The organism is Haloarcula sp. R1-2 (assembly GCF_011627385.1).
Classification (GTDB): domain Archaea; phylum Halobacteriota; class Halobacteria; order Halobacteriales; family Haloarculaceae; genus Haloarcula; species Haloarcula marismortui.
Genome location: NZ_JAANTG010000002.1, coordinates 1,060,414 through 1,170,728 on the forward strand (window position 1 = coordinate 1,060,414; position 110,315 = coordinate 1,170,728).

At 62.5% G+C, this 110,315-nt stretch carries 118 protein-coding genes and 3 tRNA genes (2 of these 121 only partly in view); 66 read left to right on the forward strand and 55 right to left on the reverse strand.

All coding sequences use genetic code 11. From position 1 onward, the window contains the following. Both G9C82_RS13460 and G9C82_RS13465 read left to right on the forward strand, forming a co-directional pair. Positions 1 to 25, forward strand: partial view of a type IV pilin gene (locus tag G9C82_RS13460; RefSeq protein ID WP_127014373.1) — the 3' end only. Its footprint begins 524 nt before the window's first position; only the last 25 of its 549 coding nucleotides appear in the window; its start codon lies off the left edge, out of view; it ends in the stop codon at positions 23 to 25. A 52-nt stretch (positions 26 to 77) separates the two neighbouring features. Next, positions 78 to 785, forward strand: coding sequence for a helix-turn-helix domain-containing protein (locus G9C82_RS13465; protein ID WP_004957768.1), 708 nt, complete (start codon positions 78 to 80; stop codon positions 783 to 785). Positions 786 to 1,283: 498 nt separating this feature from the next. Here G9C82_RS13465 and hmgB read toward each other — a convergent pair whose 3' ends face one another. Both hmgB and G9C82_RS13475 read right to left on the reverse strand, forming a co-directional pair. Then, a complete protein-coding gene (gene hmgB, locus G9C82_RS13470; RefSeq protein WP_007188858.1) occupies positions 1,284 to 2,621 on the reverse strand; it encodes a hydroxymethylglutaryl-CoA synthase in 1,338 nt (445 codons plus the stop codon). 98 nt (positions 2,622 to 2,719) lie between these two features. Continuing rightward, the gene (locus G9C82_RS13475; protein WP_127014374.1) at positions 2,720 to 3,403 is read right to left on the reverse strand and encodes a hypothetical protein; all 684 of its coding nucleotides are present in this window, start codon (positions 3,401 to 3,403) and stop codon (positions 2,720 to 2,722) included. A 181-nt stretch (positions 3,404 to 3,584) separates the two neighbouring features. Here G9C82_RS13475 and G9C82_RS13480 point away from each other — a divergent pair, with 181 nt between their 5' ends. After that, a complete protein-coding gene (locus G9C82_RS13480) occupies positions 3,585 to 4,334 on the forward strand; it encodes a CAP domain-containing protein (protein WP_164734766.1) in 750 nt (249 codons plus the stop codon). A 34-nt stretch (positions 4,335 to 4,368) separates the two neighbouring features. Here G9C82_RS13480 and G9C82_RS13485 read toward each other — a convergent pair whose 3' ends face one another. Together G9C82_RS13485 and G9C82_RS13490 are read right to left on the reverse strand one after the other, a co-directional pair. Continuing rightward, entirely contained in the window at positions 4,369 to 6,480 is a 2,112-nt protein-coding gene (locus G9C82_RS13485; RefSeq protein WP_127014377.1) for an Ig-like domain-containing protein, read from the reverse strand. A 46-nt stretch (positions 6,481 to 6,526) separates the two neighbouring features. Further along, positions 6,527 to 7,108: a DUF2150 family protein gene (locus G9C82_RS13490; protein WP_007188863.1), complete on the reverse strand. Its 582-nt coding sequence runs from the start codon at positions 7,106 to 7,108 to the stop codon at positions 6,527 to 6,529. A 213-nt stretch (positions 7,109 to 7,321) separates the two neighbouring features. On the opposite strand from G9C82_RS13490, the gene G9C82_RS13495 reads away from it, so the two are divergent. Beyond that, positions 7,322 to 7,630 carry a hypothetical protein gene (locus G9C82_RS13495; protein WP_049938919.1) on the forward strand — a complete coding sequence of 103 codons (309 nt, stop codon included), beginning with the start codon at positions 7,322 to 7,324 and terminating at the stop codon, positions 7,628 to 7,630. 1 nt (position 7,631) lies between these two features. On the opposite strand, the gene G9C82_RS13500 is transcribed toward G9C82_RS13495, so the two are convergent. Further along, entirely contained in the window at positions 7,632 to 8,855 is a 1,224-nt protein-coding gene (locus G9C82_RS13500) for a mechanosensitive ion channel family protein (protein WP_127014378.1), read from the reverse strand. 95 nt (positions 8,856 to 8,950) lie between these two features. Further along, positions 8,951 to 9,859, reverse strand: a complete 909-nt coding sequence (pdxS, locus tag G9C82_RS13505; RefSeq protein WP_004957745.1) for a pyridoxal 5'-phosphate synthase lyase subunit PdxS — start codon at positions 9,857 to 9,859, stop codon at positions 8,951 to 8,953. A gap of 166 nt (positions 9,860 to 10,025) precedes the next feature. Between pdxS and G9C82_RS13510 the strand changes: the two genes are divergently transcribed. Beyond that, complete coding sequence (locus tag G9C82_RS13510; protein WP_004957742.1) at positions 10,026 to 10,796, forward strand: DUF1405 domain-containing protein; 771 nt, start codon at positions 10,026 to 10,028, stop codon at positions 10,794 to 10,796. Positions 10,797 to 10,832: 36 nt separating this feature from the next. Here the strand turns inward: G9C82_RS13510 and G9C82_RS13515 are convergent, their stop codons facing one another. From G9C82_RS13515 to G9C82_RS13545, 7 genes are all read right to left on the reverse strand, one after another. Next, positions 10,833 to 11,009, reverse strand: coding sequence for a hypothetical protein (locus tag G9C82_RS13515; protein ID WP_004957739.1), 177 nt, complete (start codon positions 11,007 to 11,009; stop codon positions 10,833 to 10,835). A 93-nt stretch (positions 11,010 to 11,102) separates the two neighbouring features. Continuing rightward, positions 11,103 to 13,826: a valine--tRNA ligase gene (locus G9C82_RS13520; RefSeq protein WP_127014379.1), complete on the reverse strand. Its 2,724-nt coding sequence runs from the start codon at positions 13,824 to 13,826 to the stop codon at positions 11,103 to 11,105. Positions 13,827 to 14,056: 230 nt separating this feature from the next. Then, entirely contained in the window at positions 14,057 to 14,974 is a 918-nt protein-coding gene (locus G9C82_RS13525) for a DUF6293 family protein (RefSeq protein WP_004957733.1), read from the reverse strand. Positions 14,975 to 15,043: 69 nt separating this feature from the next. Then, positions 15,044 to 15,475, reverse strand: coding sequence for a DUF2892 domain-containing protein (locus tag G9C82_RS13530; protein ID WP_004957731.1), 432 nt, complete (start codon positions 15,473 to 15,475; stop codon positions 15,044 to 15,046). Positions 15,476 to 15,577: 102 nt separating this feature from the next. After that, on the reverse strand, positions 15,578 to 17,104 hold the full coding sequence (locus tag G9C82_RS13535; RefSeq protein WP_127014380.1) for a sodium:solute symporter: 1,527 nt from the start codon (positions 17,102 to 17,104) through the stop codon (positions 15,578 to 15,580). 1 nt (position 17,105) lies between these two features. Next, entirely contained in the window at positions 17,106 to 17,315 is a 210-nt protein-coding gene (locus G9C82_RS13540; RefSeq protein ID WP_004957724.1) for a DUF3311 domain-containing protein, read from the reverse strand. Positions 17,316 to 17,390: 75 nt separating this feature from the next. Then, positions 17,391 to 17,735: a tRNA-binding protein gene (locus G9C82_RS13545; protein ID WP_127014381.1), complete on the reverse strand. Its 345-nt coding sequence runs from the start codon at positions 17,733 to 17,735 to the stop codon at positions 17,391 to 17,393. 51 nt (positions 17,736 to 17,786) lie between these two features. Between G9C82_RS13545 and G9C82_RS13550 the strand changes: the two genes are divergently transcribed. Together G9C82_RS13550 and dnaG are read left to right on the forward strand one after the other, a co-directional pair. Continuing rightward, positions 17,787 to 18,497 carry a sugar phosphate isomerase/epimerase gene (locus tag G9C82_RS13550; protein ID WP_127014382.1) on the forward strand — a complete coding sequence of 237 codons (711 nt, stop codon included), beginning with the start codon at positions 17,787 to 17,789 and terminating at the stop codon, positions 18,495 to 18,497. A 178-nt stretch (positions 18,498 to 18,675) separates the two neighbouring features. Continuing rightward, positions 18,676 to 20,013, forward strand: coding sequence for a DNA primase DnaG (gene dnaG / locus G9C82_RS13555; protein ID WP_007188870.1), 1,338 nt, complete (start codon positions 18,676 to 18,678; stop codon positions 20,011 to 20,013). On the opposite strand, the gene G9C82_RS13560 is transcribed toward dnaG, so the two are convergent. Both G9C82_RS13560 and G9C82_RS13565 read right to left on the reverse strand, forming a co-directional pair. Continuing rightward, positions 20,010 to 20,426 carry an N-acetyltransferase gene (locus G9C82_RS13560; RefSeq protein WP_011223805.1) on the reverse strand — a complete coding sequence of 139 codons (417 nt, stop codon included), beginning with the start codon at positions 20,424 to 20,426 and terminating at the stop codon, positions 20,010 to 20,012. The two genes, dnaG and G9C82_RS13560, sit on opposite strands and share 4 nt — an antisense overlap. Next, positions 20,423 to 21,781, reverse strand: coding sequence for a DUF92 domain-containing protein (locus G9C82_RS13565; protein WP_007188872.1), 1,359 nt, complete (start codon positions 21,779 to 21,781; stop codon positions 20,423 to 20,425). The genes G9C82_RS13560 and G9C82_RS13565 overlap by 4 nt, the downstream gene beginning before the upstream one ends. 90 nt (positions 21,782 to 21,871) lie before the next feature. Here G9C82_RS13565 and G9C82_RS13570 point away from each other — a divergent pair, with 90 nt between their 5' ends. Further along, positions 21,872 to 22,480, forward strand: a complete 609-nt coding sequence (locus G9C82_RS13570) for an undecaprenyl diphosphate synthase family protein (protein WP_004957708.1) — start codon at positions 21,872 to 21,874, stop codon at positions 22,478 to 22,480. A gap of 4 nt (positions 22,481 to 22,484) precedes the next feature. Here the strand turns inward: G9C82_RS13570 and uppS are convergent, their stop codons facing one another. Continuing rightward, the gene (uppS, locus tag G9C82_RS13575; protein WP_127014383.1) at positions 22,485 to 23,411 is read right to left on the reverse strand and encodes a polyprenyl diphosphate synthase; all 927 of its coding nucleotides are present in this window, start codon (positions 23,409 to 23,411) and stop codon (positions 22,485 to 22,487) included. A 115-nt stretch (positions 23,412 to 23,526) separates the two neighbouring features. On the opposite strand from uppS, the gene G9C82_RS13580 reads away from it, so the two are divergent. The 3 genes from G9C82_RS13580 to G9C82_RS13590 all read left to right on the forward strand — a co-directional run bounded on the left by G9C82_RS13580 (position 23,527) and on the right by G9C82_RS13590 (position 24,502). Then, on the forward strand, positions 23,527 to 23,721 hold the full coding sequence (locus tag G9C82_RS13580; RefSeq protein WP_004517065.1) for a cold-shock protein: 195 nt from the start codon (positions 23,527 to 23,529) through the stop codon (positions 23,719 to 23,721). Positions 23,722 to 23,723: 2 nt separating this feature from the next. Next, positions 23,724 to 23,918, forward strand: coding sequence for a cold-shock protein (locus G9C82_RS13585; RefSeq protein WP_004957702.1), 195 nt, complete (start codon positions 23,724 to 23,726; stop codon positions 23,916 to 23,918). A 173-nt stretch (positions 23,919 to 24,091) separates the two neighbouring features. Continuing rightward, positions 24,092 to 24,502, forward strand: a complete 411-nt coding sequence (locus G9C82_RS13590; RefSeq protein ID WP_004957698.1) for a DUF5778 family protein — start codon at positions 24,092 to 24,094, stop codon at positions 24,500 to 24,502. Positions 24,503 to 24,507: 5 nt separating this feature from the next. On the opposite strand, the gene G9C82_RS13595 is transcribed toward G9C82_RS13590, so the two are convergent. After that, positions 24,508 to 24,798 carry a hypothetical protein gene (locus G9C82_RS13595; RefSeq protein ID WP_121303484.1) on the reverse strand — a complete coding sequence of 97 codons (291 nt, stop codon included), beginning with the start codon at positions 24,796 to 24,798 and terminating at the stop codon, positions 24,508 to 24,510. A gap of 111 nt (positions 24,799 to 24,909) precedes the next feature. Between G9C82_RS13595 and G9C82_RS13600 the strand changes: the two genes are divergently transcribed. The 6 genes from G9C82_RS13600 to G9C82_RS13625 all read left to right on the forward strand — a co-directional run bounded on the left by G9C82_RS13600 (position 24,910) and on the right by G9C82_RS13625 (position 29,507). Then, a complete protein-coding gene (locus G9C82_RS13600; RefSeq protein WP_011223801.1) occupies positions 24,910 to 25,965 on the forward strand; it encodes an Lrp/AsnC family transcriptional regulator in 1,056 nt (351 codons plus the stop codon). 46 nt (positions 25,966 to 26,011) lie between these two features. Next, complete coding sequence (locus G9C82_RS13605) at positions 26,012 to 26,659, forward strand: bifunctional precorrin-2 dehydrogenase/sirohydrochlorin ferrochelatase (protein WP_011223800.1); 648 nt, start codon at positions 26,012 to 26,014, stop codon at positions 26,657 to 26,659. Beyond that, the gene (gene hemA / locus G9C82_RS13610) at positions 26,656 to 28,002 is read left to right on the forward strand and encodes a glutamyl-tRNA reductase (protein WP_127014384.1); all 1,347 of its coding nucleotides are present in this window, start codon (positions 26,656 to 26,658) and stop codon (positions 28,000 to 28,002) included. The genes G9C82_RS13605 and hemA overlap by 4 nt, the downstream gene beginning before the upstream one ends. A gap of 41 nt (positions 28,003 to 28,043) precedes the next feature. After that, on the forward strand, positions 28,044 to 28,322 hold the full coding sequence (locus G9C82_RS13615; RefSeq protein WP_127014385.1) for a 4a-hydroxytetrahydrobiopterin dehydratase: 279 nt from the start codon (positions 28,044 to 28,046) through the stop codon (positions 28,320 to 28,322). Between the two features lie 10 nt (positions 28,323 to 28,332). Then, positions 28,333 to 28,752, forward strand: coding sequence for an LWR-salt protein (gene lwrS, locus G9C82_RS13620; protein WP_127014386.1), 420 nt, complete (start codon positions 28,333 to 28,335; stop codon positions 28,750 to 28,752). A 107-nt stretch (positions 28,753 to 28,859) separates the two neighbouring features. Continuing rightward, positions 28,860 to 29,507: an HAD family hydrolase gene (locus G9C82_RS13625; protein WP_004957679.1), complete on the forward strand. Its 648-nt coding sequence runs from the start codon at positions 28,860 to 28,862 to the stop codon at positions 29,505 to 29,507. Here G9C82_RS13625 and G9C82_RS13630 read toward each other — a convergent pair. Beyond that, positions 29,495 to 30,424 carry a molybdopterin-binding protein gene (locus G9C82_RS13630; protein ID WP_049938912.1) on the reverse strand — a complete coding sequence of 310 codons (930 nt, stop codon included), beginning with the start codon at positions 30,422 to 30,424 and terminating at the stop codon, positions 29,495 to 29,497. The genes G9C82_RS13625 and G9C82_RS13630 overlap by 13 nt on opposite strands. Before the next feature lie 200 nt (positions 30,425 to 30,624). Between G9C82_RS13630 and G9C82_RS13635 the strand changes: the two genes are divergently transcribed. The 3 genes from G9C82_RS13635 to G9C82_RS13645 are packed head-to-tail and all read left to right on the forward strand — an operon-like array spanning position 30,625 to position 33,542. Beyond that, complete coding sequence (locus G9C82_RS13635; RefSeq protein WP_127014387.1) at positions 30,625 to 31,401, forward strand: GIDE domain-containing protein; 777 nt, start codon at positions 30,625 to 30,627, stop codon at positions 31,399 to 31,401. Between the two features lie 47 nt (positions 31,402 to 31,448). Beyond that, positions 31,449 to 31,805 carry an Hsp20/alpha crystallin family protein gene (locus tag G9C82_RS13640; protein ID WP_004957670.1) on the forward strand — a complete coding sequence of 119 codons (357 nt, stop codon included), beginning with the start codon at positions 31,449 to 31,451 and terminating at the stop codon, positions 31,803 to 31,805. 18 nt (positions 31,806 to 31,823) lie between these two features. Then, entirely contained in the window at positions 31,824 to 33,542 is a 1,719-nt protein-coding gene (locus G9C82_RS13645) for an AarF/ABC1/UbiB kinase family protein (protein WP_127014388.1), read from the forward strand. Positions 33,543 to 33,563: 21 nt separating this feature from the next. Here the strand turns inward: G9C82_RS13645 and G9C82_RS13650 are convergent, their stop codons facing one another. Continuing rightward, positions 33,564 to 34,091 carry a GNAT family N-acetyltransferase gene (locus tag G9C82_RS13650; protein WP_007187704.1) on the reverse strand — a complete coding sequence of 176 codons (528 nt, stop codon included), beginning with the start codon at positions 34,089 to 34,091 and terminating at the stop codon, positions 33,564 to 33,566. Positions 34,092 to 34,311: 220 nt separating this feature from the next. On the opposite strand from G9C82_RS13650, the gene G9C82_RS13655 reads away from it, so the two are divergent. Then, entirely contained in the window at positions 34,312 to 35,730 is a 1,419-nt protein-coding gene (locus G9C82_RS13655; RefSeq protein WP_007187703.1) for a sulfatase-like hydrolase/transferase, read from the forward strand. Positions 35,731 to 35,736: 6 nt separating this feature from the next. Continuing rightward, complete coding sequence (locus G9C82_RS13660; RefSeq protein ID WP_127014389.1) at positions 35,737 to 36,147, forward strand: GtrA family protein; 411 nt, start codon at positions 35,737 to 35,739, stop codon at positions 36,145 to 36,147. Here the strand turns inward: G9C82_RS13660 and G9C82_RS13665 are convergent. Next, complete coding sequence (locus G9C82_RS13665; protein ID WP_004957659.1) at positions 36,144 to 37,091, reverse strand: MoxR family ATPase; 948 nt, start codon at positions 37,089 to 37,091, stop codon at positions 36,144 to 36,146. The two genes, G9C82_RS13660 and G9C82_RS13665, sit on opposite strands and share 4 nt — an antisense overlap. A gap of 85 nt (positions 37,092 to 37,176) precedes the next feature. On the opposite strand from G9C82_RS13665, the gene G9C82_RS13670 reads away from it, so the two are divergent. Next, positions 37,177 to 37,261 (forward strand) — tRNA-Ser (locus tag G9C82_RS13670). Positions 37,262 to 37,331: 70 nt separating this feature from the next. On the opposite strand, the gene G9C82_RS13675 is transcribed toward G9C82_RS13670, so the two are convergent. The 4 genes from G9C82_RS13675 to G9C82_RS13690 form a co-directional block, all read right to left on the reverse strand. Further along, the gene (locus tag G9C82_RS13675; RefSeq protein WP_007187701.1) at positions 37,332 to 39,188 is read right to left on the reverse strand and encodes a DUF2070 family protein; all 1,857 of its coding nucleotides are present in this window, start codon (positions 39,186 to 39,188) and stop codon (positions 37,332 to 37,334) included. 55 nt (positions 39,189 to 39,243) lie between these two features. Beyond that, a complete protein-coding gene (locus G9C82_RS13680) occupies positions 39,244 to 39,813 on the reverse strand; it encodes a GMP synthase subunit A (RefSeq protein WP_004957654.1) in 570 nt (189 codons plus the stop codon). 69 nt (positions 39,814 to 39,882) lie between these two features. After that, positions 39,883 to 40,980: an ATP-binding protein gene (locus tag G9C82_RS13685; protein ID WP_127014390.1), complete on the reverse strand. Its 1,098-nt coding sequence runs from the start codon at positions 40,978 to 40,980 to the stop codon at positions 39,883 to 39,885. A 67-nt stretch (positions 40,981 to 41,047) separates the two neighbouring features. After that, entirely contained in the window at positions 41,048 to 41,593 is a 546-nt protein-coding gene (locus tag G9C82_RS13690) for a hypothetical protein (RefSeq protein WP_127014391.1), read from the reverse strand. An 82-nt stretch (positions 41,594 to 41,675) separates the two neighbouring features. Here G9C82_RS13690 and G9C82_RS13695 point away from each other — a divergent pair, with 82 nt between their 5' ends. Next, complete coding sequence (locus G9C82_RS13695) at positions 41,676 to 42,023, forward strand: DUF192 domain-containing protein (RefSeq protein ID WP_007187698.1); 348 nt, start codon at positions 41,676 to 41,678, stop codon at positions 42,021 to 42,023. Positions 42,024 to 42,216: 193 nt separating this feature from the next. Further along, positions 42,217 to 43,725: a (R)-citramalate synthase gene (locus G9C82_RS13700; RefSeq protein ID WP_127014448.1), complete on the forward strand. Its 1,509-nt coding sequence runs from the start codon at positions 42,217 to 42,219 to the stop codon at positions 43,723 to 43,725. 72 nt (positions 43,726 to 43,797) lie between these two features. On the opposite strand, the gene G9C82_RS13705 is transcribed toward G9C82_RS13700, so the two are convergent. From G9C82_RS13705 to G9C82_RS13725, 5 genes are all read right to left on the reverse strand, one after another. After that, positions 43,798 to 44,766, reverse strand: a complete 969-nt coding sequence (locus G9C82_RS13705; protein WP_127014392.1) for a terpene synthase family protein — start codon at positions 44,764 to 44,766, stop codon at positions 43,798 to 43,800. 427 nt (positions 44,767 to 45,193) lie between these two features. Next, positions 45,194 to 45,493 carry a HalOD1 output domain-containing protein gene (locus G9C82_RS13710; protein ID WP_004957637.1) on the reverse strand — a complete coding sequence of 100 codons (300 nt, stop codon included), beginning with the start codon at positions 45,491 to 45,493 and terminating at the stop codon, positions 45,194 to 45,196. A 99-nt stretch (positions 45,494 to 45,592) separates the two neighbouring features. After that, positions 45,593 to 48,046: a PAS domain S-box protein gene (locus G9C82_RS13715; protein WP_127014393.1), complete on the reverse strand. Its 2,454-nt coding sequence runs from the start codon at positions 48,044 to 48,046 to the stop codon at positions 45,593 to 45,595. A 90-nt stretch (positions 48,047 to 48,136) separates the two neighbouring features. After that, on the reverse strand, positions 48,137 to 48,811 hold the full coding sequence (locus tag G9C82_RS13720; protein WP_127014394.1) for an HAD family hydrolase: 675 nt from the start codon (positions 48,809 to 48,811) through the stop codon (positions 48,137 to 48,139). A 43-nt stretch (positions 48,812 to 48,854) separates the two neighbouring features. Beyond that, complete coding sequence (locus tag G9C82_RS13725) at positions 48,855 to 49,316, reverse strand: bifunctional nuclease family protein (RefSeq protein ID WP_007187694.1); 462 nt, start codon at positions 49,314 to 49,316, stop codon at positions 48,855 to 48,857. Positions 49,317 to 49,633: 317 nt separating this feature from the next. On the opposite strand from G9C82_RS13725, the gene G9C82_RS13730 reads away from it, so the two are divergent. Both G9C82_RS13730 and G9C82_RS13735 read left to right on the forward strand, forming a co-directional pair. Further along, entirely contained in the window at positions 49,634 to 50,197 is a 564-nt protein-coding gene (locus tag G9C82_RS13730; protein WP_127014395.1) for a hypothetical protein, read from the forward strand. A gap of 78 nt (positions 50,198 to 50,275) precedes the next feature. After that, positions 50,276 to 50,602, forward strand: coding sequence for a hypothetical protein (locus G9C82_RS13735; protein WP_049944509.1), 327 nt, complete (start codon positions 50,276 to 50,278; stop codon positions 50,600 to 50,602). A gap of 53 nt (positions 50,603 to 50,655) precedes the next feature. On the opposite strand, the gene G9C82_RS13740 is transcribed toward G9C82_RS13735, so the two are convergent. Next, positions 50,656 to 50,892, reverse strand: coding sequence for a hypothetical protein (locus tag G9C82_RS13740; RefSeq protein WP_004957622.1), 237 nt, complete (start codon positions 50,890 to 50,892; stop codon positions 50,656 to 50,658). A gap of 4 nt (positions 50,893 to 50,896) precedes the next feature. Continuing rightward, positions 50,897 to 51,286, reverse strand: coding sequence for a prefoldin subunit beta (locus G9C82_RS13745; protein WP_004591484.1), 390 nt, complete (start codon positions 51,284 to 51,286; stop codon positions 50,897 to 50,899). 204 nt (positions 51,287 to 51,490) lie between these two features. Between G9C82_RS13745 and G9C82_RS13750 the strand changes: the two genes are divergently transcribed. Further along, on the forward strand, positions 51,491 to 51,793 hold the full coding sequence (locus G9C82_RS13750; protein ID WP_127014396.1) for a hypothetical protein: 303 nt from the start codon (positions 51,491 to 51,493) through the stop codon (positions 51,791 to 51,793). 13 nt (positions 51,794 to 51,806) lie between these two features. On the opposite strand, the gene G9C82_RS13755 is transcribed toward G9C82_RS13750, so the two are convergent. The 3 genes from G9C82_RS13755 to G9C82_RS13765 form a co-directional block, all read right to left on the reverse strand. After that, the gene (locus tag G9C82_RS13755; protein WP_049919058.1) at positions 51,807 to 52,124 is read right to left on the reverse strand and encodes a hypothetical protein; all 318 of its coding nucleotides are present in this window, start codon (positions 52,122 to 52,124) and stop codon (positions 51,807 to 51,809) included. A gap of 129 nt (positions 52,125 to 52,253) precedes the next feature. Continuing rightward, complete coding sequence (locus G9C82_RS13760) at positions 52,254 to 52,763, reverse strand: hypothetical protein (RefSeq protein ID WP_007187690.1); 510 nt, start codon at positions 52,761 to 52,763, stop codon at positions 52,254 to 52,256. Continuing rightward, positions 52,760 to 53,062 (reverse strand): UPF0175 family protein, encoded by a 303-nt coding sequence (locus G9C82_RS13765; RefSeq protein WP_004957605.1) that lies wholly within the window; start codon positions 53,060 to 53,062, stop codon positions 52,760 to 52,762. Before G9C82_RS13765 ends, G9C82_RS13760 begins: the two co-directional genes overlap by 4 nt. Positions 53,063 to 53,220: 158 nt before the next feature. On the opposite strand from G9C82_RS13765, the gene G9C82_RS13770 reads away from it, so the two are divergent. Both G9C82_RS13770 and G9C82_RS13775 read left to right on the forward strand, forming a co-directional pair. Further along, positions 53,221 to 54,057, forward strand: coding sequence for a pantoate kinase (locus tag G9C82_RS13770; protein ID WP_127014397.1), 837 nt, complete (start codon positions 53,221 to 53,223; stop codon positions 54,055 to 54,057). 61 nt (positions 54,058 to 54,118) lie between these two features. Then, a complete protein-coding gene (locus tag G9C82_RS13775) occupies positions 54,119 to 54,847 on the forward strand; it encodes a DUF2103 domain-containing protein (protein WP_011223779.1) in 729 nt (242 codons plus the stop codon). A 21-nt stretch (positions 54,848 to 54,868) separates the two neighbouring features. Here G9C82_RS13775 and G9C82_RS13780 read toward each other — a convergent pair whose 3' ends face one another. Then, positions 54,869 to 55,513: a hypothetical protein gene (locus G9C82_RS13780; RefSeq protein ID WP_007187687.1), complete on the reverse strand. Its 645-nt coding sequence runs from the start codon at positions 55,511 to 55,513 to the stop codon at positions 54,869 to 54,871. A gap of 75 nt (positions 55,514 to 55,588) precedes the next feature. Between G9C82_RS13780 and G9C82_RS13785 the strand changes: the two genes are divergently transcribed. From G9C82_RS13785 to G9C82_RS13795, 3 genes are all read left to right on the forward strand, one after another. Continuing rightward, a complete protein-coding gene (locus G9C82_RS13785) occupies positions 55,589 to 55,897 on the forward strand; it encodes a 50S ribosomal protein L37ae (RefSeq protein WP_004591489.1) in 309 nt (102 codons plus the stop codon). A 26-nt stretch (positions 55,898 to 55,923) separates the two neighbouring features. Beyond that, entirely contained in the window at positions 55,924 to 56,058 is a 135-nt protein-coding gene (locus G9C82_RS13790) for a DNA-directed RNA polymerase subunit P (protein ID WP_004517024.1), read from the forward strand. A gap of 107 nt (positions 56,059 to 56,165) precedes the next feature. Beyond that, on the forward strand, positions 56,166 to 56,417 hold the full coding sequence (locus tag G9C82_RS13795; protein WP_004957592.1) for a KEOPS complex subunit Pcc1: 252 nt from the start codon (positions 56,166 to 56,168) through the stop codon (positions 56,415 to 56,417). A gap of 44 nt (positions 56,418 to 56,461) precedes the next feature. On the opposite strand, the gene G9C82_RS13800 is transcribed toward G9C82_RS13795, so the two are convergent. Next, positions 56,462 to 57,064, reverse strand: coding sequence for a metal-dependent hydrolase (locus G9C82_RS13800; protein WP_004957591.1), 603 nt, complete (start codon positions 57,062 to 57,064; stop codon positions 56,462 to 56,464). Positions 57,065 to 57,139: 75 nt separating this feature from the next. On the opposite strand from G9C82_RS13800, the gene G9C82_RS13805 reads away from it, so the two are divergent. The 7 genes from G9C82_RS13805 (at position 57,140) to G9C82_RS13835 (ending at position 64,009) form a co-directional block, all read left to right on the forward strand. Next, positions 57,140 to 57,781 carry a hypothetical protein gene (locus G9C82_RS13805; RefSeq protein WP_127014398.1) on the forward strand — a complete coding sequence of 214 codons (642 nt, stop codon included), beginning with the start codon at positions 57,140 to 57,142 and terminating at the stop codon, positions 57,779 to 57,781. Positions 57,782 to 57,798: 17 nt separating this feature from the next. Further along, positions 57,799 to 58,404 (forward strand): hypothetical protein, encoded by a 606-nt coding sequence (locus G9C82_RS13810; RefSeq protein ID WP_127014449.1) that lies wholly within the window; start codon positions 57,799 to 57,801, stop codon positions 58,402 to 58,404. Between the two features lie 173 nt (positions 58,405 to 58,577). Further along, on the forward strand, positions 58,578 to 61,340 hold the full coding sequence (locus G9C82_RS13815) for a PAS domain S-box protein (protein ID WP_127014399.1): 2,763 nt from the start codon (positions 58,578 to 58,580) through the stop codon (positions 61,338 to 61,340). Between the two features lie 158 nt (positions 61,341 to 61,498). Next, on the forward strand, positions 61,499 to 61,858 hold the full coding sequence (locus tag G9C82_RS13820) for a helix-turn-helix transcriptional regulator (protein ID WP_007187682.1): 360 nt from the start codon (positions 61,499 to 61,501) through the stop codon (positions 61,856 to 61,858). Between the two features lie 75 nt (positions 61,859 to 61,933). After that, positions 61,934 to 62,695, forward strand: a complete 762-nt coding sequence (locus tag G9C82_RS13825; protein ID WP_127014400.1) for an aldo/keto reductase — start codon at positions 61,934 to 61,936, stop codon at positions 62,693 to 62,695. A gap of 168 nt (positions 62,696 to 62,863) precedes the next feature. After that, positions 62,864 to 63,694, forward strand: a complete 831-nt coding sequence (gene hop / locus G9C82_RS13830) for a halorhodopsin (protein WP_004957575.1) — start codon at positions 62,864 to 62,866, stop codon at positions 63,692 to 63,694. Between the two features lie 132 nt (positions 63,695 to 63,826). Beyond that, positions 63,827 to 64,009: a hypothetical protein gene (locus tag G9C82_RS13835; RefSeq protein WP_127014401.1), complete on the forward strand. Its 183-nt coding sequence runs from the start codon at positions 63,827 to 63,829 to the stop codon at positions 64,007 to 64,009. Between the two features lie 473 nt (positions 64,010 to 64,482). On the opposite strand, the gene aspS is transcribed toward G9C82_RS13835, so the two are convergent. Beyond that, positions 64,483 to 65,787 (reverse strand): aspartate--tRNA(Asn) ligase, encoded by a 1,305-nt coding sequence (aspS, locus tag G9C82_RS13840; RefSeq protein WP_127014402.1) that lies wholly within the window; start codon positions 65,785 to 65,787, stop codon positions 64,483 to 64,485. A 192-nt stretch (positions 65,788 to 65,979) separates the two neighbouring features. Here aspS and G9C82_RS13845 point away from each other — a divergent pair, with 192 nt between their 5' ends. The 6 genes from G9C82_RS13845 (at position 65,980) to G9C82_RS13870 (ending at position 71,634) form a co-directional block, all read left to right on the forward strand. Continuing rightward, positions 65,980 to 66,879, forward strand: coding sequence for an ABC transporter permease subunit (locus tag G9C82_RS13845; protein ID WP_127014403.1), 900 nt, complete (start codon positions 65,980 to 65,982; stop codon positions 66,877 to 66,879). Beyond that, positions 66,876 to 67,625, forward strand: a complete 750-nt coding sequence (locus G9C82_RS13850; RefSeq protein ID WP_007187677.1) for an ABC transporter ATP-binding protein — start codon at positions 66,876 to 66,878, stop codon at positions 67,623 to 67,625. The genes G9C82_RS13845 and G9C82_RS13850 overlap by 4 nt, the downstream gene beginning before the upstream one ends. Beyond that, positions 67,622 to 68,194 (forward strand): hypothetical protein, encoded by a 573-nt coding sequence (locus G9C82_RS13855; RefSeq protein ID WP_127014404.1) that lies wholly within the window; start codon positions 67,622 to 67,624, stop codon positions 68,192 to 68,194. Before G9C82_RS13850 ends, G9C82_RS13855 begins: the two co-directional genes overlap by 4 nt. A gap of 149 nt (positions 68,195 to 68,343) precedes the next feature. Then, positions 68,344 to 68,835 (forward strand): Lrp/AsnC family transcriptional regulator, encoded by a 492-nt coding sequence (locus G9C82_RS13860; RefSeq protein WP_004957559.1) that lies wholly within the window; start codon positions 68,344 to 68,346, stop codon positions 68,833 to 68,835. 127 nt (positions 68,836 to 68,962) lie between these two features. Then, the gene (locus tag G9C82_RS13865) at positions 68,963 to 69,427 is read left to right on the forward strand and encodes an NAD-binding protein (protein ID WP_127014405.1); all 465 of its coding nucleotides are present in this window, start codon (positions 68,963 to 68,965) and stop codon (positions 69,425 to 69,427) included. Between the two features lie 2 nt (positions 69,428 to 69,429). Further along, positions 69,430 to 71,634, forward strand: coding sequence for an APC family permease (locus G9C82_RS13870; RefSeq protein ID WP_004957552.1), 2,205 nt, complete (start codon positions 69,430 to 69,432; stop codon positions 71,632 to 71,634). Here G9C82_RS13870 and G9C82_RS13875 read toward each other — a convergent pair whose 3' ends face one another. Continuing rightward, the gene (locus G9C82_RS13875; protein WP_049938902.1) at positions 71,635 to 72,348 is read right to left on the reverse strand and encodes a phosphoglycerol geranylgeranyltransferase; all 714 of its coding nucleotides are present in this window, start codon (positions 72,346 to 72,348) and stop codon (positions 71,635 to 71,637) included. A 145-nt stretch (positions 72,349 to 72,493) separates the two neighbouring features. Here G9C82_RS13875 and G9C82_RS13880 point away from each other — a divergent pair, with 145 nt between their 5' ends. Genes G9C82_RS13880 through G9C82_RS13890 form a run of 3 tightly spaced genes read left to right on the forward strand, consistent with a single transcriptional unit; the run spans position 72,494 to position 73,618 of the window. After that, positions 72,494 to 72,970 carry a hypothetical protein gene (locus tag G9C82_RS13880; protein ID WP_004957546.1) on the forward strand — a complete coding sequence of 159 codons (477 nt, stop codon included), beginning with the start codon at positions 72,494 to 72,496 and terminating at the stop codon, positions 72,968 to 72,970. A gap of 58 nt (positions 72,971 to 73,028) precedes the next feature. After that, complete coding sequence (locus G9C82_RS13885; RefSeq protein WP_127014406.1) at positions 73,029 to 73,430, forward strand: Rieske 2Fe-2S domain-containing protein; 402 nt, start codon at positions 73,029 to 73,031, stop codon at positions 73,428 to 73,430. After that, positions 73,427 to 73,618 carry a hypothetical protein gene (locus G9C82_RS13890; RefSeq protein ID WP_121303464.1) on the forward strand — a complete coding sequence of 64 codons (192 nt, stop codon included), beginning with the start codon at positions 73,427 to 73,429 and terminating at the stop codon, positions 73,616 to 73,618. Before G9C82_RS13885 ends, G9C82_RS13890 begins: the two co-directional genes overlap by 4 nt. A gap of 12 nt (positions 73,619 to 73,630) precedes the next feature. Here the strand turns inward: G9C82_RS13890 and G9C82_RS13895 are convergent, their stop codons facing one another. Continuing rightward, positions 73,631 to 77,725 carry a DNA topoisomerase I gene (locus tag G9C82_RS13895; RefSeq protein ID WP_127014407.1) on the reverse strand — a complete coding sequence of 1,365 codons (4,095 nt, stop codon included), beginning with the start codon at positions 77,723 to 77,725 and terminating at the stop codon, positions 73,631 to 73,633. Positions 77,726 to 77,951: 226 nt separating this feature from the next. Here G9C82_RS13895 and G9C82_RS13900 point away from each other — a divergent pair, with 226 nt between their 5' ends. Both G9C82_RS13900 and G9C82_RS13905 read left to right on the forward strand, forming a co-directional pair. After that, positions 77,952 to 78,497, forward strand: coding sequence for a hypothetical protein (locus tag G9C82_RS13900; RefSeq protein ID WP_127014408.1), 546 nt, complete (start codon positions 77,952 to 77,954; stop codon positions 78,495 to 78,497). Positions 78,498 to 78,667: 170 nt separating this feature from the next. Then, a complete protein-coding gene (locus tag G9C82_RS13905; protein WP_004957532.1) occupies positions 78,668 to 78,964 on the forward strand; it encodes a hypothetical protein in 297 nt (98 codons plus the stop codon). Positions 78,965 to 79,016: 52 nt separating this feature from the next. On the opposite strand, the gene gatB is transcribed toward G9C82_RS13905, so the two are convergent. Then, on the reverse strand, positions 79,017 to 80,534 hold the full coding sequence (gatB, locus tag G9C82_RS13910; RefSeq protein WP_004957529.1) for an Asp-tRNA(Asn)/Glu-tRNA(Gln) amidotransferase subunit GatB: 1,518 nt from the start codon (positions 80,532 to 80,534) through the stop codon (positions 79,017 to 79,019). A gap of 129 nt (positions 80,535 to 80,663) precedes the next feature. Here gatB and G9C82_RS13915 point away from each other — a divergent pair, with 129 nt between their 5' ends. The 5 genes from G9C82_RS13915 (at position 80,664) to G9C82_RS13935 (ending at position 87,700) form a co-directional block, all read left to right on the forward strand. Further along, complete coding sequence (locus tag G9C82_RS13915) at positions 80,664 to 81,413, forward strand: DICT sensory domain-containing protein (protein ID WP_347237906.1); 750 nt, start codon at positions 80,664 to 80,666, stop codon at positions 81,411 to 81,413. 111 nt (positions 81,414 to 81,524) lie between these two features. After that, positions 81,525 to 81,827: a hypothetical protein gene (locus tag G9C82_RS13920; protein WP_004957526.1), complete on the forward strand. Its 303-nt coding sequence runs from the start codon at positions 81,525 to 81,527 to the stop codon at positions 81,825 to 81,827. Positions 81,828 to 81,848: 21 nt separating this feature from the next. After that, positions 81,849 to 85,436, forward strand: a complete 3,588-nt coding sequence (smc, locus tag G9C82_RS13925) for a chromosome segregation protein SMC (protein ID WP_127014410.1) — start codon at positions 81,849 to 81,851, stop codon at positions 85,434 to 85,436. Next, on the forward strand, positions 85,429 to 86,517 hold the full coding sequence (locus tag G9C82_RS13930; RefSeq protein WP_127014411.1) for a segregation/condensation protein A: 1,089 nt from the start codon (positions 85,429 to 85,431) through the stop codon (positions 86,515 to 86,517). Before smc ends, G9C82_RS13930 begins: the two co-directional genes overlap by 8 nt. 79 nt (positions 86,518 to 86,596) lie before the next feature. Next, positions 86,597 to 87,700 carry a site-2 protease family protein gene (locus G9C82_RS13935; protein WP_004957520.1) on the forward strand — a complete coding sequence of 368 codons (1,104 nt, stop codon included), beginning with the start codon at positions 86,597 to 86,599 and terminating at the stop codon, positions 87,698 to 87,700. Positions 87,701 to 87,730: 30 nt separating this feature from the next. Here G9C82_RS13935 and G9C82_RS13940 read toward each other — a convergent pair whose 3' ends face one another. Beyond that, positions 87,731 to 88,381, reverse strand: a complete 651-nt coding sequence (locus G9C82_RS13940; protein ID WP_007187665.1) for a hypothetical protein — start codon at positions 88,379 to 88,381, stop codon at positions 87,731 to 87,733. A 48-nt stretch (positions 88,382 to 88,429) separates the two neighbouring features. Then, positions 88,430 to 88,666, reverse strand: a complete 237-nt coding sequence (locus G9C82_RS13945; RefSeq protein ID WP_127014412.1) for a hypothetical protein — start codon at positions 88,664 to 88,666, stop codon at positions 88,430 to 88,432. A gap of 93 nt (positions 88,667 to 88,759) precedes the next feature. Between G9C82_RS13945 and G9C82_RS13950 the strand changes: the two genes are divergently transcribed. Continuing rightward, a complete protein-coding gene (locus tag G9C82_RS13950) occupies positions 88,760 to 89,011 on the forward strand; it encodes a hypothetical protein (protein ID WP_004957510.1) in 252 nt (83 codons plus the stop codon). 338 nt (positions 89,012 to 89,349) lie between these two features. Here G9C82_RS13950 and G9C82_RS13955 read toward each other — a convergent pair whose 3' ends face one another. The 3 genes from G9C82_RS13955 to G9C82_RS13965 all read right to left on the reverse strand — a co-directional run bounded on the left by G9C82_RS13955 (position 89,350) and on the right by G9C82_RS13965 (position 90,692). Next, positions 89,350 to 89,595 carry a hypothetical protein gene (locus G9C82_RS13955; protein WP_007187664.1) on the reverse strand — a complete coding sequence of 82 codons (246 nt, stop codon included), beginning with the start codon at positions 89,593 to 89,595 and terminating at the stop codon, positions 89,350 to 89,352. A 215-nt stretch (positions 89,596 to 89,810) separates the two neighbouring features. Further along, the gene (locus tag G9C82_RS13960; protein WP_007187663.1) at positions 89,811 to 90,242 is read right to left on the reverse strand and encodes a hypothetical protein; all 432 of its coding nucleotides are present in this window, start codon (positions 90,240 to 90,242) and stop codon (positions 89,811 to 89,813) included. A gap of 12 nt (positions 90,243 to 90,254) precedes the next feature. Next, positions 90,255 to 90,692: a pyridoxamine 5'-phosphate oxidase family protein gene (locus G9C82_RS13965; protein WP_127014413.1), complete on the reverse strand. Its 438-nt coding sequence runs from the start codon at positions 90,690 to 90,692 to the stop codon at positions 90,255 to 90,257. A gap of 194 nt (positions 90,693 to 90,886) precedes the next feature. Between G9C82_RS13965 and G9C82_RS13970 the strand changes: the two genes are divergently transcribed. Beyond that, on the forward strand, positions 90,887 to 91,477 hold the full coding sequence (locus G9C82_RS13970) for a HalX domain-containing protein (protein ID WP_007187662.1): 591 nt from the start codon (positions 90,887 to 90,889) through the stop codon (positions 91,475 to 91,477). Positions 91,478 to 91,669: 192 nt separating this feature from the next. Here G9C82_RS13970 and G9C82_RS13975 read toward each other — a convergent pair. Continuing rightward, positions 91,670 to 91,814, reverse strand: a tRNA-Met gene (locus G9C82_RS13975). A gap of 145 nt (positions 91,815 to 91,959) precedes the next feature. Between G9C82_RS13975 and G9C82_RS13980 the strand changes: the two genes are divergently transcribed. Further along, positions 91,960 to 92,970 carry a hypothetical protein gene (locus G9C82_RS13980; RefSeq protein ID WP_004957470.1) on the forward strand — a complete coding sequence of 337 codons (1,011 nt, stop codon included), beginning with the start codon at positions 91,960 to 91,962 and terminating at the stop codon, positions 92,968 to 92,970. A 220-nt stretch (positions 92,971 to 93,190) separates the two neighbouring features. On the opposite strand, the gene G9C82_RS13985 is transcribed toward G9C82_RS13980, so the two are convergent. Then, positions 93,191 to 93,580, reverse strand: a complete 390-nt coding sequence (locus G9C82_RS13985; protein WP_004957467.1) for a DUF5830 family protein — start codon at positions 93,578 to 93,580, stop codon at positions 93,191 to 93,193. 51 nt (positions 93,581 to 93,631) lie between these two features. On the opposite strand from G9C82_RS13985, the gene G9C82_RS13990 reads away from it, so the two are divergent. Beyond that, positions 93,632 to 94,291: a TVP38/TMEM64 family protein gene (locus G9C82_RS13990; RefSeq protein WP_121303395.1), complete on the forward strand. Its 660-nt coding sequence runs from the start codon at positions 93,632 to 93,634 to the stop codon at positions 94,289 to 94,291. Here G9C82_RS13990 and G9C82_RS13995 read toward each other — a convergent pair. Next, positions 94,269 to 96,845: a PAS domain S-box protein gene (locus G9C82_RS13995; RefSeq protein ID WP_127014414.1), complete on the reverse strand. Its 2,577-nt coding sequence runs from the start codon at positions 96,843 to 96,845 to the stop codon at positions 94,269 to 94,271. The genes G9C82_RS13990 and G9C82_RS13995 overlap by 23 nt on opposite strands. A gap of 46 nt (positions 96,846 to 96,891) precedes the next feature. Then, positions 96,892 to 97,014 carry an HVO_2523 family zinc finger protein gene (locus G9C82_RS20930; RefSeq protein WP_004957459.1) on the reverse strand — a complete coding sequence of 41 codons (123 nt, stop codon included), beginning with the start codon at positions 97,012 to 97,014 and terminating at the stop codon, positions 96,892 to 96,894. 105 nt (positions 97,015 to 97,119) lie between these two features. On the opposite strand from G9C82_RS20930, the gene G9C82_RS14000 reads away from it, so the two are divergent. After that, the gene (locus tag G9C82_RS14000) at positions 97,120 to 98,640 is read left to right on the forward strand and encodes a sulfite oxidase (RefSeq protein ID WP_127014415.1); all 1,521 of its coding nucleotides are present in this window, start codon (positions 97,120 to 97,122) and stop codon (positions 98,638 to 98,640) included. 43 nt (positions 98,641 to 98,683) lie between these two features. Further along, complete coding sequence (locus tag G9C82_RS14005) at positions 98,684 to 98,974, forward strand: hypothetical protein (protein WP_127014416.1); 291 nt, start codon at positions 98,684 to 98,686, stop codon at positions 98,972 to 98,974. 83 nt (positions 98,975 to 99,057) lie between these two features. Here the strand turns inward: G9C82_RS14005 and G9C82_RS14010 are convergent, their stop codons facing one another. Further along, positions 99,058 to 102,156, reverse strand: a complete 3,099-nt coding sequence (locus G9C82_RS14010; RefSeq protein ID WP_127014417.1) for an adenosylcobalamin-dependent ribonucleoside-diphosphate reductase — start codon at positions 102,154 to 102,156, stop codon at positions 99,058 to 99,060. 573 nt (positions 102,157 to 102,729) lie between these two features. Between G9C82_RS14010 and G9C82_RS14015 the strand changes: the two genes are divergently transcribed. The 3 genes from G9C82_RS14015 to G9C82_RS14025 all read left to right on the forward strand — a co-directional run bounded on the left by G9C82_RS14015 (position 102,730) and on the right by G9C82_RS14025 (position 106,111). Beyond that, entirely contained in the window at positions 102,730 to 103,299 is a 570-nt protein-coding gene (locus G9C82_RS14015; RefSeq protein ID WP_127014418.1) for a J domain-containing protein, read from the forward strand. 37 nt (positions 103,300 to 103,336) lie between these two features. Further along, complete coding sequence (locus G9C82_RS14020; RefSeq protein WP_004957443.1) at positions 103,337 to 104,020, forward strand: phosphoglycolate phosphatase; 684 nt, start codon at positions 103,337 to 103,339, stop codon at positions 104,018 to 104,020. 459 nt (positions 104,021 to 104,479) lie between these two features. Next, positions 104,480 to 106,111, forward strand: a complete 1,632-nt coding sequence (locus tag G9C82_RS14025; RefSeq protein WP_127014419.1) for a GTPBP1 family GTP-binding protein — start codon at positions 104,480 to 104,482, stop codon at positions 106,109 to 106,111. Between the two features lie 12 nt (positions 106,112 to 106,123). Here the strand turns inward: G9C82_RS14025 and G9C82_RS14030 are convergent, their stop codons facing one another. The 5 genes from G9C82_RS14030 to G9C82_RS14050 form a co-directional block, all read right to left on the reverse strand. Further along, entirely contained in the window at positions 106,124 to 106,621 is a 498-nt protein-coding gene (locus G9C82_RS14030) for a hypothetical protein (protein WP_011223745.1), read from the reverse strand. 6 nt (positions 106,622 to 106,627) lie between these two features. Next, positions 106,628 to 107,560 carry a methenyltetrahydromethanopterin cyclohydrolase gene (mch, locus tag G9C82_RS14035; RefSeq protein ID WP_127014420.1) on the reverse strand — a complete coding sequence of 311 codons (933 nt, stop codon included), beginning with the start codon at positions 107,558 to 107,560 and terminating at the stop codon, positions 106,628 to 106,630. Between the two features lie 24 nt (positions 107,561 to 107,584). Beyond that, the gene (locus G9C82_RS14040) at positions 107,585 to 107,917 is read right to left on the reverse strand and encodes an MTH1187 family thiamine-binding protein (RefSeq protein ID WP_121303388.1); all 333 of its coding nucleotides are present in this window, start codon (positions 107,915 to 107,917) and stop codon (positions 107,585 to 107,587) included. A gap of 99 nt (positions 107,918 to 108,016) precedes the next feature. Continuing rightward, on the reverse strand, positions 108,017 to 108,664 hold the full coding sequence (locus tag G9C82_RS14045; RefSeq protein WP_127014421.1) for an HVO_2922 family protein: 648 nt from the start codon (positions 108,662 to 108,664) through the stop codon (positions 108,017 to 108,019). A 463-nt stretch (positions 108,665 to 109,127) separates the two neighbouring features. Further along, a tRNA-Gly gene (locus G9C82_RS14050) sits at positions 109,128 to 109,199 on the reverse strand. A gap of 348 nt (positions 109,200 to 109,547) precedes the next feature. On the opposite strand from G9C82_RS14050, the gene G9C82_RS14055 reads away from it, so the two are divergent. Then, positions 109,548 to 110,315, forward strand: partial view of a putative RNA uridine N3 methyltransferase gene (locus tag G9C82_RS14055; protein ID WP_004957426.1) — the 5' portion only. It continues 78 nt past the right edge of the window; only the first 768 of its 846 coding nucleotides appear in the window; it begins with the start codon at positions 109,548 to 109,550; its stop codon lies off the right edge, out of view.

A 110,315-nucleotide genomic window follows, 5' to 3' on the forward strand; every position in this document is an offset into this window, starting at 1 on the left:
GGTTGAACTGACCGCCCGCCGGTAAGCGCCCGTGGTTCCGATACCCTTTTATTCGCGACCCTCCAGCGTGTGAACTAATGGCAGGGGGCGCACGCGATGACCTCGCGGAAAAAATGGCGGGTGAGGTGGCACTGAGCGACGACCCAGGGGCGACCCTGCGGAAGTGGCGCACTGACTTCGACGTTGCACAGACCGAACTCGCCGACGAACTCGACGTATCCCCGTCCGTGGTCTCGGACTACGAGAGCGGCCGGCGTGACAACCCCGGTATCGGCGTGGTCCGGCGACTCGTCGTCGCACTGCTTGATATCGACGAGAACCGCGGCGGTGACCACATCCGCCAGCACGCCCGCGTGCTCTCGGCCGGGTTCGACAGCGACGTGGTCCACGACCTCCGTGAATACTCCGCAAATGTGGGCGTCGAGCGCGTCTACGACGCTATCGACGCTGAAGAACTGTTCCGGGGCAGTCAAGACACCGTCGCCGGCCACACCGTTATCAACTCCATCGCCGCCATCACGCGCCTCTCCTCGGACGAGTTCTACCAGCTGTACGGCCAGTCGACGAACCGCGCGCTCGTGTTCACGAACGTGACCCGCGGCGAGTCCCCGCTGGTCGCGCTCCGGGTCGTCTCGCCGACGCCCAACGCGGTTATCCTCCACGGGCTTGAGGACGAGGCTGTCTGGGAGCACGCACAGGACCTCGCCCGCATTGATGACTTTTCGCTTGCAATCACTGATATCGAACTGGAAGACCTGCTGGGCGGCCTGCGAGAGCTTCCCTGAGCGCGTCGGCTCTGGCCGTGCTGGTTCGCGCCTGTCGACACACATTCTGGAAAACGACTGTTGTCGTGAATGCGATCTCTCTGTTCACCACGCAGCGTGACAATTACTCTGTAGGGCTGTGAAGTTGTCAATGGGTACTACTTTGATATCGGGGGAGTCATGTCTGTGCATGGTGCAATTTGGCTTCCTTCTCGTATTGGCGCTCGCCAGTTTCGGATTTGTTGTTGCTGCCTCGTTTGTCGGTACGATGCTTGCGCTTCACTACTACGACAGTGGTGGGACTCTCTCTGTTTCTCTCGATAGCATCATTAGCCGCCTCAACAACGATACCCGATGGTAGGCTGCCAGATACTGTTCACCACGGCATCAATAGGACTCTGCGTATTCACGACACCTGACAGCGCGCTTTTTATTACTCCCTGCGGTCGTGCCCCTCGCTAGTCTCCACGGCCCCTCTCGCCGCTCCGATTCGAGGGCCGCGTTTCCTGCGCCCCTCGCTTACTCCACGTACCGATATTTCCGCTCACCCATCCGGCCCCAGCCGTCGAAGGCGAATTCCTTTTCGGGCGCGGTGAACTCCTCGACATCGGCCTCGGTATCGTGATTGTGGACGTCGTGGACCTGTTCGTACTCCGCAAAGGTGAGCTCGTGGCGGTTCTGGATCTGCTCGTCGATATCGAGCGCGCCGATCTCCTCCTCCCAGCCGGGGACAACGGTTTCAGCGTGGACTTCCGCCTGTGCGCCGGACCCGTAGGAGGCAACTAACAATTTCGCCTCGTCCAGATCCAGTCCGCTCTCGCGGGCGTGTTTCAGCCCAGAGGCACGGGCGATGTGGACAGAACCGGTGTACCAGTTCCCGACCTCCCGGGAAATTTCGAGCGTCGGCTCGATGGTATTGGCGTACCAGTCCTGATAGCGCTCGGTTTCGGTGAGTGCGTCCGTGTACTCCTTGATGGCCGCGTGGAACTCGTCGTCGGTCTCGAAGTCCGAACGCATGGGCTGGTGGCCGATTTCCTCGGCGAGCAGGTCGCCGACGTCTGTGCCGCGAACGATGTGTCGGTAGCCAAGCGCTGCGGCCTTCCGGACCATGCCCGGGAACGGCGTATGGAAGGGAATCATCTCGTAGTCGCCCGGGTGGATGTCGCCGGCTACCTCAGCGAAGTCCTCCAGCGCCTCGCGCATACGGGCGAGGTAGACGTTCACCGAGCGCTTTCCGTCGACGGACGGGAACTGCTGATTTGGTTTGAGGAAGTCGGTTTCGTCGGCGCTGCCGTACCCCTGTTCGGTCGAGAGTTCGACCAGATTGGGGTCTTCGTCGACGAGCATCGCCACCGCGCCGGCCCCCTGTGTGGCCTCGCCGGGGTCGTCGCGGGCATACAGTGCAGTGTCAGTTGCGATGACGAGCGCGGCCCGACCGCGGTTTCGTCCGGCGCGGATCCAGTTGTAGGCGTCGTCGAGGCTTTGTGTCCCGGAGATACAGGCGAACTTCCGTTCACCCTTGTTGGCGTGGTGGAAGTTTTCGTCGTACACCTGTTCGAGACAGCCTGCGATGTACGTCGAAACGGGCTTCGAGTTGTCGAAGGCGCTCTCGGTCGCCACATCGATACGGCCGATATCCTCGGGCGTCAGCCCCTTGCGCTCCATCAGACGATGGGCCGCGTTCGCCCCCATTGTGACAATATCCTCGTACACATCTGGGAACGATGATGCACGCAGGCCGAGCCCCTTCGTATACTTCCCCGGATCGTCCCCCTGAGCCGGCGCGAACGTCTCAGCGAGGTCGAGTTTGAGCTTTCCGGTCCAGATCTCCATGGCGTCGATACCGACTGCAGTCATGAGTCTAACGTCAGCGTGGATGTATATGGGCTTGTCGACTGGTATTTCGACGGTTGACTAGTATTGCGCCGATAGGACGCGAACCTGCTGTGAGACAGTTATCCGCTGGTTGCTGGTTCCGTGCTGAAAGAGAAATCGACGATGCATTCGCCTTCGAGAACGTCGTACGGCTCATCCGGTGACGGAACAGCACGCGACCAGTCGGTGTTGTTGACCACGAGCCGATACGTTCCCGGCCCGATGGTAATCTGGTTGTCGCGGATGTTCGTCTGATGAAACCGCGACACTTCACCGGCGTACCGGGCCCGATAGCGGCTCTGGAACGCCCGATATTCTTCTTCGGTGAACAGAATGACATCCACGGCCGGGCCACGCCGAACGATGAGGTCGTAGGTGAGCGTTGTCTGGTCAGTCGCTTCGACCGTGTAGTCCTGGTATTCGTTTTCCTCCAGCCGGAACGACGTATCGACAGACCGGTGGTTCGGTTCGGGTGTCGGCGTCGGCGTCTCGGTTTCGACCTGGAGACGTGCCGACGTTTCCGTAGAGTTGTTCGTCTGCGACGCCTCGGCGCGCTGTGCTGTTGACGTGTTTGCCGGAGCAGCACTATTCGCCGCTGGCGTCGAAGCAGTCCCGACGCGATCAGTTGTAACAGTCTGCTGTGACGCTGCCGGCTCCGGGACGGGCGTCGTCTCGGACTCTTGATCAGGTCGACTCCCAAGACAGCCAGCGGAGAGCGCGGCGAGCACCGAGGCCCCGAAGCCGCGCCGCGACAGGTCACCCATACCTCAGGACACTCACCCACAGTAAAGATGTTTACGGGCGGGTTTTCGCCGCTGGTAATCGGAGCGTCGATACTGTCCAAACATATTTGTGGAGAGAGAGCCGAATCTACGCCGTTCGAGCCGGTTCCGAGATAACTGTATTGCAGATATCATTTCTCGGAACGGTACAGGAACGTATCATATGAACAGATCGGTCATCACACTCGGTTTGGTAGTTCTGGCGGCACTCAGTGTCTCGGCACTCGCGGGAGTAGCGGTCGAGGGAACGCTTGGTGCAGACGCGACCCAGTCAACGCCGACGGAGTTCACGGACGCGCCGCCAGTAGCGACTCCCCAGACGAACAGCTCGGCGGCGGCGACGCCGAGTCGTGTCGGGGCTGCGAGTACCATGACGCAGCCCGAAGAACCCACTTCAACGCCGGATTCGGCGCAGGCCACCTCAGCAGATGCACAGACGACCATCGATACGGACCGCCTCGAAAACCGGCTCATAGCGGCAATCAACGACCGACGTGGCAACCCGATTGCTAACGACGCCGTCGACGGCTCCCTCTCGGATGGGACCAAGACCGGCCAGACACTGTCAGCCATGGCCGGCAACCACAGTGAGCGAATGGCTGAACAGGGGTTGGCCTCCCCGATTGCGAACGGGTCAGACACGACAGACCGGTATGCGGCCGCCGGACTGTCCGAGCAGTGTCGCCTCCGCCACGAAGGCAATGCGTATATCCGCCCGGTGACCGACCTCGAACTGGTCACGAGTATCGACCCGAACGGGGCGAACGCGACCCGGACGGCCAACGCCGTCGCCGACCACTGGTTCGACCTCTCCGGCCCTCGTGACACGTTGTACGTGGCGAACGCGAACCACATCGGCGTCGGCGCGGCGACTGCCGATGGTGTCGTCTACATTACCGTGAATCTCTGCTGAACTGAAGCAGGGTTGGTTCACCCAGAATTGTTCATCAGGGGGTGCGACAGCGCAGTCCTCTCTCGTCTATCAGGTCTGTGTCGGCGTTCCTGATAGTCCCTTCACAAATGTGTGTATTCCCGCTATTGTCCACTAGCGTGATTTCTACGTTCACTCGGCTATTGCTACCGCTGAGAACATTCTTTGCCCCCAGATTGAGCTTATAATCAACCAGTGAACCACTCGATGGGTTTCTCGTTACCGAATTCAATTCTGTGCCACTCTCATCCGTTGCAGTCAACTCCACGCTATCGATTCCAGATTTGTCTGCAACGCGGAACTCGAACTGAACGTCGTCGTTGTTGTTCCCCGTGTTGTCGTTGTGTTTCACCGACCCGAAATCGGCCACGGGAGGTCTAATATCCGGGTCGGACTCGCTATAGTCACCAGTCACAGTGAACGCGGATGCCCGGGTTTCTCCGTTTGGGAACGTGTATGTAATTGTCTGTGTAACGCTCTTGCCGCTCATATCGACTGCGTCGTTGTTGCCCGGCCGGAATTCATAGAGATAGACCTCCCCGTCGGACTGTCCAGATACTTCTGGGTTGCCGTCTCTCTCAAACCCATCAGTGTCGATATCTATGTCCACCGGAAGATCAGTGCCACCGTCGATATCAGTGTAGCCGTCACGGATATCGCCATCAATGTATAGTTCGGTGCGTTCCCGCTGGTCGTTGGGTGTCACCTGATCCGAAATGCGGTTAACATTCGTGCTCTGACTCGTCAGACTAATGTCTGTGATCTCGACCTGCTGATCGTGTGTGTTGGTGAAGCTGTACTGAATGCCACCGGGAATCGTATCAGGGTCGTCGTTGTCCAGTGCCAGGGCATCATAATTGTAAGCCAGCCCGATTTCTTCGTTATTACCGTTGGTCCCGCCATTCCCGGACCCGGCAGTCACCTCTACACTGACGCTCACGTTCTTCGGTGTCTCTCCGTCGAAGGATGAGTCAAGGCTCTGTAAGCTGAAGTTCACCTGGTTCGTGGCGACCGGTGTGTTTGAATCGGTGTTGTACTCGAACGTTACCTGCCCGTCGCTGTCGGAGGACTCCGTGTTTGTCGCGAGCGCCCCCGCGTCGTCCGAGCCGTTAACTTCGATACCGCTTACGGGGTTGTTATACGCGTCCCGGACCTCCAGCACGATCTCCTTGCTGTTACCCCTCGCGACAGTAATCTCCTCGCTGCCGACGGTCGTGAGGTACGCTTCATTTTCGTCGGTGTCGCCCGATCCGACGCCCGCTTTCGCCATCTTCAGGCGATACGTGGTGTCTCGTTCGAAAACGATAGTGATGTTATAGAGCGAGCCCGGTCCCTCGGCTCCGGTGACGCTTGCGACGTACTGTTCATTGCCCTTGTCGCCTGGATTCGGGTCGATTTCGTTGTCGAGAAGCGCTCTCCATTCCGACGCCGGAAGTCGAGAAAGGAACGATACCGAGACGTTCGATGTCGACGTCGTATTTGTTACGCGGACCGTCCGGGAGGACTGGGACTTTGGCTCTACGTCGACCGTGACCGAATCGCTCGTCGAGCGGCTCATCGACCCGTTGAGTGTGACGAGCGTGATGTCCCGCCCGTCGACCATCGTCTGTTCCGAGAGCGTGATGTTCCCCTCGCGGAACTGGTTGTAGACGACCGAGTGCTCGTAGACAGTCTCCGGCGCCTCCCCGTAGACGTTGTATTCCGGCTTGTAGGCGATAGCCCCCGTGTTGTAGTGCCGCGGTGTGGTTCCGTCCCAGTAATCTGCCGTTTCGGGGGTGCGTGCCTCGGCGTTGCGAATCGTGAGGTTTTGGGACTCGTTGCTGGTCCCATCTGTGTACAGCAACCCTGACGGTGGCCCGGGATTCGTTGCCACTAGCCGACTCGGGTATCGCGTCCCCAGCTGGACCGAGACGGCTTGCTGGCTCGGCTGTCCCGGGACAGAGACGATGGCGTTCCGCAGGTCCTGCAGCTGCGTCTGTACCCGTTGATTGTGGTTGAACTCCACCTCCCGGTTTTGCTCCGGCACGGCAAACGCCTGGTACGAGGAGAAGGCGATGATAAGCACGCCGAACAGCAGTACAGCCCCGACCTGTACTGACTGCGCACGCTCATCGCCCATGAAAGTCATGGCGATGAGTTGCGGAGACGGCGATAAAAACCTGACTGCCGAATTATCAACTCTCGTCTTCTTCGACGACTTCCGGGTCGCTCATTGCGGTCTGGAGACTGTCAAGTCCGTTGACCCACTCGGAGACGAGTCCGTATTCGAGGTCCTCAGCGACCTCCATCGGGAGCTCCGACCCGCCAATGATCTGCGTGCCGGCCTGCACACAGTAGCCCAGTGCCGCGTCGAGGTCCTCTTCGGCTTCCGCGTCCGCGGCGGCTTCGATGTAGTCCGTGATGGTCGCATCGTCCGCAGCGCCTTCTGCGACGAACTCCTCGGCCGCATAGAACACGCACAGCAGCGATGTCTGGACGCCGTCGATCAGCATCACGGTCTCCTCGTCGTCGATGTCGATGTCGTCGAGAACGATCTCTCGGACGCCGGTAAGCTCGTCGAGCGTCGCCTCTTCGTCGAGCGGTCCGTCCTCGTAATCGGTGAGAATCTTCGCGACCGCGATCGCGGCGTCGTCCTGAAGGTTCAACAGGAGCCGCGCTGAATCCTCATCTTCAGGGTCGACGTCTTCTTCCTCGATGCGGTCTAGCCAGTTCTGCCAGCGTTCTTCGGTGTAATACTCCCCCGGCGGAGTGCTCATACCAGTCCGTTCGTGCCGTTGGGGATAGTAGTTTCGACCGGCGGCCGCTCTGTCGTGGAGTCCCTACCGCCAGGACGAAACAGCGAGCCACTATTTTAACGCTTGAAACAGCTTTTCTGTGGGTTTCTTGGATCGTCTGTGCACTCCGAGCACATATCACGGTCCCCGTCGACGAATGGACTTTTATGTCAGTCTCTCATGTTATGTATTGGCATGTCACAGCGACGGCCAGTTCCGACCTACGTCGGCCCGCTCGACCCGGCTGCAGTCGCCACGCTGGCCAAGCGTGTCGGTCTGGCGCTTGTCGCCGCGACGCTGCCGGTCGCCGTTGGCACATTCGCCGGTATGGTTCTCATGGCCGGGTCGCTCCCGGCCGCGACTGATGCCGCAGCCGCCGCGATGAGCGGACTGCTGACAACAGAGCAGGGACTGTCCTGGCTGTTCTACGTCAGCACGCTCGGGACCGCACTGGGATGCTGGATTCTCGGCCTGGGGCTCCTTCTCGACGGCCTCGACCTGTAGGTCAGCCGTCGCCGTCCGGACGCATCTCCACGCCGCCTTCCAGCGACTTTTCGTCCGCCGCGTCCACGCGGTTCGAGAGGGTCCGCTGTGGGAACGGGATCGCGATGTCTTCTTCGTCGAAAGTGGCTTTCACACCCCGGACGACCGCCGAGATGGCGCGCCACTTCCGCGGTGGCGTCGGGTGATCGATCCAGAACCGGAGTTCCATCACCACAGCGGAGTCCCCGAAGTCCTTCGGAACGACGTCCGGCGTCGGTGAATCGACGACGTGCTCGATGTCTGTCATCGCTTCGCGGGCGAGGTCCATCGCCCGGTCAACGTCGGTGTCGTAGTCCACACCGATGTCGACCGTGAGGCGCAACAGCCCCTTTCGGCTGCGGTTTGTCACTGCGCGGTCGCTCACGCGGTCGTTCGGAATGATGACGAACTCGCCATCGAAGTTCTCCAGCCGCGTATTGAAAACAGTGATGTCCGTTACGATGCCCTCCTGCTCGCCAATGAGCACCCAGTCGCCGATAGTGAACGGGCGAGAGAACATCAGGACGAAACCGGCGATGAGCGAGCCGAGCGTCTGTCTGGCAGCCAGACCGACAACGATACCGAGGAACCCGGCCCCGACGAGCAAGCCACTGAGGTCGATGCCCCAGACGGCGAAGATCGTCGCACCGATGGTGACGAACACAGTGACCTGCCCCAGTCGGAGAAGGATCTCCTCCTGGTGTTCGGTGAAGCCGGTAACAGCTTTGCTGAACCGGCCGATCCACCGCTGCATCTGGTCGGACAGGACAAAGGCCAGCATGACGAGAACGATCGTCTGTATCGTCGCCAGCACTGACTGATCGCTCCCGTCGAGGTACGGCCCGACTGTCTGGACGATATCGAGAACGCCCCAGACGATGAGAAACGAGACGACAACGAGAACGACCATCGAGAACTGGGCGATCCGGAGAAACACGCCTCGGATGGTCGTCGGCGTGTAGTCGGCCATGACCTGCAGCCAGTCGCCGGCTCGGTCCGACGTGACAGACCGAAGCCGGGAGAGGGCTGCTGGAACGATGACGACGCTGAGAAGGAGGACGACGAGAAGGATGAGCGTCGCGACGAGTCGCCCCTGTGTCGCGACCAACTGGTCCAGCGACCGCTGTAACACAGTAAATAGTTCCAGAAGGCCTTCACCGGTGTCGTTGGCCGCTGGCGTCGGCGTGGCCGTCCCCTGCACAGCCACCTATCGCCGCCGTAGGAACTTGTGTCTTCGTCTTTGAGCGTTCGTCTGTAAAAGCGGTGATAGCGACGCCGAAAACTGACTGGTCGCGGTTCCCGTTAGACGCCGCGACCCTGCAGCTGCTCTTCTTCGTCCAAGTCCGCGTTCGCCTGGCCTTTCATCCCCTTGCCGGGGTTCTTCGCGATCTCCTTAAGCTGTTCGGGGTCGTCGTAGTTGTTGACCGCCGCGACGACGGACTCGCCCATCGCCTGCGGGTTCTCCGCCCCGAAGATGCCCGAGCCGACGAAGATGCCGTCACAGCCGTGTTGCATCATCAGTGCGGCGTCGGCAGGCGTCGCGATGCCGCCGGCCGCGAAGTTGACGACGGGGAGCCGGCCGCGGTCCGCCGTCTCGTGGACGAGCCGCCGAGGCGCACCGTGTTCGCGGGCCCATTCGTCGCGCTCCTCGTAGGCCATCCCTTCGAGCTTGCCGATGGAGCGCTGGATGTTCCGCTGGTGCGTGACGGCTTGGTTCACGTCACCAGTGCCCGCCTCGCCCTTCGTGCGAATCATCGCTGCGCCCTCGTCGATACGGCGCAGCGCCTCGGCGAGGTTCCGCGCCCCGCAGACGAACGGCGCGGTGAACTCGCGCTTGTCGATGTGATAGCGGTCGTCGGCCTGCGTCAGCACTTCTGACTCGTCGACCATATCCGCGCCAGCGGCTTCCAGAATCTGGGCCTCGGCAGTGTGGCCGATACGGGCCTTACCCATCACCGGAATCGACACTTCCTCGATGATCTCTTCGAGTTTGCTGGGGTCAGCCATCCGGGCGACACCGCCCCGCTTGCGGATGTCGGCCGGGACCGACTCCAGGTGCATCACGGCGACCGCGCCGGCGTCCTCGGCGATTCGGGCTTGCTCACGGTTGACGACATCCATGATGACGCCGCCTTTCTGCATCTTCGCGAAGCCGCGCTTGACGAGGTCAGTCCCGCGACGGAGGTCCTCGAGGTCGGTCTCTTCAGTCATTACCCAGACTTAGGACTGGATTTACTTAACGCGTGTCCTTTTGCAGGACAGAACACCGTTTGACCCGCCCGAGGGAGACCCGATATCGGGCCAGCAGCAGCGATATTCTCCAGAGGACGGGGCTGAGACCACTACCGTTTTCATCGCGTCTCCCCACTGCATCGACATGGCTCCGGACGAGGGTGTCGGCGGGCGCATCGACGCGGTTGTCGCGCGGGTGTTCAGCCGGCGGCTCCCCGACGCCGAAGGGCTTCCGCAGTACGTTGCGCCGTTACCGGCGTGGTTGGAGAACGTCGGGCTCAGACTTGCCTGGCCGATCGCGCTCGTCAATCTGGTCGGCACGCTGTTTGGCTTCTGGTACTACGCCGGCCGGCCGCTGAACACAGCGCCGCCGCTCGTTGAGGGTCAGCTGGGCGCGGCCCCACTCGCCGCGTACCCGCTGATTCCGGACTCGCCCGTGGCAACGATGTTCATCGGACTTTCACTGGTGGCCTGGCGGCTCGACTGGGACACGCAGTGGCTCCACATGCTCGGCTTCTTCGGCTGCATCAAGCTCGGCCTGTGGACGCCGTACGTCCAGCTCGCTCTCAACGGCCCCGGCGGGATTCCGCTGTGGCTCTACTGGTTTCTGATTCTGAGCCATCTGGCGATGGCCGCCGAGGCATTTCTCATTCACCGCTATGCGAGCTTTTCGGTCATGTCCGTTGCCGTTGCGGTGTTCTGGTACGGCTTCAACGACGTGGTCGATTACTTCGTCCCGATTCTGGATGGTCCCCACCACACCTGGCTCCGGGCCGAGCCGATTGTCGCTGCCGGCGGGTTCGACCACACGGTGCTTGCCCACGACCTCGCGGCGGGCTGGGCGGTCGTGTTGACGCTCATAGCGACGTTTCTCGCACTGGCGACGCGTGTAGAGAAGGTAAAACGGCAAGCCTGACCGGCGCTGTCCTTTGCTTGCGGTTCTGGTGGCGTCTCAGGTCGTAAATCCGTCCTCTGCCTCGCGCTCGTCGAGGACCCACTCCAGTTCCTCGATAGCGCGCAGGATGGCGACCTCGGCCTCGTCTTCTAGCTCGGTCGACGGCGGGTCGTGCTTGTCGTACTCGTCCTGCAGCGCCTCGATTCGGTCCCGAATCGTTTCCTCTGTTCGCATGGTTTCAATGACCGGACCCGCAGGTCTTGATGCTACTGGTCCCGGCGATGGGTGCGAACGCAGTGAGTCTGTGACAGAAAAAACGCAGCGATCCTACCGAACCACGACGACGGCGCTCTCGGTTTCGGTCATCTCGCCCTCGCCGGAGTAGGTCCGGGACTCCTCGACAGCGAACATCTCGTCGTCGAGTTCGACGCCAGCGACCTGCAGCGTGTCGCCGTCGATCTCGTAGTCACCGTCCTCGATAGCGGCGTCAATCGCGCCGACTTCGCTGCCGAACTCGGGACCGACGAGCGAGTAATCGAGGTCGATGCCGCTGATTTCCGTCGTGATGTCCGGGGCCTCGTCGTAGGTGTCCAGTTGCGCCACGTGCATCGCCTCGGCGACGGCGTCCTCGAAGCCGGCGATGTGGCCGAACACCTCGACGTGGTCGAGGTCGGCGTTCAGCGGCAGGCCGTTCTCGGTCTTATACCGCCGGAGCGCGGAGACGACCTCCATCGCCGTCTCGCCCGCTTCGAGGTCGGCGTCGTAGCCGCCCGAGGTCGGCCAGTCCGTCGTGTGGATTGAGCTATCTTCCTCGTAGCACCGCTCCCACAGTTCCTCCGTGATGTGCGGGAGGAACGGCGCGAACAGTTGCAGGAAGGTCCGGTGGGCCTGCAGGAGCGTGAACTCGGTCGACGCGTCGTCACCCTCGTCTCGTGGGCCCTGCCCGCTCGACTGTTCCGAGGCGCTCCGCGCCTCGCCAGACAGCCGTTGCTTGGCGATTTCGAGGTAGTCGTCACAGAACGTGTTCCAGAAAAAGGACCGGAGTTCGTTCCGGGCCTTCGAGAACTCGTAGTCCTCGAACTTCGTCGTGACTGACTCGACGGTCGCGTCCAGTTCGGCCAGCAGCCACTCGTCGACTGCGGCGAAGTCGTCTGGCTCGTCTGGCTGACTCGCAGGCGTGAGCTGGTCGACCAGCCGGGAGGCGTTCCAGAGCTTCTGGAGGAGCCGTTCACCAGCTTCGAGGTCTCCCTCCTTGTACGGGAAGTCGTCGCCGATGGAGGTGCCGGCGGCCCAGTAGCGGGTGGCGTCGACCGGGAACTCTTCAAGCACCTCGCTGGGCGGGATGACGTTGCCCTTGGACTTGGACATCGCCTCGCGGTTCTCGTCCAGCACCATCCCGTTTATCATCACGTTCTCGAATGGCACCTCGCCGGTGTGCTCGTAGCACTTGACGACGGTGTGGAACAGCCAGAACGAGATAATGTCGTGACCCTGCGGGCGCAGGTCGAAGGGGTACAGCTCGGGCAGTTCCATGGTGAACGACTCACTGTCCGCGTCCCAGTCCCAGCCGGCGTTCACGAGCGGCGTCAGCGACGAGGTTGCCCACGTGTCGAAGACGTCCTCCTCGGGCGTCAGCGAGTCGTGGCCACACTCGGGGCAGCTATCGACCGGCGGGGCGTCCGACAGCGGGTCAACCGGCAGCTGCTCGCACTCGGCCATCACGGGCTCGCCGCAGTCGTCACAGTACCACACCGGGATCGGGATGCCCGAATCGCGCTGGCGGGAGATGCACCAGTCCCATTCGAGCCCCTCAATCCAGTGCTCGTAGCGGGTGGCCATCTTTTCAGGGTACCACTCCATCTGGCGGCCGGCCTCGATATACTCCTCTTTCTTGTCGAGCAGCTCGATGTACCACTGCTCGGTGACGAGATACTCGACCTCCTCTTCACAGCGCTCGTGGACCTGCACGGTGTGGTCGTGGTCGCGGCTCTCGAGCAGCGACCCCTCCTCGCGCAGGTCCTCGATGATGGCCTCACGGGCCTCGGTGGTGTGCATTCCCTCGTACTCGCCGGCCACGTCCGTCATCGTCGCCGATTCGTCGATTGCGAGCCGCAGCGGCAGGTCGTGGGCCTGGTACCACTCTATGTCGTTCTGGTCGCCGAACGTACAGCACATGACGATGCCGCTGCCGGTTTCCATGTCGACGCGCTCGTCGGCGATGACGGGAACCTCCTGCTCGAAAAGGGGCACTCGCGCACTGCCACCGACGAGGTGCTGGTTCTCGTCGTCGTCGGGATGGACGAAGACGGCGACACACGCCGGCAGTAGCTCGGGGCGGGTCGTCGAAATCGTAAACGTCGCGTCCTCGTCGGCCGGTCCCTCGCCCGTCTCGACGAGGTCGAAGGCAATGTCGTTGAACAGCGTCGACTTGTCCTTATCCTCCTGCTCGACCTGTGAGATGGCCGTTTCACAGTCCGGACACCAGATGGTCGGCGCGCGCTGACGGTACTCCCGACCCTGTTCGTAGAGGTCGAGGAAGGATAGCTGCGAGACCCGCTGGACGTCCGGCGCGATGGTCTTGTAGGTGTTGTCCCAGTCGATGGAGATCGCCAGTGACTGGACGTCCTGCGTGAACTCGTCCTCGAACTGCGTACACACGTCGCGGCACTTCTCCTGGAACTCCCGGCGCGGGTAATCCTGATGTCGGATGTCGAGTTCGCGCTCTGTCAGTCGCTCCGAGGCGATGCCGTTGTCGTCGTAGCCGAAGGGGAAGTAGACGGTGTCGTCGCGCATCCGGCGGAAGCGAGCGACGAAGTCCTGCAGCGTGAACTGGTAGAGGTGGCCCATGTGGAGGTTCCCCGACACCGTCGGCGGCGGCGTGTCAATGGTGAAGCGGGTGTCAGCGTCCTCGTCGTAGGCGTAGGTCTTGTCCGCGACCCACTGGTCCTGCCACTCCGGCTCTATCTCGCGGGGGTCGTACTCCCCGTCGAGGGCGTCTGCTGATTCGTCTGCGGTCGATTCGTCCTGCGGTGGGTCCTGTGTATCACTCATATTCAAGCGGTGGGTGTAACACCCGGGTAGCATCTGACTGCGGCGTGGTTATCAGCGGTGCGTACGTCGATTTGGAGCGGTGATGTGGGGCGTGGGGACCCCTACACCGACGGGCGCGAGAACCAGCGTTCGGGAGAGTCGACGCACCATCTGTACAATACTCGACCTACGGCAGGATTAATGACTTCGGTTTTCGCCAGCGTCCCGACGGGCTCATACCAGCGACCAGCTCACGGCAGGTCGGACTCGCGGTGCTCGCGGTCCTCGGCGGAGTGGGCGCGGACCCACAGCTGTCCGATGCGGGAGAGCGTCGTCCGGTAGGATTTCCCGTGTTCCTCCTGCTCGATGTACCCCTTCCCGCCGGGGCCGAGCCGGTCGACGTTGTAGATGACCTTCGAACGGAAGGAGTCGGTGTACTCCTCACCGAGGTCCCGGGCCAACTGCTGTGCTAGCTCGGAGACGGACTCGAACTCGCCGTGTTCGCCCAGCGTGAAGAGGATGACCTCCTCGAAGGGCTTGACGTTCGAGAAGGAGGCGACGGGAAGCTCAACCACGTGGGAGCCGTCGATCTCCTTCGCGCCGATGGTTGTCCCCCGCTCGTCGAACTCCGATAGCAGGTCCCGCGCGGTTTCGAGTCGGTCGTCAATTCGCTCGTCGACTTCTTCGCCCGTGCGCATGTCCTCTAGCATGTCGATCTGCTTGCGCAGTTCCTCGGCGAGTTCCGTCTCCAGATACTTCTCGGGGACCGTGTAGTAGGTGTGGATGCGGTCCCGGTCGCCCTCGCGTTCGACCATAATCGAGTGGGCCGCGGTCGCAAAGGCAAAGGAGACAGTCCGGGGCATCGCGGAGACGTTGACCCACACCTCGCTGCCCGCGTCGAGTTCCGCGTTGATGAGTTCGAAGGCCTGCTCGAAGGCCTCGTCGTAGTCGTACACGTCGGCGACGACGAACCGCTCGGTTTCCGCTCCGAGCAGGTTCTGGTAGTCCTTTTCCAGCTTCTCGGCGAGATTGCGCGAGTACTCGACGTTGGCCTCGCTGCCGACCGCCCCCTCAAGCAGGATGACGCGGTCAACGTCGAGTTGCTCGCGCACCAGCGGCGCGATGAGCCGGTCGTAGTCGAAGCCGACCGGGACGATGTGGGTCTGCATATGTGAAAGACTGGGACGGTGATTATAAAAAGAACCAGACTCGGGCTGCTGAGCGTTTATCCCGGCGCGTTACTCGCAGGTCTCGTGGACGATAGCGCCTTCATCGTTCGGCCCACGGCGCTCCCCGGGAACAATAGGGTCCTCGCAGACGGCACAGGTCAGCTCGCCGCTGGCGTGGCCGTTCGCGGTTTCGGTGTCATCAGCGGACGTAAAGTCTACGCTCACGTCCGTCGACTCGTCGGCTGCCGGCTCGTCGTCCGCGCCGCTCGGTGCAAACACGTCGTCGTCGCTCCCGCTCGTCGTGTCGATGTCGAGCGTGTCGTTGAATCCGCAGTAGCCCGTCGAGGCGTTGAAGCCCAGGCCGAGCGCGCCGATTCCAGCGAGCAGGCCGCGCTTGCGCTTCCCGCTGCGAAGCCAGCGCAGGGAGACAATTGTCAGGACGACTGCCAGCACCGCTCGGATCAGGCGGTCGCGACCGCCGACGTTCTTATCGGAGTCCATACCTGTGTATTGGACTGGATGCTTTTGTAGGTTTACATGTCCGACGGTGGCCGCCGTCCGGTGGTTGTCACGGTGAACGGTCGGTACCGGACCGAACGCGTCTCAGTCGCTTTCGACGCCGGAGACGGCGTATGCGGTGCGGTCTTCGGTTGCCGCGGGGGCAGTCATCAGCGAGACAGTGACCGTCAACACGAGACCAACCAAGATGCCCACGATGCCCGGCGTCCAGCCTAAGTACGCCGTCGGCAGGGCAACGTCGAGACCGAACAGTCCTCCAACCGTCGCAAGCACGGGGAAGACGTGCAGGCCGTAGAACACCTGACTCCCGACCACGCCGGCGTACATCCCCGAGCGCGTCGTTCCCTGCCAGTACAGCGCGAGTGCGACGGGAACCGTAAGCTGTGCGAAGCCGCTGAAAGCCGTGTCGCCAATCTGGACCAGCGTCCCCGGCGTGTAGAGGCTCGCAACGAACGAGAGGGTGGCAAACACGACAACGCCGATGCGGGCGACGAGTGCCTCGCGGCGGTCAGTCTCTTCGTCGCTGGCGTCGCCGCGGCCGGTCAGCGGCCGGTAGAGGTCCCGTGTGAGGTACGACGAGCCCGACAGCAGCATCGAGTCGCTTGAGGACATCATCGCGGCCATCGCGCCGGCGATGACCAGCGCGGTGAACCACGTCGGCGTGTACTCGCCCAGCAGCGCCGGGATGACGTTGCCGCCTTCCGGGACAGTGACGCCGAGGCCGGCCGCCCACGCCCCCAGCATGAACGCCGGAACGAACAGGAGCAGGACCAGCACCGGCCAGAGCGCGAACGTGCGCTTGAGCACCTTCTTCGACCCGGCGGCGAAGAAGCGCTGATTGATTTGCGGGAACATCGTCACGCCGAAGGCGATGCTGACCGCGGTCGAGATGATGTACTGCGGCGTGTAGAGCCCGCCACCGAGGCCGACGAACGCGGGCTCTTCGGACGCCAGCAAGGCCGTCGCTTCGCCCGCACCGCCGACAGCGGAGAGGACCCAGGCGACAGCGACCCAGATCAGCGAGAGCATGAACAGCCCCTGAAGCGTGTCGGTCCAGGCGACGCCACGCATTCCCGAGAGCGCGACGTAGAGAATCATGAACAGCGTGATGCCGCCGGCTCCGACCCAGAACGGGACCGCGCCGTTCGTGAGACCGACGATGGCTTGCCCGGCCCCCTTCTGTTGGAGCATCACGTACGGGAACAGCCAGACGAGGCTCACAGCGGCGACGACAACCCGGAGCGCCGTCGACCCGAACCGGTCGCCAAGCATCTCACCAAGCGTCACGTAGCCGTGGCGCTTGCCGACCAGCCACTGCTTGTATCCCAGCACGTACCAGAGGACGGCGAAAATGATACCATCCATCAGTCCCATCACGAGAATCCACTCGGGGCCGGCGCTAAACGCGAGGTTCGGGCCGCCGAAGAAGGTAAACGCCGACAGTAGCGTCGCGAAGGTGGTAAACAACAGCACGACCGTGCCGAGCGTCCGGCTTGCGAGGTAGTAGTCCTCGGCGGTGCGCTCGGTGAGCCGGTAGGCGACTGCGCCCACCGCGAGCGCGACGACCATGTACGCGCCGACGATACCCAACTGGAGCGCAGTATCGGCCACGTCAGTTCACCTCCTCGACGCCGAGGCCCCAGTCGGTGCGCGCAAAGACAGCAAAGACGACGCTCGCAAGCGCCATCCATCCAACGTGCCACCACAGCCATACGGGCAGTCCGGCCGCGACCGTGCTGGTGTCCCAGAGGAACCACGGCACTGCCAGCGCCATCAACACGAGCGCGACGACTGTCCACCCAGCGGCCCTGACTGTACTCATATTACGACAGGCTAGCCGCTGGCGGTACTAATGGGTAACGAACCTTCACCGACAGCCGTTGAAGAACTATATTCTTCAATACACGCGGGTCCCGGGTTCGACGTCCCGTTCGGGCGTCAGGTGGACGACGCCGTCCTCGCTGTCGACCCCGGTCACCAGACACTCGCTCTCGAAGCCGGCGATTGAGACCGTCCCGAGGTTGACGACGGCAACGACCTGCGACCCGAGCAAGTCCTCCGGATCGTACACGTCTGTCAGCCCTGCGGCGGACTGGCGCGTTTCGTCGCCAAACGCCACGTCGAGCTTGTACACGTCCTTGCGTGCTTCGGGGAACGGTTCGACGTCGACGACTTCGCCGATACGCATCTCTACGTCTTCGAGGAATCGTGCGGGATCGATCTCGGTTTCAGTGAATCCCATGCGTCCCGGTAGTCCGTCCAGTTATTTTATGACAGCGTTCGCAACAACGGTATGGAGACAGCGATCCAGCTCTGGACGCTCCGCGAACTCCGGGAACCGCTATCGGACGTACTCGACCGCATCAGCGCCGCGGGCTACGACGGCGTGGAGTTCGCCGGCATCGGCGACCCGGGCGCGTCCCGACACGCGCTCGACGAGGCGGGACTCGGCGTTGCCGGCGTCCACGTTCAACTGGAAGACCTGCAGTCCGACACCCGCACCGTTGGCAATCAGGTCCGGACACTTGACGCGCCGTATTTCGTTCTCCCGTATCTCGATGACGATCACTTCGCAAGTGAGAGCGCAGTCGAGTCGACGGCGACGCTACTCGAAATGCTTGCGGCGGAGTTTGACCGACCGCTCCTGTACCACAACCACGACCACGAGTTCGTCCCGCTCGGCGACGGGACCGCCTTCGACGCGCTCGTCGACCAGACGACGATCGGGTTCGAGTTCGACGCCGGCTGGGCGCACGCGGCGGGACAGGACCCCGTCGAACTGATTCGGCGACTCGACGGGCGCGTTCCTGTCGTCCACCTCAAAGACATGACCGCGGACGGAGAGCCGACGGCTCTCGGTGACGGCGTGGTGCCGCTTCAGGGGGTGGTTGATGCAGCCCGCGAGGCGGGGACTGAGTGGCTGGTCTTCGAGCACGACAACCCCGAGGACCCGGTTGACGCCATTCAGGCCGGTATCGACGGCATGACTCCGCTACTGAGGTGAGTGGCCGACCTTTCGGGAATAGAATGGTATACAGAGGCAGTGTCGGAGCGCCGCGTACCTGCGGGACGGTTTGACTTCGACTCGCGTGCGCAAGGTTATTCCGCTGTACTACCCAACATCAGTATAGTGACAGCAGTCCGTCGGAACACCGGTTGACGGGCTGGAAAACAGGACAATCATGCAAGATACGGCGAAATATCTGATACATGCCGACATCACGGCGGCGGGAGTCGTCGAGCGGAGCGATGTCGTCGGCGCGGTGTTCGGCCAGACGGAAGGATTACTCGGCGACGAACTGGATCTGCGGGACCTGCAGGACTCGAAGAAGGTCGGCCGCATCGACGTGGAGATACGCTCCGAGGGCGGACAGTCTTTTGGAGAGATTACCGTCGCGAGCGGCCTCGACAGGGTCGAAACAGCGATCCTCGCTGCGGCACTGGAGACCATCGAACAGGTGGGGCCGTGTCGTGCCGAGATCGAAGTTTCCGAGATCGAGGACGTACGGAGCGCCAAGCGGCGCGAAGTCGTTGAGCGCGCGACGGAACTCCTGAACGACTTCGAGGAGAAGTCCATCCAGACCGCGGACATCGTCGAGACGGTCAGACAGCAGGTCCGAGTCGCCGATGTGACCGACTATGAAGGACTCCCAGCTGGACCACGCGTGGCTGACTCCGACGCGATTGTCGTTGTCGAGGGGCGCTCGGACGTGATGCAACTGCTCAAATACGGCATCAAGAACGCTGTCGCAGTCGAGGGAACTGATGTCCCCGACGCTATTGCGGATCTGACGGCCGGTCGAACGGTCACGTCGTTCCTCGACGGTGACCGCGGTGGGGACCTCATCCTGAAGGAACTCGCGCAGGTCGGCGACGTGGACTACGTCGCCGTCACTCCCAGCGACAAGTCCGTTGAGGACCTCTCACGCAGCGAGGTGATGTCGGCACTACGGGACAAAGTTCCGTACGAAACGGTCGCAAGCGCCAAGAGCCTCGACAGCATCCGCGAGGAGATGTCTCAGGCAGGGGAGTCGACCACTGCCGACGGCGGTGCCGTGGCGGCCGCGACATCGGATGACGCCGCTGACAACCAGCCATCGCCCAGCGCACAGACAGGGTCGGCGAAGGTCGAGACAACCGATGGGACGACGAGCGTCGTGGACAACTCAAACGCAACCGCTGTGGCGGATGCCACGACCGACGAGGAGACGACTGAAAACGGCGACGGACCGACTATCCCCTCGCTTTCGGACCACATCGAAGCCGTTATTCAGACCCACAGCGGAACCGCCAGGCTGGTCGACGAGGATGCGACGCTGCTTGCGGAGGGTGACGCAGATGCCGTTGTTTCATTGCTTGAATCCACCGAGGACGTTCCCAAAACTGTCGTCATCGATGCCGACTGCTCGCAGAAGCTCCTCGACGTTGCCGCCCAGCGCGGCGTCGATGTCGTCGTCGCTGCCGGCCACGGCGAGTACGTCAAACAGCCGACGGCCGTGCAGGTCCGTATCGAGAGTTAGAGGTCCCGAACGAACAGCACCCCGTCGCCGTCGTCGTAGTGGTCGGGGAGCTCGTCGGCGACCGAGAATCCGAACCCGTCGTAGAATGAGCGTGCCCGGTTGTCGTCTGCGCGTGCGGTGAGTCTCACTGTTTCGAACCCACTAGTCCGGAGCCTGTCCAGCAGCCCGTTCATCAGTGTCGTCCCGAGGCCCTGCCCCTGTTTGCCGGGCGCGATGGCGAACTCCGCTAAGTATGCGACCGGATGATCCGGCACGACCAAGGCGTAGCCGAGCGGTTCGCCGATATCGAGAACTAGCACGAGCGGCGGGCCATCGATTCCGACGCCGAGGAGTTCCGGCCACGGCTCATCGAGCGCGTTCGTCTGAATAGCCCGGAGTCGAACCTCGTCTTCGGAACGAGCCTCCCGGATCATAGGAGGCCGGCGGTCAGCACGACGCCAGCGCCGGTCAGCGCGGCCGCCAGGGTTGCGAGCATATTGACGCCCTGATTGCCGACGACCGAGCCCTCGACAGTCGCACCCAGCAGGCTGTCGACGGTCATGCCGACCAGCCCACAGAGGAGGATGACGCCGCTGCCGACTGTGCTGATGTCCTGCGTGAGCGCGGCGATGCCGGCGATGATGCCCGCGCCGGCGGCCCCGGCGGCAACGCCCTGCCAGGTCACGCCGCCGTCAGTACCCGGTTCGACGGGCCTGAGCGTCGTGATGAGCCGCGGGTTGTCGTAGAGCCCGCCGAACTCGCTGGAGAACGTATCTGTCATCGCGGCGGCGACGGCTCCGGCGAAGGCATAGAAGAACAGGAGCGGGTCGACGGCGATATGGCTTGGACTCGCCGCCGCCGCGACGACGGCGAACAGCGCGACGATGGAGTTCGCGAGCACGTTCCCGCTCCCGCGTGCGCCCTCGTTCTCCTCGGCGATGCCGCGGTCGAGTTTCTCGTCATAGCGATACTTCGTCGAGAGGCCACCGAGCCCGAAAAAGGTTATTAGCATGGCGAACCAGCCGAAGCCGCCGAGCACGATGGTCAAAAAAGAGAGGAGAACGCCAGTGAGCATCCCCGGCAGGGATGCGGTGTCAAGCGCGTACGAGAGATAGCCGAGCAGTACTGTCACGGCGAGTGCGATGACGACGCGCCGTGCCGTCACCGACGGGTCGAGTTCGAAAAACAGCCACAGCAGCAGTCCCACGGTGAGCATCACCAGCGGGTCGTCCCGCTCGAACAGGACCGAGCGAAGCAGCGCAGCGACGAACGCGCCGCTGGCGGCAAGAAACAGCACGAGCGGGAGGTCGACGGCGGCCGCTCCCTCACCGACGGCGGCCTGAATCCGCGTTCCGAGCACCTGCCCCGCGACGCCGGCGACGAAGCCGACGAGGACGAAGCCCGCGGTTGCGACCACTTCGTCGGAGCGGACGGTGTATGCGAGCCGCTGGCCGAGGTTTCCGTAGGCGACGATGACAACGACGCCGACGAACATCGGCACCGGCAGACTGAAGCGGACGGCAAGTAGCGCGAGGCCGGCGGCGGCAAGCGAGAAGGCTGCCAGCCCGTACAGTTTCCCGTCCTCGTAGTCACCGGGGCGCGCGAACAGGTCGAACAGCCGCGAGTCCTGCCCGATGACCGTCACGCCGAGCGCGGCGACGAGGACGAAGGGGGCGATAGCGGCGACAGTCGCGAGTTCGAGCGAGCGAAAGCCCGTTGCGGCCGGAACGGCGACCGCGAGGGTCCCCACGGCGGCGAACGCACCTGCCCGACGGACTGTGCCAGTCACGTCCCACCGGTATCCCCGAGAGGCACTTACCCTTTCCGAACTGTCGAAGGGACCGTGGGATTTACTGGGGCTGTCAGCATACCGGCGGACGTGGGACTATACGACCGATATCTCGCAACGCGCGTTCGGCGCAGCGACGCCGACCTGCCCGAGACGGTCGCGCTGGTGATTACGGAGCGGGATCTGCTTGGAGACGGCGCGTACCGGACCTTAGAGCGTTTTTTCGACTGGGCCGTCCAGTACGGCACCGACACCGTCGTCGTCTACGTGAGTGTCCTCGACGAGGAAGCGATCCCGACGCTGCAGCGTGAACTCGAAAGTGTCACCGCGCCACGGGAGATAGCGGTCAGAGTACCGGACGACGAGACGACGGCCGACGCCCCGATTCAGATTTCAATCGGACTCGGCGGCCAGTCAGAGTTCGCGACGGCCGTCCAGAAACTGGCAGAAGACGTCGATACGGGCTCACTCGACCCGAGCGACATCGACGAGGCCGCGGTCGAGGAGCATCTCGTCTTTCCGACTGACCCGGATCTGGTGATCAAGACCGGGGCCGAGCGGCTCTCCGATTTCATGATCTGGCAGTCCGTGTATTCGGAGCTGTATTTCACTGACGTGAACTGGCAGAACTTCCGGCTTCGGGATTACTTGCGGGCGTTGCGGGATTATCAGGAGCGACAGCGGCGCTTTGGCCGCTAGGAGGTCAGTCCGCGAGGTCGTACTCTTCGTCGAGTTGCTCGCGTTCGGTACTCGGGAGCGCGTCACGGAATCGCCCGAGCATCCGCTTGGCCGTCGGTAGCTCCGATTGCTCGATGGCACGAACCAGTGCCAGCGACCGCTCGGCACGGGTCGTCCGCCAGGAATCCTCGCGGTTCTGGTACGTTCGGATCGCTCGCAGGAAGTCGACCTTCCGGAATTCGGGCCAGTAGGGCGTACAGAAGAACGTGGCGGCCTCGTTGCCGTTGGCATGCCACGGCAGGAAGTTCGAGGTGCGTTCGTCACCGCCGGTTCGAACGATGAGATCAACGTCGCGGGTCGGCCCCTCGTAAAGCCGCTCTTCGATGGTTTCCGCAGAGACGTCCGTCGGGTCAAGGGTCTCGTTCTCGACAGCCGTGGCGACGTCACGAGCCGCGCCGAGCAGTTCGGCCCGGCCGCCGTAGGCCAGCGCGACGTTGAGGTTGAGCTGGTCGTACTGGGCGGTTCGCCCCTCGGCGTAGTCGATGGCGTCCTGGACCCGTTCGGGGAGCATCCCCGTCTCGCCGATGGCGCGGATACACACGCCGGCCTCGTGGACCCGGTCGGCGTCGGCGAATGTTCGGAGCTTCTGTTCGACGAGGTCGAAGATGTGCTCGCGCTCCTCGGGGTCGCGGTCGAAGTTCTCCGTCGAGAACGCGTACAGGGTCACCTCCCGAACGTCGAGTTCGTCACACCAGTTCAGGAGCGCCTCCGTCGTCTCGGCTCCTTCCGTGTGGCCCGCCTGTTTCTCCGTCCCCTGCTTCTCGGCGTAGCGCCGGTTCCCGTCCTGAATGACGGCGACGTGGTCGGGCGTTCCAGACAGTTCCCACTGGAGCAATCGCTCGTAGGCTGCATATCCCAGTCGCTTCCCCCTCGATAGCATCGTTGTATACATTTCAACCACTCAATAAGGGCTTTGTGGAAGGGACCGGGTACAGTTATTTCCCGCCTAATCTGTCGAAATATATGCGCATAGTTTTAATATACCACGGCGTCACGTTCGAATTGCAATGGCGACCGGTACGGTAGACTTCTTCAACGACACAGGCGGTTACGGTTTCATCGATACCGAAGACTCCGACGAGGACGTCTTCTTCCACATGGAGGACATCGACGGTCCTGACCTCGAGGAGGGGCAAGAAGTGGAATTCGAGATTGAGCAGGCCGACAAAGGCCCGCGCGCGAAAAACCTCACGCGGCTGTAACCATGGCGACAGGCACTGTAGACTTCTTCAACGATACGGGTGGCTACGGTTTCATCGAAACCGACGATGCCGACGAAGACGTGTTCTTCCACATGGAAGACGTCGGCGGCCCGGACTTAGAAGAAGGGCAAGAAGTCGAATTCGACATCGAACAGGCAGACAAAGGCCCGCGGGCGAAGAACCTCGAGCGACTGTAAGCGAGGGCGGCTCGCTTTTCAACGGGTTCGGGACCGACTGAGCGGTGCGACTCGGCAGCGTGTGGGTTCCCACCACTGTCGCTGCACCGCCTCTCGAACCGAATATCTTCGGGTAGACCTATCAGCACTCTGAATCCGAAGTGCCTTAGGGACAGCAACACCGACCGCATGGTATGAGCGAGGCCGACGCACTTGACGATGACCTTTACCGCCGGACCAAACAGCTACTTGAGCCGGGCGAGATTCAGCTCAATGGCGCTGTCGTCCACACGGAGTACGACGGTAGCGACGAGATAGAGATGATGCAGGCCACCATCGAGGTCGGTGAGTTCATTGCCGAGGGCGCCGGTCTGGACCCGACGGATACGTTCGTCTACTCCGGCAGCGACGACCCCGAGTTCGCGTCGAACCAGCATCAGGGCCTCACGCTGGACGACGAGGAGTTCGTCTGGGAGTGTCAGCAGCTCCTTCGCAACGGTTCCTTCGATCTAGTGTTCTACTACGAGGCGAGCGCCGACCACGACGGGATTCTCGAAGCGGTCGAGAACGCTGGCTACGCAGTCACCGGCGTCGAAGGTGAGTAAGCCCGTCAATCGCCGGTCGACAGCCGCTCTTGGCAATTGTGACAGTACGTGTAGTCGGGGCCGTTCGCTGCGCCACAGATACGACAGCTCCTTGCGTCGACTGCAGCCTGTTCGAAGTAGGCGTTGAGCTGGCCGGTGTCGCGACCGTTGCGTTGGCCGCTGAACTGCTCGACCAGCGTATCATGTGCGGCGTAATCCATGAGCCGGAACATGAGGACAAACCACAGCGGCACCCCTATCAGGACGAACAGGTAGACCAGCAGCCGGACTGTCAGTTCGGCTGTCGAGATTGCCACACGTGAACTAGGGGCGCAAAGGGGTAAAACGCTCCGGCAACCCGGATATGCGGGCCGCGTTCGCTCGCCTGTCCCGGGCTATTTTTATTCGCAGAACTCCCAGCTTTCGGTATGAGCGAAGACCTCGGGACGGTAGACCGGGCGGTGTTGAACGCCTTCCAGGGCGGCTTCCCGGTCGTCGAACGGCCGTTCGAACCGGCCGCGGCGGCCCTCGCCGACCACGGCGTCGACATCGACGCGGACGAGCTGCTAGCGCGCGTACAGGACCTCGACGACGCGGGCGTGCTCACGCGGTTCGGGGCACTCATCAATGCTGAAGCGATCGGTGGCACCGCCACGCTTGTCGCAACTCACGCCCCCGAGGACAGCTACGACGAGCACGCCGAGATAATAAACGCGTACCCGGAGGTCGCGCACAATTACGAGCGCGAACATCCCCATCTAAATATGTGGTTCGTGGTCTCGGTGGCCGAGGAAAGTCGAGTCAAGGAGGTACTAGCCGAAATCGAGGCCGAAACCGGTGAGGAGACGTACAACCTCCCGAAACAGCAGGAGTTCCACGTCGGCGCGAAGTTCCCCGTCGAGGGGCCACAGACCCAGGACATCGACTGTTCGGCTCTGGGGCCGGACGTGACCCCGACCGACAGCCAGTCTCTGACCGCCGACGAACTGGACCTCGTGCTGGAAATTCAGGACGGGCTCCCGGTCACTGCCACGCCGTACGCTGACGTGGCTGCTGAAATTGACGCCGACGTTGATTGGGTACTGGAGACAATACAGCGGTTCAACATGGAAGGAAAGGTCCGCCGGGTCGGCGTTATCCCGAACCACTACGCGCTTGGCTACAGCGAGAACGGGATGACTGTCTGGGACGTGCCCGACGAGGTCATCGACGAGGTTGGCCCGGCTATCGCCGAGTTCGACTTCGTGACACACTGCTACGAGCGGCCTCGCCACGACGGCGTCTGGCCGTACAACTTCTTCGCGATGACTCACGGGCGAAGCGAGGCGGAGAGTCAGGAGCGCATCCAGCAGGTCCGCGACCGGATGGCTGAACACTGGGACGTGTCCGAGGACGACTGGGACACGCTGTTCTCGACGCGCATTCTGAAAAAGACGGGTATCAGGCTGGACGAACGAGCGCGACAGAACACAGAAACGGCGTGACCGTGCGTATGCAGGACCGTAGTGCTGAATCAGGGAGTTCCAACCGATGATTCCACTCATGCACGACTTCGAGGGCGAGACGGTGCTCGTCGTCGGCGGCGGTTCAGTCGGCGCGCGCAAGGCTCGCACATTCGCTACGGAGGCGAGCGTCGTCGTCCTCAGCCCTGAGTTCGGCGACCGGACGTTCGCTGACGCCGAAAAAGTCCGAGCCGCACCGACCCCAGAGGACGCCACAGACTGGGTCGAGCGGACCGACCCGGCGCTGGTCGTTGCCGCGACAGACGACTCGGACCTGAACGGCGCTTTTAGCACAGCTGCCGCGGAACACGGCGCGCTTGTCAACCGCACCGACGACCATGGCGACCAGTCGTTCGGCAACATTGTCGTGCCTGCCACGGTACGAGACGACCCTGTGACGCTGGCGATTGCGACCGGCGGACGCGCGCCAGCGCTGTCGAAGCACCTTCGCGAGCGGTTCGAAGACGAGTTCGGAAACGCTGGCCTGATGGCGGACCTTGTTGGCGACCTCCGTGAGGACCTGCGCGACCGGGGGGTCCCGCCGGCCAAACGGCGTGACGCCGTTAGGTTCGTTGTCAGGTCACGGGAAGTTTGGAAGGCTTTAGATAGTGGCAGGTCCAAGGGAGAGCAAGTAGCTAGAGACGTGATCGGAGAGTTACCTGGTGATCAAACGTGAGAGGGGACACTGGTGCAATTGTTGGGGTCTGTATCTCCCATGAGCGCGCAAGCGTCGACCAATTAGAAACCGCTGCGGCGGACAGCGAGCGCCACGCCGTCGAATCCTTGCTCGCGAACCCCGCGGTCGAAGAAGCGATTGCACTGCAGACGTGTAACCGTACCGAGGGGTACGTTGTCGTCTCTGATCACGAGGACGGGCTCGAGGCCCTCGAACTGTTTACCCGAGCCGTGCCCGACGATGTCGTCGTCGAGATGGGTCACGAGGAGAGCCTCCGTCACTTGCTCCGGGTGGCCGCCGGCCTCGAATCGATTGTGCTGGGCGAAGACCAGATCCTCGGCCAGCTTCGGACCGCCTACGAGACCGCCCGCGGCGTTGGCGGCATCGGGCCAATGCTTGAAGACGGCGTCACGAAAGCGATCCACGTCGGCGAGCGCGCCCGCACGGAGACGAAAATCAACGAAGGAGTCGTCTCGATTGCCTCCGCCGCGGTTCGCTTGCTCAAACAGGAGAGTTCGCTGACTGACGGGACAGCGCTCGTTGTTGGGGCTGGCGAGATGGGCCAACTCGCTGCGGAGGCGCTTAGCGAGGAGGTAGACCGACTGCTCGTGGCTAACCGGACGGTCCCACACGCGGAACATATCGCTGAGTCGGTCGATATCGACGCCAGCGCACTCGCACTTGACAGTATCGAAGCGGCCGTCTCCGAGGCCAGTGCCGTCATTTCGGCAACGGGAAGCGGCGATCAGGTGTTCGATATCGGGACCTTCAGCGATTCCGGCGACGTATCCATTGTCGATATTGCCCAGCCGCGTGATGTCCCGGCGGGTGCGGACCGCCTCCCGTCGGTGACAGTGTATGATCTTGACGCGCTGGAGTCGGTGACTGCCGAAACACGGAACAAGCGGCAGCGAGCCGCCGAAGCGGTCGAGCGTATCGTCGACGAGGAGTTCGACCGCCTGCTCACGCAGTACAAGCGCAAACGCGCCGACAGGGTCATCTCGACGATGTACGAAAGCGCCGAACAGGTCAAGGCAGCAGAAATAAACAGTGCGCTTTCGGCAGCTGACTTCGATGATGAACAGGCCGAAGTCGTTGAAGCAATGGCCGACGCTATCGTCTCGCAGATCCTCGCCGCACCGACCAAGAGCCTGCGCGACGCCGCGGAGGAGGATGACTGGTCGACGATTCATACGGCGCTCCAGCTGTTCGACCCGGACTTCGGCGGCCCCGACCAGGCTACCCCGCCCGAGTTCACCAAGGGCATGTCGGTCGAGGACATCCCTGACGGTATGCGCGACGAGATCCCGAACGCGATGCTCGACCGGCTCTCCGACGACTGACCACGCCCACCTTTTTGCCTACGCCGTCCGACGTATCCGATATGGCAGACCTGCTCTCTGATGCAGAGATTAGCGACCGGCTACCCGAGAAATGGACCCGCGAAGACGACGAAATCGTTCGTGTCTTTGAGTTCGACGGCTATCTGGACGCGTCGGGATTTTTGAGCGCCGCGGCCGGCCTCGCCGAGGACGCGTGGCATCACCCGGAGATGACCATCCGCTGGGGTGAGGTCGAAGTCCGACTCACGACCCACGACGCCGGCGGCATCACGGAAAACGACATTGACCTTGCCGAGCGGCTGAACGGCATCCACGACTGACGGTGTGACAGTGGATACGACAGGCGGACTCACGTCGCTCCAGCCGACTGATCCAGACGGCGCGACCGCCCGGTACGTGTTCCGTGTGGAAATCGGGCTGGAACCGGCCGCTGATGGGCTATGGACCGACCCCGACCGGTTCGAGACGACGCTGTATCGGGCAGCTGACGACCCGGGGGAACGCGGTTGGCTGTTCTTCCGGGACACGCTCTGGCGGGGCAAACTCGCTGACGAACCGCATTTCCGTCGGCTCGTCGAAGACGAACTCGGCTGTCCAGTTGTTTCGGCGTCGTTCAGTGAACTCAGGACCGACGAGGCGTATTTCGACGCGCTGAAGAGCGAAATCGCGGACGACCTGTCCCTGTTCAATGCCGGGTCGGTCAGCGAAGTCGTCACCAAGTACCTCGGTAGCTCGATTCGGGTGGGGTGAAACGAGACGCGACTGTGTAGTCAGTGGCTACAGAGAGGTTATACACAGCAAAACCGGTCGTAGGGCCCGAAAGACTTTATTAGAGAATCGCTAAGTAATCTATCCTCATGACCACCGACTACGACTTCTGGCTGTTTGATCTCGACGGGACGCTCGTCGATATCGAGCCAGCGTACCCCCGGAAAGTGATGGGTGCCGTCGGCGACCGCCTCGGCGTCGAGTTCACGGACCGGGAGCGGGATGCACTCTGGTACGGCTTCGGTGGGACACGGTCACGGACGCTTGCGGAGCGCAACGTCGACCAGCAGGAGTTCTGGCGGCTGTTCCACGAGGAGGAAGACCCTATTGCGCGGGCCGAGGCGACGTATCTCTACGACGATGCCGAGCAGTTCCTCGCGACCCTCGATACACCGGTCGGACTGGTCACGCACTGCCAGCAGTACCTCACCGAACCAGTGCTTGACCATCTGGATATCACCGACTGGTTCGAAACGGTCGTCTGCTGTGACGATGACATCGGCTGGAAGCCCGACCCGAAGCCGGTGGAACTGGCGATGCGGGAGATGGATGTCTGGTACAACGGCCACCACGGTGTGCTGGCTGGAGACAATCCGTCAGACATCGGTGCGGCGTGGAACGCGGGCCTCGACGGCGTTCACGTTGGTCGTCGGTCCCCCACGGAGACGGGCCGGTGCGTGCGCGGCGATAGACGGGTCGCCTCGCTGCTGGACCTGTCGTCGTCTCAGGGGAGATAGTCCCAGTTTTCAACAGTGACGGTCGTTCCGGTATCGATACCAGCCTCGGCGGCGGGCACGGACACCCAGCCATCGGCCCGGGTCGCCGTCGCGAGGTCAACGCCGGGCAACGGCGTCGCTGTGCCGTCGCCCACAGCGACCGGAGTAAACGTCCTGACACCGTTTTGACTGTCGACGTGCGCTGTCAGCGTCGCTCGTGTCTCTGGATGGGCGGGCAGTGGGGCGTGGGCGAACGTCTTCAGGAGTGGACGAACGAGCTGGACAGCGCCGACGCGGGCCGCGCCTGGCGACTCCGGCAGGAGCACTACCGGTCGGTTCTCGACGACGGCTATCCCGGTCCGATGGCCGGGGTCGATCGCGAGACGGTCCGCGAGCACCTCGCCAAGTTCGGCGACGATTTCTCGGAGCGCGTCACCCGGTTCCGTCCCGGTAATGACGATCAGTTCCCGGGTGAGGTCACGCTGGACCGCCATCCGGAGTGCCGGCGCGTCGTCGGCGACTGGGTCCCGGTACGTTACCTTGCCGCCCCAGCGGTCGACGTACTGTGCCAGCGTGAACCCCGCCGTCTCGACCTGCTGGCTCTCGCCCGCGTCCCGCTGGGCCAGTTCATCGCCAGTCGGTAGAATACCTACCTGCGGTCGCTGGCGGACGAGGAGTTCGGAAACTCCAGCGGCTCTCAGCAGTCCCACGTCGCCGGGTCGTATCTGATGGCCTTGCTCGAAAACGGCGTCCCCGACGCTGATTTCGGCTCCCTCGATAGGGTCATTCGCCGTCGCAGGTGTCGCCAGAACACGTCCGACGGCGACGGAGAGCGGAATCCTGTCTGTTCGGTCGATGGGCGCAGCGACGCTGCCGATTCGTCGGCGTGCGGTTTCCAGCGGGAGCGACTCAGCGTCCGACGGCGAGGGGCCAGCCATACCCGTACTAGCGGCCGCTGTAGCAAAAGTACCCTGCGTGGCGGCAGTGTCTCCGCGTATCGCTGTCTTCAGCCATCCGGTGACGTTGCTTTCAGCCATCTGCCGCGTGCGGGGACGTTGCTCTGATCCACCCGCCGCGTCCCGGCTGTGGAACGGCGTAACTGGGAATATTTTTTCTCGGTCGGGTCCGGCATCGACGTATGGTCCTCCCGCAACTGGTCGGCATCGTGTTCCTGACTATCGGCGGTTTCGTCCTCCTCCGCGGCGGCCGGGAACTCAAAACGGTGTTCCACATCCTCCGGAACGATCCGGTTCCGGTGCGCTCACTCGACGGGCACACTGGTCCTGTCGAAATCACTGGCACAGCTGTCGCCAACGAGGGTGCCGGGACCGTCACGGCCCCCTTTACCGGTAGCGAGTGTCTGGTATACACCTACGAAGTCGAGGAGTACCGCTCGTCAGGCAAACACTCAAACTGGGAGACGCTAGACGAGGGGCAGGACGGCGTCGACTTCATCGTGGACGACGGTAACGCGCGCGTTCGCGTAAACCCAGACGGAGCGGACGTACGGTTCGAATCCCAGTCGGTGACAGTCTCTCCCGGAACTGAACTCCCTGAGCGCTTGGCTGCGTACGTCGAGCGAACGGAGGGCGTCGAGGCACAGGATGGGTCCGTGAACCTGCTCGTGACAGAAATCAGCCTGGGGAACAAACAGCGCTTTACCGAGCGTCGGCTGGACGTTGGCGAGGATGTGTACGTCTACGGCCAGGCGATGCGCGGCCCCGCAACGGCGTGGGGCAGCAATCTGGTCGATGCTATTGTCGGGGACAGCAACGCGACGCCGGTGTTCGTCATTTCCGACACCAGCGAGCGTGGCACCGCCCGACGGATTGTTCGGGGCGCTATCGCTGAAACTGTGTTCGGTCTCGTCGCTGTTATCGTCGGCAGCGTCGCCCTCTTCTCCACACTCCTGTAGTAGCAGAGACCGTCGGGTTTACCACAGCGTACCACCTAGACGGGCGTATGTCTGCCCTGCGTGAAGCGCTTCGGGACCTTCCCGACGCCGTGTTCGCGGACGTGCTCGAATCCGAGGACGAATATCTGCTCGTGCTCGACCTGCCGGGCGTGACCGCGGAGACAATCGACGTGACCGTTGAAGGGGGCCGCCTTCGTATCGACGGGCAACGGACCAAGGACGTGCCCGGGGAGTTTACTTTCGTCCGCGAGGACCGTTCCGTGTTCCTTGACGCTGAGCTTCCGCTCCCGCCGGACACGACCGGGCAGGGCGGGGAGGGGACCGTGGAAAACGGCGTCCTCGAACTCCGACTGCCGAAGGCGACGGCCGCACCGAGCACCACAATCCCGATCGACGGGGACTGATTCAGAGGTGGCAAGCCGGTGAATCTTCGCGCGTACTGGCGGTTCCTCGTCGTTGCACGCCACTTCCTGCCCCTGTTGGTCGCGTACGCACGAGACCGAAAGCGGTTCTTCGTGATCGGCTCATCGCGCCGCGTCACGCCTGAACAGCGTCGCAAACGTGCACAGCAGCTGCTCGACTCGTTGCTAACGCTCGGCCCGACGTTCATCAAACTCGGACAGATCCTCTCGACGCGACCGGACGTCCTGCCGCCGGAGTACATCGAGGAGTTCTCCAAGCTCCAGGACCGCGTGCCACCGGCGGACTGGGACGAGGCACGGGTTGTCATCGAGGACGAACTGGGGTCTGTCGATGACCGCTTCGATGAATTCGAGAGAGAGGCGATAAGCGGCGCGTCGCTCGGTCAGGTGTATCTGGCGGAGGTCGACGGTGAAAAGGTCGCCGTCAAGATCCGACGTCCCGGCATCGAAGCGCTCGTCGAGGCCGACCTGCGGGTCGTCCGTTGGTCGCTCCCGCTGTTGATGTATTTCATCGACGACTCTCGGTCGTTCTCGCTGGAGACACTCGCCGACGAGTTCTCGAAGACCATCCGCGAGGAGATGGACTACCAGCGAGAGGGGCGGATGCTCACCGAAATTCGGGAGAACTTCAGGGACAACGACCGCATCTGCATTCCCGAAGTCAAGGAGTCTCACTCCACCCGGCGCGTCCTGACGATGGAGTACGTCCCCGGCACGAAGATCAACGACATCGACAGCCTCGACGCGGGCGGTATCAACCGGACGGAGCTGGCCGAGACGCTCCAGCGGGCGTACCTGCAGATGATTATCGACGATGGCGTGTTCCACGCCGACCCACATCCCGGGAACCTCGCCGTGCAAGACGACGGGACGCTCGTCTTCTACGACTTCGGGATGTCCGGTCGAGTCGACCCGTTCGTGCAGGACAAGATCATCGACTTCTACGCCGCCGTCGCCGATCAGGACATCGGCGCCATCCTCGATGCCCTCATCGAGATGGGGACGCTCTCGCCGGAGGCCGACCGGCAGGTGATGGGCGACGTGATGGAACTGGCCATCGCCGACGCCCGTGGCGAGGACATCGAGCAGTACCGCGTCCAGCAGATCATCCAGCAAGTCGAAGACACCATCTACGAGTTCCCGCTTCGCCTGCCGGCGAATCTGGCGCTCGTGTTGCGTGTCGCCACGGTCGTCGAAGGCGTCTGTGTCACCCTCGACGAGGACTTCGACTTCATCGGCGTCGCGACAGACTATCTCCGCGAGGAGGGGTATCTCGCCGAGGGCGTTCGGAACTTCGTCGAGGACCGAGCGACCGAAGTGTCCGACGCCGCTCGGTCGGCCGTCCGTATCCCGCCGAAACTGGAGTCCGCCCTCGACAGAGTCGAGCGGGAGGACTTCCGCGTACAGGCCGACATTGAGGACTCCGATGGCTTGCTCGCGACGATGACCAAGCGGCTCATCCTCGGGATGTTGCTCGCGAGCACGCTGTTTTCGACAGCGTTCCTGTACACGCAGGCGTCGCTGCCGGCCACTGGTGTCGGTATCACTGGAACTGTCGGCCTGTCACTGGCGCTGTGGTGGTCGTTCCGCTCGAAAAAGGCCGTCCGCGCCAAGCCGCAGTTCACGCGACAGAGTATGCGTGAGCAAGACAGGGAGAGCCCGGGCGGGCTCAACACCTCCTTCGGCGAGGACACCGACGACGCCTACAGCGGTGACTGAACGCCGCGTCCGATTGTTGGGTCAGAGCCGTTTCTCGAAGTGGACGAGTTCGTACTCGCCCTGTGTTGACTGGTCTACCTCCTGGTATCCTTCGTCGCGGTAGAACGCGACCGCGGCGGGCTGGCTCTGTGATGTCGTCGCAAGCAGGACCTCGTATCCCTGCTCGACCACTTGCTGTTCGAGTTTGTGGAGGAGGCTACGACCGTAGCCACGTCGTTGCCGGGACGGAGCCACCCGCATCCGGTGGAGTTCGGCCGCGCCGGGGACGGTTCGCTCGTCCGCGTGCCCGACTTCATTCGGGAGGAACCCGCCCATCGCGGCCAGGCCACCGTCGAACGTCTCCGGGAGTTCGTCGTCGACGGCGGGCACGACGCCGACGAGAAACGCGCCGCCGGTGTCGAAATACCGGGTCTCGATGTTTTTCAGGTCCGACGTTCCGGGGATGTCGCTGGGGTCGTTGCCGGTCGCTCGCATCGCCCACTCGTGGAGGCGCCAGACGGCGTCGGCATCCCGGCTGTCGTAGGCTCGAAACTGAATCCGGTCGGTCATCGAATATGTTCTGAAGCGCACATTATCGCAGAAGGGGTTTAATTCTACCTTATTAGCGTATGGTTCTATTATACCGCTCTGAATTTATCCGGAACGTTCAGTATTCAGTGTCTGGTATAGGGGGTATGAGAAAATACGGTGGCACGCATTGGGTGCAACCCCCGGTCTGTGGACGCGATACGTCGGTAACATTGCGAGTGAGGGGGAAGGTGGGTCGGTTATGACGGCTTCAGAACCCCAGAACGTGGTGCTAGTCACGGTTGACTCGCTGCGGGCCGACGCACTGGGTGGTACTGACAGCGTCTCCCCAGTCATGGATTCCCTCGCCGACTCGGGCGTCGTCTTCGAAAACGCCGTGGCACAGGGGAACTGGACGCCGTTTTCGTTCCCTAGCATTCACGGGTCGCGACCGGTGTTCACCGAAAGCGAAGACATCGGTCTGGCGTCAACACCGACGCTGGCCGAGCAGGTGTCCGATGCCGGTGTCGAGACGGCAGGGTTCAACGCCGCCAACGGCTTTCTCACCGACCACTGGGGGTACGACCGCGGATTCGACGAGTTCGAGCCGTTCGTCGACAGCGGCGGCTACAGCAAGTATCTGGCGGCCCATCCGACGATTCAGGCATGGGTCCAGCTGGGAACCTCGCCGTTCCGGCGCGCCGCAACCGTTCTCAGCGGCGGGTCCGACGAACGCCCCTTCGCCGACGTGTCCCGGATGGGTGACCTCGAAGACCACGCTACTGAGTTCTTGGAGACGACCGACGGACCGTTCTTCCTGTGGGTCCACTACATGGATACGCACACGCCGTACGTCCCGGCACCACGGCACATCCGTGAAGTGTCGGACAACCACTTCGGCGTCCTCCGGATGCTCACGTCCCACCTCCGAACCGGGCTGGGCTGGGAAGTCGACGACCGGACGCTGGAGACGCTCCGGACGCTGTACGAGGCGACGGTCCGGCAGGTTGACGCCAGCGTCGGTCGGCTCCTCGACACTCTCGAAACTGAAGGCCACCGCGACGACACTACCATCATCGTCGCCGGCGACCACGGCGAAGAGTTCCTTGAACACGGCCATCTCGCTCATTACCCCAAGCTCTACCGAGAACTCATCGACGTTCCATACATCGTCTCGACGCCGGACAGCGAGCACCAGTCGGTCGAGACGCCGGTCGGCCTCGACACAATTGCGCCGACAGTGTGCGACCTGCTGTCGCTCACGCCGGCGGCGGAGTGGGACGGGGCGTCTGTCGCTCCAGCGGTCCACGGCGAGGCCATCGAGGACCGCGGTCCCATCGTCTCCGCAGCGGTCCGGGGCGAGAGCGTGACCAGTCAGCCGATTCCGCGGAACCGTGCGGATGGGGAACTCCTCCTCAGCGCACGCGACGAGCGCTACACGTACATCGAATTCACAGAATCGGGCCACCAGGAACTGTACGACCGGACGAACGACCCCGAGGAACAGGTCGATCTGTGTTCGGGCTCGACGGATGCCGACCCGCCTGCAACCGTCCTCGACCGCCTGTCGGATGCCGTCGCCGACCACCTCGCCACACTCGACAGCGACGGGACGGAGGCTGGAAACACCGAGGCATCCGACGAGATAACAGCACGATTAAAGGCACTCGGTTATCAGTAAGGCTGTATGGCGTCCGCTGTCGTCACACCGGCCCGGCGACAGCAACTCGTCCGGTTTTTCGTCGTCGGTGTGTTTGCTGCATCGGTCCAGCAGGCGCTCCTATGGCTGTTTACTGATATCGGTGGCCTGAATTACATTTTCGCAGCCGCTATCGCCATCGAATGTACGATCCTGCTACAGTACGCTCTGAACAACGCCTGGACGTTCCACCGGTCGCAGCATTCGAGCCTGCGGGAGTACGTACTCGGGCTAGGGAAGACGAACCTCGTCCGCGGGACAGCTATCCCACTTCAGTTAGGCCTTCTCTACGCCTTTGTCACCTGGGGCGGCGTCGTGCCGTTGGTCGGGAATGCCGGGGCCATCGTTATCACAGGTGTGTATCGCTACGCGCTTGATGCCCACTGGACGTGGGGTTAGACGGTCGGGACGGGGACCTCGTCGAGCACGCTCTGGATGACGGTTCCCTTGTCGACTTGCTCGACGCGGGCATCGGGCGTTAACACGAGCCTATGGGCCAGCACCGGCTGTGCGACCCGCTTGATGTCGTCCGGTGCAACGTACTCCCGGCCGGCGATTGTTGCCATCGCCCGCGTTGCCTCGAACAATCGCTGGGTCCCGCGCGGTGAGACCCCCACATCTACGCGGTAGTCGTCTCTGGTCGCCCGGACGAGGTCAGCCATGTACTGCAGCAGGTCGTCGTCGACCGTAACTGTCTCCGGAACGCTCCGGAGTTCTTTGACTGACTCCGCGTCAAGCACCGGTTCCACGGTCGGACTCTGTGTCGTTCGACCGGCACGCCGCCGGAGGAGTTCGACCTCGCCCTCGCCGTCAGGATAGCCGAGTGATGTCTTGGCCAGAAACCGGTCGACCTGTGCTTCGGGGAGTTCGAAGGTCCCCTCCATATCGACGGGGTTCTGCGTGGCGATGACAAAGAACGGTTCCGGCAGCTCGTACGTGTCCCCGTCGACGGTGACCTGTCCTTCTTCCATCGCTTCGAGCAGCGCGGACTGGGTCTTTGGCGGTGCGCGGTTGATCTCGTCGGCCAACAGGACGTTGGCGAACACCGGTCCTTCGGTGAATTCGAAGCTCCGGGACTCCTCGTTGAAGATGTGTGTCCCCGTGATATCGGCCGGCAGGAGGTCCGGCGTGAACTGGATGCGGGAGAAGGACAGTCCCAGCGCGGTCGCGACGCTGCGGGCGGTCAGCGTCTTCCCTGTGCCGGGAACGTCCTCAAGCAGGACGTGGCCCTTCGCGACGACCCCCAGCAGCACCGTCTCGAAGAAGCCGCGGTCAGCGATGACGGCACTCCCGATCTCATCGAGGATCTGACTCGACACCTCGCTTGCCTCGGTAGCGTCCATAGCCTGTCATGTTACGGGTCCGATAAAGGGGTGTCGAGTCCGAAATCGAAACCCCTAAAGAGCAAACGGCGGTACTGATTGATGAGCCGAGGTAGCCTAGCCTGGCCAAGGCGGTTGCTTCGAGAGCAACTGTCCTCACGGACTCAGGAGTTCAAATCTCCTCCTCGGCGCTTTCTGACGGAACAGTTCGCTGAGCGACAGCGCTGTATCTCTGACGGAGCATATCCGGTCGACCGCCCGTCAGGTCAGCAGGAAAATCAGCACGCTGACCGTCATGACGATGAGAATAAACGCTGCGGCCAGCGCACCGCCCATCGACACCATCGCGTTGGCAGTCGAGGCCAGCGTCTCGGTCCGGTCGTTGCCGAACACCGTTACCGTCGCCTGTTCGCTCGCCATCCCGGCCTCGACGGGTTCAAGATCGGCGATGGCCCTGTCGACGAGGTCCCCAATGAGCGCAACGATCTCCTTCTCAGAGATAACCTGTCCGACCTGATTCTCGGCTTCGACTGTGTTGACGATATGGGTGTCGCTGGTCATCACCTCCATCGTATCCACGCCTTCAGCGGCGTCGATGATGCGCTGGCGGAGGCCCGGCTCCATGTTGTTGCCGTCGATGAGTACGTACGCCGTCCGCTGGTCGTTGACCTCGAAGACACAGACCCGGATTCCGAGCGGGCCGATACCCTCCTCGGGCTCCCAGGGGGTTTCATCCCAGGCGACGCCACAGCGGAGTTGGCCAGTTTCGGCGTCCGTGAGCAGGCTTCCAAGCTGTCCAGCGCCGTGAAGCATATCGAAGGACCGCTGACTGCCGGGAACGACGTGGCCGAGGTCGTCGCCTTCGAGCCCGTCGTTGCAGTTGTGTGCGTCGACTAGAAGCACGTCGTCGAGCCCGTCGGCCCGCGCTTCCGACATCGCAGAGAGTCCCACGGCGTACTCCACGTCGTCGGCACAGCCCGGCGCGTACGTGTTCACGACGAGCGCGTCGGAGCCAAACGCCTGTCCCGTCAGCGTGGCCTCTCCCTCGGTGACCCGGTGTCCTGCCGTCGCTTGGCTGTCGTATTCGATGTTCTGGTACGCAGTCTCGGCCGTCGACAGGATCTTGTCGACTTCCCGTTCGGTGACGAGGTTGAAGTCGTGGCCGGCGGTCGCGTGTGGCGGGAAAGCAAGGCCGTCAGCCGACTCGGCGACGCGTCTGGGGAGGTTGCCACCACCGATTTCACCCATCGGACCAGGGTGAATCATCGGCAGGACGAACCGGGCTTTCTCCTCGCCGTCCGGCCGGCGGACCGACAGCAAAGTGACTGGGACGACGGCTTCTTCGCCGATCTCCTCGAAGAACTCCTCCAGTTCGCGCGTGCCCTCGGCAATGTGGCCAATGAAGCCCCGGAGGAAATCGAGTGCGGAAACACCCAGTGAGGAGCGCCACGGTTGGTCGATAACGACGAGGAATAGCCAGACTGCCAGCGCATAGATGACACAGATAACCGCGAGAATGATGAAATCCTCCGGGATGAACCCCTGTACCTGCGGGGGGACCTCTTCCGGGCGGGAGAGGTACTCCCGGAGCATCGGGTCTTCGAGGATGAACGCGGTTGCGCCGCTGTATATCGCCAGCAACACGGCGGCAGTGACTGTCTGGACGCTCGCCGGAATCGTCGCTTTCAGCAGCGAGTGCCGCGAGACGGCCATCAGTATCAGCAGCCGGAAGGCGAATATCGACGCCAGCGCGACTAACAGCACGTCGAAGACGAAGTTCTGCCCGAGGCGGACGGTAAAGATGGCGATAACGCCGGCGACAGTCAGCATCGCGATAGTGATCAACTCACAGATGACCGCAAGCAGCGTGGCCCGGTTCGGGGTTAATTGTCCGCCCAGCTGCCGGTCGACCCACGGCGTCACGGCACTGGCGATTGAGGTCGGCAGGCCGATGAGAAACACGCCCTGCCAGGCGTCGTCGAGGATGAACCGCGAATCGAACGCAACGATACCAGTCATCGCCGCGATGACCAGTGCAAAGGCCAGGCTCGTATACCAGGTCGGAGCCCTGAAAATAAACCGCGAAAGACTAGCGAGATTTCCCTGAGTCGCCGTCATTTATCTATCACATCCTACGCGTGAATATAAAACCAGTTACATCACGCTTCAGCGACTACTGGCGAGCGACAGACTGCTGGTCACAGACCGACAGGAAGTTCTCGAACACTTCCTCGCCCTCTTCGGTGTGAGCGACCTCTGGATGCCACTGGACGCCGTATATCGCTTCGTCTGTGTTGCTCATCGCCTCGACGCCACAGACATCGGAGGTCGCGGTCCGCTCGAATCCGGGCGGGACTTCCTTCACTTCGTCAGCGTGGCTGGCCCACACACGCGTTTCGGGATACAGCGAGCCGAGCAGCGGGTCGTCATCATCGAGGATGTCCACCGTCACGTCCGCGTAGCCGCCGTACTCACCGCCGCCGACCCGACCGCCGAGTTCGTCAGCGATGAGTTGCATCCCCAGACAGATGCCGAGCACGGGCACGTCGAGATCGAGATACTCGGGGCAGTTTCCGATATCGTCCATGTCGGGGCCGCCGGAGAGAACAATGCCGTCGGCGTCGATCTCCTCTGGCGGAGTCGTGTTGTCCCTGAGCGAGACATCGACACCCATGTCACGGAGCGCGCGCTGCTCCAGATGTGTGAACTGTCCGTGATTGTCGATAACGTCGATTCGGGTCATTACTGACGCGAAGGCTGCGAAGGCGTATATATCTCCTGATGCGGTCGACGGTTCCCTTTGCGACTGGCTTCAGGGCCACTCTCGAAGTGTTTGGCGGATCTCGTCGAGAACTGTCGGGCCACACAGTTCCAGCGTCACGGTGTTGCCGTCGTCCGAGGTCGTGAGGTGCACTGCCCCGCCGTAACTCTCGACGATCCACGTCGTCAGCCACAGTCCGACTCCTTTTGAGTGGCACAGTTGCGTCTCCACGCCGCTATTGAGGACATCCCGTTCGTGCTGTGGAATCGACGGACAGTTATCCCCGATGTGGACGAATACGGTTCGACCGTGTTCTTCGACTGAGATATACAGTGTCGGGGTCTCTTCGCAGTGGACGACTGCGTTCTCCATAACGTTCCGGAGCACGGTGTCGAGCATCCAGTCGGCGTACACCCGCGACTGTTCAGGGAGGTCGAGTTCAACAGTTGCCTCCGGAGTCGACTGCGTGATCTTTTTTGCCTGTTCTCTGACGCATGGCACGAGGTCAATCGGCTCCTGCGCACGGCGGTCCGCATCGAACGCGAACTCTATCTGTCTCGCCTTCTCTGTGGTAGCGATGATGCCATCGATAGTTCCGTTCAACTGCTCGACATGTGCGCGTGACTCGGGCCTGCCGCGCTCTGCCGTCTCCCGCTGCAATTCACCGAGGTGTCCGAGTGCGACATTGAGGTCGTTCCGCAGGTCATGCCTGAGGACTCGAAACAACACTTCGTTGCTCTGGGCGAGGCGGCGTCGAGACCGCCGGAGTTCCAGCAGCCACCCGAACAAAATCCCGCCGAACCCGCCGACTGCGACCCCGCTTGCAAGTATCGACGGGATCATCGAGGACTGCGGTACCGGGGCGAGCAATACGACGATTTTGATAACGGTAAAGAGCGCGACACCCAGCCCGCACCACTCCGCGGCAGTCCATATCTGGTCGCCAGACAGTCCACTCACCGGTAGCCAGTAGTTCGCTGCTACCAGGGCTAGCGCCGGTGTCAGCCCCACGCCGAGGATGACCACGTCTACCGGGGACGGCCGGACGATAGACATGCCGTGGGCGAGTAATGCGCCGGAAATCACGACGCCCGTTGCGACGACATATCCCGTCCCCAGCGACTGTTTCGTGAGCGCTGGAGAGGTCACTTTAGTAACTGGTTACTACGTGACTACTTATCTGTGCGGCAGTAATTATCAAATAAGATATTTAGAATTACTCCGAGTCGTCATAGCGGTCGGCCGCCGATTCGAAGCCCAGTTCGGACTGCTCCTTAGAACGGCGCTGTTCACGCTGTGCGATGGCTTCGGGGTCCGGGTTCGCGTCATCGTTGATTCGCGCCCACGACTGATGAATCTTCGCGTGACACCACCGGCAGAGAAATACCGTTATTTCGTGAGATAGCTTGTCGCCGCCGTCGCGGTACGAGAGATGGTGTTCCTCCAGCAGCGGTCGGTCCGCAGAGTGGGCCATCCGTCGCTCTTCAAGTCCACAACGAACACACTCCCGGTCGTGGTTTCGGGAGCGGAAATGCGGGCAGTCGGCCCAGTCCCATTCCGGCTCCGTGTCCGCGTCATCTGGCGCAATTGCTGCCGGACAGCGAAAGTCATCAGCACTCCGGGCATTGGCGAATTCGGGGTCGTGACGGCCGTGTTCGCGCGCCCAGCGACACTTCCCCTCGCTGGTGACGAAGTCACACCGCTTTACGTGGTCGTACGGGTCGTCAACGCCGACGGATGTCCCCCCGGGAGCCTTTTCCATGCGAGGTAATGAGTGTCCGTGCCCCCTCAAATCCACCGTTCCGACAGAAGACTTTTTGCCTGCCTACGACTTCGGCGGTGGTATGCGGCTCGTTCACGACCCCGACGGCGCGGCACACCCCCTCGCAACGGAGGTGGAGTACGCCGAGTCGATACTCGAACAGGGACGGGGGCTGATGTTCCGGTCATCAATTCCCGACGACTACGCGCTCGTCTTTCCCTTCGACCACGCGAGCCGACAGTTCATCCACATGCTGTTCGTCCGGTTTCCGCTTGATGTGCTCTGGCTCGTTGACGAGGAGGTCCAGGCTGTCGACACCCTGCAACCCTGGCGCTCAATTGGCTACGCGACCGCAGACACTGTCATCGAACTACCCGGTGGCGCGGCGTCGGACGTTTCCGAAGGTGACACGGTCCGTCTGGAATCCTGAACGCGGCAGGCGTGTGGCGTGGTAGTCAGTTCCGTCACCTTTTAGACCGTGAAGATTAGAGTAGACACCACTATGTCGGAACACCCGACGGAGGATAGAGGAAGTCGCCGCGAGGCGGCTGGCCGCGAAATTCGTGGCGCGTGATGGAGCATCTTCTGTGAGTCAGAACACATTGTTCGAGGGGCACCCAGCGATGCGTGCGCTCTCAGATGTCGGTGAGGTACAGTTTCTCGACACGACGCTGCGTGATGGCGAGCAAGCCCCCGGCGTGTCGCTGACGCCGGACGACAAGGCTGATATCGCCCGCTCGCTCGATGCGGCGCGTATCGACGTCATCGAAGCCGGGAGCGCCTGTACCGGCCCCGGCGAGCGCGAGACGATTTCCCGCGTTGCGGGGCTTGACCTCGACAGCACTGTCACCAGCTTCTGTCGTGGTATCCAGAACGATATCGACCTCGCGCTTGACTGTGGTGTCGACGGCATCAACCTCGTCGTCCCGGCCAGTGACAAGCACGTAGAGCAGAAGGTCGGGACCTCCAAGAGCGAAAACGTCGACAACACCGTCGAACTGGTGGAGTACGCCGTCGACCACGGGCTCTGGGTCGAGGTCATCGGCGAGGACGGCTCGCGGGCCGATCTGGACTACCTCGAAGAATTACTCGGAGCCGCCGTCGAGGCCGGCGCAGACCGCATCTGCTGGGCCGACACCGTTGGCCACGCGACGCCGGACCGCGCACTCGAATGCGTCTCCCGGCTCTCGGACCTGGGTCCGGTGAGCACACACACCCACGATGATCTGGGGCTCGCAGTGACGAACGCTCTGGTCTCCATCGCAGCGGGTGCGGACCTCGTCCACGGGACGATAAACGGCATTGGCGAGCGCGCCGGCAATGTCGCCCTTGAAGAGGTCGCCATTGCGCTCGACCATGGCTACGGCGTCGAATCGATGGCCCTCACCGAGGTGTACGACCTCGCTCAGCTCATCGCCAACCGGACCGGCATTCCGCTGGCTCCCAACAAGGCGGTTGTCGGGGAGAACGCCTTCACGCACGAGTCCGGCATCCACACCGACGGGACGCTCAAAGACGACTCGATGTATGAGCCGTACCCGCCGGAGAAGGTGGGCCGCGAACGCCGACTCGCGCTCGGTAAACACGCGGGCCGAGCCGGTGTCGAGGCGGCACTCGACGAGCATGATGTCGAGGTCACCGATGACCAGCTCTCGGAGATCGTCAGTCGCGTCAAGGAGATCGGCGACCGCGGCAAGCGCGTCACCGACGCCGACCTGCTGACCATCGCCGACGAGGTGACCGGCGACGCGCGCGACCGCCGGGTCGAACTACTCGGCCTGACCGCCGTTTCCGGCTCCGACACGCCGACAGCGAGCGTCCGACTCTCGGTCGACGGCGAGGAACGCAAGGAGGCAGCGGTCGGCTCCGGACCGGTCGATGCAGCGATGAACGCTGCCGAGGTAGCACTGTCCCACACCGCCGATGCGACACTCGAAGACTACCACGTGGACGCCATCACCGGCGGGACGGACGCGCTCGTTACGGTCGAAATCGAGATGTCACGCGGCGATGACCACGTCGTTGTCTCCGCCAGCGACTCAGACATCACGCGGGCGTCTGTGCGCGCAATGGTCGATGCGATGGACCGCCTTGTCGCCGACGACGAGGAACCGCTCGTCGCCGACGACTGACGGTACGACAGTTCTGTTTTAAATACGTAGAATCAGTTCGCACCTGTCCGCGGACCACGGAACGTCGTTTTGTTACTTGTGTCCGCGGCTGGCTTCGTGGTACTGGAACACTGTTTCCATGCCCTGCACCAGCGCGTCAAGGTCGACACTATCCGTATCGAACTCGCGGTCACGCACGGACTGATAGATGTCGGCCCACCGGTCCCGGAACCGTGCCTCGAACTGCTCGGTTTTGATTTTGTCGATGAGTTCGGCTTTCCGGTCAGGGTTTTCGAGTTCTTCGGGTGTAACGAACCCTTCTTGAAGGGCCAACACGACGATTCCCGCAGTGTAGTCTCCTTCCTTGACCTCTCGCTCCCAGGTCGTGAGCCAGTTGCCGATTCGGGCCATCTCCTGCAGGTCCCAGATGAGGTCCCGGACCGTGCCGTAGTCCGCGAGTTCGAATTCCGGCGAGTACATCAGGTCAACGGCCGCGTAGGGGAACATTACCATGTTATGTGCCCCATAGGTTTCGGCCCCGCTGAGGTTCGCAATCCGTGGGTTCTCGTTGACGACGGCGCTGTAATCCATCGCGTTTAGCGTCTGTCGCATATCGTAGGTGAACACGTCGTAGAACTCCTCAACACGCGGTGCGTCAGTCAGGCCCCCCTCAAACTCCCGCCATACACGCTCGATAAAGGAGAAATATTCCTCGCTTACCGCTGCACGACTCGGGTCCACGGCTGACGGGTCCTGAATGAGGCGTCGGGCCTCTTCGAAGGTGTCTCGGTCCCCGTCGTTCTCGACGATGTCGTCCAGAATCGTGACGTACATCGTGAGTATCGTCTTCTGTGTCCGGACGTGGTCGGCGTGATCCGGGTGGACAGAGGAGAGCGTAAACTCAGGGAACAGCGAGTAGATCCACTGCCAGAGGAACCGATCACGCTCGCCACAGACCCGTTCGTACTCGTCTGCCAGTTCTGCAACCTGGTCCGGGAGACTGGTTGTCCGAACCTCTTCAAGAAGGTCCTGTGCATCAACCGCCGGTGACTCAACACTCATTGTGACTGCCTCCCGATAGTTGCACCCTGAATATCGACACAGGCGGTAGAATAATGTTCAATTAACTGGTGTTTGGGTGCTTCTACTTCTTCAGATTGAACGGTCACTGCCTTGGCGCTCTTGCCCGACTGCGAGTCGGTTCCGATCAGTTGGTGTCCACGGTCCATACATTTGAGAGGCAAAGTTGCGCTTATAGTGGTACTGACGTGTATGCTGCTAGTAGTATATTATTAACAAAGTAGTTGGTCAGCTTTACTCCGAGTTACGTACCAGTTTTTCAATTGCTACCACAAAAGAAATATCTACTTACTGAAATATAGCAGCGATCTGTGGGTGATATGTAAAAATAAGGTGATAATAATATGTTTGCTGGCGGCAATATCCCTCTAAATAAGATCACACAGCGCCAGCAGAACAGTCGCGCGAGTTATGCCTCGAGTTCAGTTGCCACCGAGCCGCCGCGGGACGGTGTCACCAGCACCGAACGGTTCCCTTCGACTTCGATACGACAGCCAGCCATACTGAACACGACCAGCCCGTCAGGACTCGGGGTGCCGTCCGTCTCGGGACGGAACAGTCGGTCCAGCGCATCAGGGTCGATACAGTCACTGATTCGGTCATCGAGGTCGACAGGGTCGATACCCAGGGTGTCGGCTACGGCGTGGACGATGGTTTCGCTCAGCGGTTCATTGGGTGTCGGTCTGTAGACCAGTTTTGCCTGGGACATGATTCGTCGCTGTTTGTCTCTTGATCAGTGGTTCAAAAGGTGATTGTGGCTATACAGATACCGCCCGCCGGACTGGTCACTAGTAGTATAGCGCCGCTATCAGCTATCGCCGAACACGAGTTCGAGCAACTTTCGCTCGCTGACGCGGAGGTGCCGATTGACCGTCGGCTGTGACACGTCTAAACTGGCCGCGATTTCCTGCCCAGTCGTCTCCCGGGGCCAGTCGAAAAAGCCACTCAGATACGCCGTCTGAAGGACTTCGAACTGTCTGTCGGTGAGTTGCTCCTCCAGTGCCGACCGGACCGTCTCGTCTCGTTGACCGTCGGACTGTGCGCCGTCACGGCGCGCGATCAGTGTGACGTTCGCGTAGCGCTCGCCGAGCTGCTCGACGAACTGCCGGACATCGGTTTCGCCCGAGACGACAACTGTCACAGTGAGTCCATCCGTTGACGTTCGGATCGATTTCAACCGCCCGCCCTGCTCCAGTACCGTCTCTGCAACGGTCTGACCAGTCACGACGACCTCGTAAAACCCGTCCAACTGGTCGGTCGAGATCGACCGCGCAGTGTCGACACGAGCCATCGAGACTATCTGCTCCTCAACGACAGCGGGGTCACAGTCCGAGATAGCGAGGAAGAGACGGGTCGCACCGTCGCTGCGCTGTACGGCCCCTTCACAGATGACCGGGGCGCCGACCTGGTCTGAGAGGTGGGTCAAGAAGGACTGTGGGGCCGACAGCGATAGTTCGAGCTCGACGGTCCCGTCGCCGGCCCGCCGCTGTCGGGACTCCACCTCCTGTATCGCATTCGCGATGGTCTCGCCGAGTTCGGCAAACACCTCCTGAAGCATCTCGTCGAACCCGTCTTCCTGCTGGGCGTACACAGTCAAGACACCGTAGACGAAATCGTCGTATTCGAGCGGAATGCTGAGTGCTGACTGGAATTCTCGGGAAAGTGCCTCCGTCCGCCAGTGGTCACCTCGAAGGTTATCCGCCACTGATGGGACGATAGTCATCGCTTCGGACTGTGCAGTCTGGATGGCCGGCGGCCCGCCCTCGCGTTCCAGCGACAGCGAAATGGCGTCCAGATAACTGGCGGTGTCACCCGCCCACGCTCTGGGGACGAGTTCCGTCGCGTCCTGTCGGCCGATCCAGGCGAAGGAGAACCACTGTGAGTCGGCCAACTGGTCACACACAGCCTGCTCAATCTCCTCGGTAGTCTCCGCTTCGACGAGCACCTGGTCGATCCGGCGGATGATTGCGTTGACCTGCTTGAGCCGTCGCAGTTCACGGTTCTGTTCGCGGCGCTCGGCCTCGCGTTCGCGGAGCGTCGTCTCGCGGTCGACACGAGCGAGCGCGGCTTCGGCGCTGGCGGCGAGCAGGTCCACCATCTCCCGGGTCCTGGCGTCTATGTGTTGCTCGCCCAGTTCGGTGCAGAACACGCCGTGGTCTTCGAGCGGGAGGCAGAGCCGCGTTGCGTCTGCCGTGACCGGCCCCGCACCGAGGTCGATGCTCTCGCCGGGGGGAACTTCGACAGCGCTGTCCTGCACGAACACATCCCACGCTGTACTCTCGCCCGGGCCGATCGACGCGCTTCGGTCCGCGTCGACGTCGCCGACGCTGCGAAGGGTGTTGTCGCTTCGGTCGAACAGGTAGATCGCCACGTCGGGGAGCTCCAGTACGTCGACGGCCGTGTCGAGTATCTGCTCGGCCACGGCCGTCTTGGTTTCCGTGTGTAGCAGTTTTCTGGTTGACTCGTGCAGCGCCGCGAGCGTCTCCTCGAACCGCTTCCGGTCAGAGATATCTCGAACGACGCCGACCTGCCGGTAGCTCCCGTCCTTGCGGTCGTACGTCGTGAATTTGGTTTCGATCGGCAGCGTGTCCCCGTCAGCGGTTCTGAGGTCCGTCGTCAGCGTGCCCACATCGCGCTCGCCCTCGATGAACTGCCGCGACATCTCTGCGGCCTCCTCGATGACGGATTCATCTGCCAGCAGCGTCGCGTTCGACCCGACCAGCGTGTCCTTATCATAGCCGGTCATCGACTCGACGGCACTGTTGACCGTCTGCATCGTGAACGCCTCGTCAAGTGTGTAGATGCCGTCCTCGATGGTCTCGACGATCCGTTCGTACTGTTCGAGCATCTCCGTCCGCTCGTGGCGCTCGGTGATATCGTGGACGATTCCCAGATACAATTCCTCGCCGTCCCACTGCTGGGGCTCGAAGGCGATTTCGACCCACCGCTCCGTGCCACCAGCAGAGCACGACGACGTTAGCGGTGTTCCCGGTGACTGACTACAGTGGGCTCTAAGGTCAACGTCATCCAGACCTGGGAAGAACGTACCTATCTGGCTTCCAAACACGTCCGATGGGTCCGAGTCGAGGAGGTCACAGAGGTGGTCGTTCCCGGTCCGTATCTCCCCGTCAGCGGCAGAAACGACCACTGGCTCGGGCATTCGCGCGGCGAGCGTCTCCAACAGCACAGGAGGGGACTGCTGTGCCGGTGTGTCGCGTGCCGCTTGTTCGTTCTCATCCGTTCCACCGACCGGCTTCTCCATACCGTTTCACGGCACTTGCCATGGGAAAGGTTGCTTTCAGTATACGTACCAGAACACGAAGAGTGCGTGTCCGTTAGGTCCGGATACGTCTCAGTCGCTCCCGCTGCGTCGACTGGCGAGGTGAACCACGTCTTCGAGGCCAGACACATCGTGGTCCGGTGTCACGTCGAGTTGCGTGTCGACCCGATGTGGGCGACGAATAAACGCCGAGTCGATCCCGGACCGATGTGCTGCCTCGATGTCGGATTCGTTGTCGCCGACGAACAGGGCATTACTGACGTTGAGGTCGTCCATCGCCCGCTCGATGTAGTACGGCCGCGGTTTCTTCCGGCGGAGGCTCTCGACTGTCGGCTCGCGTGCCCAGACGGTGTCGAAGTAGTGGCCGATATCGAAGTGCTCAAAGGCGAACGCGACGGTGTCGCGCTGATTCGAGGAAACCACACCCAGCGGGCAGTCTAGCCGGTCGAGCACAGATACATCGGCGTATGGCTGTTTCTCTCCGGCCCGGATAAGCGCCCGCTGGACCGCGGTCAGGGCCTCGTCACGAGCCCGGAAGAACCGCTCGGGGTCGATATCGTACTGCGTACAGATGTCGGTGAGCTCGGGCACTGTCACACCGATGCTCATCGCCTCGACGTGGGCTGTCGACGGCGAGACCACGCCCAGTTCCTCGAATGCCTGGCGCGCGCCGACGTAGTGTGCATCCATGTCCGTCAGCGTCAGCAACACGCCGTCGTTGTCGAAGATAACCGATTCGTACCCCATCACGTACTTTCAGGGCGGACAGACGCAGAAAGGTTTCGCGTCCTCACAGCCCGAGATCCTCACTGCCACTCCCGCTCTGGTCGAACTGCTCCGGCGATCGTCCGGCCTCGTCGATAACATCGTCTGTCACGACGACCGGACAGTCTACCCGGAGGGCAATCGCGATGGCATCCGAGGGGCGAGCGTCAAACACCATGTCCTTGCGCCGGTCGTCGGTGTACTGTTCCGCGTCGATCTTCCCGTAGAAGGTCCCGTCGGCGAGGTCGTCGATACGGACCCGGTCGATAGCTCCCCCGAACTCCGTCACCATCTCGACCAACAGGTCGTGAGTGAGCGGGCGCTCGAAGGGTTCGCCGTCGATAGCCAGTTGCATCGACTGGGCCTGGTCCGTGCTGACAAAGATTGGGACGATCTCCTCACGTGCACGGAGTAGAACGACCGGCGTGCCGCTCCCTTCCTCGCTGACACCGACGCCGACCCCTTCGACCGTGGCATCGTGTTCCATGAACCAGTGTTGGGCTCGCTGGTATGAAAAGCTACCCCGGCGGCGGTTTCAGGGGCCTGTCCCGTGCGCTATCATCTGACCGACTCCAACTATGTCTTCGTCGGCCGGGCCGGCCCCGCGACGCGCACGCCAACCATCTCACCCAGCGGTCCGATCTCGGCGCGATGACGTGGTGAGTGGGCTTTGAAGCGGGATTAAATCGAATTAAAACAGACGACAGAACGCTCAAATCGGGCAAATCCGACTTAATTCGCCTTTTCGGCTTGCCCCCTTCATATGCCATCCGACCAGAGAGCCAAGCGGAGGCAACGACCACAATGAAACTCACTACGATTGCCGGCGGCCTGCTTGCCGTGCTCGTCATCACGGGCTCGGCGGCGGCACTTCCCGGCGCAGCAGGCGCACAGGCTGATGACCACGCGGACAACGCACAGGCAGACAACGCTGCTGAGCAAGCAGCGAACGACACTGAACAGGCAGCGAACAAAACAGCGAGCGCTGACGAGAACACGTCGGACGGCGCCGCCTCGGCGTCTGACCGTCGCGGCCCACCTGCTGACGCCGGCCAGGCAGGCGACCAGCGTGGCCCGCCGTCGGACCTCCCCGAACAGGTCCCTGATTTCGTCAGCGAGATTCACACGCTCATCGGACAGAAGCAGGCCGGCGAACTCACGGGTGATCTGGGCGCACAGATCAGCGACCTGACCCCCGGTGACGAGAGCGACGCGGCCGAGAACGAAACCGAATCGCCGTCTGAGAGCGGTGGCGCGGACGACGCTGCTGCGGAGTCGACTGAGGACGCGGCTGGAGACGATGAGCAGTCCACTGACGAGACGGATTCGGATGAAGAACAGGCCACTGACGACGACAGCGACGCGTAATCCCCCTGACCTGACGGCTCTTCACCTGCCGAGTAATCAAGCGCGGTTTTTTTGCTTGCTGAACTCTGAGTGATGGGTATGGATGACACCGCCGAGTCCAGCGTCCACGCTGGCGACGGAACCCGTGACCGCACGACGGCAGACCTACTTGCGGGTGACGAGGACTCGTCGGCGTCGGAATCGTCGGGTGAGATGAACCGGAAGCGGGCTCTCCTGTTCGTCTCGCCGTTTCTCGCTATCGGGCTGTTTGATCTGGCCCTGCTACTTGGCTGGGGACTGGACCCGCTGTGGGGGTTCATGATTCTCCCGCCGATACTGTTCGTCTCAGTGCTTGGCTGGATCGCGTTCCGAACCGGGTTCGCGAGCGACCGGACCGGGGACCCAGCCGCCGATAGCCACGACTGACCGTTCGCGGTGTCGGTAGAACACCGAGTGACTGCCCGCTTGGTTGCGGGTGCCTATTCTTCGAACAGGTCGTCGACGGCGGCCCGTGCGGCAAGGGCAGCGTCGTCCGCGACCTGTGCCTCGTCCTGACGACTGTCGGGCGCGTTGACGTACACGTCGACGTCCAGTACGCCGTCTTCGAAGGTGACAGTCACGTCGAGGTCCTCGACCGCGCCGACGTCGTACCGAGAGAAGACAACGTCTTCGGCGGCGGCTGAGGCTGTTTCGACGACCTCATCGTCTGTCGGCATCGCCTTATGCGCCGCCAGCGCCGGGGCCGCCGGCCGGACCCGCGCCGCCTGCGCCGCCGAGCATCTGCTGGAGCTCGCTCTGGAGCTCTTCGAACTGCTCCTGAACGCGCTCTTCCTGCTTTTCGAGCGTCTCAACGCGGACTTCGAGGCTGTTGACCTTCTCTTCGAGGTCGTCCTGTGCCTCGTCGAACTCGGTCTTCACGAGGAGTTCGCCGACCTCGCGGTACATGGTCGAGTCCTCGTCGATGTCGTCAAGCTCGTCGAGCGCCGTCTGGGACTCCTGGAGCTCCGTCTCGGCCTGCTGTTTCTGTGCGGCGACCTGCTGTGCTGTCTGCTGAAGGTCCTGCAGTTCCTCGAGCTTCTCCTGTGCTTCAGGCGGAAGATTACCCTGCATACCTCCAGAGTTGGGAGCCGGAGTGTTAAACCCATGCATCTAGCTCCGAACGCGGGTGCTGGCACCCCGGCCCGTTCAGGGCCCAGAATGTCCGATATCGGCGTATACCGTCCAAATTGACGGGGAGGTCAGCTCCACGCACCGATAGTAGAATGACGGGACAGTCGGCGTAACACGTTTGCGTCTCACAGCCCTTACTACAGTATGTCCCACCCGTCACCGGAGACAGCCGCTGACCCGGAGGAGTTGGTCGCTGCGCTACCGGACCCGCCGGCACCGTGGCAGCGAAGCGACGCCAACGGCGGCATCGTCGAGTATCGGATTCCGGACGACGACGGCGTCTGTGCTGCAGCCAAACTTGTTGTTCGCCCTGAGCTCTTCGACGATAGCGCGGTCCGAATCGACAGAAAACAGGGCTGCAAGGATGTCGGAACAGGGAGACATCCAGACGTTGAGAGCGCTGTCGACGTTGTTTCCACAGAGCTCTCCACTGCGGTCGGTGAATAGCTGCCGCGGCTGTCTACGCTGGCCCGTCGGCCAGCCCGGCGACCGTGACGTACAGTCCGAACGTTGAGATGACTGTTCCGGCGAGCTGTGTTCCTGCGGTCGCGAGAAAGCCGACATCAGTGTACAACAACGGGGCGAGCATGAACCAGCCGCCGAAAATCGTTGTCAGGACGGCCGGCGGTAAACTCGGCTCGCCGGTCACGCGGAGCAGTTGGAGGTTTCGCACGGTGAAGACGAGTCCGAGAAGCCCGCTTGAAGTCACGCTGCCGGTAAACGCGGCTGATGACCCGACGACAATCGGGAGCAGTGCTCCGACGAGACAGCCCAGCACGCAAACGGCGGCCGAGGCCACAAGAAACTGAGGCGCGGGTTGTTCTGACACGGCACGGAGTACGGACGATGTTTATTAGTTCCTTATCCCAGCACAGATGGGGTTACTCCGGCGCCTTCTCAATCGGCGCTATGCGACCTCGCCAACCGCCCGCTCGCGCAACTCCCCTGTCAGGTGCATCCCATGCTGGTCGATGCGCCTGACGATCCGCTTTGCCTGTGTCGGCTTGAGGTATTTGTCCTCGATGGCGGCCCGGACCACGACGCCGAAACTGCTCGTCACTTCTGCCCCCAACCCCTGCGCCATCCGACGGACGGTGCGGTCCTCGGAGACGACAGCCACGGCTGAGCGGTCGTCGCTGTCGCGGTGGGCTAACACGCCAGCGAGTACCGTCACAGCAGCGCCAAGGTCGGCATCGCCCAGCAGGGACTTGGCCTGGTCGATGTGGTCTTCGTCGACGCCAGTGTCGATGCCGTTCTCGCGGTACTCGGTCAGGTTCGTCGCGGTCGGTTCGACCTGCACCTCGTCGAGGACTGGTTCCGGGATGACGATATCGCCGTCGAACGCGTCCAGCAGCGACAGCTCTCCCACCTGCCCCAGCGAGTACAGCGCCGTCGGCCCGACGTAGATGCGGGTCATAGCTCCGCGGCTGTGTCAGCATCGAGCTCCAGATCAGAGAGTTCGAGCTGTGTCGTCAGGTTTCGCTCGCGGGCCACGTCAAGCCACTCTGCGATGGAGAGGTCCGCGAGCTGTGCGGCTTCGGCCGCCGACACGTCGCCAGACTGGTACTGCTCGACGGCGACGCGAAGTCGGAGCGTCTCCAGTCCCTCCCGGAGCGCCTTTCGAATCGTTGTCGACCGGTCCTCGGAGAGCAACTCGGCGACGTCGTCCAGTTCCGCTTTCTCTTCGCTCGGGAGCCGCGCGCTTATCGTCGGCATGTTTGCACAGTCATCCGCCGTAAACACACATCAAACTACGGGTCGGAGAACCGCCTGTCGGTTTTCTGAAACCCTGCGTGGAGCGAACGTCCGCCAGCCAGCGTGGCCGGAGCGGGCGACCACCAATCCTTAACGCTACCGGGTCCCACGGGGAGGCAATGAGCGACGAAGCACACGCGTTCGTTCCCGGCCACATCACGGGCTTTTTTACCGTCGACCGGGGCGATGACCCGATTGAGACCGGTTCTCGCGGGGGCGGACTGGCCCTGTCTGACGGCGTTTCTGTTACCGTCAGCCGCGGGGCTGAGACCAAGGTAACGCTGAACGGCGAGCCGATTGAGGTGGAGGCCGTCGAGCGAGTGCTGGACGCCCTTCGAACCACGGCGACTGTCACTGCCGAAACGCCGCTCCCGCTCGGGTCCGGCTTCGGCGTCTCCGGCGGACTGGCGCTTGGTACTGCGCTGGCGGCCAACGCCGTCTTTGGCCACGGGCTCTCGTACAACGAACTGGTGACTATTGCCCACGGCGCGGAAGTCCAGTCCGGTTCGGGCCTTGGCGATGTCGTCGCGCAGGCTCGCGGCGGCGTGCCGCTCCGCCTCGAACCCGGCGGGCCGCAGTTCAACTACCTCGACGCCATCCCGGCCCGCAGCCGCGTCGAGTACGTCACGCTCGGCGAGCTGTCGACAGCGGACGTGGTCGGCGGCGACACGGAAACGCTGACGGCCGCCGGCGAACGTGCACTCTCGACCGTCGTCAAAGAGCCGAAGCTATCGACGTTTATGAAGGCCTCCCGGCAGTTCTCCCGCGAGGCTGACCTCCTGACGCCGGAGGTGAAAGGCGTCATCGACGACGTGGCCGAAGCCGGCGGGGACGCCGCGATGGCGATGCTCGGCGAGACGGTGTTCGCGCTCGGGACTGGCCTCTCCGACGCCGGCTACGACGCTGCTGTCTGTGCCATCTACCCGCCCGGCGCGACCATCGAAGACGAGCGCTGAGTTTATGATTGCGTAAGATGTGAACCGTCTCCCTTATCCGCGCGGACCCGTAGCCACAGCTATGGACTGTCGGCAGTGTGCCACGCCGCTTGACCGACCGGGCGATTACTGCCTGGTCTGTCACACTGCCAATACGGACGCCGTCGTCCTCGAACTCGACCGCGAGCGGGCGACGGTGACCTCGCTGCTGGACGGGTCGGTCGTCGGCCAGCGGACGGTGACGACGACGCCGGAAGGCGAAGGGAGCGACGAAACGGTCGTCGTCGAACTGCGGAACTTCGCCGGCCTCGTCGCGGACGAGGTACGACGAAAACGGCCCGAGGAAGTGTACGTCACCGGCGACCGCGACGTTATCGCCGCCGTTCGCCCCCAACTGCACTACGAGTTCTTCCGCGTCGAGGGCGACGACCCCGTCCAGCGGGTCATCGACCGTCAGGGCGAGCCCGCACTCGAAGTCGTCGACGCCGCGCCGGCGGAGAAACTGGGCGGGAGCCACTCGACGCTCATCGGCGGCCGGTCGGGCCAGCGAGTCATCCAGACCGTCGCCGGCCACCCTCACGTCAAGAAGGTCATCCCCGGCCCCATCGACGCTGGCGGCGCGAGTTCGCCGACGGGCGTCCGGGCGAAGGCGACCCGCGCCGACGCCAACGGTAACGTCCGGGTGCTCATCCGCGACGGCTCCAGCGTGCAGGAGAACCGCGTCGTCACGACGGCCGGCGACCGCGAACTCGGCGAACACGTCCGGGCAGATCTGAACGAGGCACTCAGGGAAGCCGAACTGCAGGAGTAGCACCCGCGCCAGGACCGGTGGTCACGCCATGACAACACCAGCAACAAGCACGGCGGCCACCGCGACTCCGACGACACCGGTCCGGTGAACGGCCGGTAACGACGTTCGAACGTCGAGGGCCATCGGGAGCGCATGGAGCGCGGCGAGTGCCAGATAACCGACTGGGGAGACAAGCGGAAACGCTACCGCCCCGACGGTCAACAGACCGAGTCCGACGACGCCCGAACCCAGATAGCCACGTCCGCGCACAGGCTGTCCAGCCCCTTCGAGGACCCCACCGGTCCAGCAGTAGCCGATAGCCGTTGCGCCGACCCACGCGTGCCAGAACGCCGCTTGTGCGGGTATGACACCGAGGAGGCCACCGATAGTCACCGCTGTCGCAGTAGTATTGACCGTTCCCCAGGCGAACATCGCGTCCGAGAAGCGGACCGAATCCGGTGCGTGGAGGACTGTCAGGCCGACGAAGCCACTGATTAAGACAGCCCACAGCGCCGTGGCGAACAGCGCGCCGTTAGCGCGGCTCGACCACGTAATCGCCTGCGTGCCACCCCAGCCAAACAGACCCGCCGCCGCGCCCGATAGCAAGAACTCCGAGGCGGTAAGCCGCCCGCTCGTGGCCGGCGCGACCCGCTGGAGGCGATTGCGAACTCCGTCGAACGCTGCCATCGAGCGACGGTTTGCCCGCCTCCCCCTTGAGTTATGTCGCCGCGGGCTCGCCGGGAACCGAATCTCGAAGGCCTTATGTGGCCGCTCGGCGGACAACAGACCACTATGGCTAGCAAGAGCGGAAAGACCGGCAGCTCGGGCCGTTTCGGCGCTCGCTACGGTCGCGTGTCCCGACGCCGCGTTGCGGAGATCGAATCGGAGATGAACGAGGACCACGCCTGTCCGAACTGCGGCGAAGACCGCGTTGACCGTCAGGGCACGGGCATCTGGCAGTGCAGCTACTGTGACTACAAGTTCACCGGCGGCAGCTACAAGCCGGAAACGCCTGGCGGCAAGACTGTTCGACGCTCCATTCGGGCCGCACTGTCCGAAGACGAGGAGTAAAGGACCTTCATCCCTATCTCTCAGCTATGAGCTACAAGTGTTCACGCTGTAAGCGCGACGTGACGCTGGACGAGTACGGCGGCGTCCGCTGCCCGTACTGCGGACACCGCGTCCTGCTGAAGGAGCGGTCGCCCGACGTCAAAGAGATCAACGTCAACTGAGACTGTCGGTGACGCGGTTGATAGTCGACGGCCGGCTGCGCCACGTTGCGAACGGCTTTTCTGGGGCAGCCCTGTGACCGATACGAGGACGCCCCATCCCGAACAGTATGACTGCACCACATCAGACCCGCCTGACCGCCGAGTACAGCAGCGCCGACCGGGCTCGCGCCATTGAGCAGAGCATCCGTCCCGAAATCAACGATATCGAGGGCGACCGGACGACGGCGCGGCTCAGTCGGGACGGACAGCGGGTCGAACTCACTGTTGCAGCGTCTGACCTCGTTGCACTGCGGGCGGGTATCAACACGTGGCTGACGCTTCGCGGCGTTGCTGAGAACGCTCTGGTGGGACGGAAGTGACGAGAGCGGCAGTGAAATAGCGAAAGCGTCGCGGCAGCCAAGCGTTACTGCCGGTAGCGGTCCGGAACGTGGGCTGCAATCGAGTCGGGAACGTTCCCGAACACGACCGGGGCCAGGGCTGCCAGTCGACGACGCAGGAGCCCGTAGGTCGCGCCAGTGAGGAGGGCTGCGGCGACGACCCACCGGAACGGCCCGTCAAGCACGACGAATAGTGGTGCACCTGCAAGTACCATCAGTCCCACGTCGGCGGGCGCACCGTCGTACTGTATCCATCGCTTCGGCGGCCGCCACCGCCCACGAACGTGGTCGTACACGGCACGTTCGGATGTGGCCTCCCACGGACGGAGTTCGAGGCCGCCGCCGTACCGGTCCATCCGGCAGTGGAGTGCAGCGCCCATCAGAACGAAGGTGAGCGCAATGAGCAGCGGTGTCTGGAGGATGGCGGCGAACCCAGCAGCCGGGACAACCGCGAGTGTGTACCCGCTGGGGTAATGCAGCGTGCGCCGATGGCCCGAGTACAGGTCGAGGTCGGGAAGAACGCCACCGACGAGGCCGCCAGCGAGCGCTACAGCGGCGTGGTCTGGCGCAAGGACGAGCAGCGGTGTCGCAATGGCGAGCCCCGCTATCGCATGCGTCGGCAGCATCATATACCTGTAGAAGGGGCTGTAGCCGGTATAAACACGTCGCCGGGTTTATTCGCTGTCGTACCACAGTTCACTGCAATGAGCGATGGGTCCGGCCGTTCCGACAGTCGTCCCGGGACTATCGGCCTCGAGGACACGTTCAAGAAGCTCTTTCGTGACGGGCGAACCAACGCGGTCATCGCGTGGGCGCTCGTTGCGATTCTCACGGCCGTGTTCGTTGAAGGCGTCTTGGAAGCTGATTACCGGTGGATACTGTTCGTCAGTGTCGTCGGCTTCGTCGTCCTCGTCCCGCCGGTGGCGTTCCGCGAGTGGCGCGTGATGCTCCCCTGGGAGTTACTCGTTCTCGCGTTGCTCCCAATCTTAGCCCGCGGGCTCGTCGGCGGCACTGTCGGAACCTTCGCCAGCTACCTCTCACTTGCTGCACTGGCCCTGCTCGTCATCGTTGAGCTTCACATGTTTACCGATCTCGCGCTCACGCACTGGTTCGCCATCGGGCTCGTCGTCCTGACGACGCTTGCCGCGGTGGCGGTCTGGACGGTCTTCCGGTGGAACGCCGACCGGTTTCTCGGGACGTCGTATCTCACGACCAACGAGGCGCTGATGACCGAGTGGCTGTACGTCACCCTTGCCGGACTCGCCGCGGGTGTGCTGTTCGATGGCTACTTCAGACGGCGGGACCGCCGTCTCTGGCGTGGCATCCGACGGATGGTGCAGCGATGAGGCTGCCCCGACCGTCGATGCGGAACCAGCGACGGACCACCCGCGCGATGCAACTCGTCTTGCTTGGACTGGTCGGCTACGGCATTGTCGCCGGTCAGCCAAAGCCGATCACGAACGGCGGTATCGGTCTGCTCGTCACGTTCCTCCCCGCGGTGATGCGGCGAAACTACAATCTCGCGCTTGACCCGTGGCTCGCCCTCTGGATCACGACCGCGGTGTTCCTCCATACGCTCGGTTCAGCCGGGCTCTACGGGCAGATCGGTTGGTGGGACCACCTCACCCACGCGATGTCAGCCTCACTCATTGCCGCGTTCGGATATACGACAGCCCGGACCATCGACCTTCACAACGACGCGATTCACATCCCCAGACGCGTCTTTTTCGTGTACATCTTCGTCGTGGTGCTCTCCTTTGGCGTGATCTGGGAACTGTTCGAGTTCGCGCTCGATATCGTTGCCACCGAAACGGGTGTCACGATGCCGCTGGCGCAACACGGCCTTGATGATACGGTCCGGGATACGATGTTCAATTCGCTCGGGGCGCTTCTGGTCGCGGCGTTCGGACAGGCGCACCTCACTGATGTTGCCGAGGCCCTTCGGGAGCGGTTGTTCGTTGTCGACTGACGCCGGGTGTGTCACCGGATTCGATGGCCAGGAGGCTCCGAGAGAAGCCGTGTGCCATCCGCAACGTTTCGCCACTGTGGTCGTTGAACGTGTGCGTTCGCTGTCTGGCAACCACTGTCGCCACAGAACAGTTATTACGCCGCAGTAACGTGATTGAACAGCATACCAGGGTGATGATTAGAAACGACCTCGACGACATCGCGTTTGCGGGAGCGAGACAGACCGGCGCTGCCAACCGGGAAATCGAAGTCGTGTATCTCGATTCCGACGCGACGGCACGAAAGCAGATACACGAGAGGCTGACGGACCACCACACCGAAATAACGGTGACGAGCGTGGCAACGACAGATGCCGCGCTCGAAGCCGCCGCATCGACGGATGTCTCCTGTCTCGTCCTCGACCCGGCTGGGCTGGGTGATATCCCGGCCGCACTGGTGTCGAACGACCGCTACCCGGTCGTCCTCTACACCGACGCCACTGCGCCGGACAGCGTTGCGCCTGTCTTCGACGACGCGGAGACGGTCGTCACGAAACAGGCGGACGGACAGCCGCTGCTGCTGGCGGAGAAGATCGTTAGCGTCGTCTCAGCCCCAGTCGACCGGACCGAGTCCGCGCTGCGGGATGCAGTGTCCGGAATTGAATCGCGTGCTGAAGCGAACGAAATCGCTGTTCTGCTGGCGGATGATGGGACAGTACAGTGGTCAAGCGAAGCGGTGTCGGCATTTGTCTCCGGCCTCGACGAGACCTGCCGGGTCGAGGACTTCTACGACGCCATGGATAGGGCACTGCCCGACACGCCCAGCGGCCGTCGGCAGCTACAGCTGCTCCGGGATTCCCCGACCGAGCCGGTTGCCCTCGGGGTCTCCGGCACGGACCACGACCAGTATCTCCTCCGGCACGGGTACGAACTGCCGGACGCCACGGGTGGGCTCACGCTCGTTCTGCTACGAGACATCACCGAGACCGCTCGGCGTGACGCTCGCATGGCGCTCCTTGATATCCTCGTCGAACGGGCACAGGACGGGCTCTACACGATCGATGAACGTGGTGTCATCGACTTCTGTAACGATTCGTTCGCGGCGACTCTCGGGTACGAGCCGGGCAAACTGTGCGGGACACACATTTTGGAAGTCCTCGCACCTGGTGAATTCCCGAAGGGACAGGCGGCCGTCGAAGAGTTACTCGAAGCACCTGACCAGGAGAGCACGACCGTCGACCTGACATTTCGACGAAAGGATGGCGCCGAGCGAGAACTCTCGTTCAACCACACGTTGACTCACGACGAAGCCGGCAACTACAACGGAGTCATCGGCGTCGCCCGAGACGTTACGGAGCGAAAGCGCCGTGAGCGAGAGTATCAGGAGATGATGGAGCGATTTAACTTTGCGCTCAAGGGTGCCGAACTCGGCGTCTGGGACTGGAACCCGAAAACGAACGAGGTCACCTTCGATGAGCGCTGGACCGGAATGCTCGGCTACAGCAAGGATGAACTGGAGCCACACTACGAGTCGTGGGCCGATCTCGTCCATCCGGACGACCTCGACCGAGCGGAACAGGCGCTCGGGAAGCTGAAGACTGGCGAAACCGAGCTGTACCAGTGTGAATTCAGAATGCGGACGAAAGACGGGGACTGGCGATGGATTCGTGACCTCGGCAAGGTGTTTGAGTGGAACGACGACGGCGAGGCGATCCGGGCTGTCGGAATTCACCAAGATATCACCCAAGAGCGGAAACGTCAGCACGCAATCGAACGACAGCGTGACGAGCTGGTAACGCTTGACCGAGTTAACGTTCTGGTTCAGGATCTCATCCGTGCGCTGGGAACGACAACGACTCAGGACGAACTCGCCGAGACAGTGTGTGACCGGATTGTCGAGTCTGAGCTGTGGGATCTGGCCTGGATCGGTGAGCGATCTGGAGGCAACGGCAATCTCACTCCACAAGCGGTCGCCGGCGACGACGAGGAGTGTCTCGATAGCATTACCAGTGCCGATCAGACCGACCCTGGTCCGGGTGAAACGGCGCTTCGGACGGGAACGATTCAGACGACGACCGTCGAAAGCGGGACCGAATCCACGTCGTGGGAAGATACCGAGGGTGACCGGGGAACCCGCTCTATTGCGGCGATTCCAATCGTTCATGGCGACATCGTCCACGGAGTCCTGTGCGTGTGTACCGACCAGCAGGATGGATTCACGGCACGTGTCGCAGAGAGTTTCGCCGTCCTCGGCGAGATGCTCGGCTTCGCGTTTATGGCTGTTCAGAACCGGCGGCTGCTCTCCCACGACAGGATCCTCGAACTGACATTCGAATCGCGAAACGCTGATACGCCCCTCATCTCGGTAGCGAACGCATACGGGTGCCGAATCGAGGCTGTCGGGTCCGTCGATATCGACCCGACCCACCTCCTGTACCTTTCTGTCGATGGGGGGCCGGCTGATGCAGTCTCAGAGCAACTTCGCTCTCACGAGGACATTCTCGACTCGCGGGTTGTTCGCACAGATGACGACGGTGGTATTCTCGAACTGCAGGTGACGGAAACCATCCAGTCGCTCCTGCTTGATGTCGGCGCTCGCCGCCGAACGCTGGTCGCAGAGGGTGGGACGCTTTCGATAACTGTCGAGGCACCACTGGGCGCTGATTCTCGCACGATACAGGAGGCACTCGCTGTCTGTACACCTGATTTTGCGCTGACGGCAAAACAAGAGTGTAAACAGCCAAACGACATACTCAACGCTGAATCGGACCCGCGTGACCACTTGACTGATCGCCAGCAAGAAGTCCTTCGCACGGCATTTCTGGCCGGGTACTACGCCTGGCCACGAGACACGAACGCTGAGCAACTTGCGGCCACGCTCGATATCGCTTCATCGACACTCCTCCAGCATCTCCGGCGAGCAGAACGGAACCTCATTGACGCTATTTTTGATGGCTAGTAGTGAGTACAATTATACTGGTAAGTAATTCACATACGCTTCTTGGTCATTACCTAGTAATCTAGGCGTGTGGTTGATTATTCTGGCAGTAGTTAATTTAGTGCGCACAAATGAGCAACCAAAGGAATGCTGGGCCACGAAGTGACCAGTGGAGTGGGATGACGCCGTCGGACAGGTCGCTGTCTACAGCGGATGTAGATGATGTGTTTGAGGTCTTGGCTGACTGGCGGCGTCGTGCCGTCTGTCACTACTTCGCGAGCGGTGACCAGACGACCGCTGACGTTGCGGTGCTAGCATCGGCAATATCGGAGCAGGAGGGCACGAGCACGGTCGATGCAACAGACACGTCGCCCTCGACTATCCGAACACAGCTCGAAGAGGAGCACTTGCCAGTGCTTCACCGGATTGGACTCATCGACTACGACGAGCGAAGCGGCGCAGTGAAGTACTGGGGGTCGCCCACCGTCGAAAAGTGGGCTGATCACGCTCAGGCAGTCACACAGCGGACCGACTTCTAACGAAGAGCCCGTATCTGGGGGGATACGGACTAGTGGAGACGGGCTATTTTTTACCACAGCGTTCAACTGGAATGCATGGACCTTCCACCGGTCGGACTCGGTACGATGGGTATCGAGGACGAAGCCGTTGTTCGGGCAGCCATTGACTGTGGCTACCGCCACCTCGATACCGCTCAAATCTACGACAACGAGAGCACTGTGGGCGCGGGCATCGCCGCCGCCGACACCGACCGGGCCGATCTGACTGTCGCGACGAAGCTCTGGATCGACGCGCTTGAAGCAACTGCTGTCCGCCCAGCGACGGAAGCGAGCCTCGACCGGCTCGGCCTCGACGCCGTCGACCTGCTGTACGTCCACCGTCCACGTGGCGACTACAACCCCGAAACGACCCTGCCCGCTGTCGAGGCTGTGCGCGAGGCGGGACTGACAGCGCACGTTGGGCTCTCGAACTTCGACCCGGACCAGTTGGTTGACGCGCGCGAGTTCCTCGATAAGATTGCTGCACATCAGGTCGAGTTCCATCCGCTGTTCTGGCGCGAATCACTGCTCACTGACGCACAGAAACACGACTACCCACTGGTCGCGTACGCACCACTGGCCGGCGGTCGCGTGTTCGAGGAACCGACCATCCTCAACATCGCTGCCCAGCACGAGACGACGCCGGCCGCCGTCAGCATCGCCTGGGTGACCAGCTACGAGAACGTCGTCACGATTCCAAAGGCGTCCTCACAGTCCCACCTCGAAGCCAACCTCGCCGCTGCCGACCTGGAACTGACCGACGCCGAAATTGCGCGCATCGAAGCCATCGAGCGTGAAGAAGAGCTGTTCCCGGAGTGAGCCGCCCGCCGCTGACGCGAGTGGATAGGCATAGTATGAGACAGTTTAACACAGTAATTCCACCTCGTGTCCGGGACTGGTCTTGTCCTTCCGAAACCCGAATCTAACAGCGGATACCGATACCGTTTGGGTACGCGTCTTTAAGTGTTCTCTTCGTAATTAGTGTACATGACAGCTGCCAGTACCACTGCAACGACAGTGCTTCAGGCGACACAGTCAGACGTGTTACAGGAGATACAGTCGAATTTCCTCCTGAATTCATCGATCTGGGTGAACATCGCGCTGGCGGGCGTCGTCATCCTCCTGTTCGTCGCGATGGGTCGAGACCTCGAGTCGCCCCGTGCGAAACTCATCTGGGTCGCGACGATGCTGGTGCCGCTGGTCTCGATTTCCAGCTATGCCGGTCTAGCCTCCGGGCTGACAGTCGGGTTTCTGCAGATGCCGCCGGGCCACGCCCTCGCCGGACAGGAGGTCCTATCACCGTGGGGCCGCTACCTGACGTGGACGTTCTCGACACCGATGATTCTCCTGGCGCTGGGCCTGCTGGCTGACACTGACATTGCGTCGCTGTTCACCGCAATCACGATGGACATCGGGATGTGTGTGACCGGCCTCGCCGCCGCGCTCATCACCTCTTCGCACCTGCTGCGCTGGGTGTTTTACGGCATCAGCTGTGCGTTCTTCGTCGCAGTGCTGTACGTCCTGCTCGTCCAGTGGCCGGCCGACGCAGAGGCCGCCGGAACAAGCGAGATATTCGGGACGCTCAAGATTCTCACTGTGGTGCTCTGGCTCGGCTACCCGATTCTGTGGGCGCTGGGCTCCGAGGGCGTTGCCCTCCTGAGCGTCGGCGTCACCTCGTGGGGCTACTCTGGGCTGGATATCCTCGCAAAGTACGTCTTCGCCTTCCTACTCCTGCGCTGGGTCGCCACCAACGAAGGCACCGTCTCAGGGTCCGGGATGGGCATTGGCTCCGGCGGCGCTGCGCCCGCAGACGACTGAGTAGCGCATCGAGCCGTGGGCAGTATCCTCCTGCTGGCGTATCCTTGGCCGTATTCTGGCCGTTCTCTATCCCTGCCCGTACAGTAGCAGATGCAGAAAAGATAAGTTATGTTGCCCAAGTGACTAGTCTGTATGCCCTCCCCATTCGAAAACCCAGCCATTCGCTACGGTATCCCATTGGTCAGCGCCGCGGTCGTCGCGGCTGTCGCGTTCCTCCTCCTTGAAGGAACGATACGGTATGTTGCACTCGGTATCGCTGTCCTCGAAGCTGTGGTCGCTCCTCAGATTCTGAAGCAGGCGGCGGCAAACGCATAGTCAGGGGCAGGTCGGCCCCCGCCCTCGTGCTAACTCGGTGTGCAGCCCTGCGGTTGTCCGCGTTTAACACCCTACGCTTGGCAAAGTTGAATCACTGCGAGACAGGGCGAGGGTCTTCCTCGGGGACAGCCCCTCGATTTCTACGGAGAGAGTCGCTGTCGGTCCTGCGGGACTCACTACGCTCGTCCCGCTGGCTCTCAGGTCTTCGCCGCTCGCGGGTCGTTTCTCCCCGTCGTCGGGCGGTGGTACCGCCCGACTGCCTGCGGGACCTTCGGTCCCGCTCTGCTCGCGTTACCGAGGTTCTTTCCTGCGGTCAAAACCTCGCTTCCTACGGGCTCAGACGCTGCCGGTCTCGCGGGAACGGGGCGATTCCTACGGAACCGCCTGCAGTTGGCTCGCCACGGCGAGCCGACGACACTGTGAGACTCGCTCCGCTCGCCTCACAAGCTCCCGCTCGGCAGTCACATCGTCGCCTACGGCGACAGACGCTGCCGGTCTCGCGGGAACAGCACCGCTTCCCGGATGTTCTCCAGCCCGAGCATCGTCATGATGAGGCGCTCGCCGCCGAGGCCCCAGCCGGCGTGTGGCGGCATCCCGTACTTGAACATCTTGGTGTAGTACTCGAAGGCTTCCGGGTCCAGCCCTTGCTGTTCGAATCCTTCGACGAGGTGGTCGAAGCGGTGCTCACGCTGGCCGCCTGAGACCAGTTCCATCGACGGGTGCATCATGTCGAAGCCGGTCGAGACCTCTTCATCGTCGTCGTGGTCCTTGATGTAGAACGGCTTGATCTCGCTGGGCCAGTCCGTGATGAAGTAGTGCTCGCCGACTTCCTGCCCGAGGACGTGCTCGGCCTCCGTCGAGAGGTCGTCGCCCCACACCAGCGGCTCGTCGAGTTCGCCGGTGGCGTTGATTTTGTCGAGCGCCTCTTCGTAGGTGAGCCGTGGGAAGTCGCCCTCGGGGGCCGCGAACTCGTCTTCGAGCCCGAGCGCTTCCAGTTCGTCCTGACAGTTCTCGGCGACGCCCTCGTAGGCGGACTGGACGACGTGCTCGCAGGCGTCCATCGCCTCGGTGTGGTCGTAGAAGGCCGACTCGAAGTCGATGGAGGTCGCCTCGTTGAGATGCCGTGGCGTGTTGTGCTCCTCGGCGCGGAAGATCGGGCCGATTTCGAAGACGCGTTCGAGGCCGGAGCCGACCATCAGCTGCTTGAACAGCTGCGGGCTCTGGTTCATGAACGCTTCCTGGCCGAAGTACGTGATCGGGAACAGCTCGGTACCGCCCTCGGTCCCCGTGGCGACGATCTTCGGCGTGTTGATCTCCGTGCAGTTGAGCTCTCGGAACGCCTCGCGGACCGACCGGAGGACCTCAGCGCGGATCTCGAAGATGGCCTTCACCTCGTCCTTGCGGAGGTCAAGCGTCCGGTTGTCGAGGCGGGTCGGCAGTTCGGCGTCGACCTTCCCTGACGGGTCGAGCGGCAGTTCGGGGTCGGCTTCCGAAATCACGTCGACGGACTCCGGTGTGACCTCGACACCGGTCGGCGCGCGTGGCTCCTCTTCGACAGCACCGGTCACCGAAATGACCGATTCACGCTGGACGTTCAGCCCCGTCTCCACGAGGTCGTCGTCCATCTCGTCTTTCTCGAATTTGACCTGTATCTTTCCGCTGGTGTCTCGAAGGATAAGGAAGGCAATACCACCGAGGTCTCGGATCTCGTGGACCCAGCCGGCGACGGTGACCGTGTCACCCGGCGTTGCGTCCGCCGTGTAAGTTCGGTTTTCCATGGCTGTTCGTTCTTGTGGCCACAACTTAAGAACAGTCTTTCGAGGCGAGGGTAGGGCACTCTCAGAACACGGTTGGTCTTAAGCAGGGACGCCAGTGCCTTTCAGGCCCAACCGGAGCGATAGCTCGTTTTCGTTTAAACATAGTAGCAGTTGACAGTGTGTTTTATATACTACACTTTCAAACCCGACCACATGGCCCTCCCCCGATGGTTTCCCCTTGCACGGAAAGAGGCAGTTGCGTTGCTCAAATCGAAAGGAATCTGGATACTTGCACCCCTGCTCGTCGTCTGGGGATACGGTCCCACCTACATCAGTTGGGATCTGCTTGGCCCGGACGTTACGGTCGGGTTCGTGCAGGTAGCCGGGTCGATCCTCCTTCCGCTCTGTGTGCTGTTACTGACGTATCGGTCGATTATTCAGGAGCGCACATCGGGCAGTCTGAAATTCCTGCTTGGATTGCCCCTCACACGGACTGATATCCTCATCGGCAAAGTCGTCGGTCGGAGCGTCGGCGCTGTGCTGCCATTTGCCCTTTCAGCAGTTGTTCTTGGGGTTATTGGTGGTGTGAAGTTTGGTCTGTTCTCCCCGTTACGTTTCATCGGCGTGTTTCTGGTGACGGTGCTGTACATCGCTGTGCTCGTGTCGATCGCAACAGCGGCATCGGCAGTGACGACCAGCACAGTCCGTGTAACCGCCGTGCTCTTTGGTGGGTTCTTTCTGCTGCTGACACTGGGGTGGAAAATCGTTGGTGGCCGTCTCTACTCGGCTGTGACCGGGAACGCAGTGAATCCGCTCAGCCCGCCGGCTGACGGCCTGTTGTTCGCTATCCTTCGGTTTTCGCCGGGTCGAGCGTACCGAACTGTCACGAACTGGATACTCGGACTGGCGAACTCCGGTGGCCAGTACACGTCAGTCGCCACGGTACTGTATCCCGGGCACTCGGTCAACGAGTACGTTGTCGACGCAGCGTTCAGTGGACAGCCAGTCCCGGCCTATCTCCATGAATCGATCGCTCTCGTCGTATTGCTTCTCTGGGGAGTCATCCCGCTGGCACTGGCCCGGTATCGATTCAACCGAGGTGACCTCGCGTGACGCCACCGGCAATCGAGACCGATGGGCTTTCGAAACAGTACGGCGAGACTGTTGCGCTTGATGCGCTGAACATGACTGTTGCACAGGGCGAGGTGTACGGTTTCCTCGGCCCGAACGGCGCTGGCAAGTCGACCACGATCAATCTGCTGATGGACTACATCAAACCAACGTCGGGGACAGCGCGCGTTCTCGGCCACGACCCGTGGAACGATGTCGTCGCCTGTCATCAGCGCGTTGGTATCTGTCCCGACCGTTTCGAGACCTACGAGTCGCTGTCCGCGCGGCGGCATCTCGAACTGGTGATTGATACGAAGCGTGCGGACGACGACCCGCGAGCACTGCTTGAGCGCGTCGGACTGGTGGATGCTATTGAAAGACCCGCTGGCGAGTTCTCACAGGGGATGGAACAGCGGTTGGCACTCGCGATGAGTCTTGTCGGGCAGCCGGATCTGTTGATTCTTGATGAGCCGTTCACCGGGCTTGACCCCCACGGTGTCGCGCTGGTGCGGGATGTCGTCGAAGCCGAGTCTGAACGTGGTGCAACAGTATTCTTCTCCAGCCACGTCCTCGGTCAGGTCGATCTGGTCTGTGACCGCGTCGGGATTCTCTACGAGGGGGACCTCATTGTGGAAGGAACCCTGCCGGCGCTCCGAGACACCTGTGACCTGTCCTCAGACGCGACAGTTGAGGACATCTTCATGACACTGACCGATGGCTCCGCCCGCGCTACGGAGGTGGACGCATGAACCGCCGCCGGTATCTGACCGTGTCGACAGCGGCGCTGTCCGGACTCGCCGGCTGCCTGGGCGATCCTGAGTACACTATCTCCAGCGTGGAAACCGAGGATGATTCGCACCCGCTGGGACTCGATGTGACACCGGTCGACCGAGAAATAACAATCGAGAGTCCCGGGCAGCTGAACATAGCGCTCCGAAACACTGGGACACAGGACGTTATCATCAAGAACACCGGCGTCTGGCCACTCGGGGTGTTAGGACTGGCTCTAGCGGGAGAGTCGGTGTCTGCTGACATTCTACTGCTGGCTGACGAGTATACGGAGGCAGATACCGTCGAGGTACGGCCAAGCGGGGCGAGTAAAGACGGCGCCCCACTCACTGGAACGCTAGCGGCTGCTGAATCGATTGAGCGGCAGTACGAACTCATTGGGCGGCGGGTTTCAGGGGCCGGCACGTACACGCTGCAGGGCTACTTTGACGAAGTTCCCCTCTCCTATCGCACAGGCGAGGATGCCGACTGGGTCGCATACCACCCATCGGTAACCGTGACACTCACCGAACAGTCGGTGCTTCCCTGAGACACAGCGGCGTCTGCCTCGAACCCACGTAGCGACTCCCTCCGCGCTGCTGGCGAGGCACAGATGAGTGTCGAAAACAGCCGGACGAGACCACAGCGTCCGGTCCAATATCCTGAACCTTTGTACTGGTAGCCGCCGAAACAATCGACATGGCCGACGCGGAGTACCCTATCGACGACTTGGACCGGAACATCATCTACGCGCTCCAGCAGGATGCGAGACACACGTCAGCGAGTGAGATAGCCGAATCGCTTGACGTCTCCGCACGAACTGTTCGGAATCGCATCACGAAGCTCGAAGACGCTGGCGTCATCGCCGGCTACGATGTCGATGTCGATTACGAGGCCGCGGGGTATCAACTCCATACGCTCATTGTCTGTACGGCTCCAATCCACGAGCGTGAGGAGGTCGCACAGCGGGCACTCGACGTGTCCGGTGTCGTCGCCATCAGGGAAGTCATGACTGGGGCCGACAACGTCCACGTCGAGGTTGTCGGAACTGATGGAAACGACCTGAGCCGCATCGGAAGGGACCTCAACGATATCGGACTGGAAGTCGTCGACGAGGACCTCATTCGGAACGAGTACACCCGGCCGTTCCACCAGTTCGGGCACGACGATGCCGATGCAGACACTAGCTAATATAACCTTCCGAATATTGATTATATAATCATAATAGTCCGGAATCGGAATTTCATCCTAGATATTTATCGGCTATCGGAACCAATGGGTGCGTGTCGGCCGGGTCGCTCCGGCCGCTACGAACCCAATGATATCTCTTACCGCACTCCGCGAGCGAGTGGACGACGACATCGACCCTCCGTCGGTACTGGTCATCAGCGACCGGCACGTCGGGTCTGAGGTAGTAACGACGTTAGACCGAAAGACCAATGTCTGTCTCGTCACCGACCACGACGGCGTTGCCGGGCAAACGCCCGACGACACCCGCGTGGTAGTCGGTGACGGGCGGGAGCGCGCTGTTCTCCGGGACGCTGGGGCCCAGACGACCGATATCGCCCTGATATCGATGCAGGCGGACCACGGGGCGTTCCTTGTGACACAACTGCTTCGGACGCAGTTCGATGTCGAAACCGTGGTCGTCGTGCTCAACGACCCGCAGCATCGACCAGCGTTCGAGTCGGTCGCTTCCGAAGTGGTCTGTAGCTCGCAGGTCTTGGCGACCGAACTGGAACGCGCTGTTGCAACGACACTTCAGACGCCTGAAACCGCGTAACAATGGCCAAGGACCTGGAACGCGACCTCGGACTGCTGTCAGTAGTAGCGATATCTATCGGCGCGATGGTCGGCAGTGGCATCTTCATTTTGCCGGCGCTGGCGGTGAAAGACGCCGGAGCCGGCATCATTGCCGCCTACCTGCTCGCGGGCGTGCTTGTGCTTCCTGCCGCACTCAGCAAGGCCGAAATGGCGACAGCCATGCCGGAGGCCGGCGGCACATACGTCTATATCGAGCGGTCAATGGGGCCGCTGCTTGGCACCGTCTCCGGCCTCGGCACATGGTTCTCGCTCTCGTTTAAGGGCGCGCTCGCACTCGTCGGTGGCGTGCCGTACCTCGTTCTTCTCTTCGACCTGCCGATCCGCCCGGTTGCAATCACGCTCGCCGCCGTCCTCATCCTCGTCAACATCCTCGGCGCGGAACAGACCGGACGACTCCAGATCGGCATCGTCGCAGTCATGCTCGTGGCGATCGGCTGGTTCGTCGCCGGCGGCGGGCCGGCAGTCAACACCGCGACGTACGGCGGGATGTGGGAGTACGGCGTCGAAGGCATCTTCGCCGCGACCGGCCTCGTGTTTGTCTCCTTCGCTGGCGTGACGAAAATCGCCTCTATCGCCGAGGAGGTTGAGGACCCGGACCGCGTCATTCCGCTCGGGATGCTGGGCTCGCTCGCCTTCACCACGCTGCTGTACGTACTCGTCGTCGCCGTCGTCGTCGGCGTCATTCCGCTCGACCAGCTCGCCGGGAGCACGACGCCCATCGCTGATGCAGCCGAGGCAACGCTCGGTACCGCTGGCGTCGCGGCCGTCGTTCTGGCGGCGATTCTGGCGCTGGTCAGCACGGCCAACGCCGGTATCCTCTCCTCGTCGCGCTACCCGTTCGCCATGAGTCGTGACGGGCTCGCGCCCGACCTGCTCAGTACGGTCAGCGACCGCTTCGGCACGCCGGTGACTGCCATCACGCTGACCGGCGGCGTCATGTTGCTCCTCATCCTCTTCGTTCCGATTCTGGAAATCGCCAAGCTCGCGAGCGCGTTCAAGATCCTTGTGTTCGCGCTCATCAACGTCGCGCTCATCGGCTTCCGTGAGAGCGACGCTCCCGACTACGACCCCTCCTTCGAGGTTCCGCTGTACCCGTGGACGCCGATATTCGGCACCCTGACCGGTTTCGCCCTGCTAACGCAGATGGGCCTTATCGCGATTGTCGGGGCCGTCGGCATTGTCATCGCCAGTGTCGTCTGGTATCTGGGCTACGTCCGACCGCGAGTCACCAGAGAGGGCGCGATCAAGGAATCCGTCCGCCGGAGTATCGGCGACCGCGCGCTCGACCGGACCGAGGAGACGCTCGATGAGACAGCAGAGACCTCCGTCCTTGTCGCACTCCCCGAGGGCGCTTCGCGGCAGAGCGAAGCCACACTGCTTGAAGTCGGGGCCGCGCTTTCGCCCACTGACAGCAGCCTCTCTGTCGTCCAGTTCGACGAAGTGCCTGACCAGCAGCCCCTCGATTATGCCTCCGGCGTGCAGTCCCCAGACGACCTCGAATTCGAGTGTCGGACCGATACGCTGGCGGCTGCCCTCGATACCCCTGTCGAGTACGGCGAACTCGTCAGCCACCATCCTGAGCGGGCCGTCGCCAACGCTGTCGAAGAGCGCGGCGTCGATGTGCTTCTGGTGGAACGTGGCGCGTCGTTCGAGGACTCGCTGCTGGGCGACAGTATCGACCGCATTCGGAAACAGACCGACTGCGACACCATCGCCGTCGACGCACAGCCGCTTGACGCACTGGAAACGATCACGCTGGTCACGACCCATGGCCCGTACGACCCACTGAAAGTCCGCGTCGGGAACGCTGTCGCGACAGCGACCGGGGCCGACCTCCAGTTCCTCTACCCGCTCGACGAGCGCCAGTCGGCCGAGGAACGCCAGCAACTCGAAGCGTACCACGACGACCTGCTGGACCTCTGTGACATCCCGACAGATCGAAGCTTCGTCGACCGAGGCGACCTTCCAGCGGCGATAGACGCGGCTGACAGTGACAGAACGCTCCTGATCCACGCAAGCAACGGTGGGCTTTCGGCCCGTACGTCAAACGGCACCGGGACCACGCAGTCAGCAATTCAGGACAGCGACCACGCGTCGATGGAAGTAGACACAAAACGCCACCCCGGCGGCGTCGTCGGTCGGCTGCTCGAACGGCTGGCGTTCTAGCTACCGGACTGTCGCCGTCGCGTCTTTCGCGCCCTTCACCGTCTCTCGCACCGCATCGACGCCTTCATCGTGGACGAGGTCACCGACGACGATGGTATCCGCGTGCTGTGCCATCGTGCGGGCGGATTCGTAGTCGTGGATGCCACCGCCATAGAACAGCGTCGCGTCGTCAAGGATGTCCGCGGCGGCGGCGACGATATCGGGGTCGCCGAGCATCCCCGAATACTCCACGTAGACGATTTCCTGTCCCAGCAAGTGTTCTGCGGCTTCGGCGTAGGCGGCCACGTCGTCCGCGTCGAGGTCGCAGTTGGCCTGCGTGTAGGATGCCACCGACGCCTCCGGGTTCATGACGATGTAGGCCTCGGTGAATGTTCGTGACCAGTCAATCTCGTCGTCGATACGTATCCACTCCTTGTGCGCGCCGGTGATCCAGGTTACGTCGCCAGCGTTCATCACGACCGGCACGAGATAGCCGTCGTGACGGTCGCTGTGGACGACAGACGCGGGGTTGGACGGCTCGATATACACGGGAATGTCGTGTTTCCCGCAGGCGTCGACGACCCGCTTCATCTTCTCCTCTGTCATCCCGGTGGTCCCGCCGACTTCGATGGCGTCAGTCCCCGTCGCCGCGACGTCTTCGAACGTCTCTCCATCGACCAGCGTCTTGTCGGGGTCTATCTTCACGATGTGGTCCCAGTCCGCCCAGTCGCTCATACCAGCCAGACTTGCGCGTGGCCGTATAACCGCTTCGGATACACCCATCACAGTGGGTCGCGCTGACAGTCCTGCCCGGCCGGTATTGGCTCCGGATATATACGTCTCCGAAGATTTATGATGGCTATGTTACAATCGTCAGACGATGACCGCGGACAAACGCCGGTACGTCGTCACTGCCATCCGGGGTGTGCTCGTTCTTACGGGTGCTGTCGTGACGGTGGCAGTGCTGTACTCGTTTTCGACGATGCCGACAGCGTCGGCGTCCGACGACGGCTTCGTCCGCGGACTCTCGTATCTGTTCGGCAGCGTCTTCTTCATCCTCGCGCTGGGCGGTGCCGGGCTCGGTCTCGCCTTACCATCGCTGTTGGGGGCTGATGACGCGCTGGCGTTTGACCGCTGGCAACGCCGCTGTCTCCAGGCTTCCGGCGGCCTCTTCGTCGGCGGGTTCGTCGCCGGACTGGTGGCGGGACTGCTCACTGCGTTGCAGTACGGCCTTCTCCTCTGGCTGGTCGCCATCGTCCTTGCCGTGCTCGTCGTCAGCTGTGTGCTGGTCTGGCGACTGTTCGAGGTATTCGTCACTGCGCTGGTGCGTCTCATCGCCGCGGAGACCGGCGAGTGAACTCATAGCTCTACTCCCACGGTAACGCTGATACTGGCGGCAACCTAACGCGCCAGTCGTGCAGCGATTAACGACAGTCGAGACGGTCCACGAGGACGGGTCGTGGCTGTTCACCGCCGAAGACCCCTACGGCGACCTCGAAGAAGTCGTTCTCGTTCCCTGCGAGGACGGCGTCGAGGCGTGGGTGAACCGATGTACGCACGAGGCACAGCGGTTCGACACCGGGCGGGGCGTCCCGATGCGGGACGACCAGCTCATCTGTCCCCGACACGGCTCACTGTTCGACGCCTGTGACGGCGGCTGCGACAACGGCGACGCCGCAGGGACGACGCTCCCAGGTATCGAAGTCTCGGAAACCCACGGTGACGTGTTCCTCACGGACGACGACTATACGTTCGCCCACGAGGGCGGTATTGATGACGACGACGGCCCGAGTTCCACGTCCCACCTTCAGTTATGACTCCTGGCCACAGCATCGAACGAGACCGACTGCGAGCCGGCGTCGTTGAGTGCCCGCTCTGTGAGCGCCAGATACCCGAGCCGCTAACGCACGCAGTCGTCTACGGTGCTGTCGACACAGTCACAGCCGATAACGCGGACGCCGTCGAGTGTCCGGTCTGTGACGGCGTGACGTTCGTCGCTGACTGACCGGCGGCCCTCTCAGGCTTCCAGTTCGTCCTGCCAGTCCCGGACCTGTGTGGCGCTGACGCCCTGTACCTCGGTCGCGACGATGTCGGGGTCGGCCTCCCGCAGCGCCGCCAGCGAGTCGACGCCGGCGTCGCCGAGCTTTTCGGCGGTCGCCGAGCCGATACCGTTCAGGTCTTCCAGATCTTCGATGGCGGTGCGGGCCTGATACTCCTCGTAGTTACAGATGGGACAGCCAAGCTCCCAGGGGTCGTCACTGTCGGCGTCGATGACCAGCTCCGGCAGGTCGTGTTCCTCGCAGAACGCCTCGGTCACCGAGATGTCGCCGTTGCGTGGCAGCGGCAGCGAGTAGTCACAGTCGGGGTAGCGCGTACAGCCGACCAGCCGGGAGCCCGAGCGGAGGTGTTTGATTGCGAGGTCGCCGTCGTGTTCCGAGCCACACTCCGGGCATGGCCCGATGACCTCGTCCTCGCTCTCGTCGGCCTTCTCGGCCTTACAGCGGGGACAGCCGTGGACAAACGTGTCCCGGCCGGCGAGCATCTTGACGTGGTGCATGTCGTGTTCCTCGCAGTGGTCTTCGAGCACCTGCGGCTCGCCCGTCGACGGGAGCGGGAGCGTGTTACGGCACTCGGGGAAGCCGTCACAGCCGACGAAGTACGACCCCTGGCGCGAGCGCCGGACCAGCATGTCCTCGCCGCATTTCGGACAGGGACCGAGCGTTTTGTCGGCTTTCAGCGACTCTTGGAGGTGCTCGCCGATCTCCTCGCGGGAATCGCGCAGTTCGTCGAACACTCGCTTGAGCATCTCGCGGGACTCGTCGGCCACCTCGTCAAGCGTGGCCTCGCCGTTGGCGATGGCGGTCATGTCCGCCTCTAGCTGGGCGGTCATCTCGTCGCTGACGACGTGGTCAGCGAACTCCTCGGCGGCTTCGACGACGGCCATCGCCAGCGTCGTCGGCCGGGGCGGGTCGCCCTCGATGTAGCCGCGGTCGTACAGTTTCTCGATGGAGTTGTGGCGGGTTGAGTTGTGAACTACTGCACCGCCATTGACGGCGAAGTTTGGCGCGTTCTCGCTGACAGTGAGGTCGTACACCGGACCGTCGTACTCGCGGCGCTCGACATCTTCAACGGTGACCGACGACGGTTCGCCGCGGAGTGTCGCGTATACGGACCCTTCGAAATCGGCTGCAACATACTGAACAGTTCTGTTCTCGTCTAGACTTCGATTGCTCCCCTCAATTTGTTTTTCGATGTGACCGCTCTCGCGCAGTTCGCGGAGATACTTGTTTACGCTGCCCCGGGTGACGCCGAGAGTCTGGGCGAGCGCGGCACTCGTCTTCGGCTCCTGCCGAATCGCTTCCAGTAGCTCCGCTTTCCTCGTAGTTACGTCGTACGCGTCGAGCGCGTCGAGTCCTCGATAGAACTTCTCGTCAGACGCAATGGGTATTCTATCGAGGAACTGCTCGAGGTTCCGCCGCCCCCGAATGTGGAGTTTGTGCTGGTCGGGGGCCAGTTTCGTTTCAATACCCATCTCCGCGAGCATTTCTCCAACGCCTGTCAGAAGCGTGTGGTCCGTGTTTGAAATAAAGGCCTTCCCTTCTCGGGAAATGTGACCCTCATCGTCGAACAGTGCACCAACGAACGCTGGCCGAACTGCGTCCGGAAGCACCGGCGTTCCGTTCTCAGTTACGGCCTCCAACACGCACACGAGGACACGCCCGACCGCTGATGGAACATCGACCTGATACTTTCGCTTGTGATGTGACTCTCGTCCCGGACGGTCGGTGACGGTCGGCTCGATATCGAATAGTCGTTCAATATCCCGAGCGAATCGCTCTATCAATGCCTCATCCGTGTTGTGATACCGCACGTCAACGACGTTCTCATCGTCGTTGCGGTGTATCGAGCCGTCACCCAAGAGGCAGCCAATGACCTGCGCCAGTTCCGGTGACCACTCCAAGGGGAATGGATTCTCGAAGCTCGTCTCGTAATTCAGCCCGTGAATTCTGTCCGGCCTGATATCCAACTCGCCAAGCAACCAGACGGGGACATCCTTTTCACCGCGTTCGTATTTGCCAACCGCAGAGCCGTAGGAACCGTATCGCTCGGCAAACGCAGTCTGGCTCTCGTCACGCGCCGCTCGTTGTGCCGCGAGTTCTGTTCCGCAATCGACGCCGTAGAGCTTCGAGTGCTTGTCGCAGTCCGCAGCGAACGTTTCCCACGAAAGCACCGTTTCGTCGGATGGTTCGACCATCGTGTCCGGCGGTCTACGAGCCGCGACGAGGTCGGTTCCCGCCTCGATATCCGACGCTGGACGGACTGTGACTTCGCCGTCCTGCCGGATGTACATCGGGTGGTCGTCGGTAACTGTAACCGCTCCGCGACTGGTTTCGATTGTTCGAACGCTCTCATCGTCTCTCAACGGCCGCTCACTGACGAGCGTTGATTCCTGTTCGGAGACACGTTCAGTCGCTTCGTCAAGCGAAAGGACCGTCGGTGTCTCCTTACTGACCGCAATATCTGTGTCTCCGTCAGCGAGGACGACCTGTCCGTCGCTAAAGAGCGAGTCGACTGTCTGTCGCTCGATATCTCCGTTTTCAGACCTGACAAGTACGTCACTGTCCGCTGTGAGGCATTTCGTCCCAAGCCCTTTGTCCTCCATCGTCTGGATGAGCCGCGACTGGCCGTAGCGACGCGGCGGCTGGGTCTGCTTGGCCTCCATCCGCACCTCGGAGATGGCCAGTTCTTCGCCTTCCTCCACGTCAGGGACGTGGTTCTCGCTGGCGCTGGAGTAGGGGTACACCTCGTGGTAGCCCGGCTCGACGAGGCGCTTGCCGTTGGCTTTCAGCGAGCGGCCGCCGGCGTCGGCGACGACACGGAGGTGCTCCCACGTGGCGGCCTCGGCGACCGTCGCGAAGAAGCGCCGGACGACCAGTTCGTAGATTTCCCACTCGTCGTCCGAGAGGTCGGCCTTCGGCGGAATCTCGCCGGTTGGGTGGATGGGTGGGTGGTCGGTGGTCTCCTCGTCGCCCTTGGTGGCGGTGATGTCGTCTTGCTCCAGCAGCTTCTCGGCGTCCTCGCCGAAGTGTCCGGCCCCGACGAACTCATCGAGCAGGGCATCTTCTTCGAGGTCGTCCGGGTAGACCGTGTTGTCCGTTCGGGGGTAGGTGATGTAACCGGTGGTGTACAGCTCCTCGGCGATTGACATCGCCTGCTGGGCGGAGTAGCCCAGTGAACTCGCAGCGGAGATGAAGGCGGTGGTGTTGAACGGCGTCGGCGGGCTGTCGGTGCGGGTCCGGCGGCGGACGCTCGTCACCGTCGCCGCGTCGACGTTCGTCAGGTCGGCGTAGGCGTCGTCGGCGTCGTCCTCGACCCAGACCCGTTCTGCCTCTTTCCCGTCGTCATCGTAGAAGTACTGGGCCTCGAACCCCGAGCCGTTCTTCTGGAGGTCGGCGAAGATCTCCCAGTAGTCCTCTGGGTCGAAAGCCTGAATCTCGCGCTCGCGGTCGACAATGAGTTTCAGCGTCGGCGACTGGACTCGGCCCACAGAGATGAAGTCGTCGCCCAGTTGCCGGGCCGACAGCGAGAGAAAACGAGTGAGTGCTGCGCCCCACACGAGGTCGATAATCTGACGCGCCTCGCCTGCAGCCGCCAGGTCGAAGTCGATGTCGTCGGGGTTTGCGAAGGCGTCGCGGACCTCTCGCTCGGTGATCGAAGAGAAGCGCACGCGGTCGACGGGCGCGTCGGTTTCCTCACGGATGAGCTCGTAGGCCTCCTTGCCGATGAGTTCCCCCTCGCGGTCGTAGTCAGTCGCAATGGTGGCCTCGTCGGCCTCGCGTGCCAGTTGCTTCAGCGTGGTGACGATGTTCTCTTGCGTGGGTTCTTTCGTCACGTCGGCGTCGATGAGTTCGACTGGCTCTACGTCGCGCCAGTCGTTGTACTCCTCGGGGAAGTCGACGCCGACAACGTGCCCGGAGAGACCAACGACGCGGGTGTTTCCCCACCGATAGACGTTGACGCCGTTTCGCCGATTCGCGGACGCGCCCCCTTCTGAGAGGATCTCCGCGATGCGGCGAGCGGCGTTGTCCTTCTCGGTGATAATCAGCCTCATCGGACACCACCTGTCTCTGTCATTACCCGTCGGTACGGAGTCAGTTGTTCTAAAGGCTTTCGGGAAAATCAGGCGACAGCGCGGGTGTGCGGGCGCTTGCGGGGCCGCTCGCGCTCGCGCGGAGGTAGCCCCATTATCAATTCGGCAGCGGTCCAACGCAAGTGGGCAGCTGTGGCACCACTCATCACTTCGACGCACTCTTGCCACTGCCTCCCCGACTGCCGGTATGGATCGCCGGACGACCAAACTCCTCCGCGGAACCGCCGCCGCACTCGTCTTTGCGACGGCGGCGTTTCACCTCTGGTGGGGACTCCCGCGAAGTATCATCTACGCGCAAGCGATAGAGGGACTGTTCGGCCGGGGGCTCCCGCCGGACCCTCGCCCCTTCCTGTTCGTCGCCTTCGCCGCGGTGTTGCTCGCCGGCCCGTATCTCATTACACGGGGCGTCATCGGCCTGCGGAACGCCTATATCGCCGGGACGCTCCTCATGGTCGCATCCATTGCCGCGTGGGTGTTCTGGCACGCCACCGGCCACGGTGCCTTCCTCGTGGATGGGTTCTCCGCGCCGTCGTCCGGGAGCGGCGGCCACCACGGCGGGAGCACTGCCCTGCTGATACTGGACCATTTCAACACCGAGCCGACCGAGTCCGCGGTCAAAACCCTCGAAGCGCTCGCCGCTGCGATACTCGTCACACTGCTGTGGAAAGACCCTGCGATTATGCCGGGCGAGCGACGTGACAGCGTCGAGTCAAGCACGTCGAGCGAATCGTAGCGCGCAGCTCAGCGTACTGGACAGTAGGATAGCCTTATACGGTAACCACGCCTATAGAGTTCAGGACCGACTCGGCAAGGGAACGGCGGTACCCTGACATTTATTATCAGTAGTGTGTCTCTTGTTATTGGATGGAAACTTCTATCCCGGACGTGATATGGGACACAGGGATGGACCGGGTGTTTGAGGCATTGTTTACCCGCCGTCGTCGAATGATTCTGTTCATGCTGAAGCAGGATAGTCCACGGCAGATTGTCGACTTTCTGCCAAGAAGTGTCGGCGCTCAGAGTACTGAAACTGAACTCCGTCACGATGACTTACCCCGTCTGGCCAGTTTAGCGTACATCAACTGGGACCGAGCGGCCGATGAGGTATCACGAGGCCAGCGATTCGACGAAATAGAACCGATGCTCGAGCTGCTTGAGAACCACGCCGATGAACTGCCGGACAACTGGCCACAGCGATGACTGCAGCAATTCAGGCTCGCCACTGCACCACCAGGCCGAGTAGGACGCTATCTTAGCTCTCCAGTTCCTCGCGCAGCAACCCATTCACGTCACCGGGGTCAGCGCTCCCGCCGGTTTTTTGCATGACCTGTCCGACGAGGAAGTTGATTGCGCCGCCCTCGCCGCTGTGGTAGTCTTCAACGGCGTCGGGATTCTCGTCGATAGCTTCCACGACAGCCTGTTGGACCTCGTCGCCGGAGGTCTTGCCCAGTCCCTCGCGGTCAACGACGGTGTCGGGGTCGTCACCCGTATCGAGCATCTCTCGGAGCACAGTCTCATGGGCGTTTTTGGCCGTAATTTCGTCCTCGGCGACGAGTGCCACGAGCTGGGTCACCTCATCGAAGCGGTCGTCAATGTCGGTGATGGCCATGTCGCGGTAGTTCAGTTCGCCAAGCAGGTTGTCGGCGACCCACGTCGCGGCCAGGTTGGCGTCGAATCGCTCGGCCACGTCCTCGAAGAAGTCCGCGACCTGTTTCGTGCTCGTGAGCTTCGAGGCGGCTTCCTCGCTGAGCCCGTACTCCTCGACGAACCGCTCGCGGCGGGCGTCGGGGAGTTCCGGAATCGGCACCTCGTCTTTCCAGTGGCTAACTCGAAGCGGCGGCAGGTCGGCCTCCCGGAAGTATCGGTAGTCCTTCTCCTCCTCCTTCGAGCGCATCGACACCGTGTTGCCGTGCGTTTCGTTGAAGTGACGGGTCTCCTGTTCGACGGCGCGCCCTGACTGGATGAGTTTTCGCTGGCGCGACGCTTCGAAGGAGAGCGCCTGTTCCGCGCCCTTGTGACTGGAGATGTTCTTGACCTCGGTGCGGTTGGCGTCTTCGAGGACGGACTTGTCGATGTCGCCGTCTTCGCCAACTTCGCTGGCGTCGACCATTGAGAGATTCGCGTCGATGCGGAGACTGCCATCCCGCGTCGCGTCGAACACGCCCAGATACTCAAGCACTTCTTCGAGTTTTTCGAGGAACGACCGGACCTCGCCCGGCGCACGGAAGTCCGGTTCCGTGACGATCTCCATCAGTGGCGTCCCGGCGCGGTTGTAGTCGATGAGCGTGTAATCCGCGCGTTCAATGGAGCAGGTCCGGGACTCAAGCGGGCCCGACCCCTCACGGACGTGTTTGATCGAGCCGGGGTCCTCTTCGAGGTGTGCCCGGCGGATGTCGACGCTGCGGCGCTCGCTCTCGACGGAGAATTCGAGTTCCCCGTCCTGACAGATCGGCGAGTCGTACTGCGTTATCTGGAAGTTTTTCGGGAGGTCGGGGTAGTAGTAGTTCTTCCGGTGGAAGGTGGTCTCCGCCGGGATGTCGGCATCGATAGCCTTGCCGACCTTCACGGCGGCCTCGACCGCTCCCTCGTTGACCACCGGGAGCGCGCCGGGAAGGCCCAGACACACCGGGCAGGTGTGGGTGTTGGGTTCGGCATCGGCCACGTCGGTCGAACAGCCACAGAATATCTTCGTCTCCGTCTCAAGCTGGACGTGGACCTCCAGCCCGATGACGGCCGCGAGTTCGCGGGCTTCGGACGCTTGCGCAGTCATTGTCCGGGATTCGGTGGCGCGTGGCTAAAGGCTAACGACCCCATCCGCAGCAACTCCCCAGCCAGACCTGTATTCACTCTCGATAACGGCCCCGCCAGTTTCAATACGGAGAATCAAATGTGTGGCAGTGTGACGATATCGGCGTTCATCGATACGGCTCCGCTAGCTCGGCGGACGCTCACGGTGTTTAACGACGATGAACCCGAGCCGCTAGTGCGGATGCTCAGGCGGATGGTTGATTCGCCGGCCGTCGAGGTTCAGGCTGGCGAGATGTCGCCAGAATCCCCCGAAAACGCCGTCGTCGTCAAGGACGCCGACGGCACGGAGCTGGCCGTCTCGTCGATCAGTGCGGTCGGCGCGTGCGTGTTGCTCGTCAACTCCGACCTGTATGTCACGGGAACGCGGTCTCTGGACGAGGTCGACACGCCGGCGGCGCTGTTGCACCTCGACGAGGTCCCCTTTACTGTCACGGGCAAGCGGAAGATGCTGCTCATCGAACTCTCGCGGTACATCGAGTCGCTTGGGTGGCAATCCGACGATAACACGCTCCACGCGGGGTTTCAGTACCTCTCCCGGATCGACGACGAGCGCGGGACCCGACGCGTGTATGACCGACTGGCCGACAGCGATACCGACCTGCACCTGTACGGCCTTCCGGACCGTGTCCCCGAACTATCCGAGGACCCTACTATCCATACTGAACCGCGTGACGAGCTCCGGGAGTCCTGGTTCGTCGTCAACACTGACTGTACCGCCGATATGAAGGGAGTCCTCCTCGCTGAACGGACCGGACCGAGCCAGTGGCGCGGCTACTGGTCGTTCGGCGCCGACCACGTCGACGAAATTTCGGCGTACCTCCGGAAGCGCTACTCAACGTGACACAGGCGTACTGTCCGTGCCCTGCGTCTCCCGTCAACTCTGCATAATGTATCACTCGGACTGCCAATGTCTGACGTAGGTATAAGTGTCCACAATGGCTGGGTTACGGATATGTGCGGCAACCGAGTCGAGGAACTCGAAACGCGCGTCAGAGAACTGGAAGCGTCGGTCGAGGGACTGACCGACGAACTCGTCGAATGTAAGGTCCGTATCCGGGAACTCGAAGCCAGCGTCGATGAGGACAACGGATTCAGCGCTGACGAGCCCGACTCGGAGGAATCGGCCGCCACCTCGACGGAGGCCGACACACCTAACACTGAGGATACCAACGAGATTGATAACAGGGAGGAGGCCGAGGCCGCGTCGGAGACCGAGACCGAAGAGGACTCGGAGTCCGACATCATCGTCGCGTAGGGCTGTCGGCTACATCACCGCATGCATATTAAAGAGCTCGTCCTCGACAATTTCAAGAGCTTCGGACGGAAGACCCGAATCCCGTTCTACGAAGATTTTACCACTATCAGCGGCCCGAACGGCTCGGGCAAGTCCAACATCATCGACGCGATTCTGTTTGCACTTGGACTCGCTCGCACCTCGGGTATCCGCGCCGAGAAACTCACTGACCTCATCTACAACCCCGGCCACGCCGACGAAGATGCCGAGTACGACGGCGAACGGCAGGCCAGCGTCGAGGTGATTCTGGCCAACGACGACCGGACGCTGTCCCGTTCACAGGTCGTCAACGCCGCCGGCACTGAAGATGTGGGTGACGTGGACGAGATCGCCATCAAACGCCGGGTCAAGGAGACCGAGGAAAACTACTACTCCTACTACTACATCAACGGTCGCTCGGTCAATCTTTCGGACATTCAGGACCTGCTCGCTCAGGCCGGCGTCACGCCTGAAGGCTACAACGTCGTCATGCAGGGCGACGTGACCGAGATCATCAACATGACCGCCGGCTCCCGCCGGGAGATCATCGACGAGATCGCCGGCGTCGCCCAGTTCGACGCAAAGAAGGCCGACGCCTTCGACGAACTGGAGGTCGTGCAAGAGCGCATCGACGAGGCCGAGCTCCGCATCGAGGAGAAACAGGAGCGTCTTGATCAACTTGAAGACGAACGGGAGACGGCGCTCAAGTATCAGGACCTCCGTGACGAGAAAGAGGAGTACGAGGGGTACCGCAAGGCTGCCGAACTCGAAGACAAGCGCGAGGAACTGACAGCCGTTGAGGAGGCCATCGACGAACTCGAAAGCGAACTCACCGAACTCCAGACGGAACTCGACGAGCGCCAGGGTGCGGTCATCCGACTGGAAGACGAGCTCCACGAACTCAACCAGGAAATCGAGCGCAAAGGCGAGGACGAACAGCTCGCCATCAAGCGCGAGATCGAGGAGATCAAAGGCGACATCTCCCGGCTGGAGGACAAGATCGAGTCCGCCGAGGAAACAGTCGAGGCCGCCGAGAACGAGCGCCGGCAGGCGTTCGTCCAGATCGACCGCAAGCAGGAGACCATCGACGATCTTGAAAGCGACATCCGCGAGACGAAAGTCGCCAAATCCAACGTCAAGGCCGACATCGCGGAGAAGGAATCCGAACTCGCGGAGGTCCAGCAACGAATCGACGAGGTCGGCGAGGAGTTCCAAGAGGTCAAAGACGAACTGGAGGAGAAACGCTCGCGACTGGAGACGCTCAAAAGCGAGAAGAACGACCTCCAGCGCGAGCAGGACCGTCTGCTTGACGAGGCCCGCCGGCGCTCGAACGCCGAGGACGAGAAGCGAGCGGCTATTGAGGAAGCCGAAGCCGAGATCCCCGACCTCGAAGCCGACATCGAGGACCTGCAGACGGAACTGGAGAAAGCGAAACAGAACAAGGCGACTATCGGCGAAGTCGTCGACGACCTCCGGGCCGAAAAGCGGGAGCTCCAGTCTGATCTGGACGACCTCGAAGACGAGATCAGCGCGAAACAGCAGGAGTACGCCCAGCTAGAGGCGAAGGCCGGCGAAGACGGCGACTCCTCGTACGGCCGGGCGGTGACGGCGATTCTCAACGCCGGCCAAGACGGCGTCCACGGCACCGTCGGCCAACTCGGCGGCGTCGACCCCGAGTACGCCACGGCCTGTGAGACGGCGGCCGGCGGGCGTCTCGCCCACGTGGTCGTCGATGACGATAGCGTCGGCCAGCGCTGTATCGAGTACCTCAAATCCCGTAGCGCCGGCCGGGCGACGTTCCTCCCTATCACGCAGATGCAGAACCGCTCGCTGGGGTCTCTGCCCAGCGCCGACGGGGTTATCGACTTCGCGTATAATCTCGTAGACTTCGACCGCGAGTACGCAGGTATCTTCTCGTACGTGCTGGGCGACACCGTCGTCGTCGACAGTATGGACACCGCCCGCGAGCTGATGGGCGACTACCGGATGGTCACGCTTGAGGGCGACCTCGTCGAGAAGTCCGGCGCAATGACCGGCGGCTCCTCCTCGGGCACGCGCTACTCCTTCTCGGGCGGCGCTGGCAAGCTCGAACGGGTCGCCACGCGCATCAACGAACTCGAAGACGAGCGCGCCGACGTGCGCGATGACCTCCGTGATGTCGAGGAGCGCCTTGACGACGCCCGCGACCGCGAGTCCGATGCGACCGAACAGGTCCGGGATATCGAGACGAGCATCGAGCGCAAGCAGACCGCGCTCGAAGACACCCGCGAGCGCATCGAGCAACTGGAAGCGGACCTCGAAGAAATCGCTGACGAGCGCGAGGACGTGGCCGACCAGATGGACGAACTGGAGGCCGACATCGAAGCAAAGACCGAAGAGATAGACGCGCTCCAGCGCGATATCGACGAGCTAGAAGCCGAGGTCGAGGATTCGGAACTACCGGACCTGACCGACCAGCGCGAGTCGATCAAGGACGACATAGACACGCTCGAAGACCGTCAGGGCGAACTCGACGCCGAACTCAACGAGTACCAGTTAGAGAAGCAGTACGCCGAGGAGGCCATCGAGGACCTCCACGACGACATTGAGGCGGCCCAGAACCGCAAGGCCGACCACGAGGAACGCATCGACGACCTCGAAGCGACGGTCGCGGAGAAGCAGGAGCTGAAAGGCGAGAAGGAACAGGCCGTCGCTGACCTCGAAGAGGAACTGGCCGAACTCAAGTCCGAGCGCGAAGACCTGAAAGCCGACCTGCAGGAAGCCAAGGAAGCCCGCGACGAGCAACAGGCCGCGGTCTCCGAAATCGAGCGCGACCTCGAATCTGAGCAGGAAACTCAGGAGCGTCTGGAGTGGGAAATCGATGAACTCGAAGCGCAGGTCGGCGACTACGACCCCGAGGACGTGCCCGACCACGAGACGGTCGAGCAGGAGATTGACCGGCTGGAAACGGAGATGGAGAAACTGGAGCCGGTCAACATGCGGGCTATCGAGGAGTACGACCGGGTCAACGACGACCTGCAGGAACTCGAAGATAAGAAAGCGACGCTGGTCGAAGAGGCCGACGGCATCCGCGACCGCATCGATACCTATGAGGCCCGCAAGAAGGAGACGTTCATGGCGTCGTTCACGGAGATCAACGACCAGTTCCAGAACATCTTCGAGCGGCTCTCGAACGGCACCGGCCATCTCCACCTCGAAGACGAGGACGACCCCTTCGAGGGCGGGCTGACGATGAAGGCCCAGCCCGGCGACAAGCCGATTCAGCGGCTGAACGCGATGTCGGGCGGCGAGAAGTCCCTGACAGCGCTGGCGTTTATTTTCGCCATCCAGCGACACAACCCCGCGCCGTTCTACGCGCTGGACGAGGTCGACGCTTTCCTCGACGCGGCTAACGCCGACCTCGTCGGCGAACTGGTGGACGAACTCGCCGGCGACGCCCAGTTCGTCGTCGTCTCACACCGCTCGGCCATGCTGGAGCGGTCCGAGCGCGCTATCGGCGTGATGATGCAGGGCGACAACGTGAGCGCCGTGACCGGGATCGACCTCAGCGGTGAGGGCGACGGTGATGAGGAGGTTCCGGCTGATGACTAGCGAGGAGCCGACGGAGCAGCGCAACGGAGACTCCTCGGCACAGTCGAGCGGGGAGGGCGAGGCGCGCCCGGAGGAAGCGCCTCGGGGTAGCGAGCGGGGAGCGAATGTGACCCGCGAGCGCAGTGACCCGCGAGACGATGCCGATGACATCCCGCTCAACATCACCGGGCACGAGGACCGCGAGCCGCCAGGTGGCTCGGACGACGCGGCGGCGCTGCTGGGCGACTCCCCCGACCCAGACGACGAGACAACTGCACAGGACAGCCCCGAAAGCGACCGGACGACCGACGAGGACGAGGACGAAGACGTCGAACCGGTCGAAGTGCTGGTCCAGCTCGCGGACGACGGCGAAATCGACCCGTGGGATATCGACGTGGTGCGGGTCACCGACAAGTTCCTCCAGCGTATCGACGACGCGGACCTGCGCACGTCGGGGCGGGCGCTGTTCTACGCGAGCGTCTTGATTCGGATGAAAAGCGACGCGATGCTCGGCGAGGGCGAGACGGAAGAGGAGCCGGCCGAGCCGTGGGAGCAGGCAATGCACGAGGACGCCCCCATCGAGGACCCGGACCCCTTCGCTGCGCTGGAGTCGGAGATGGACCGACGGCTCGAACGCCGCCGCGCCCGCGGGATGCCACAGACGCTCGATGAACTTGTCCGGGATCTCCGCGACGCCGAACGGGAATCGTGGTGGAAGGAGTCCCGCGAGTACGACACCAGCGACTCGCCGAGCGGGTACGACCGCGGGACGCAGGAACTGGACTACCGCGGGGCCGACGACATGCGACTGGACGAGGAACCGTCGGCCGCCGATGTGACTGGAACAGCCCACGCCGAGAACATCGATGACATCATCGCCGACGTGCACGACGCCGTCCGCGAGCAGTACGACCAGGGCCGCGAAGAGGTGCTGTACCGCGAGGTCGACACGGCCGGTGGGTCTCGCGTTGAGACGTTCCTCGGATTGCTCTTTTTAGCTCACCGCGGTCAGGTCCGCCTCCAGCAGGACGACCTCTTTGGGGACCTCTGGATTCAGGACCCCAGCGCCGCGACCGGGTCGGACGAAGCCATCGCAGACTGAGCGAGCCAGTTGGGCGGCTCTACTGTATCCAGTGGGGCCAGCAAACAGGTTCAAACGGGTCGAACCCTAAACGTTGGTAATGGCGACTCAGTCCTCGCCGCCGAAGTTACCTGACCCGGAAGCGCTCGCAGACACGTTCCACGTGTACGAGATCGACAGGACCGCCGAGGACGGCGTCCGGTATTACGGCGAGCCACTGACCGAGTCCGAACAGGTCATCCACCGCATCGCGCCGGCGTTCCGTCAGCGCGGGTACCGCGTCGCGCTCAAGCGGGAGATGGGCGAATGGGTGCTGATTGCCCACGAGCGGTCGCTCGGCGTCGACGGCATCCCGTGGTTGAACGTCGGGCTCGCCGTCCTGACGCTGTTGTCGACGCTGTACGCCGGGACCCGCTGGTACGGGCTGTCCGTGCTCGAAGACCCGACAGCCATGCTCGCGGCGTGGCCCTTCGCCGCGGCCGCACTGGGTATCCTCGCAATTCACGAGTTCGGCCACTACGTCATGAGCCGGTACCACGAGGTTGAGGCGAGCCTGCCGTACTTCCTGCCGTTTCCGAACGTGCTCGGGACGCTGGGTGCGGTCATCAGCATGAACGACCACATCCCCGACCGGAAGGCGCTGTTCGATATCGGCGTCGCCGGCCCGCTGGCGGGTCTCGTTGCGACAGTCGTCGTGACTGCCATCGGTGTGACGCTCCCACCAGTGGAGGTAACTCGCGGCATCGTCACGAACATCGAACTTGGTTACCCGCTGTTGTTGCAGGGTATCGCCGCAGTCATGGGTGAACAGCTTGAGTACGCGAACCCGCAGCTCCTCCCGAACCCGGTCGTCATCGGCGGCTGGGTGGGAGCGTTCGTGACCTTCCTGAACCTCCTGCCAGTCGGCCAACTCGACGGTTCACACGTCGCCCGGTCGCTGTTTGGCGACCGACTGTCCCTGGTCCAGCTCGCCGTCCCCGTCGCCCTGTTTGGACTCGCTGGCTACCTTGTCGCCTTCGAGGGGGGCCGAGCGGCCGGGCTGTGGGCGTTCTGGGGGATTCTGGCGCTGGTGTTCGGCCGGCTCGGGTCGGCAACGCCGCTGGACGAGACGCCGCTGGGACCGGGCCGCTGGGCTGTCGGCCTGCTTACCTTCGTTCTGGGGATGCTCTGTTTCGTCCCGGTGCCGCTCGTCATCACGATGTAGCGCCCGCCGCTCGTTCTCGCCGCAGACGACTCACAGCCCGTACGGGTCGTATTCGGGTCTGTTGTCCGCGTCGGCAGAGAGGTCATATCGCTCCCGGAACTCCGTGAGTAGGTCATCAGCGCCAGCAGTGAACAACACAGCGACGCCATACGGCCGGGAGTACGAGTCAGCATCGGGCGGATCGGGGTCGATGAAAATAGCGTCTGTCGGCGGGTCGCCGATACCGGGGAGTTCGGTCAGCAGTGATTCCATCGGCACGAGCCCGGTGAGCACGCTCGGGACGAACGTGCCGCCGGGCAGCGGCGCGCGCGGCTGCACGAAACACTCCGCGACCGGCTTGCCGTCTTCTTCGAGTACGGCGCTCGCCGGGCGTTCCAGCCCCGGTTCCCAGAGGTCAGCCGCGACTTCGGGGACTTCGGCGTCAACGACGAAATCCATCGCGACGCGGTCACGACGGTCGAACGAAAGCAGCGACCAGGCTTCCTCCGAGTCGTCGGGATCGCCGCCGAGCGTAGCCTCGACGAGATCACCTGTTCGGAGGTCGTCAACTGCCGGCTGTCGTTCGCCGTAGCCGGACTGGTACACGGTGTAGAGCCGCGTTGCATCGGTGTCGAACAGATTGATGTGCGGGACCGCATCGACGACCCGGTAGACCCTGAACACGCCCGTGCGCTCGTCCATACTTTCCCGATGCGCTCCATCGTCAAGACTCCGCGGACTCACCGGCGCTCAGGCAGCCGTCATGAGTTTGAGCCACTTGGTCAGGCAGTCGTCGCTACAGTGGTGGTGGCGCTGTCGTCCGCTGCCTGTATCCAGAACTCCGACGACGAGATGCCAGTCGTCGGCGTACACGTGGCCGCCACAGACCACGCAATCGCGCACCGTCTCGTCGTCCGTCCGTTTCCCGACCGACACGGTCTCGACGTAGTAGGTCCCTCCGAGGGCGTACGGCGTTTCCAGCTCCATCGGCACAGTCTGGGGACTACACACCCCTAAATGACGGGGCAAACCGCCTCGGTCGACACAACATGGAGGTAGCTCCGGCTCCAAGCAACAGGTATGAGTCAATCCACGGATCTCCCGGACCCGGACCCTGAACAGCTCCGCCTGGCCGTCGAACGGTTACTCGACGAGACGGTCGATCGCGACGAGGCACTCCATGTGACGGCCGACGATCTGTCGATTGCCATTCCGATGCGGTTCGGTTCGGACTCCCAACAGGCGACGTGGCGGTTCGACGGCGACGTGACGATATCAGCCGACGGTGTTCGTGGGCCGCTCAGAGAGTGGGTCGACCTCCTCGAAGAATAGCCGGCATCGGAGCCGAAGCGCTCAGAATGCCGCGACGTGGGGCAAAGATCAAATTATAGTGTCCACGCCGAGCGGTCCTGTTCGACGAGGTGCCAGTATGACCGGCGATTTCGGTCGGATCGAGCGAGGACTGTGCGTCGCAGTTACTGTGTCCGCGGCAGTTAGCGGGAGAATCTGGCCAGCGATTCGCCGAGGCCCGGACCGACACCTGCGGTGACTGCTGTTCGGGACGTGTGCACGCGAACGACTACTGGGAGAATGAACGTATGGCCACAGCGGTAATACGGAGTAGCAGGGCACGATATCCACGCTGGTGACCGAAATTGAAGCGTTCCGTTTCAGGCATCTCCTCTGTGTGCGTGGCCGATAAACAGTGTCACGGCGTTGCAGACGACGAGTGCGACGAACGCGACCCGCGTTGCCCCGGAGTTCAGGCCAGTAATTAGCAGCGGGAGATACAGAAACGGGAGCGCAATCGCTGTCCAGAACGCGAAGCCTCGAACGGCGGAGACGAAAGGCTCGTCGAACTCCGGTATAGAGTCATCAAACTGGGCGAGTAATTCGTATGCGGACGAACTTGACATATGGAGGGAACCTATCCACGGCTTCTACTGGAGATAGCTTATAACCTCTAGAGGTTTCCGGCCGTTTCGCTTCGTTTCACGTACAGCGGTCCCCCAATAGTTCATTTTACTACAGGCAGAGCGGCGCGGAGACGTTTTATTAGCTGCGGAGATCTGGTATGACACCTGTGGCACTTCTGATCTCTATGACATTCTCGGTGGACGTGCACGACCGATCACGGTCCGAGTAGTGACACGGTTACGTCGTGTTCTGTATCCGTTAGTGTGGTGCTATCAACGACGTGGTCCGGCAGCGACTCCCGCCACTCGGCGAGTCGTTGCTCGTGGTAGGTCCGATGGCGCTCCACCGAGTACGTCTCGTCGTCCGCGTCCCGGAGCTCGTCAGCGGTGTCGTCAGGCGTTGGATACGACGGTGCGTCTGTAGCCAGTAGCGAGCCGGGCTCGATGAGAATCGGTTCATCGTCGTCGTCGGGCTGGACGACGTGGAGACGCGCCCGCATCCGGCCGCTAAACGGCGGTGTGACGCGCAACACCGTCTCTGACCCGTCCGCAGCCGCTTCGATGGCTGCAACGAGGTCGGTGGCGCTTATCGCGAGTGATTTGATATCTGTCGGGTCGCTGTCCATGGTTGAGTCTGTATGTTCCATTGGTTCAGGCTGTTACATCCGATTGCTGTAGTCCCAGGTGTGGAGTCGGTCGGGCGTAATCGTAATCCGTACCTCGCGGCGGTCGGGTGCAAGCAGTTGGTCGGCCAGTGGTGAGTCGGTCCCGCCGAGATAGCGGTGCAACAACTCGGTGAGAACTGTCTTATCCTCGTCCGCTGTCATCGTCGCTGTTCCGTTGCCTCTGACGCCGCAGTACGGCGGCTCGTTCGTCGAGATTTCGAAGGAGACGCTGGCGTCATAGTTGAGGTAGTCGACAACTGCCGCATCCGCCCCAGTCGCACACTCGAAGACACCGTCAACGAACCGATACCAGAGCGAGAGCATCCAAGGCTTGTCTGCTGGAGTTCGACACCCGAGACGGAGTGGCACAGTTTTGGCGCTGAGAAACTGTTCCATCTCCTCGCTCGTCCACGGTCCGGAGACGGTCACCATACACACAGCCTACGGTCGCCGCTATGTTAACATCTCTGGGATGAGTCACTACATTGTGACAGCACAGTTTCACGAGAATCGACAATAGGACAACCATAGCATTCTCAAAATAGATAATCTGCTGGGTAGCTTTATTTTGCTGTTCAGGAAAGTCACCGAGAGAGCAGTGCGTGAGTCGACAGGAGGGACAACAAGTGCAAAAGCGTGGTGAGACCGAGGAGGCAACGGTGCTCGTCGTTGACGATGAGCAAGATATCGCGGACCTGTATTCGACGTGGCTGCTGACCGCACACGACGTTCGGACCGCACACAGCGGTACTGAGGCGCTCCAGTTAGCCGACGCGTCCGTCGACGTCGTCTTTCTGGACCGACAGATGCCCGACATGAGTGGTGACGAGGTCCTCGACACCATCGCAGAACGGGGTATCGACCCCGCAGTAGTGATGGTGACGGCCGTCGACCCGGACTTCGACATTGTCGAGATGCCCTTCGACGAGTATCTGACCAAGCCGGTCAGCCGCGAGGACCTCCTCGACACCGTCTCGGAGATGCTTATCCGAACCACGTACGACGACCGGGTTCAGGAGTACTTCGCCGTAGCTTCGAAGAAGGCGACACTAGAAACCCAGAAGAACACACCACAACTCGAAGCAAGCGATGAATACCAGACCGTCAACGAGCGGTTCGAAGAACTCCGCCAAAGGGCCGATGCCACGGCCGCAGAGATTGACGATTTCGAGTCCGTATTTCAGCAGTTCCCCGGTAACGGGCTCTCATCTGGCTAATTGCTGGCGATTCTTTTCTCACGGAGCGACAGTAATGCGTCGAGCAGTCGGAGCAAACGTACTGGCGTTTGAGAACAACTCGTTGACGACGCAGTCTGCTTGCTCGGCACACCGCCGCTCGGACTGGTGTAGTGCTGTTCCCGAATCCGAGATAGAGACGCTACTGGCTGCTTGTCGATGTGATCTGGAAAATGCCCGGGGAGGGCTCCGAACCCTCGATCTCCGCATGGCCCAGGTCTGGGGCGTGACGAGCGCCCCGGGGTCATGACGGGTGCACTGCCGCATGAGTCGAAAGACCCTATGAGTGCGGCGCTATGTCCAGCTAAGCCACCCGGGCGCGGGTGCATTCAGCCGTTGGCCGTTAGCCGTCTTGAAGGTTCTCATCTCTGTCGAGACTGTGGTACAGTCCCACGCCGCGAGCGCCTCACCGGCGTTGCTACTCGACCCGCGGATTTAAGCCACCACGCAGGTATGCAGGCAGTATGGAGATACCAGACCTCGTCCAGCAGGAACTCGGGGACGAGGAGATCCGGGGCGGTGTCAACCTCGGCGACGAAGACGCGGCCTGTTTCACACCGACCCGGACGCTCGTCTACCGCGGTGAGGGCCTTCTCAGCGACGAGAAGGTCGCCAGCTATCCGCACGACTTCGAACGGCTCACGGTTTCGGAAGGCCGACGCAAGACCAAATTCTCGCTCATCTACACCAGTGAGAAGCTCGAACTGTCTGTCCCCGGGAGCCGCGCTGATGCCGTCCTCGAACGGTTGCTCGAAGGGAAGCTCACTGTCTCGGGCGGCATCGCCCCCGACGAGAGTCTCGTCGGCGTGTTCCGGTTCAGCGAACTCACGCTGGTGGTTACCGACCGCCAACTGCTCAAGCACATCGGCAACGTCACGTGGGACGCCGACTACGAGGCGTTCTCCTTCGACGACGTGACTGGTCTAGAGTTCGAAGAGGGGAGCGTCGCTACGGCCGTCGTCCTCTCGTTTAACGAGCGGCCAGAACGCATCAAAGCGCCGTCCGAGGAAGCACCAATGGTCCGGAAAGCGCTGGAAGAGGCCCTCTTCGCGTACCACGAAGTCGATTCACTTGCCGACCTCAACGCCAAGGTTGGAGCCGACCCCGACAAGAGTGCTGACGAAGCCGGCAACGGTCTCGGCCTTGAATCTGGCATCGACCCGCTTGTGAGCAACGACGAGGAGGGCGGTGACGATTCCGAGAGTGAGTCCACGAGCGCCAGTACACAGGCTGCGACCGCATCGACCAATGAGCAGGGACCCACCACTGAAGCCCCGACGGAGACACGATCCAGTGACACAGCTGGCATAGACACCGGATCAGTCGAGTCGGACACCACCACAGACCCCGATATCGCTGAACTCGAGGCACAGGTCGCCGAACTGACCGCCGCTGTCGAGGCTCAGAACGAACAGCTCCAGAGACAGGAGCGAACGATCAAACAGCTCATCAAGGAACTCCGGCAGGGTCGCTAAGCCGCCGCGTTCCGCCTTGATGCCCGTCTCGGGAGGCTCGCTATTCTCTGGCCGTTGTCCTCAATGACACGCTGAGACCGTCGCTGCGACAGCAACCGCGCTTTCGCTGCTTGCGGCTCGTTTCGGTCGCCGCTCGCCCACCGAGGGCCACACCCTGGTCACGGGTCGCGCCGCTCCCCGTTCTCAAACCGAGGACCACCCCCTTCTGTCGTGCCCCTCGCTACTCTCTCCCCAACACTTTCCGAATGCACGTCGACCCGAACGGGCCCAGTTCGCCGTCGTCAAACTGGACGAAGTGGGCCGTACTGATAGCTGCACCACAGCGCTGACACGAGAACTCCCCGTCACGGACGACGACATCGCTGTCGAAGTTCACGTACGACCCCTGTGATCGCGGGCGGATAACGCCGTTCTCGCGTTCGATGAGCCCTCGCATCACTGCAGTGTCGAGTATCTCGCGCTGGACCTGTGGGTTGGTCGTCACCGTCTCGATACGGTCGAGGGCGTCGGCGACGGACAGCTCCCCGTGTTCCAGATGGGCGAGTAGTTCGACACCGAGCTCGACCGGGTCTCGCGTCTCGGACACAATCGCCGATTCAACCCCGAGCAACGTAAAAGATACCACAAAGCGTTTGTCGATTGCTACCGCCCACTTGGGTAGATGGACCGCCTCGCGAAGCGACAGCTGATCGGGACCGCCGGACTGGTGGCAGTCGTCGCTATTGTGACGACGCTGCTTACACCCGAGCGGGTGGTGGCCCAGCTGCTGCACCTCGCTGACCACCCTGTCTACCTCGCGGGTGTCATCGTCGGCCTGTATCTGGTCCGCCCGTTCTTCGCGTGGCCGACGATGCCGTTATCTGCGTTCGTCGGGTTCGTCCTCGGGGTCAAGTACGGCTTCCCGGTCGCGCTGATGGGCGCACTCGTCACCTGCCTCATTCCCTACCGATTCGCACTCCGGGCCGGTGAGCAAGGCGGGATGTTCGGCTGGCTTGGGGACTCCGGCCGGCGGATCATCGAGGTGACCGGCGAGACGCGGGGCGTCCTCGCGGCGCGACTCTCACCGGTGCCCGCGGACCCCGTTTCCTATGGAGCCGGGTTCGCTCGCGTCTCGCCGCGTTCGTTCGCTGTCGGGACGTTCCTCGGTGAGATTCCGTGGGTCGCCGTCGAGGTCACCGCCGGCGCGTCACTGCGGTCGCTAACGCTCACTGGCCTCACCGTCGACGCACTCCCGCACGTGCTGCTGTTCTCCGCGGCGCTGGCCGTGCTGGTACTTGCGGGGCCGGCCTACCGCCACGTCAACGCTCCGAACTCGTCGTGAACTCGAACCGCGCGCCGCCGCCGTCGCTCTCTGTCACCGACACTGACCAGCCGTGCGCCTGTGCGACCTCCCCGACGATTGCCAGCCCGAACCCGGTTCCGGTATCGCTTGTGGTGTAGCCCCGTTCGAACACGTCATCTCGCTCTTCCGGCGGAATACCAGCGCCGTCGTCGTCGACATAAAATCCGGTATCCATTGTCCCGACAGAGACTGTGATCGGGGTTGAGGTCGCCGCGCGACACTCCCGCTCCACCGCGTCGTCAGGCTGCGGCTGGTCACTCGCGGACCCATGTTCCACACTGTTTCGGAACAGGTTCTCGAACACCGCACGGAGCCGTGCCGCGTCAGCTTCGACCGTCGCTGTCCCGTGTTTTTCGAGCGTGGCTTCACCGGTTTCGACATCGGCCCAGGCCTGCCCTGCAAGGGCAGCGAGGTCAACCATCGTCGTCTCGCCAACCCTATCGCCCTGTCTGGCAAGTGTCAACAGGTCGTTGATAAGTTCGTCCATCCGGTCGGCCGCGGACTCAGCCGCCTCAAGATGTGAGACATCGCCCGACGTCCGGGCAACCGATATTCGCCCTTTGACCACGTTCAGCGGGTTTCGGAGGTCATGGCTAACGACAGATGCGAACTCCGCGAGCTGTCGTTCCCTGTCTTTCCGGTCGCTGATATCGCGGATGACGCCCGCTGTACCGTTGAACTCCCCGTCTACGGCTGGAAGCAACGCGATATGGATCTCGATAGGGGTGTGATCCCCATTCTGATCGACGATATCCGTTTCGAAGGTCACGTTCTGCCGGGTCGGGTCGGACAGCATGGTCCGGATGAGGTCGCTGCCGCGGTCGATGTCCTCGCCAGCCATAATCGTAGAGATGTGCTCGCCGATGAGAGCGTCCGGTTCGAACCCAGTCAGTCGCTCGATCGCCTCGTTCACGTAGGTGAACACGCCCTCCTCGTCAAGGGTGTACACCGGGTCGCCGACGGCCTCGATAATCGTCTCATAGCGTTCGAGTTCTCGCTTGCGCTGTTTTCGCTCTGTTGTCTCACGCATCACACCGACTGACCCGTCGAAGTTCCCGTCCTTATCGAACAGTGGTGCGATCCTGTCTTCGTTGATCCGGACCGTCCCGTCAGCCGATATCGTCCGCACCTCGTAGGCAGCCCACGTTCGCTCGTCGTCAAGTAGGTCATGGATGAGTTCTGTCGCCTTCTCGACATCCGCGTCGGGCATGAACCGGGCTGGCTCCGAGCCGACGATTTCCGAGCGGTCGTATCCCAGATGGGCTGCCATCGCCTCGTTCACCATCTCTACTGTCCCGTCCCTGTCGAGGACGTACATCGGGTCCCCAACGTTTTCGACCAGCGTTCGGTATTCTCTGAGTTCCCGCTCCCGGCGCTTCCGCTCGGTGATGTCCCGACCGATGCCGGCAATCCCGAACAGGTCGCCGCGCTCGTCTTCGATGAGCGTCCCTCGAAATTCGTACTGGAGCCGCTCGCCGTCAGCCGTTTCAATGCCTGCCTCGATTGTTCCGTATCCGCTTTCCAACGTCTCGTTGAATATCCGCCATAGTTTTTCGTGGTCAGAATCCACAATGAGGTCGTCAATTCCCATCGACGCTAATTTCTCGTTGGTGTAGCCGGTCACTGACTGGACAGTGTCGTTCCACCGGACCAGACTCCCGTCGGTGCCAACCACGTAGAACATATCGTCGACAGAGTCGATGAGCTTCTCGGTAAATGCCCGTTGATCCGCGAGCTCCCGTTCACGCTCCTCGCGCGCAGTCACGTCGGTGATGAACCCTTCGAGGATTTCGACGCCATTGTCGTCAGTGTCAACGACACGCCCACGCTCCCACATCCAGCGGGTCTCACCGTCGGCCGTCTCGATCTGGTAGGAGACCTCGAACGGTTCGCCGGCGGCAATACAGGTCTGGACCGTTTCCCAGAGACGCTCCGTTTCGGAGTCCTTGATCAGCGCACCCCAGGAGACATCGCCACGTTCGAACGCCTCCGAACTGTAGCCGACTAGCTCCGCTGCACCGTCGCTAACGAACTCCATCGGCCAATCAGGCTCGTTCCGGGCGCGATACACCATCCCCGGCAGATTCGAAATGAGCGTCGACAGCATTCGCTCGGACTCTTCGAGCGCGGTCTTGGCCCGTCGTTCCTCGACAGCCCGCTCGATACGGTTGGCAAGCACGGCGTACTGGTCTGTCCCCATCCCTTTCTGGAGGTATTCGGTGACACCGGCTGAGATAGCATCACTCGCGATTTCCTCGTTTCCTTTGCCAGTAAAGAGAATAAACGGGAGTTCCTCGTACTCCTCGCGAACGACCTTCAGAAATTCGAGCCCGCCCATGCCCGGCATATCGTGATCGCTAACGACACAGTCGAACGTGTGCTCAGACAATCGTTCTAACCCAGCGGCCGCACTTCGCTCGGTACAGACAGAGAGGTTGCCGTGCGTTCGTTCCAGGTGGACCGCAACGAGATCGCCAAGGTCGGGGTCATCGTCGACGTGCAGCACCGAAATCTCTTCCCCGTGACCACTCATACCACTTCTTTCGTTGTTCCAAGCTAATAAACCCGCGAGCGTATCGTCAGTAGAACGTGTCAGCGCAGTCATACACGACGCCGTGCTCCGGACAGACGTACTTGCAGTGTCGGTGGTACATTGCCCGCTCACAGCGCGGACACGGCCGACCGCCGGGCTGCTCGTCCATGATTCTGTAGAGCAGCCCCGCTCGCTTGTGTCTTCCGGAGTTTCGGAACGGATTCTAGCCGAAATTGGAACAATCCCTTTTGCGGGGTAGGCCGTCGGTTCAGCCATGACTGACGACCTCCTCGACTCGCCCGGCGGTCGGCTGCTGGTCAGCGTCGCCGCAGCTATCGCGGGCCTGGCCGGGTCCTACGCGGTGACCGGCTACGCGCCTGCGTTCATCGCCTCACCCGTTGAGCGGGCACTCGCGCGGTCGATGCCCGGCATCATCGTCTCGACTGCCATCTCGACGCTCGGCAGTCTCGGCCAACAGCTCAATCTCCTGCTCGCCATCGGACTTGCGGGGCTGTTCATCGCACTGGCGGCCAGGGCAGCCATCCTCACCGGCCAGCTGGCGAACAATCGTGCCCTCCCGGTCGTCGGAACGGCTGTCGTAACGTGGGCTGTCAGCATCGTTCTCACCGGCGAAGTCGTCCTTGCCGCTGGCCCGGCGGTCCCCGCCGCCGCCGTCGTCGGCCTTGCGCAACTCCTCGACGGATTCGGTGGCTCGGTGTCACCGATATCCTCGAAACGACGGCGAGCGCTCTCGACGGTCGGCGCGGCCATCGGCGCGGCGACGGTCGGCTACGCGGCTGGCAACCAGCGGTCGGTCGTCGCGACGGGTGACGATGCGCCCGTGCTGAATGCGCCGGGGGCGGACCTCGACGATGTCGACGAGAAGCTCGCCGTCGCAGCGGAGTCATCGCTGGGCTTTGGCGACATAGACCCGCTGGTCAGCGAGAACTTCTACGAGGTCGACATCAACTCCATCGACCCGCAGATCTCGGCCGCGGACTGGTCGCTCTCTATCACCGGCGCTGTCGAAGAGGAGGTCACGCTCGACTATGAGGATATCATAGAGATGGATGCCGAAAACCGGTTTGTTACGCTTCGTTGCGTGGGGGAGAGCCTCAACGGCTACAAGACGGATAACGCGCTATGGACCGGCGTTCCCGTCGACAGCCTGCTCGAAGAAGCCGGCGTCCAGAGCGGCTGTGAGTGCGTCATGCTCCGGGCCGAAGACGACTACTACGAGGAGTTCCCCATCGACGCGCTCCGGGGCGGGATGCTCGCCTACGGGATGAACGGAAAGATACTCCCGCGCGGCCACGGCTACCCCGTCCGAGCGCTGGTCCCCGGCCACTGGGGCGAGGTCAACGTCAAGTGGCTCTCGGAAATCGAGGTGCTGGACGAGGAGGCCGACGGCTACTGGGAGAAACGCGGTTGGCAGGGGACCGGACCGGTGAATCCGGTCGCTAAACTCCACCACGAATCGATGCTTTCGGACGGCCGCCGACGTATCGGCGGCCCTGCTTACGCCGGCCTGCGCGGTGTCAAGCGCGTCGAAGTCTCCACCGACGGCGGCGAGACGTGGGCGGACGCGACGCTCTCGGACCAACTGCCCGCAGCCAGCGGCGACGGCCCCGCCGCGGACGCCTGGCGGCAGTGGGAGTACACTTACGACCCACCGTCCAGCGGCCACACCGTCGTCGTCCGAATGGTCGACCAGCGCGGCGAGGTGCAGCCGGAAACAGAGACCGACTCGTATCCCAGCGGTGCCTCGGGCTGGGTCTCCAAACAGTACTCATAGTGCAAAGCGAGCGGCACATACCGCTGTAGTCGCTACTGTGCGTATGGACGAGACGATTGCGGGCGAGGTCATTCACGTCGTGGAGCCGGCCGACCACGAGGACTACGACTTCGAGCCCAAGATGGCGTCGCTCGCGGACTCACGCTACGTCATCGTCTGCCGCAAGGGCGGGAAGCCGTCGTGGCTCGAACGGATTGCGGCATTTCTCCGCCGCCAACCCATCGAGCCAGTGACGCTTGTCGCAGACTCGGCAGCCGAAGAAGGGACAGAAATCACCGCGACTGTCGAGGAAACGACGATTACCGGCGTGTACGACGTGACGGAATTCCGGTAGCCGGCTCTCAGCGAGTCAGCGCACAGCGAAAAAACGGGCTTCAGGCGCGGCGAAATCCGAATCCGCGTCTCAGGCGGCGGCGTTCAGCACTCGGACCAGCCACAGGACTCGCAGGTCTTGCAACCCTCTGAGTAGTACAGCGACAGCGAGCCACAGTCAGGACACTCCGGGCTCTCGCCGGCGTCGATGATGTCCTGCTGGTCGCCACCCGCGTCGGCTGCGGCGGCCGCGCCGCCGTCGGTCTGGGTCTGCGTGGCGGCCTCGCCTTCAGCTTTTTCGGCGGTTTCCTCTAGTGTGGTCTGGTCGGGGTAGGCCTTGTCGACGTCGCCGTCGAGGTAGCGACGCAGGGCCGTGCCGATGGCGTCCGGGATGGACTGGATCTGCTCGCCCTTGTCCCAGGCGACCTTCGGCGACCGGATACCCTGCAGTTCGTCGGCGATCTCTTCGGGGTCGACGCCCGAGCGCAGCGCCGTCGAGATGGTCTTGGCCAGCGCCTCGGTGAAGGAGGCGGTGAAGCCACCGGAGTTGCCGATGTTGGCGAACAGCTCGAACGGCCGGTCGGCTTCGGGATCCTCGTTGATGTTGACGTAGAGCTTCCCGTAGCCGGTGTCGATGCGCTGTGTCACGCCGTGGAGCACGTCCGGCCGGGTCTGCTTCTCAGCGTACTCGGCGTCCCCGTCGGCGACACCCAGCACCTGCTGGATGGAGTCGTCGATGGCGGCCTGAACGGCCTCGTCCTCGAGGAAGCCTTCGATGCCGCCGAAGACCTCCTCGATCTGGGCGACGATCTCGTCGGCGTCCATGTCCGAGAACTCCGTGTTCTGGGCGCGCGTGGTCAGCACCTGCTTGCTGCGGGTACCGTCGCGGTAGTAGGTGACGCCCTTGCCGCCGTGGTCGTAGATGTACTCGAACACTTCGGCGGCGTCCTCTGTCGTGGAGTCGTTCGGGGCGTTGACCGTCTTCGAGATGGCGGAGTCGACGCCCTCCTGACAGGCTACCTGAATACCCGCGTGCTGCTTCGCCGAGAGGTCGCCGGTGGTGACGAACAGCTCGCCGATGGCGTCGGGCACGGTCGTCAGCCCGTCGACGCCGTCGAACTCGTTGTTGGCCATCTGCTCCTGAGCCTCCTGCTTGACGGCCTCGACGTCGATGTCGTTGTCCTCCAGCGCGCGGAGGAAGTAGTCGTCGAACTCAACGAGCATCTCGTCGCCCTGCACGTCGTCGGAGACGTTCTTGTAGTAGGCGACGTTGTAGATGGGCTCACACCCGCCGGTGGTGTTGCCAATCATCGAGGTCGTCCCGGTCGGGGCGATGGTCGTCGTGTTGTGGTTGCGGATCGGGTAGCCGTCTTCCCAGTCCGCCGCGTCCTCGCCGGTCTGCTTCTCAAACCAGTCGGAGTAGTCTGTCGGGTTCGCGTACTTGGAGTTCTCCCACTCAGTGAAGACGCCCCGTTCCTCGGCGAGTTCGTGGCTCGCGGCCTTGGACCCGTGGTTGATATGGCGCATCGTCTGGCGGGCGATCTCGTTGGCCTCCTCGGTCCCGTAGGCGACGCCGAGCTGGATGTACAGCTGGGCCAGCCCCATGATACCGAGGCCGATTTTGCGCATCTCCCGGACCTTCTGTTCGATCTTCTCGACCGGGAAGTCCGACATCGTGACAACGTTTTCGAGGAAGCGGGTCCCGAGTTCGATGCGTCGGTCGAACTCGTCCCAGTCGATCGCTTCTTCGAGGAACGCGTCGATAGCCGCGTCAATCGAGTCGTACTCGTCCGCGTGGGCCTCCGACCAGACGCGCCAGTCCGGCGCGTCCGTGGCGGCCAGCGTCGAGAGGTTGATGTGGCCAAGGTTGCAGGCCTCGTACTCTTCGAGTGGCTGTTCGCCACACGGATTCGTGGCGAGGATCTCGTGGTCGGGGTGCTCCTCCACGTCGAAGGAGTGCTGCTTGTTCACCCGTTCGAGGTAGATAACGCCGGGTTCGCCGTTCTCGTGCGCGCCCTCAACGATATCATCCCAGAGTTCCTCGGCCGGGATCGAGAGTTCCTCGCCGACCTCGACGTGCTCGCCGAGGCCGAACATATCGTACAGCTCTTTCGTCTCCTCAGTGACGATGTGGGCGTCACCCGTTCGAGGGTTCGTGAAGGTGAATTCCTCGCCGGCCTTCAACGCCTCCATGAAGTCGTCGGTGACGCCGACGGAGATGTTGAAGTTCGACAGGTGACCCTCGACGGCGTTGCGGAGGTGCTTTGGCACCTGTCCGTCGTCGTCGATGAGTTCCCGTGCTTCCTCCAGCGCCTCTGCGAAGGAGTTGTGCGTGAAGTCGTCCGGGTCGTTCAGGCGCAGCGTCTCGGCGAGTGAGACGTCCTTGTTCTTGGCGTGGATAAACTGGATGACATCCGGGTGGGAGACGCGCATGACACCCATCTGTGCGCCACGGCGGGCGCCGCCCTGCGCGATGGTCTCGCACATCTGGTCGTAGGTCCGCATGAACGTGATGGGACCGGAGGCGATGCCGCCGGTCGAGCCGACGGGGTCGCCGTACGGGCGAAGCTTCCAGAACGCATAGCCCATGCCACCGCCGGACTGGAAGACCTGCGCGGCCTCCTTGGCGGTCTGGTGGATGTCGTCGATGTCGTCACCCGGTGAGTCGACGAAACAAGCAGACAGCTGCTGGAGTTCGTCGCCGGCGTTCATCAGCGTCGGCGAGTTCGGCATGAAGGAGAGCTGCTCCATCTGCTCTTGGAAGGCGTTGGCGGTCGATTTGACGTGGTCGCGGACACCTTCGGGCAGTTCCGGCACGACCGTCTCGTAGGCAAACTTGTTGACGTTGTAGACAGAGAGTTCGGTCTCGACGTCGTCGTCGACGGACGTTCCTTTGCCGAACACCTCGTCGGCGAGTTCGTCGCGGCGCGGGTGGTCGGGCTTCAGCTGGTCCGGCGAGACGTGTACGTCGACGTCCTGCTTGTTGGCCTCGAACACAGCTTCAGCGAGCGCGATGTTCTTTGCGACACGGTCAAAGAGGTCTTCGGGTCCCTCGATGAGGTCCCCGTTGGCATCCTTCCGGAGGTAGCGAGCCGGGAGGATGTTGTGGTAGGCATTGCCTGTGAGTCGCTCTTCGATAGTGTCACCGTCGGTACGTTTGATCGGGAGCGTAATCTCGTCAGCGGAAAGGTCGCTGTTACTCATCGCCCGCTCCTCCTCCCGACAGCGGCCGTCTGTCGGTCGATACCCCTCGTCGTAGCTACCCGTGATCCTGTCATTTCTGGCGGCGAATACGTAGTCATCGATAGCGTTTAATCCTTCTTGTCTGCGATTCGGCGGCGGCCGTAGCAATCTCCGGAGTCGTGGCTACGGTGCTCGACGAACTGTGCTGGTGACGCGTGAAACGATAGCCGCGTACAACGGAATAGATGCCGTCGGTTCTTCTTAATACTGTCTAGACCGAGGTGAAAGTGAAAATCCGACCCCGTGAATCACCAGACGTGAGCGAGATATCCAGTAGAAACTGGTGGGGGTTTGCGTGTGGTGATAAACACCTACTAACAGTGCGTAGGGAGGTACTGAGGCTGTGTCAGACACGCTGCCGTGGTGCGGTTTTGGCAAAACAGGTCTGTCAGTCCGTTGGTGTCGATATCGTGTGGTTCCGTTCTGTTCCGGTCCTGTATCATCCGGGAATGTGCCCGCTATCTAGTTCGAAAACGGACTGGATGGACGGCGAGAGGCGGGACGCTTACAGGTCTGTGGACCGAAGGAACGTGCGTGCAGTACGATGGGCTCACCAAGGGAATCGCGGTGGTGTTCGGAGGCCTGACAGTCGTCCTGACGGCGGTGGGTCTCGTGATCAATCCTGCGGTGCTCTTCCTGGCGCTCATGTTCGGGGTGTCGACGTATTTCATGTACTACCACCTCAGCGGGAAGATGGCTGCGAGCCTCTACGAGCGGGTTGAGCGACAGGCGGCACAGAACACGGGGAACGCCCGCCGTGGGGGGTTCGAGGCTGGCCCGCGGGAGGAATGGGAACCACCGCGGGACGGCCGCCGGGCGCGCCGTTCGCAAGCGACCCAGGGCGGCCAACGCCGTGGGCAGGGGCGGCAACGGCAGCGCCGCCAGCAAGCGGGTGGCCGGCAGCGCCGACAGCGCGTCCAGTCGTCGGGACCGAGTCCGGCGGAGGCCTACAAGCGGTTAGGCCTCGACCCGGACGCCGACCAGAGTACTATCAAACGAGCCTACCGCGAGAAAGTCAAAGAGGTCCATCCCGACACCGACAGCGGGAGCGAGAGGGAATTCAAGCAGGTGCAAGCGGCCTACGAGACGCTAACTGACGACTGACCGCAACCCACATATCCGACGCTCCGAACCCGAACGTATGGACAGCGACACACCTCCCCTTATCGTGGATATCGATGGGACACTGACCGACGAGAGCCGCGCGCTTGACCCTCATGTCATACCGGTCCTCCGCGAGTGGCCCGCACGTGTCGTCATCGCGACTGGGAAAGCGATGCCGTTCCCGATTGCGCTCTGTGAGTTTCTCGGCCTCGAGCGGACAGTCGTTGCCGAGAACGGCGGCGTCGTGTTCGTCGAAGCCACCGATGAACTCAGATTGGAAGGCGACCATGAGGCGGCGCTGGCGGTCGGCGAATCCTATCGCGACCTAGGTCACGACCTCGGCTTCGGACAGATAGACCTTGCAAACCGTTGGCGCGAAACGGAACTCGTTGTCTCGCTCGACCAGCCGCTCGAACCGCTGGAAGAACTGGCCGCGGCACGCGGGCTCGTCGTCCTCGATACCGGCTTCGCCTACCACGTCACAGACCCTGTCGTCGACAAGGGGACTGGGCTCGAAGCGGTGTGTTCGGAGTTGGATCTGGACCCGGCAGAGTTCCTGGCGGTCGGCGACTCGGTGAACGACGCACAGATGTTCGACTTGGCCGGTGAAGCCGTAGCCGTCGCCAATGCCGATGAAACGGCGCTCGAACGGGCCGACCGGGTGACTGATGCGAGCTATGGCGATGGCTTCCTCGAAGCGGTCGCGCCGTATCGAGACTGAGGCACTGGTTTCGAAAAGCACGGTACGCGGTCGCCGGTCTGCTGATACCACGTACCGGGTTGGCTTCGCTGCGTAAGTCAACGACCACTCTACGCAGTATGTCGTGACGGTGTCTCTCTTTTTGACCGGCCCGTCTGTACTGACCCTCGGTATCGCGTATGCAGACCACACACTGCACGAGTGGCTTTCGTGAGCAGCCAGATGTCACGCTGACCAGTGGTTAGCCAAATTGGCGGACAGGTGACGCCGTCGACAGCAGTCGGCTATCTACGGGGCGGCGCCACACGACCGCAAACCCCGTATAGTGGTTCAGTCCATGAGCCGGTCTGGCTGCGCCCTCACGTATAAATATCCGTCCGGCTGTTATTGTGAGAGAGAGACTCATTCACTGGATTCAGGAGGGCTCTGGAGGCCTAAATCCGGGGAAGGCTTATGTCTGCCCCACGGTAACGAGGGGATATGAGCCCCGACCGGGCTGTCCTCCGGCGCGCGCTTGACCGCGGTGAACGGGAGGGCGGCAGCGTCGAGTTCAAAGAACGGCTCACCGAAGATCTCCACCTATCCGAGGGGCGACTCGAATCCCTCGCGGCGCAACTCCGCCACCGTGTTCTCTCCGGAGATGGGGAGGCGACGTACGTCGTCGGCGTCACCGACGACGGCGGTCTCGCCGGCATCTCGCCGGCAGAGTTCTCCGAGTCGATGGACGTGCTTAGCCTGCTGGCAGAGGAAGCCGGCGCGCACATCGAGGAGGTCAAAACGTGGGGCGTTGACGGCGTTTCAGAGAACGGATCGACAGACACAGACGGTATCGTGGGTGTCGCGACAGTCTCCGAGGGGTCGGTCCTTGCAGACGATGACCACATTGTCGTGGGAACTGCCGGGCACGTCGACCACGGCAAATCCACGCTCGTGGGGTCGCTAGTCACCGGTGACGCCGACGACGGCGAAGGTGGGACACGCGGCTTCCTTGACGTGCAGCCACACGAGGTCGAACGGGGCCTCTCGGCGGACCTCTCATACGGCGTCTACGGCTTCGACGCGGACGGCGAGCCAATTCGCATGGACAACCCGCACCGGAAGGACGACCGCGCGCGGGTCGTCGAAGAATCCGACAGGCTCGTCTCCTTCGTCGACACCGTCGGCCACGAGCCGTGGCTCCGGACGACCATCCGCGGCCTCGTCGGCCAGAAACTCGACTACGGCCTCCTGACCGTCGCGGCCGACGACGGGGTGACAGAGACGACGCGCGAGCATCTCGGCATCCTGCTGGCGACGGACCTCCCGACGATTGTCGCGCTCACCAAAACCGACCTCGTCGACGGTGAACGGGTCGCCGAAGTCGAACGCTCAGTCGAGCAAGCACTGCGAGAGGTCGACAAGACGCCGCTCCGGGTAGAGCGCCACGGCGTCGACACGGCTATCGACGAAATATCTGAGACTGTCGTTCCCGTCGTCACCACCAGCGCCGTCACCAAGGCGGGGCTGGACGCCCTCGACGAGATGTTCGAGGCGCTACCAAAGACTGCCGGCGAGGTGGGCGATTTCCGGATGTACGTCGACCGGACGTACAACGTTCAGGGGGTCGGTGCGGTCGCCTCCGGCACCATCAAATCCGGCGAGGTCGAGGCTGGCGACGAACTGTTACTTGGACCGATGCAAGACGGGAGTTTTCAGGAGGTCGAAGTGCGGTCCATCGAGATGCACTACCACCGGGTTGACGAAGCCAAGGCCGGCCGTATCGTCGGCATCGCGCTGAAGGGCGTCCGCGAGGCGGATATCGAGCGCGGGATGGTCCTGCTACCGAGCGATGCCGACCCGTCGCCGGTACAGGAGTTTGAGGCTGAGGTAATGGTGTTGAACCACCCAACCCGCATCGGCGACGGCTATGAGCCCGTGGTCCACCTCGAAACAGTCAGCGAGGCCGCGGCGTTCTATCCGGAAGGCGGGCAGTTGCTCCCGGGCGACGCCGGCAAGACCGGTGTCCGATTCAAATTCCGCTCCTATCTCGTTGAAGCGGGCCAGAAGTTCGTTTTCCGCGAGGGGAGTTCGAAGGGCGTCGGGACCGTCACCGACACCGACCCGGCGGAGTAGCGGCCCGTCATTTCACTCATTTTCGTTGTTTTCGGTTGGCTGTCTGTAGCCGTCATCCGTTTTTTGAGCGAGTCCGAACACTACGGCCCATTCCAGCAGGTTCGCCGTGCGCTCCTGCCAGACCGATTCCCAGTCGGTGTGGCGTTCGCGTTCCCAGCGGGGAATCTCAGCCCGGAGCGCGTCGAACGCAGTGTCACCGTCTACCGACTCCGAATCGAGAGCAGCGAGGAGCACATCGACGCCGAAGACCGATTCCTCGAAGGCCGTCGCTAGGTCCGCCCGGTCGAGGTCAGTCCTCGTCCGGTAGTAACCCCGCTCGCTCTCGGCGACCAGTCCCAGCGCCTGCAAGAGCACGAGGTACTTCTGGGCCGTTTCGCGGTCGGACACGTCAGTTGCCGTCTGAATCGCGCGACAACAGTCCGCCTCGCTGTCAGGGACAAGCGGAAGCGCCTCTCTTGCGGTCTCCAGAAACGGGCGCGAGCGGGCCGGCGGCGCGACTTTGTAGCGCATCCCCGATTACAGGCCGAAGCTTTCGGCTAACACGTTCTCGCTTGTCTCACCGACGACGTGCGTGTCGCCGCCGACGACATCGATGGTGACCGCCGCGGGGCCGAACAGTTCGACAGGAAGCTCCGTAAAGTCCCAGTCCACGTCCTCGAAGACGCCCTCTAGCGGCTCGCCGTATTCTCGGGCCGCGACGGAGGGGACCTCGTCGAACCGGTCGAAGGACTCGTCGACGGTGAGGTGGACCTCGCTGCCGTAGGCGAGTGCGTCTGTGGTCCGAGCCATCGCAGTTGCTTCGTCATCGGCGACCGGCGCGACCGGCGCGCGGCCGCTGGCCGACAGCACCGACACCGGGTCGAAGCCGAGTTCGGCCAGCCGGAACACGGCCAGTTCGGCGGCCCGGGCCGCGGCGACGACGCTCCCGGTGACACTCGCAGTCGCGAACGACGGCAGGAACACGCCCGTCTCGGGGACGCCTGTGCGCTCAGCGACTTGGCTCGCAACGTCCTCGTCCGGCAGTTCGTCGGTCTCTACGGCCAGCACGGCGAAGTCGGCGTCCTCGCGGTAGCCGATACGCTGGAAGGCTTCCTCCTCGGCAACGAGCGCGCGTGCGGGGCCGCTCCCGAGCGCCTGAAAGTCATCGACGGCCAGCTCCCAGCCGCCCTTTTGTGAGCACAGCAGGGCCAGCGCCGGGTGGTCTGTCGACAGTTCGACGTGGTTCAGCGGCGCGCCCCCGACGGTGGCCATCGTGGACTGGACCGTCGCCAGCCCGGCCGTCTGGATTTCCGCGAGTAGCATGCCGGCCTCGACAGCGCCGGGGACCTCGACGCCGAAGTCCAGCACCGCGGCGTCGCCCTCCAGCGCGTGTACGTCTATCGTGAGTTCGTCGGCGAAGTCGATGGCCTCGTCAACGAGTTCCGTGGCCATCCGATTGAGACTATCCATACGCCGTCTTTGGCACCCTTCCCTTTAATCTCCGCCTTCGGCCGCGTCGCTTCTGGCCGCCCGACCTAGATGCTCCTCGACGGCGTCGACCTTGTCTCGCGCCTGCTGGTCAACGGTCCGCTTGTCGTCGATTTTCAGGAACGTGCTCACGCGGTCAGCCTGCTCGCCGACAGCCTCGTGAGCGGCGTGGGTGGCCGCGAACAGTTCCTTGCTGTCCTCCGCTTCGATGATCGTCCCCATCGGCGTCGTCTCGTACTCGACATCGAACGCCTCCAGCGCCGCGACGGCGTCAGCGACGTACGACGACATGCTGCCTTCGATGACCGGTGCGACCGAGAGAAACCCTATGCAGGTCATACTGGTTTCTCACGCGCGCTCGAAACCTAACCGCTATGATACTCGCGTAACGCTATCGGTGTCTGACTGGAGGAACGAAACTACCGCTGTTCGGAACGCTTACTCGCCTTCTTCGACCGGTGCCCCGCGAGCGTTCGTCTTGACGCTCTGGAGCCCCTGCTTCGCTTTCTGCTTGGAGGCATAGCCCTGCCCGCAGTCGGCGATGATCTCTCCGTTGTCGTGGCGGAGCCGCCAGCGCGCCTTCCCTTCGCTGTCTTTGAACAGTTCGAATGTCGCCTTGCTGCCCCCTTCTTCGACAACACTGTCATCTTTCGACTCATCGACGACGTACGCCCCGGGAGCGTTGGATTTGACGCTCTCAAGACCCTGCTCGGCCTTCTGCTTGGAGGCGTAGCCCTCCCCGCTGTCGGCGATGATGTTCCCGTTGTCGTGGCGGAGCCGCCAGCGGTACTGCTCGGCGCTGTCCTCGTACACCTTGAACGTGGCCTTGCTCGCAGCCACATCGGTCGCCACCTCTCCCTCATCCTCGTTCCACTCCATATCGATTTCAAGGGTGACAGTGCCGTCCTCTCGCTCGACCTCAACCTCGAACTCGGATTCGGCCGGCGGCGTGACCGTTACAGTCTGTTCCTCATCCGCTGGGGCTGGCTCACCGCGGCTGAGCCTGTTTGCCAATCGCCGGAAGTACGATGCGATTCCTCTGCGACTCCGTGTTTCCTGTGACTCGTGGACCGTCTCGTCCGTCATACACTCTCATTGTCGATAGGGCAACAAATAATGGTACTCCCCGGTTTCCGGGTGGCGCTCCGACGACTCAGATGAGTACATGACAGCGGTACTATATGACTGGGCGACGCGATAAGACGCATCGCTTGCCGATTTGGAATCAGAGAAATGCGCCGGCTGGGAGTGAGCAATCACGACGCGATTGCGAATCACGACGGACGAAGTCCGTCGGTGTTTGAACCTGATGCAAATCCAGTGCGATTGCACGACTCACGGATACCGAGCACACGCGACGCGGTGCTCACTGGAATAGTTCGTCGTAGAAATGCGCTGGCTGGGATTTGAACCGGAGCCAGACGTTCCCGCTCGCTCCCAGTGGTCGCTCGCGGGCTGCGACTGGCAGGGCTCAAATCCAGTGCGATTACACAGCATCCAGTACGCGGCGCGATAAAACGCGCCGCTCGAGAGTTTGGATGAAGAGAAATGCGCTGGCTGGGATTTGAACCCAGGTTGTGACCATGGCAAGGTCACGTGATACCAACTACACTACCAGCGCTTGCTTCGTTTGCCCTGACATTCACGACCGGTGGTCGCTCAGTGCCAGCGCGCAACGCCTCGTTGCAATCAAATCTGGCGGGGGTGAGAGTAAAAAGCCTTCCGTTTTCCGGGGAAAATCGTGGGAAGTGAGGGCAATCATCTCCCCGTCTGAGCGCCGGATCATGTGATGGCGTCACGAGACATGACCTTTCGGAAGCGGCAAAACAGTGAATGCGTGCATCGGTTCCGAACCGGCATGACGGACCATGTGAACGCGACGCATCGCGTGCGTGAAACGGGGGCTTTTTAAGCCCTGGAAAGGGAGATATCGGCACAGTCTAGTGGCGCGACGTGGAAGCGTCACGGCATGACGACCAGCGTACTCGTGCCGTCTTCCCTTGCACGGGAAGCCGAAGACAGACGCGAGGCAACTCGCAAGCTCGGTTACGTGGCCCGCGCGGCCGCGGTCTACCGGGTTGATCGGCTGACAGTGTACCCCGACCCTGACGGGGCGGGCAAATGGGAAGACGGGTTCGTCGAAACCGTGCTGCGGTACGCCGCGACGCCCCCGCACCTCCGAAAGGAGATGTGGGGTAAGCGGGACGAACTGGAGTACGTCGGCGTCCTGCCGCCGCTCCGCGTGCGTTCACAGACCGGCTCCGGATCTGAGGGTTCGGGGTCGTTAAGACAGGGAATCGTGACCGAGGTCGGAGCTGATGGGCGCGTCCGGGTCAATTGCGGCATGCAACACCCGATCTCCCTTCCCGTCCCAGCGGATATGGACGTGGAACAGGGAGAGCGCGTGACCGTCAGGGTCTCTTCGCGACGGCCGGTCCGGGCGAAACTCGTCGACGCCCCCACAACGGGATTCGACGTTGTCGCCGCGGACCTCGATGCGGCACTCTCGCGCGACGATGCCGGGCTCACTATCGCGTCCTCGCGATACGGCGAGCCGGTAACGTCGACCCGTCTCGGCCAGTTGGCCGAGCGGCGCGACGCCGAGGGCGGCATGACCGTCGCCTTCGGGGCACCCGAGCGCGGGTTACCGTCGATACTCGACGTTGCCCCGGACGCCGTCGGGGGAGACCAGACGAGCGACGAACCAGAAGGGTTCGACCTCTGGCTGAATACGGTT

Coding starts and splice junctions, on each gene's coding strand:
- G9C82_RS13760 (WP_007187690.1), bottom strand. CDS start 52,763: ATGACCCGCATCTACGTCGGGCCGACGGCGCTGTACTCGCTGGGGCAG.
- hmgB (WP_007188858.1), bottom strand. CDS start 2,621: ATGACTGCAGTCGGTATCGACGCCATGGAGATCTGGACCGGAAAGCTC.
- G9C82_RS13940 (WP_007187665.1), bottom strand. CDS start 88,381: ATGGACGAGCGCACGGGCGTGTTCAGGGTCTACCGGGTCGTCGATGCG.
- G9C82_RS13880 (WP_004957546.1), top strand. CDS start 72,494: ATGACCGCGGACAAACGCCGGTACGTCGTCACTGCCATCCGGGGTGTG.
- G9C82_RS13540 (WP_004957724.1), bottom strand. CDS start 17,315: ATGAGTACAGTCAGGGCCGCTGGGTGGACAGTCGTCGCGCTCGTGTTG.
- G9C82_RS14025 (WP_127014419.1), top strand. CDS start 104,480: ATGAGCCCCGACCGGGCTGTCCTCCGGCGCGCGCTTGACCGCGGTGAA.
- G9C82_RS13900 (WP_127014408.1), top strand. CDS start 77,952: ATGGATCGCCGGACGACCAAACTCCTCCGCGGAACCGCCGCCGCACTC.
- G9C82_RS13510 (WP_004957742.1), top strand. CDS start 10,026: ATGGCTCCGGACGAGGGTGTCGGCGGGCGCATCGACGCGGTTGTCGCG.
- G9C82_RS13640 (WP_004957670.1), top strand. CDS start 31,449: ATGTCTGCCCTGCGTGAAGCGCTTCGGGACCTTCCCGACGCCGTGTTC.
- mch (WP_127014420.1), bottom strand. CDS start 107,560: ATGGATAGTCTCAATCGGATGGCCACGGAACTCGTTGACGAGGCCATC.
- G9C82_RS13605 (WP_011223800.1), top strand. CDS start 26,012: ATGATTCCACTCATGCACGACTTCGAGGGCGAGACGGTGCTCGTCGTC.
- G9C82_RS13800 (WP_004957591.1), bottom strand. CDS start 57,064: ATGATGCTGCCGACGCATGCGATAGCGGGGCTCGCCATTGCGACACCG.
- G9C82_RS13695 (WP_007187698.1), top strand. CDS start 41,676: ATGCGGCTCGTTCACGACCCCGACGGCGCGGCACACCCCCTCGCAACG.
- G9C82_RS14005 (WP_127014416.1), top strand. CDS start 98,684: ATGGACGAGACGATTGCGGGCGAGGTCATTCACGTCGTGGAGCCGGCC.
- G9C82_RS13785 (WP_004591489.1), top strand. CDS start 55,589: ATGTGGCCGCTCGGCGGACAACAGACCACTATGGCTAGCAAGAGCGGA.
- G9C82_RS13675 (WP_007187701.1), bottom strand. CDS start 39,188: ATGACGGCGACTCAGGGAAATCTCGCTAGTCTTTCGCGGTTTATTTTC.
- G9C82_RS13820 (WP_007187682.1), top strand. CDS start 61,499: ATGACGCCGTCGGACAGGTCGCTGTCTACAGCGGATGTAGATGATGTG.
- G9C82_RS13550 (WP_127014382.1), top strand. CDS start 17,787: ATGGAGACAGCGATCCAGCTCTGGACGCTCCGCGAACTCCGGGAACCG.
- G9C82_RS13655 (WP_007187703.1), top strand. CDS start 34,312: ATGACGGCTTCAGAACCCCAGAACGTGGTGCTAGTCACGGTTGACTCG.
- G9C82_RS13990 (WP_121303395.1), top strand. CDS start 93,632: ATGGACCGCCTCGCGAAGCGACAGCTGATCGGGACCGCCGGACTGGTG.
- G9C82_RS14030 (WP_011223745.1), bottom strand. CDS start 106,621: ATGCGCTACAAAGTCGCGCCGCCGGCCCGCTCGCGCCCGTTTCTGGAG.
- G9C82_RS13815 (WP_127014399.1), top strand. CDS start 58,578: ATGATTAGAAACGACCTCGACGACATCGCGTTTGCGGGAGCGAGACAG.
- G9C82_RS13480 (WP_164734766.1), top strand. CDS start 3,585: ATGAACAGATCGGTCATCACACTCGGTTTGGTAGTTCTGGCGGCACTC.
- G9C82_RS13805 (WP_127014398.1), top strand. CDS start 57,140: ATGAGCGATGGGTCCGGCCGTTCCGACAGTCGTCCCGGGACTATCGGC.
- G9C82_RS13905 (WP_004957532.1), top strand. CDS start 78,668: ATGGACCGGGTGTTTGAGGCATTGTTTACCCGCCGTCGTCGAATGATT.
- G9C82_RS13875 (WP_049938902.1), bottom strand. CDS start 72,348: ATGAGCGACTGGGCGGACTGGGACCACATCGTGAAGATAGACCCCGAC.
- G9C82_RS13810 (WP_127014449.1), top strand. CDS start 57,799: ATGCGGAACCAGCGACGGACCACCCGCGCGATGCAACTCGTCTTGCTT.
- G9C82_RS13725 (WP_007187694.1), bottom strand. CDS start 49,316: ATGGAACACGATGCCACGGTCGAAGGGGTCGGCGTCGGTGTCAGCGAG.
- G9C82_RS13750 (WP_127014396.1), top strand. CDS start 51,491: ATGTCCCACCCGTCACCGGAGACAGCCGCTGACCCGGAGGAGTTGGTC.
- G9C82_RS13770 (WP_127014397.1), top strand. CDS start 53,221: ATGAGCGACGAAGCACACGCGTTCGTTCCCGGCCACATCACGGGCTTT.
- G9C82_RS13485 (WP_127014377.1), bottom strand. CDS start 6,480: ATGACTTTCATGGGCGATGAGCGTGCGCAGTCAGTACAGGTCGGGGCT.
- G9C82_RS13945 (WP_127014412.1), bottom strand. CDS start 88,666: ATGGAGCTGGAAACGCCGTACGCCCTCGGAGGGACCTACTACGTCGAG.
- G9C82_RS13920 (WP_004957526.1), top strand. CDS start 81,525: ATGTGCGGCAACCGAGTCGAGGAACTCGAAACGCGCGTCAGAGAACTG.
- G9C82_RS13825 (WP_127014400.1), top strand. CDS start 61,934: ATGGACCTTCCACCGGTCGGACTCGGTACGATGGGTATCGAGGACGAA.
- G9C82_RS13965 (WP_127014413.1), bottom strand. CDS start 90,692: ATGGTGACCGTCTCCGGACCGTGGACGAGCGAGGAGATGGAACAGTTT.
- G9C82_RS13525 (WP_004957733.1), bottom strand. CDS start 14,974: ATGCAGACCCACATCGTCCCGGTCGGCTTCGACTACGACCGGCTCATC.
- G9C82_RS13475 (WP_127014374.1), bottom strand. CDS start 3,403: ATGGGTGACCTGTCGCGGCGCGGCTTCGGGGCCTCGGTGCTCGCCGCG.
- G9C82_RS13720 (WP_127014394.1), bottom strand. CDS start 48,811: ATGGGGTACGAATCGGTTATCTTCGACAACGACGGCGTGTTGCTGACG.
- G9C82_RS13660 (WP_127014389.1), top strand. CDS start 35,737: ATGGCGTCCGCTGTCGTCACACCGGCCCGGCGACAGCAACTCGTCCGG.
- G9C82_RS13950 (WP_004957510.1), top strand. CDS start 88,760: ATGAGTCAATCCACGGATCTCCCGGACCCGGACCCTGAACAGCTCCGC.
- G9C82_RS13465 (WP_004957768.1), top strand. CDS start 78: ATGGCAGGGGGCGCACGCGATGACCTCGCGGAAAAAATGGCGGGTGAG.
- G9C82_RS13700 (WP_127014448.1), top strand. CDS start 42,217: ATGCGTGCGCTCTCAGATGTCGGTGAGGTACAGTTTCTCGACACGACG.
- G9C82_RS13560 (WP_011223805.1), bottom strand. CDS start 20,426: ATGATCCGGGAGGCTCGTTCCGAAGACGAGGTTCGACTCCGGGCTATT.
- G9C82_RS13745 (WP_004591484.1), bottom strand. CDS start 51,286: ATGCAGGGTAATCTTCCGCCTGAAGCACAGGAGAAGCTCGAGGAACTG.
- G9C82_RS13625 (WP_004957679.1), top strand. CDS start 28,860: ATGACCACCGACTACGACTTCTGGCTGTTTGATCTCGACGGGACGCTC.
- G9C82_RS13665 (WP_004957659.1), bottom strand. CDS start 37,091: ATGGACGCTACCGAGGCAAGCGAGGTGTCGAGTCAGATCCTCGATGAG.
- G9C82_RS13740 (WP_004957622.1), bottom strand. CDS start 50,892: ATGCCGACAGACGATGAGGTCGTCGAAACAGCCTCAGCCGCCGCCGAA.
- G9C82_RS13835 (WP_127014401.1), top strand. CDS start 63,827: ATGCCCTCCCCATTCGAAAACCCAGCCATTCGCTACGGTATCCCATTG.
- G9C82_RS14010 (WP_127014417.1), bottom strand. CDS start 102,156: ATGAGTAACAGCGACCTTTCCGCTGACGAGATTACGCTCCCGATCAAA.
- smc (WP_127014410.1), top strand. CDS start 81,849: ATGCATATTAAAGAGCTCGTCCTCGACAATTTCAAGAGCTTCGGACGG.
- G9C82_RS13615 (WP_127014385.1), top strand. CDS start 28,044: ATGGCAGACCTGCTCTCTGATGCAGAGATTAGCGACCGGCTACCCGAG.
- G9C82_RS13845 (WP_127014403.1), top strand. CDS start 65,980: ATGGCCCTCCCCCGATGGTTTCCCCTTGCACGGAAAGAGGCAGTTGCG.
- G9C82_RS13680 (WP_004957654.1), bottom strand. CDS start 39,813: ATGACCCGAATCGACGTTATCGACAATCACGGACAGTTCACACATCTG.
- G9C82_RS13860 (WP_004957559.1), top strand. CDS start 68,344: ATGGCCGACGCGGAGTACCCTATCGACGACTTGGACCGGAACATCATC.
- G9C82_RS13705 (WP_127014392.1), bottom strand. CDS start 44,766: ATGAGTGTTGAGTCACCGGCGGTTGATGCACAGGACCTTCTTGAAGAG.
- G9C82_RS13710 (WP_004957637.1), bottom strand. CDS start 45,493: ATGTCCCAGGCAAAACTGGTCTACAGACCGACACCCAATGAACCGCTG.
- G9C82_RS13515 (WP_004957739.1), bottom strand. CDS start 11,009: ATGCGAACAGAGGAAACGATTCGGGACCGAATCGAGGCGCTGCAGGAC.
- G9C82_RS13895 (WP_127014407.1), bottom strand. CDS start 77,725: ATGAGGCTGATTATCACCGAGAAGGACAACGCCGCTCGCCGCATCGCG.
- G9C82_RS13935 (WP_004957520.1), top strand. CDS start 86,597: ATGGCGACTCAGTCCTCGCCGCCGAAGTTACCTGACCCGGAAGCGCTC.
- G9C82_RS13630 (WP_049938912.1), bottom strand. CDS start 30,424: ATGGCTGGCCCCTCGCCGTCGGACGCTGAGTCGCTCCCGCTGGAAACC.
- pdxS (WP_004957745.1), bottom strand. CDS start 9,859: ATGACTGAAGAGACCGACCTCGAGGACCTCCGTCGCGGGACTGACCTC.
- G9C82_RS14000 (WP_127014415.1), top strand. CDS start 97,120: ATGACTGACGACCTCCTCGACTCGCCCGGCGGTCGGCTGCTGGTCAGC.
- G9C82_RS13960 (WP_007187663.1), bottom strand. CDS start 90,242: ATGGAACATACAGACTCAACCATGGACAGCGACCCGACAGATATCAAA.
- G9C82_RS13855 (WP_127014404.1), top strand. CDS start 67,622: ATGAACCGCCGCCGGTATCTGACCGTGTCGACAGCGGCGCTGTCCGGA.
- G9C82_RS13930 (WP_127014411.1), top strand. CDS start 85,429: ATGACTAGCGAGGAGCCGACGGAGCAGCGCAACGGAGACTCCTCGGCA.
- G9C82_RS13865 (WP_127014405.1), top strand. CDS start 68,963: ATGATATCTCTTACCGCACTCCGCGAGCGAGTGGACGACGACATCGAC.
- G9C82_RS13980 (WP_004957470.1), top strand. CDS start 91,960: ATGGAGATACCAGACCTCGTCCAGCAGGAACTCGGGGACGAGGAGATC.
- G9C82_RS13890 (WP_121303464.1), top strand. CDS start 73,427: ATGACTCCTGGCCACAGCATCGAACGAGACCGACTGCGAGCCGGCGTC.
- aspS (WP_127014402.1), bottom strand. CDS start 65,787: ATGGAAAACCGAACTTACACGGCGGACGCAACGCCGGGTGACACGGTC.
- uppS (WP_127014383.1), bottom strand. CDS start 23,411: ATGTATACAACGATGCTATCGAGGGGGAAGCGACTGGGATATGCAGCC.
- dnaG (WP_007188870.1), top strand. CDS start 18,676: ATGCAAGATACGGCGAAATATCTGATACATGCCGACATCACGGCGGCG.
- G9C82_RS13580 (WP_004517065.1), top strand. CDS start 23,527: ATGGCGACCGGTACGGTAGACTTCTTCAACGACACAGGCGGTTACGGT.
- G9C82_RS13730 (WP_127014395.1), top strand. CDS start 49,634: ATGAAACTCACTACGATTGCCGGCGGCCTGCTTGCCGTGCTCGTCATC.
- hop (WP_004957575.1), top strand. CDS start 62,864: ATGACAGCTGCCAGTACCACTGCAACGACAGTGCTTCAGGCGACACAG.
- G9C82_RS13995 (WP_127014414.1), bottom strand. CDS start 96,845: ATGAGTGGTCACGGGGAAGAGATTTCGGTGCTGCACGTCGACGATGAC.
- G9C82_RS13795 (WP_004957592.1), top strand. CDS start 56,166: ATGACTGCACCACATCAGACCCGCCTGACCGCCGAGTACAGCAGCGCC.
- G9C82_RS13590 (WP_004957698.1), top strand. CDS start 24,092: ATGAGCGAGGCCGACGCACTTGACGATGACCTTTACCGCCGGACCAAA.
- G9C82_RS13775 (WP_011223779.1), top strand. CDS start 54,119: ATGGACTGTCGGCAGTGTGCCACGCCGCTTGACCGACCGGGCGATTAC.
- G9C82_RS14040 (WP_121303388.1), bottom strand. CDS start 107,917: ATGACCTGCATAGGGTTTCTCTCGGTCGCACCGGTCATCGAAGGCAGC.
- G9C82_RS13650 (WP_007187704.1), bottom strand. CDS start 34,091: ATGACCGACCGGATTCAGTTTCGAGCCTACGACAGCCGGGATGCCGAC.
- G9C82_RS14045 (WP_127014421.1), bottom strand. CDS start 108,664: ATGACGGACGAGACGGTCCACGAGTCACAGGAAACACGGAGTCGCAGA.
- G9C82_RS13600 (WP_011223801.1), top strand. CDS start 24,910: ATGAGCGAAGACCTCGGGACGGTAGACCGGGCGGTGTTGAACGCCTTC.
- G9C82_RS13735 (WP_049944509.1), top strand. CDS start 50,276: ATGGATGACACCGCCGAGTCCAGCGTCCACGCTGGCGACGGAACCCGT.
- G9C82_RS14020 (WP_004957443.1), top strand. CDS start 103,337: ATGGACAGCGACACACCTCCCCTTATCGTGGATATCGATGGGACACTG.
- G9C82_RS13765 (WP_004957605.1), bottom strand. CDS start 53,062: ATGCCGACGATAAGCGCGCGGCTCCCGAGCGAAGAGAAAGCGGAACTG.
- G9C82_RS13520 (WP_127014379.1), bottom strand. CDS start 13,826: ATGAGTGATACACAGGACCCACCGCAGGACGAATCGACCGCAGACGAA.
- G9C82_RS13870 (WP_004957552.1), top strand. CDS start 69,430: ATGGCCAAGGACCTGGAACGCGACCTCGGACTGCTGTCAGTAGTAGCG.
- G9C82_RS13635 (WP_127014387.1), top strand. CDS start 30,625: ATGGTCCTCCCGCAACTGGTCGGCATCGTGTTCCTGACTATCGGCGGT.
- G9C82_RS13495 (WP_049938919.1), top strand. CDS start 7,322: ATGTCACAGCGACGGCCAGTTCCGACCTACGTCGGCCCGCTCGACCCG.
- gatB (WP_004957529.1), bottom strand. CDS start 80,534: ATGACTGCGCAAGCGTCCGAAGCCCGCGAACTCGCGGCCGTCATCGGG.
- G9C82_RS20930 (WP_004957459.1), bottom strand. CDS start 97,014: ATGGACGAGCAGCCCGGCGGTCGGCCGTGTCCGCGCTGTGAGCGGGCA.
- G9C82_RS13545 (WP_127014381.1), bottom strand. CDS start 17,735: ATGGGATTCACTGAAACCGAGATCGATCCCGCACGATTCCTCGAAGAC.
- G9C82_RS13715 (WP_127014393.1), bottom strand. CDS start 48,046: ATGGAGAAGCCGGTCGGTGGAACGGATGAGAACGAACAAGCGGCACGC.
- G9C82_RS13955 (WP_007187664.1), bottom strand. CDS start 89,595: ATGTCAAGTTCGTCCGCATACGAATTACTCGCCCAGTTTGATGACTCT.
- G9C82_RS13690 (WP_127014391.1), bottom strand. CDS start 41,593: ATGGAAAAGGCTCCCGGGGGGACATCCGTCGGCGTTGACGACCCGTAC.
- G9C82_RS13790 (WP_004517024.1), top strand. CDS start 55,924: ATGAGCTACAAGTGTTCACGCTGTAAGCGCGACGTGACGCTGGACGAG.
- G9C82_RS13585 (WP_004957702.1), top strand. CDS start 23,724: ATGGCGACAGGCACTGTAGACTTCTTCAACGATACGGGTGGCTACGGT.
- G9C82_RS13780 (WP_007187687.1), bottom strand. CDS start 55,513: ATGGCAGCGTTCGACGGAGTTCGCAATCGCCTCCAGCGGGTCGCGCCG.
- G9C82_RS13490 (WP_007188863.1), bottom strand. CDS start 7,108: ATGAGCACTCCGCCGGGGGAGTATTACACCGAAGAACGCTGGCAGAAC.
- G9C82_RS13530 (WP_004957731.1), bottom strand. CDS start 15,475: ATGGACTCCGATAAGAACGTCGGCGGTCGCGACCGCCTGATCCGAGCG.